Here is a 115,343-nt window from a genome sequence, read left to right on the forward strand (position 1 = left end):
AACCACGCGGTCGGCGCCTTGCACGTCATTGGTCAGTACGTTGCCAGTCAACTCGGTGTGCTGCTCGGTGGCAGTGACCGCGTTGCTATCGTCGTATGCCTTGGGCACGTCGTCGACGATGGTAATGGCGATGGTGCTGGTCACGCTGTTGCCCAGCGCGTCAGTGGCCTTGTAGGTGAAGTGCTCGACTGTCGTATCGGCACCAGGCGTGTTGGCAGGTGACGTCAGGGTATAGGTGTAGGTACCGTCCGGGTTGACCTGGATCTGACCATACTGCCCCGTGGCGCTGCCAACCAGGCTGTAGGTGAGTGCCCCCAACCCTCCACTGACCGATCCGACCAAAGTGCCCGACGCCGTTTCGCCGGTCGAGGTCGGGTTGCTGCCAGTGACCGTGCCAGAGGCCAGGTCGTTGCCGTCCTTGCTGGTGTCCAGCGCGTTTTCGTACACCGTGATGTCGCCATCCTTGCCCGCCACCATGCACACGTTCTGCACGTTGATGGTGATGGTCGTAGTGCTTTCGTCACCGTCGGCATCACGAATGGTGTAGACGAAGGTGTCGGTGGCACCGGAGCCGGCCACGCTGTCGGGATAGGCGTGATACACACCATTACCGTTGGCATCCAGGGTCAGGTAGCCGTATTGGCCATTGATGTTGGAACCCAGCCCGCCGACGGCCGAGGTGGAGGTGTCGTTACCCGCGCGCACGCCGACCACATACTTGCCATCGCCCAAGGTATCGGCGCCAAAGGTGTCGTTGTACAGCACGTTGCCAGTCACCGTACCGCCTTCATGCACTGTGGCAGAGTCTGCAACCGCCTTGGGCACGTCATCGACGATATTCACATCCAGGCTGCCGGTGGCGGTGCTGCCGTCGACGTCCTTGGCGATGACCTGGAAGTGCTCGGTAAGGCTGTTGGCACCGTTGCCGTTGGCGTGGCTTTCGTTGTCGGTCAGGGTGTAGCTGTAGCTGACCACGCCCGTTGCCGGGTCATAGCCGGTAATGGTCAGGGTATGGCCTTCCGGGGTCACGACCGACTGCGGGAAGCCTGCCGGCACGCCACCAGTGACCACATTGATGCCGCCCACGCTCAGGCTCTGCAGGCCATCCGGTGCAGTGACCTTGAACGTGCCTTGCTGGGTCAGTTCTGCCGCATTCGGTGCCGAGCCATCGCCCAGGTGCTTCTCGTAAACGTTCAGCTCGCCGCCCTGCACCTCCAGCCCGTCGAGCTTCACTGGGTCGTTGAGGTTGCTGATGTTCAGGGTCAGGGTCGCGGAGCTGGTGTCGCCGTCGGCATCCTTGATCGTGTAGGTGAAGTGTTCCAGGCCATTACCGCCGCCGCCCAGATTCTTGAAGTCCGGGTCGTTGGTATTGAGCGTGTAGGTGTAGGAGCCGTCCGCGGCCAGCACCAGGGTGCCGTAGGTACCGGTGAAGGTGCCGGCGATGACCGGGCCACCGACCACGCGGTCGGCACCTTGCACGTCATTGGTCAATACGTTGCCAGTCAGTTGGGTGTGCTGCTCGGTCGCAGTTACGGCGTTGCCGTCGTCGTAAGCCTTGGGCACATCATCGACGATGTTCACGTCCAGGCTGCCAGTGGTGGTGCTGCCATCAACGTCCTTGGCGATGACCTGGAAGTGTTCGCTGAGGCTATTGGCACCGTTGCCGTTGGCGTGGCTTTCGTTGTCGGTCAGGGTGTAGCTGTAGCTGACCACGCCCGTTGCCGGGTCATAGCCGGTGATGGTCAGGGTATGGCCTTCCGGGGTTACGACCGATTGCGGGAAGCCCGCCGGCACGCCACCGGTGACCACATTGATGCCGCCCACGCTCAGGCTCTGCAGGCCATCCGGTGCAGTGACCTTGAACGTGCCTTGTTGGGTCAGTTCCGACGCATTCGGCGCCGAGCCATCGCCCAGGTGCTTCTCGTAGACGTTCAGTTCGCCGCCCTGCACCTCCAGCCCGTCGAGCTTCACCGGGTCATCGAGGTTACTGATGTTCAGGGTCAGGGTCGCGGAGCTGGTGTCGCCGTCGGCATCCTTGATCGTATAGGTGAAGTGCTCCAGGCCATTACCGCCACCGCCCAGGTTCTTGAAGTCCGGGTCGTTGGTATTGAGCGTGTAGGTGTAGGAACCGTCTGCGGCCAGCACCAGAGTGCCGTAGGTGCCGGTGAAGGTACCGGCGATGACCGGCCCACCGACCACACGGTCGGCACCTTGCACGTCATTGGTCAGTACGTTGCCAGTCAGCTCGGTGTGCTGCTCGGTGGCAGTGACCGCGTTGCCGTCGCCGTAAGCCTTGGGCACGTCATCGACGATGTTCACGTCCAGGCTGCCGGTGGCGGTGCTGCCGTCGATGTCCTTGGCGATGACCTGGAAGTGTTCGCCGAGGCTGTTGGTGCCGTCGCCATTGGCGTGGCCTTCGTTGTCCGTCAGGGTGTAGCTGTAGCTGACCACACCCGTGGCCGGGTCATAGCCGGTGATGGTCAGGGTATGACCTTCCGGGGTCACGACCGACTGCGGGAAACCTGCCGGCACGCCACCGGTGACCACATTGATGCCGCCCACGCTCAGGCTCTGCAAGCCATCCGGTGCAGTGACCTTGAACGTGCCTTGCTGGGTCAGTTCTGCCGCATTGGGTGCCGAGCCATCGCTCAGGTGCTTCTCGTAGACGTTCAGTTCGCCGCCCTGCACCTCCAGCCCGTCGAGCTTCACCGGGTCGTTGAGGTTGCTGATGTTCAGGGTCAGGGTCGCGGAGCTGGTGTCGCCGTCAGCATCCTTGATCGTGTAGGTGAAGTGCTCCAGGCCATTACCGCCGCCGCCCAGGTTCTTGAAGTCCGGGTCGTTGGTATTGAGCGTGTAGGTGTAGGAACCGTCCGCGGCCAGCACCAGAGTGCCGTAGGTGCCGGTGAAGGTACCGGCGATGACCGGGCCACCGACCACGCGGTCGGCGCCTTGCACGTCGTTGGTCAGTACGTTGCCAGTCAGCTCGGTGTGCTGCTCGGTGGCAGTGACGGCATTGCTGTCGTTGTAAGCCTTGGGCGCATCGTCACGGATGATCACATCCAGTGAACCTTGTGCGACATCGCCATCGGGGTCGCTGGCCACTACCGTAAAGTGCTCTTGCACCGTACGCACCCCTTCGCCACTGCCATGCTGCTCAGCGCCGGTGAGGGTGTAGCTGTAGGTCACCACGCCAGTGGCCGGGTTGTAACCGGTAATGGTCAGGACGTTCCCCTGCCCGGTGGTGATGGACTGGCCAACCCCCGTGACAACACCAGCCGTCACGACATTGATGCCACCCACATTGAGATTGAACACACCATCCTGCGCCACCACGGTGAAGCTGCCGGACTGGGTCAGCGCTGAAGGATTGCTCGCCGACCCATCGACGAGGTTGGCCTCGTTGAAGGTCAGTTCTCCCGGAGCCAGATTCAGCCCCTGCAAACCGACCGGGTTGTTCTCTCCCTGTGGCGGTGTGGGCCGCAGCACACTACCGTCATCACCACTACTGCTATCGGTCCCCCCAATCTCGCGCGTGGCCAGTTCAGGAAATCCGTTGAAGCCCGCTGTTGGGAAACCCACTGTCGGGTCGACCCGTGCAGCCACCTCGCTCAACATCACGAAACTATGACCACCGCCCAGGGCACCAGGTGCACCACTGCTGGATGGCCCGGCAGCCGTCGCCTCGGCCGACTGAGTGGGGTCGTCGCCTGCCGCAATGGCTTGCTGGATGCGCTCGACGTCGCTGAGCTGCGCCTGACTCGGTGCGGTGTCGTGGTTCTGGGCATGAGGTGCTTGGTTGGCCAGTAGCTCCGTGGTCATCGTCAGGCTGCTGTCACGCCCCAGGGTCAGCTCGGCACCGTTGTGCAAACGCACGGCCACGGCCCCCGCAGCACCGGTCTCCAGTTGTTCGCCGGCGAACAGGCGGTCGCCCTCCACCAAGGGCCGCCGGCCACCATCGCTGCCAACCGCGAATACCTGACCGACCACTTTGCTGACCACACCGACTAACTTAGCCATGAGCGCACGCCTCCCCTAACCGTTAGGCTTCTACAGCCAATGACAGGGCGGATGGGGGATAAAGGACGTCGAGCTCGAGCGTAGTCGCGGTGAGCAACGATCCTTCAGGTGACTACTTTGGCGATAGTAGTAATGTAAGTTGGCCATCATTTTGTGCCAATAATTTGTCGCCAAATACCACCTTTGCCTAACCGTTCTGCGTCTTTAGCTGCAAAAAATCTGGAACTGACTGCGATGCCTGAAAACCGAGGGTTATCACGGGTTTCAAAATCACCTGAAAGAAACAATGTCTTGGTTTCCATAGACCGCATAAGTTTTTTTTCGCATAGGTGTTATGAAAAAATCTTCTTAGCTCGCGCGTTAAATGTTCTTAGCTCTGTTGTTACAAACTTGAAACGGTTTGATAGATAAATTTCGTCATTTTTTTGGCGAACAGCAGGACTATTTTGGACCAGGGAGATGTACCCCATGCGCGTGTTAACCCCCATCACCAGTGCAGTGCTGTTGGCCATGGCGTGTGCCAACGTTCAGGCGATGTCAATCAACGAGGCCGTCCAGAACGCCGTGGACCAGCATCCCGAGATCAGCGCCAGCCGTAACAGCCGGCTGTCGGCAGACGAGGATGTGAAGTTCGCCCGCGGGGGGTACTACCCAACTGTCGACCTGGTGGCAGGCTATGGCCGCCAACGTTCCGACAACCTCAATACCCGTGGACTCAATGCCGACGGCACAAGCAACCACAACAAGGAAACGCTCAACTACACCCAGTCGGAACTGCGTCTGCGGCAGATGCTGTTCGATGGCTTCAATACGCCCAATGAAGTGGGACGTACCGAGGCGGTTGCCAACTCACGGGCCTACTACACGCAAGCCACCGCCGAGACGGTTGCCCTGCGCGCCATCGAGGTGTATCTGGAGGTGCTCAAGCGGCGTGAACTGGTGACCTTGGCCAAGAACAACCTGCAGGCCCACCTGCGGGTCAACGACCAGATCGGCCTGCGCAGCGAACGCGGCGTAGGCAGCACCGCCGACCTCGACCAGTCCCGCGCCCGTCGGGCACTGGCTGAAAACAACCTGGACACCGCCGAAGTCGACCTGGCAGATGCCGAGGCCAACTTCTACAGCGTCATTGGCCGCATGCCCGACGAACTGGAAACCCCGGTCACGATCAAGGGCGAAGTGCCCGCCAACCTGGATGAGGCACGCCAGGGCCTGCTGGAAAACAACCCTTACCTGAAATCGGCCCAGGCCGACGTGAATGCCGCCGAGCAGCAGTACGAAGTGGCCAAGTCCCCTTTCTACCCGCGCCTGGATGCGGTGCTGGCCACCGGCGCCAACAACAACCTCAGCGGCGAAAAAGGCCACAGCAACAACGATTGGCAGGCCGGCGTCGAGCTTAGCTACAACCTGTTCCGTGGCGGCAGCGACAAGGCGCGCCTGCAGTCCGATGCGCACAAGATCAACCAGGCCATGGACATCCGCAACAACGCCCTGCGCGAGCTGACCGAGAACCTGAGCCTGGCCTGGAACGCCATGAACAACGCCCGCAAGCAGGCCCCGACCGCCCGTGAATATGCCGAAACCACCCAGCGGGTAAGAGCCGCCTACCAGGACCAGTTCGGCCTGGGGCAGCGCACCTTGCTGGACGTGCTCGACAGCGAGAACGAGCTGTACAACGCCAACCGCCGATACACCGAAGTGCGTTACACCGAGGAATATTCGATGTACCGGGTCCTGGCGACCATGGGCGAGCTGCTGAGCAAGCAGCGCATCTCGCTGCCGCCAGAGGCCATCGCCAAGAGCGACGTGCGCAACGAGGCCCGTTTGCCCGACATGCGCTAGGTACAGCGGCAGGAAGCAGATCCGGTTCGCAAGGCGTTGCACCCCCATCCAACGTCGCGGGAGTAGTCCATCGTGACCAGTATGCAAAGTGCGCAACCGCGCCCGGATGTCGATGACCCACTGCTCGATGGCCTGCTGATCCTGTGCCGCCTGCATGGCCGGGCGGCCAGCCGCGCCAGCCTGTGTAGCGGCCTGCCCCTGGCCCAGCAGCGCCTGGATTCGGCGCTGCTGCCAAGGGCTGCTGCCCGGGCCGGTTTGCAGGCCCGCGTGCTGACGCGCGGCCTGGCAGACATTTCACCACTCAACCTGCCCGTGCTGCTGCTACTCAACGACGGCCGCAGCGCCGTGCTGCAACGCTGGGGTGATGATGGCCGGGCGCTGATCCTGCCCTGCGAGGCCGAAGGCGGCGAACAATGGGTCGAGCGCGAACCACTGGAGCAGGCCTACACCGGCAACGCCCTGTTCGCCCGCCCACGGCACACTTTGGAGGACTTGCGCTCGCCCTTGCTACCCCGGGTGAACGCCTGGTTCCGCGACACACTGCGTCATTCACGCTGGCTGTATGGCGATGCCCTGCTGGCCAGCCTGCTGATCAACCTGCTCGGCCTGATGGTGCCGCTGTTCGTCATGCAAACCTACGACCGCGTGGTGCCCAACCAGGCGGTGTCGACCTTGTGGGTGCTGGTCGCCGGCCTGTTCATCGGCACCGCGTTCGAGCTGGTGCTGCGCATGGTTCGCGCCAACTTGCTGGACCAGGCCGGCAAGAAGACCGACCTGATCCTGTCCGCAACCTTGTTCGAGCGCATCACGGGTATGGCGATGAAGGCCAAGCCCGCCACCATCGGCGGCTTCGCCCAGAGCATCCACGACTTCCAGGGCCTGCGCGAATTTCTCACGGCAGTGACCCTGACCAGCATCATCGACCTGCCTTTCGTTGCCCTGATGCTGCTGGTGATCGGCCTGCTCGGCGGTTGGCTGGTGTTGATTCCGCTGATCGCCTTCCCGGTGGCGGTGGGGTTCGCCCTGTTGATCCAGGCCCGTTTGCGCGACACGGTGCAGAAGAGCCTGAGCCTGGGCGCGGTGCGCCAGGCCCTGCTGATCGAAACCCTTGGCGGCCTGGAAACCCTGAAGGCCTGCGGCGCCGAGAGCGAACGCCAGTACCAGTGGGAGCACACCAACGGCGCCATCGCCCGCCTCGATGCCCATGCCCGCAACCTGTCGTCCCTGGCCAGCAATGGCACCCTGTTCATCCAGCAGTTCTGCGGCATGGCCACCATCGTTGCCGGGGTGTACAGCATCATCGCCGGCAACCTCAGCGTAGGCGCCCTGGTGGCAAGCTACATGCTCGGCAGCCGGGTGCTGGCCCCGCTGGGGCAGATCGCCGGGCTGATCACCCGCTACCAGCAGGCCCAGCTCACCATGCGCAGCACCGACGCCCTGATGGCCCTGCCCCAGGAGCGCCAGGCCGAGCAGCAGGCGCTGGAGCACACCACGCTCAAGGGCGGCCTGGCGCTGAGCCACGTCACCTTCCGCTATCAAGGGCAAACCAGTGCCGCGCTGCAGGACGTCAACCTCAGCCTCACCCCCGGCGAACGCATCGGCATCATTGGCCGCAGCGGCTCGGGCAAGAGCACCCTGGCGCGCCTGCTGATGGGCTTTCACCACCCCGATGAAGGCCAGGTGCTGCTGGACAACCTCGACCTGCGCCAACTGGATATTGCCGACCTGCGCAGCCAGGTCGGCTACGTGGCCCACGACCTGCCGCTGCTGGCAGGCTCCCTGCGCGACAACCTGACCCTCGGCGCCCGTCACGTCAGCGATGCACGCATGCTCGAAGTGGCCGAGCTGACCGGTGTCAGCGAGCTGGCCCGGCAGCACCCAAGCGGCTTCGACCGCCCGGTGGGCGAACGTGGTCAGCTGCTGTCCGGTGGCCAGCGCCAGGCGGTGTTGCTGGCCAGGGCCCTGCTGCTGGAACCGCCGATTCTGATTCTCGACGAGCCGACCAGCCACATGGACAACAGCAGCGAAGAACAGCTGCGCCAGCGCCTGATGGCCTGGGTGCCGGGCAAGACCGTACTGCTGGTGACCCACCGCACCTCGATGCTCAGCCTGGTGGACCGCCTGTTAGTGCTGGACAACGGCAAGATCGTCGCCGACGGGCCGAAGGATGCGGTCATCGACGCTCTGCGCAAAGGCCGCATCGGCGCAGCCCTGTAGGAGTTCACCATGCCTCTCATGCAAAGCGTACGAAGCAGTCAGGGTGCCAGCAAACGTGCCGAACACGACTACATGCCGGAACTGGCCGGCGCCACTTTGCAGGACTCACCGCGCCTGTCACGCCTGACTGTCTGGTTGGCCGCAGCATTGCTGCTGGTGGCACTGGCCTGGGCCAGCCTGGCGGTGCTCGATGAAGTGACGGTGGGCGAAGGCAAGGCCATCCCGTCGAGCAAGGTGCAGGTGGTGCAGAACCTGGAAGGCGGCATCGTCACCGAAATCTTCGTGCGTGAAGGCCAGATGGTCGACAAGGGCGCCACCCTGCTACGCCTGGATGACACCCGTTTCAAGTCGAACAAGGGCGAGAGCGAAGCGGATCGCTATGCCTTGACCGCTCAGGTCGAGCGCCTGTCGGCTGAGTCCGAAGGCCGCCCCTTCGAGCTGTCGGATGAAGTCCGTGCCAAGGCGCCGCAGGTTGCCGAAGACGAAATCGCCCTGTACGACTCCCGCCAACGTCGCCTGGCCAGCGAAAAACAGACGCTCAACGAACAATTGCGACAAAAGACCCAGGAACTCGCCGAGTTCCGCTCCAAGGTCGAACAATACCGCTCGGCCCTGGGCCTGCTGCAGCAGGAGTTGAACATGTCGGCGCCGCTGGTGGGTACCGGGGCTATCTCGCCGGTGGAAATCCTGCGCCTCAAGCAACGCACCGTCGAAGCTCGCGGCCAGCTCAACGCCACCAGCCTGGCCATTCCACGGGCGGAGGCGGCGGTGGCAGAGATCAAGAGCAAGATCCAGGAGTCCGATGCCACCTTCCGCTCCGAAGCGGCCAAGGAACTCAACGACAAGCGCACCGAACTGTCGAAGATCACCGCCACCAGCATCGCCATCGATGACCGGGTCAACCGCACCACGGTGGTGTCGCCGGTGCGCGGCATCGTCAAGTTGCTCAAGGTCAACACCATCGGCGGCGTGGTGCAGCCGGGCAGCGACCTGGTGGAGATCGTGCCCATCGAAGACAACCTGCTGATCGAGGCCAGGGTGCGGCCGCAGGACGTGGCCTTCCTGCACCCGGGGCAGCCGGCGATGGTCAAGTTCAGTGCCTATGACTACACCATCTATGGCGGCTTGAAGGCCAAGCTGGAACTGATCAGCGCCGATACCGTCACCGACGACAAGGGCAATGCGTTCTACCTGATTCAGGTGCGCACCGAGAAGAATCACCTGGGTGGCGACAACAAGCCGTTGCTGATCATTCCGGGGATGGTGGCCACGGTGGATATCATCACCGGGCAGAAGAGTGTGCTGGATTACCTGTTGAAGCCGGTGCTCAAGGCGCGGACAGAGGCGATGCGCGAGCGTTAGAAGTGGAGTGAATTCAATGGCCTCATCGCCGGCTTGCCGGCGATGAGGCCAGTACAGGCAACACAAACGAGCATGTCATGCCCGCGAACCGCGGTGATGGCCCCTACTGGACATAAGCCGCAGGCGGGTCCGGCAGCGCCGCGAGCAAGTCTCGCAGCCCATCGGCCCACTGCGACTGAATCCGCAGGAAGTAAGGGTCATGCGCCGTGATGCGGTGGCATTTCACCTCTGCCAGGCAGTCTTTGCGGTACACCAGCAGATCCAGCGGCATGCCCACCGACAGGTTGCTGCGCATGGTCGAGTCGAACGAGATCAGGCCGCAACGCAACGCCTCCCCCAGTGGCGTGTGGTACAGCAGGTTGCGATCCAGGATCGGCCGGCCGTACTTGCTCTCGCCCAACTGCATGAACGGCGTGTCCTCCGTCGCCTGGATAAAGTTGCCTTGCGGGTAGATGTTGTACACCCCCATGGGCTGGCCGGCGATCTGCCCGCCCACCAGGAACGAGCAGCTCAGGTCCACCTTGCCCGAGAGCTTGGTGCAGTCCCGGTTGATCACTTCACGAATGGTATCGGCCACCAGCGCAGTGGCGTCGTAAAGCGTCGGCACGTTCAACAGATGCTCGCCCTCGCTGGCGCAACGCTGTCTGAGCAAGCTCACCACCGACTGCGATGTCGCCAGGTTGCCGGCCGTTTGGAGCACGATCAGACGCTCGCCCGGAACATTGAACACGAACAACTTGCGGAACGTGGATATCTGGTCGATGCCTGCATTGGTCCGTGAATCCGATATGAAGACCAACCCTTCGGCCAGGTGCATCGCAACGCAATAGGTCATTGCTGCTGTGCCTGTGTAAGCGAGCTGACTTGTACCCGCGCCAGCATGGACTCCGCCCCTCCGCCACGGCGCATGCCGCGTACCGGGCAGGCATCGAGGTAGTCATGCCCCACCGCCAGCTTCAGGTGCCGTTCCGGCCTGGCCAGGCGGTTGGTGACATCGAAGCTGTACCAGCCATCGCCCAGCCAGGCTTCTGCCCACGCGTGGCTGGCCAGGTGGCTTTCGTCTTCGGTGCACAGGTAACCGGACACATAGCGCGCAGGGATACCCAGGCTGCGTGCGCAGGCCAGAAATGCATGGGTATGGTCCTGGCAGACGCCGGCGCGGTTGGCGAAGGCTTCCGCCGCCACCGTATCCACCGCAGTCGCGCCAGGGGTGTAGGCGATATGGTCGGCCAAGCCGTTCATCAAGTCGATCAGCGCCGTTCGGTCGCGTCGGGCGCCACAATGCTGAAGGGCGAAGCCGCGCAGCGCGTCGTCGATGGCGGTCAGTTTGCTCGAGCGCAGAAACGGCAGCGCGGACTGTGTGTCGTGTTCCACTTCCTGCGTCTGGTCGATGTCCACATCACCGTGGGCGCTCAGCATCAAGGCGTCATGGGGTTCGTCGATGGTCAGCACGTGCAGGACATTGCCGTAAGGGTCCAGCTGGCTGCCCACCGGGCGTGGCAGGTCCAGATGCCATTCCAGTATCCGCTGGCGTTCACTGCTTTTCGGTGTGAGGCGCAGCAACTGGATGCTCATGCACACGTCGTTGGAATAGTGGTAGGTGGTGTCGTGGCGAATTGACAGTCTCATACTACCTCCAGGTAGGAATCGTGAACGTTCTGCCCCAAGTGGTTGATCTGGCCGATGTAGTGGGTCAACCACTGATGCAGCCCTGACTCGAGAATCTCTTCGATCCCGGTGAAACGCAGCCGGGCACTCAGCTCGGCTGCCAGGCGTTGGGCCGGGCGGCCGTTATCACCGGGCAAACCAGCCAGCAAATGTGCCAGCTCTTCGACACAGGCATGCAGCGAGCGCGGAACGTCCGCACGCAGCAACAGCATTTCGGAAACCTGCTCGGCACCCGGTGCGGTGCGGTAGATTTCGTTGAACGCTTCAAAGGATGACAACGCCCGCAGCAAGGCGCTCCATTGGTAGTAACCGCGGGCAGAGTTATCGCTGACCTCCTCCGATTCCTCGCCGAACATTTCGTAACGCGCATCCAGCAAGCGCAAGGTGTTGTCCGCCCGCTCCAGGAACGTACCCAGGCGAATGAACCCGTACGCTTCGTTGCGCATGATGGTGCCAGCGGTGGCACCGCGAAACAGATGCGAACGTTCCTTGACCCATTCGCAGAAGTGGTTGATACCGTAGCGCGCCAGGCCTTTGCTGGCGATGTTGCGCATTTCCAGCCAAGTGGCGTTGATGTTTTCCCACATGTCGGCGGTAATGCGCCCACGCACTGCGTGCGCGTTGCTGCGTGCCGCCCGCAAGCAGCAATAGATGCTGCCGGGGTTGGTCTCGTCCAGGGCGAAGAAGTGCAGCATGTGCTCGACATTGAGCTCGCCATAACGGCGGTTGTAGTCATCCAGCGTACCAGCTGCCAGCAGCGACATCGCCAGCTCCGGCCGACCGTCGCTGCGCCCGGCCTGGGGCATCAGCGACAGCGAGTAACTGACCTCGAGCATGCGCGCCAGGTTTTCCGCGCGCTCAAGGTAACGGGACATCCAGTACAGGTCCGACGCAGTCCTAGAAAGCATGATTCAGTCCTCCACCACCCAGGTGTCCTTGGTGCCACCGCCCTGGGACGAGTTGACCACCAGCGAGCCTTCACGCAACGCCACCCGCGTCAAGCCGCCTGGCACCAGGCGGGTTTCCTTGCCCGACAGCACGAACGGGCGCAGGTCGATATGCCGTGGCGAGATGCCGTTTTCCACGAAGGTCGGGCAGGTGGACAGGCACAAGGTCGGTTGCGCGATGTAAGCCTCCGGCCGGGCCTTGATCCTGGCCCGGAACTCTTCGATTTCCGCCGTGGTGGCGGCAGGCCCGACCAACATGCCGTAGCCCCCCGAGCCCTGGGTTTCCTTGACCACTAGATCCGGCAGGTTCGCCAGCACATGGGACAGCTCCGCAGGTTTGCGGCACTGCCAGGTCGGCACGTTCTTGAGAATCGGCTCCTCCGCCAGGTAGAAGCGAATCATGTCGTCGACGTAGGGGTAGATCGACTTGTCGTCAGCCACGCCGGTGCCCACGGCGTTGGCCAGCACCACGTTGCCTGCACGGTAAGCGGTGATCAGCCCAGGCACGCCCAGCAGCGAATCGGGGTTGAACGACAGTGGGTCGAGGAAGGCATCGTCCAGGCGTCGGTAGATGACATCGACCGCCTGTGGCCCGGACGTCGTGCGCATGAACACATGGTTGTCACGTACGAACAGGTCAGCGCCTTCGACCAGTTCCACACCCATTTCACGCGCCAGGAAGGCATGTTCAAAGTAGGCGCTGTTGAACCGGCCAGGGGTCAGCACCACGGTTGTCGGGTTATCCAGCGGGCTTGAGCTTTTCAGGGTATCGAGCAGCAGATTCGGATAATGGTCGATGGGCGCCACGCGCTGGGCAGCGAACAGCTCGGGGAACAGACGCATCATCATCTTGCGGTCTTCGAGCATGTAGCTGACGCCGCTTGGGGTTCGCAGGTTGTCTTCCAGTACGTAGTAACTGCCATCGCCATCGCGTACCAGATCGACCCCGGCGATATGGGCGTAGATGCCACGATGCAGGTCCAGGCCCTGCATGGCCACCTGGTAACCATCGTTTGCCAGCACCTGTTCGGGTGGAATGATGCCTTCCTTGAGAATCCGTTGTCCGTGGTAGATATCTTCAAGGAACAGGTTCAGAGCCTGAACGCGTTGAATACAACCGCGTTCCACCGTTTGCCATTCACTGGCCTTGATGCTGCGTGGAATGATATCGAACGGAATCAACCGCTCGGTGCCCTGCTCATCTCCATACAATGTGAACGTAATGCCTGCGCGATGAAACAATAAGTCCGCTTCGCGGCGACGCTGATCGAGCAACTCCAACGGCGTGTTCGCCAACCAGCGCGCAAACTCTTGATAATGCGGGCGACAATCACCGGCCGCATCATACATTTCATTGAAAAAGGCCCGAGACATACGCAACTCCCACCACGCTAAGTGCAACTGTTATCCCTACGGAAATAACCTAGCAATAGCGATGCCGGAATATGCGGCATCAGGTAAACCGTGGCCTGTGGCGGTGCACGCCCGAATCAGGCGTTAACGCGAGCGCCCTAAATAAGTGCTTTTTCCAGAGTATTAAATATGGAGTGAACCAAAACAGGGAATAGGTGAGTTTTAATGCAAGTACTGAACAGGCCGTTTATTCGTCACTCACCATGATTGCGCTCGAAAGTTTCCCGCCCCATGGCCGCTATCTGCCCTTCGATCAACGCCTCGAACGGGCGCAGCAGTTCATTGAAACTCGCGGGTGCTTCAAGCACGTTCAATGCTTGAACAACTGCCTCGATGGTCGACAACGCCCCTGGCTCCGGCGCCTTGCGCAACCGGTAGCGAGAAGGCGCCACCTGCCCCAGCGTCACACGCGGCAGGGCCTCCAGTAGTGGGTTCAGGTACAGCAACTTGCGCGCCTTGCGCCAGGTGCCGTCCGGTACGATCAACAGCAATGCTTGGTCATCTTCTGCGCCATAAGTGCCCAACACTTCGGCTTCGTCCCCTGGGAACAACAAAACGGGGCGATAACCCGGTGTAGCGAGCAACTCGGGCAGATCCTCGAACACTTCCCCTACCCGCAATTGGGCATTCACCAGCCCCAATGCGGCAAACCGGGCGGTATTGAGGGCGTGGGACTGTTCACTGGTGTGCTGCAACAGCACCACTCGGGTGCGACTGTCGAGGTTGGGAATCAGCGGGCAAAGGCAGTGGTCTTGCGGACGCAGGCAGCGTTCGCAGCGGGGTCTGGACATCGGGTTCTCCTGGCTGGGCTCAGTGTGCCATAGCCACCCGATAAAAGGCCCACATCCCTGTGGGAATCACGCAGGTTCAGCGGTTGAAACGTTCCGCCAGGCTGTGCAGGTACTCGGCCATGCGCTCCAGGTCCTGACTGATCTCGGCGCCCTGCTTGGCCTGCCCGGCAGTCTGGTCGCACAGCTGGGCAATGCGCACGATCTGCTGGTTGATGTCTTCGGCGACGTGGCTCTGCTGCTCCGACGCCGTCGCCATCTGCTGGCTCATGCCGGTGATGCGGCTGACCGCCTGGGCGATCCCGGCCAAGGCCGACTGCACCGCCTCGACACTGTGCATGCTGTCGCGCGAAATCTGCTCACCGCGGCTGGCAGTGCTCACCGCACGTTCGGCTCCGGCGCGCAACGACGCAATGATGTGATGGATTTCATCGGTGGACGAACGGGTACGCTGGGCCAGGGAGCGTACTTCGTCCGCCACCACGGCAAACCCCCGCCCCTGCTCGCCAGCCCGGGCAGCTTCGATGGCGGCATTGAGCGCCAGCAAGTTGGTCTGCTCGGCAATCGAGGTGATGGTGTCGACCACACTGCCGATGCTTTGGGTCTGCTCAGCCAGGGCGTTGACGGCCTGGCCGATGTCGCTGACCGCATCGCTCATGCTGCCCATGGCCTTGAGGCTCTGCTGCGCCAGCTCGCTGCCCTGTTGGGCCAACTGGTCGGCATCACCAGCGGCATGGGCGGTACTTTGCACGTTGTGGGTGACCTCCTGAATGGTCGCGGCCATCTGCGCAATAGCCGTGGCCGACTGATCGGTTTCACTGCGCTGGCGGTCAAGCATCTGCGCCTGGGCATCGGACAGGCCAGCGGACTGGGCGGCCCGTGACTTGACCCCAACCCCGGCATCCACCAGGCGAGTCAAGGCGGTCTGCAGGCGCGCCTCCTCGCTGATGATCGCCAGGTCCAGTTGCCCCTGCAGGCCTGGGTTGTCGCTATAGGTCAGGGCCACCAGCGGGCTGGTGAAGGCTTTGGGATGTTCATCCAGAGTGCGCCGTATGGCCAGGTTCTGCCGATGCTCGATCAGGTACCAGGCCACCAGCAGGCTGGCCATCAACACACCCAACGCCGCATAAGTCGGCAACCACAGGTAACCGGCCGCCGACAGCAGGCCGGCCCCGATCAACGGCCAACCATGCCCCAACCCATGTCCGAGCCGAGAGGCCAAGGCTACCGGCGAGCGGCCCGCACGCAGCCGCGCATACAGCGCTTCGGCGCGGCGGATCTGCTCCCGGCTCGGCACCGAGCGCACCGACTCGTAGCCACTGACCCGGCCATTTTCGTAAATCGCCGTGACGTAGGCACTGACCCAGTAGTAATCACCGTTCTTGGCGCGGTTCTTGACCACACCCATCCAGGGTTTGCCTTGCTTGATGGTGTCCCACATATGCCCGAAGACCGCAGGCGGCATGTCCGGGTGGCGCACCAGGTTGTGCGTCTGCCCGACCAGCTCGTCATAGGTGAACCCGCTGATGGCTACAAAGGCGTCGTTGCAATAGGTGATGCGGCTGTTGAGGTCCGTGGTAGAGATCAGGCGCTGTTCGCTGGGAAAGGTTCTTTCGTGCTCAGTGACGGGCAAATTCATGCGCATCTTGGGCGATCCTTGCTTGTGTAGATGAATGGGAAAATCATCAAAGCAAGTAGAGGTTTAGCAGAGCGCCATTACGGTAGTGGTCAGGTTTTGCAGGAAAAATGCTCATCCCGACGGAATGTCCGAAATGTCTTGTGCATCAACCGACGATGAGTTGACTCTTGAGCAGGTCGCGGAACGTCTGGATCAAGGGTTCCCGGCTGCGCCCCCGGCGGATGATCAAGGAAAACGGTGCCTGGTAGCCAAAGGTGGCCGGCGACAATACCCGCAGGTCGCCCTTGTCGACCCAGGCCTGGGCGTAATGCTCGGGCAGGTAACCGATGTAGGCGCCCGAGAGAATCAGAATCAGCTGCGCCTCCATGCTCTCGACCGTTGCCGCACTGTGCTTGAAGCCATGCCGGGCCAGCTCTGCCTGACTCCAGTAGCCACGCCCGACCATGCGCTGCTGGGTCACCACCTGTTCCGGAATGCGCCGCTCGGCGAACAACGGATGGCGGCTGCTGCAGTACAGCCAGTGCTGCTCGCGGTACAGCGGTTGGTAGACCAGGCCACTCATGCGCGAAGAAAAGGCGCCGATGGCCAGGTCCAGGCGGTTGTCCTGAACCCCCAGCTGCAGCTCGTAGGGGCTGGACACCGACAAATGCAGATGCACCGCCGGGTGTTCCTGGCTATAGGCTCCAATTGCCTCAGCCAAGGGCAGCGCCCGGTCGCCCACGGTCGAGTCGATCACCCCCAGGTTGAGCGTGCCACGCAGTTCACCCTTGAGCGCAGCGGCGTATTGCTCGAAACCGTCCAGTTCGGCAAGCAGGCGCAAGGTCTCCTGGTGGAACAGCTCGCCCTTGCTGGTCAGGCTGAAACCGCCACGCCCACGATGGCAGAGCACGATGCCCAACGCCCCTTCCAGCTGGCTCATGTAGGTGCTGATGGCTGAAGTCGACAAATTCAGCTCACGCTGGGCATTGGCGAAGCCCTGGTGGCGCACCACGCTCACGAAGATACGCAGCAGTTTCAGGTCGGGCAGGGTCGAGGCCATGGTGCAACGGTTCCGCGGGAGGATTTTCGCGCAGTCTAACCGGTCTTGTGGGCGTTAGTTCAGAAATTCCTGAAGTAAGTTTTTGCCGGTAGCGATTCTTCCCGCGCACTACCTTGAGCAGACTTGGCCGAAATGTCCCTGCCCGCCAGCAGAACCACACTCACGAGGCGCGCGGCGGCACAGGTTCGAACAAACAAAACAATCGACCGACTGATGAGGCCCACCGTGGACAAGATTCTCCACCAACCACTGGGCGGCAACGAAATGCCGCGTTTTGGCGGCATCGCCACCATGCTTCGCCTTCCCCACCTGCAAAGCGCCGCTGGCCTTGACGCCGCGTTCATCGGCGTACCGCTGGACATCGGCACCTCGCTGCGCTCCGGCACCCGCTTCGGCCCACGGCAGATCCGCGCCGAGTCGGTGATGATCCGCCCGTACAACATGGCCACCGGTGCCGCCCCGTTCGACTCGCTGTCGGTAGCCGATATCGGTGATGTGGCGATCAACACCTTCAACCTGCTCGACGCCGTGCGCATCATCGAAGAGGCCTACGACGAAATCGTCGAGCACAACGTCATCCCGATGACCCTCGGTGGCGACCACACCATCACCCTGCCGATCCTGCGCGCCCTGCATAAAAAGCACGGCAAGATCGGCCTGGTGCACATCGATGCCCACGCCGACGTCAACGACCACATGTTCGGTGAGAAAATCGCTCACGGCACCACCTTCCGCCGCGCCGTGGAAGAAGGCCTGCTCGACTGCGACCGCGTGGTACAGATCGGCCTGCGCGCCCAGGGCTACACCGCAGATGACTTCAACTGGAGCCGTCGCCAGGGCTTCCGCGTGGTGCAGGCCGAAGAGTGCTGGCACAAATCGCTGGAGCCGCTCATGGCCGAAGTGCGCGAGAAAGTCGGCGGTGGCCCGGTTTACCTGTCGTTCGACATCGACGGCATCGACCCAGCCTGGGCGCCTGGCACCGGCACGCCGGAAATCGGCGGCTTGACCACCATCCAGGCGATGGAGATCATTCGCGGCTGCCACGGCCTGGACCTGATCGGCTGTGACCTCGTCGAAGTCTCCCCGCCTTACGACACCACCGGCAACACCTCGCTGCTCGGTGCCAACCTGCTGTTCGAAATGCTCTGCGTGCTGCCGGGTGTCGTGCGCCGCTGACGCCCCCGGGTCATAGGCAGTTTGGCGCCGAACCTGTGGGAGCGGCTTCAGCCGCGAACACCGGCAACGCCGGTGCCATGCAGCGCGTTGTCTGCTTCGCGGCTAAAGCCGCTCCCACAGGGTGCGCGTTGCTTGCACGATCGAGATTGCTACACCCTGGCAGGAGCCATCTGGGAGGGCCACTGAGGCCCGCCAACACAAGACAAGACCGCCGGGCGCCATGAACCCGCCCGCGTGGTCGATCTCGCCATAATAAAGATAATCGGGAGACCCCCAATGGCCTTGGACATCATCGTTGTACTGATCTATGCCGCCGGCATGCTCGGGCTGGGCTGGTACGGCATGCGCCGTGCAAAAACCCACGAAGACTACCTGGTGGCCGGGCGCAACCTCGGCCCGACCCTGTACATGGGCACCATGGCGACCACCGTGCTCGGTGGCGCCTCGACCGTAGGTACCGTGCGCCTGGGCTATGTCCATGGCATCTCCGGCTTCTGGCTGTGCGCAGCCTTGGGCCTGGGCATCATCGCCCTCAACCTGTTCCTCGCCAAACCCCTGCTGCGCCTGAAGATCTTCACCGTGACCCAGGTACTGGAACGCCGTTACAACCCGATGGCGCGCCAGGCCAGCGCGGCGATCATGCTGGCTTACGCACTGATGATCGGCGTGACCTCGACCCTGGCCATGGGCACCGTGCTGCAGGTATTGCTCGATGTGCCGTTCTGGATGGCCCTGCTGTTCGGTGGCGGCGTGGTGGTGGTGTACTCGACCATCGGCGGCATGTGGTCGCTGACCCTGACCGACATCGTCCAGTTCGTGATCAAGACCGTTGGCCTGATGTTCATCCTGCTGCCGGTGTGCCTGTACAAGGCTGGTGGTTGGGACACTTTGGTAGCCAAGCTGCCGGCGGCCAGCTTCAGCTGGACCACCATTGGCTGGGACACCATCATCACCTACTTCCTGATCTACTTCTTCGGCATCCTGATCGGCCAGGATATCTGGCAGCGGGTGTTCACCGCCCGTGACGAGAAGGTCTGCCAGCGTGCCGGTACCACCGCAGGTGTCTACTGCGTGCTGTACGGCCTGGCCTGCGCCCTGATCGGCATGGCCGCCCACGTGCTGATGCCGGACCTGGCGAACCCGAACAACGCCTTCGCCGAGATGATCAAGAGCCAACTGCCTGATGGTATCCGTGGCCTGCTGATGGCGGCTGCCCTGGCTGCAATGATGTCCACCGCCAGTGCTGGCCTACTGGCTGCTTCGACCACCCTGACCGAAGACCTGCTGCCCAAGCTGCGCGGCGGCAAGCAGTCGAGCCTGGGTATCAACCGCCTGTTCACCCTGCTGACCGGCCTGGTGGTACTGGGTATCGCACTGGCGGTGAATGACGTGATCAGCGCCTTGACCCTGGCCTACAACCTGCTGGTGGGCGGCATGCTGATCCCGCTGATCGGTGCAATCTTCTGGAAACGTGCGACCACCGCCGGGGCTATCGCCAGCATGTCGCTGGGCTTCGCCACCGCGCTGTTCTTCATGTTCAAGGATGGTCTGGACGCCAACACGCCGATCTACTACAGCCTGGCCATTGGTCTGGTGAGCTTCGTGGTGGTCAGTCTGATGTCGCGAAAGCCGGTGGCGGCGGTGAAGCTGGCCTGAGCCAGTAGATTCTGACTGCCCCCATCGCCGGCAAGCCGGCTTCTACAACCTGTAGGAGCCGGCTTGCCGGCGATGGGGCCACGACAGTCACCACAAAACCCCCAGAATCAAAAAGGCCGCGGCATCGGCAAAGATGCAGCGGCCTTTTTTCATTATCAGCGACGACGCGGCTGGCGCTTGCGCTGTTCTTCATCCGTCGGAATCGGCACCGGCTGCAGCGGTGGAGGGAGCAAGCCCAGGGCGACGGCGAGGTCGTGGAGCCAGTTGTAAAGTCGGTCGTTCATAAATGCCCCCTTTTACGGGTCAGCCTCACGGCAATTTCAATCCTGCGATGTTTCATACAGATCATAGTCCTATGTCCTGTATTACGCATGCCTCTGCGCTTACAGATATGGGCCAGTTTGACTCGGATCAAGCCGAAATGCCGTATTCCGACGACTGGTTAATCGTTTCGCTTTGTTGCAAGTCGATCCATGCCTGCAAATTCGCACCGCGCATTCCCTGGCGCCACATCAGCCAGGTGACGGCCTCATCGAAAGGCGCCTGCAACCGATGCACCCGAACGCGGTCTCGCCCCGGCAGGCTGTCGAGCATGGACCGGGCCATCATGGCCACACCGGCACCTGCAATCACGCAGGCCAGCATGCTCTGGTAGGACTCGATCTCCATCACCCGGCCCATAGGCGTGTGGGCATGGGCATACCACGCTTCCAGGCGCATGCGGTAAGAGCAACCCTGCCGGAAGGTGAACACCGCCTTGCCAGCAACGTCCTTGGCCGTGTTCACCGCTGGGTGCTCAGGGCTGGTGATCAGCACCAGTTCTTCTTCGCAAAGCGGTATGCCGTCCAGCCCGGCCAGGTTCAGCGGCCCATCCACCAGCGCAGCATCCAGGCGATGGCTGAGCAAGCCTTCGAACAACTCGCCGCTGGGCGCTGCACGCACCTGCAGGTTCACCGCCGGGTACGCCTGGTGATAGCGGGCCAGCAACGCCGGCAAGTGAGTCGCCGCCGTGCTGTACATGGTGCCCAGTACGAAGTCGCCGGCCGGTTGGCCGCCCTGCACCGCCGCCAACGCCTCGTCATGCAACGCGGCCAGGCGGTTGGCGTAGTCCAGCAGCACTTTGCCAGCCGGCGACAACTGCAGGCGTTGGCGTTCGCGCAGGAACAACTCCACGCCCAGTTGCTCCTCGAGCTGGCGCAGGCGCGTCGACAAGTTCGACGGTACCCGGTGCAAGCGCTCGGCGGCGCGGGTCACCGACCCTTCCTCGGCCACGGCCTGGAAGATACGCAGTTGGCTGAACTCCATTACATTCTCCAAAACAGAACAACTTCATCATCATTATTCAATTTTATTGAAAGTCAATCCGCCCTACCCTGCCATCCATCGCTTACATTCGCGCAGGAGCTTCCTCATGTCGCCGCTCGTACAACTGCTGGCCAGCGCCGTGGCCCTGATGATGGCCATGGGCATCGGCCGCTTCGCCCTCACCCCGCAACTGCCGCAACTGATCGCCGAAGGCCAGTTCGACCTCACCGCCGCCGGGCTGGTGGCCGCCGCCAACTACCTGGGTTACTTCCTGGGCGCAGTGGATGCCATGTTCGCCCGCAAACCCGCCCAGGTGCGCCTGCGCCTGCATGGGGGGCTGTGGTTGTGCGTACTGCTGACCTTGGCCTCATGGGCCGCCGAGGGGTTCTGGAGCCACCTGGCGCTGCGCTTCGGCACTGGCGTGGCCAGCGCCTGGGTGCTGGTGATGATCACCAGCCTCAGCCAGCAGGTTGCCAATGCCCACGGCCGCCAACGCCTTGGTGCGCTGGTATTCGCCGGGCCCGGCGTGGGTATCGCCCTCACCGGGCTTCTGGCACTGGGTGCACACCTGCTGGGCCTGGGTTCGGCTGCGTTGTGGCTGATTTATGCAGCGGCGGCGCTGGTCATGCTGCTGGCCGTGCGCCCCTGGCTGCCCCGGCCACAGCAACCGGCCGTGGCGCCCGCCGTGCCACAACACGCGGCATCGCGCAGTGCTGGCATTGGCCGCCTTGGCCTGGTGTACGCCTTGTATGGCATCGGTTACATCCTGCCGGCCACCTTCCTGTCACAGATGGCCAACCAGCAGTTCCACGGCAACTGGATGGCCGACCTGTTCTGGCCAGCGTTCGGTGCGGCGGCGGCACTGGGCGTGCTGCTGGTGAGCTTGCGCCGCCCAGGCCGAACCTCGGCCTGGCTGACTGCCACCCTTTGGTTACAGGGCTTCGGAGTGATGGCCTGTCTGCTGGGCGACGGTATTGGCCTGGCGCTTGGCGTGGTGCTGTGCGGCACGCCGTTCCTGGCTTGCATGCAACTGGTGATGCAACGCTCGCGGGAGCTGGCGCCCCATGCGACACAACGCAATGCCGGGCTGCTGACTGCCTGCTTTGCCTTGGGACAACTGAGCGGGCCGTTGCTGGCGGCGGTGAGTAACCATTACAGCGGGAGCCTGGCACCGGCGTTGGTGTTAGCGGCGGCAGGGCTGGGGCTGGCAGGGGTGTTGGTGCAGGTGGAAGGAAGGCGCCTGATCGCCTGCCCTCCAGAAGTCCGGGCAGTCTCCTAGGGCCTTATCGCCGGCAAGCCGGCTCCCACATGAACAGCGACGACCTCAAGATCACCGCAGTACCTGTGGGAGCCGGCTTGCCGGCGATGATGCTGGTAATGCCAACCCTTACCCCACCCACTTGCGCAACTGCTGCTTCACCCACGGCTCCGCACTCACCAGGATCACCCCCAGCAGCACCATCACCGCCCCCAGCACAAAATTCGCACTCAATGGCTCATCCAGCAGCAACACGCCAAAGGTCACCCCGAACAACGGCGTGATGAACGAGAACACCGCCAGGTTCGAGGCCAGGTACTTGCGCAGCAACCAGAACCAGGTGAGGTAGCTGATGAACGACACCACGATCCCCTGGAACAACACGCTGCCGAGCGCCAACGGGGTCCACGAGACCGCCCCGATCTGCCCGCTGAGCAAGGCAATCACCAACAACCCGACACAGCCAACCGCCAGTTGGTAGAACAACGTCAAGGTCGCAGGCGCCTCCGACAGCCGCGAGCAGCGCACCACCACGGTGGTCGCGCCCCAGGCCAGGCCGGCCAGTACCCCCATGGCGTCGCCCAGCAAGGTGCGCCCATCCATCTGTTCGAACGACATGCCACCGGCAAATGCCGTGGCGATACCGCCGAACGCCAGCAGGATGCCCACCCACTGCAACAACCGCAGGCGCTCGCTGGCCAGCCTGAAATGCAGCCCCAGCGCCGTGAACACCGGTGCGGTGTAGAGGAACACCGACATATGCGCCGCCGAGGTCAGCTTCAGCCCCTCGGCAATGAACAGGAACTCCAGGCCAAACAACCCGCCCGCCACCACACCGGCCTTCCAGGTGCTGCCCAGCTGTTCCCAACCACCGCGCCAGCAGACCAGCAAGCCGACCAGGACTGCGGCGATGAAATTGCGCACGGCAGCCTGCATCACCGGGGCGATGTCGACCGCCGCCGTTTTGATAAGCACTTGCTGGCAGCCCCAGATCAGGCACAGCCCCAGCATGACCTGGAAGGCAAAGGCGTCGGGGTTCTTGCGGGTCGCGCTCATGGGCGCGGCCCTTTTGTGGTGAAGGTCATGGATTCGGGCTCGGCAGTCATCAAAGAATGCCGATTATCGGTTTTCCATGGTCGCTCGTGCCACCCTCAAAACGACTTCACGCTATCCGCGCGCTCTGCCATGGAAGAGTAGGGACCCAACTGTCAACGCTGGCGTTGTTGAGCCTGCATGTACTGGCGCAGCAACTGGTTGATCCGTGTCTGATAGCCAGTCCCCTGCTCCTTGAACCAGGCAAGCACATCGGAATCCAGGCGAATGGTCACTGTCTGCTTGGCCGGAACACGCAGTTCGGCCGTACGAAAGAAATCATCGTCCAACGCAGCGATATCCGAGGTATCGATATCCTGATCATCCTGCTGCGCCAGACGGCTCCAATCAGTTTTCGATTCTTTGGTCATACTGTTTGGCCTCCCATCTGGTGGCTTTGCGTGCGGAGATGATACGTATGACATCACCCCGCCTCTCCGTGTACACAACCACGCCTATCAGCGCCTTCAGCCAGCCGATGCTCACCCAACGCGCCTCGCCATAGCCCCCGCTGTCATCCTGCCGTATCAACATAGGATGGTTGAAGATGTCGGGAACATCGGCGAAGTCTATGCCGTGCTTACGGATGTTAATTTGATTCTTTGCCTCATCCCACTCAAAGAACATGGGATGCTCTGTATTTACACCTGTACATACGATACCTCCTGTTTGAAGGCGAGACTAGAGGCACAGGTCTCGGGCATCAACAGCATATGGAGGTCATTCGGCATGCTTCAGAAAGGGACTACGCAGGTATGGGAACTAGCCCAGAACACCCCACAAAACCGCAGCAAATGGAGGCTTGCTACTGTTTCACCAGATAGTTGATGAACAACCTGAACAACTCCGCATTCCCGGCAATGCCCAGCCGTTGCCAGATATTGTGCCGATGCACCTTCACCGTCCCCTCGGAGATCCCCAGAGTGCTGGCGATGGACTGGCTGCTGTGCCCTTGCAGAATCAACTTGGCGACATAACGCTGGGTCTCGGTCAGCTGGCCCTGGAGAATTTCGACGAACGCATCCTCCAGTTGACTATCGGATTCTTCCGGGTCGGCCAGGTCGTCCGCATGCGCCAGCTGCAAGTGTTGGCCGAGCACCGCATCGATCACCGGCGTCAACGCCGCCAACCGCTGCATTTCGGCAGGCTCGAAGGCGCCTTTGTCCAGGCCGCGCATCAATGAATAGACCAGCGCGGTACGCGCTTGTACCGGCACGATGAAGCCGATCTCTTCGATCAGGCTGCCGTGGTGCGACGACACGCAAGGGTGGATATCACGGGAAATGGAAAAGCCTGAGGCGAAGAAACTGTCCGGCGCCAATTCGCTCATGCGCCACAACCCCGACGGGTGGTTGTTGGTGCAGGCCACATAGAACGGGTCGAGCAGATAACCGCCGCGCAGGTAGGCCTTGAGCGTTCGCTCGGTCACCCGCGCGTTGTAGCCGTCGTGCACCAGCAAGGCGGGCTGGTTGAAGCGAAACAGGTAGGCGCAGCTCATGTCGAAATCGACCACAGCCTTGAGCGCCGCGTCGATGGCCGGGCACAGCTGCTGGCTGCCGATGCTGCGGATGACCGTGCCCAGACGGTTGGCGTCGTCGCTGTTCATTGCTGCGGCCCGTACGAATTGGAAATGTTCGGCACGCATGCCGCCCGGCTTTGTCAGCCCGGACGGCATTGAACGATGCCAGGTCCAATCAGTGCAACGGTGCGCTTGCCTGCAGCAAGCCAGCGCTTTGTTCCTCGCGCCCCAACTCTTCGGCCTTGGGCACCGCCAGCCAGTACGCCAGCGCCATGCCCAGCAGCCCACCGGCCAGCTTGCCGATGATCAGCGGCCCGATCAGCGTGGGCTGGAAGTTAGCCGAGTAGGCCAGGTGGTCACCAAAGGTAAAGGCCGCGCAAACGGCAAAGGCAATGACCAGAACCTTGTCCTTGGGTGGCATGTCGGCGACCAGGCGGAACATCGCCAGAATATTCGCCGACGCGGCCAGGATACCGGCAGCGCCCACCGGCGACAGCCCGAGTTTCGACGCCACCGTCTCGATCGGTCGGGACAGGAAGCGTTTGATCAGGTAGACCATCGGGAACGCACCGCACAACATGATGCCGACGTAACCGGCAATTTCCAGGGCGCGGAACTGGTCTTGCTTGTCGGCGATGATCGGTGCGAAACCCCAGCCGCCGAACAGCGCGGTGAACACGCCGGTGAAGTACTCGACGATCGAGGCCACCAGCACCAGGGTCACCGCTGCATACATCAACTGCCCCAGCTTGAGGAACAGCTGCACCATCAGGTTGGGGAAATAACGCAGGGCTGCAGCCAGGGCCACGCAGAACAGAATCAGCGGCGACAGGTTGCGCAGCAGCGTCGGCAAGGTGAAGTGCAGCGCCTGGGTGGCCACACCAGCGGTAGCGATATCCGGACGCACGCCCAACCCCATGGCCTGCATGCCCATGGCAATCAGCACGATGCTGATCGGAATGCTCAATAACCCGGCCATGATCCCCAGGGCCATGTACTTGTGGTCAGCCTTGTTGAGCATGGCCAGGCCCACGGGGATGACGAAAATCACCGTTGAACCACACTGAAAACCGGTGATCAGGCCGAGTATCCAACCCTCGGGGCTATGCGACAGCGCCTGGGCCAGTTGATAGCCGCCCAGGTCCGAGGCGATGAAGATCGGCCCGGCGATGCCGGCATCGGCGCCCATGGCCAGGAACAGTGGGCCGATGAACTGGCTGATGAAGCTGGAGATGAAAGGAATCGCGGCCATGATACCGGCCACGGGAATGAAGATTGGCCCGATGCTGTGCAGGCCGGCGGTGAATTCCTTGGCCAGTTCGGACTCGGCGTTGATGATCGATGCAATGGCGCCGACCACGGCGCAGGCCATGATCACGTAGATGACGTAGGTGCCTATGTTTTCCATCTGCTGCCTCTGTGTTGTTGGAGTTGGCTTGTGGGCAGAATTGAAAGGTGCTGCGTATTGTTCTTGTTCATGGCTGGCACCTGAGTGCCAACCGGGCATCACATGGCGGTGTAGGCGTTATCGACGAACAGGTGCGAGCCACTGACGAAGCTGGATTCATCGCTGGCCAGGAACAACGCGGCAGCGGCCACTTCGGCGGGGTCGCACAGCCGGCCCTGCATGGTCTTGATGGCCTCGTCGGAGGCGTCGACGCCGTAGCCGCGTAGCAAATCGAGCTCACGCCGGCCATGGGCGGTACCGATGAACCCCGGGCAGATCGCGTTGCTGCGAATGTTCTGGTCACGGTATTCCACCGCCAGGGCGCGGGCGAACATGTGGCAGGCGCCTTTGGTGGTGCAATACAGCACCTCCATGGGCGTGCCGACCACGGCGGAAATCGATGAAGTACAGATGACGCTGCCGCCACCAGCGGCAAGCATGCCTGGCAGCACGGCCTTGGTGACCAGGAACATGCTTTTCACGTTGACGCTCATCAACCGGTCCCAATCCGCTTCGCTGGTCTCCAGGAACGGGCCGGCGGCGATGATTCCGGCGTGGTTCATCAACACGGTGATCGCACCGAACTTCGCCTGCGCCTGGCTGACGGCGCGGTTCACCTGCTCAGCGACGGAGACATCGGCCGGCACGAACAGCGCCTCGCCACCCGCCGCGTTGATACGGGCCGCCACCGCTTCACCCTGGCTACTCGGCAGGTCGAGAATCGCCACCTTGGCGCCTTCGGCGGCGAACAGCTCCGACGCGGCCAGGCCGCACCCGCCCGCCCCACCGGTAATCAGCGCTACCTTGCCCTTCAATCGATCCATTGGTCTGTCCCCCTGTGCTGTCGTGGTTGTGGCTCCACGCTAGAGGCAGGGGCAGACAGGGTCCATATACCCCGGGGTATAGAACCCGTTAAATCATTGATTCAATTTGAAAAACAATGAGATTCAAGCAGCCATCGGTCAAGCCACCTGAACTTCTGCCCAGCCTGCTTCATCCACCCCACATAATCACCATCGGAGGTAGGAAGGATGAAACCACTGCTGCGCATCGCCTGTGCGACTGCCCTGTTCTGTGCCCTGCCCGCCTGGGCTTGCACACCGGAAGAGGCAACTCAGAAACGTGAGGAGCTAGCCGGGCTGGTCAGCCAATTGACCGAACAGAACCCGCAAAAGGCTAAAGAGATCAATGATGAGCTCCAGGGGATGGAGCTGGGCACGGCTAGCAAGGACTTGCCAGACAAGTGTCAGCTGATCGACAAGCGGATCAAGGAGCTGAAGCAGGCGGAGAAGAAAGCCGAATAGTGGCTGTCAGTGCCGGCCCCTTCGCGGGTAAACCCGCTCCCACAGGTTCAGTGCGGTTCCTGGACTGCCCCCAAGGGTTGGATTTGTGTCCAACTTCTTGAGGGCAGTCCATACCTGTGGGAGCGGGTTTACCCGCGAAGAGGCCAGGACAGGCTACTTACTCAGCCGCAGGCTTGCGCTTCTTCAGCGGTGCCATGCCATCGCTGCTGGCCAGCGGTGCATTGGCCTTTGGCTTGGCGGTCGGCTTGCGCTTGGCGGTGCCTTTCTTGTCGGCGCCACCCTTTTTCTCGACCTTTTTCTTCTTGGTGCCCGCAGCCTTGCCCGAAGCCTTGACCTTCTTCGGCCCGCTGTAGGTGCCCTTCACTTCCTTGATCACCCGGCGCTCGAACTGCTGCTTGAGGTAGCGCTCGATGCTCGACATCAGGTTCCAGTCGTTGTGAGTGATCAGCGAAATCGCCAGGCCTTCGCCGCCCGCACGGCCAGTGCGGCCCACGCGGTGTACGTACTCGTCACCACTGCGCGGCATGTCGAAGTTGATCACCAGGTCCAGGCCATCGATGTCCAGGCCACGGGCCGCCACGTCGGTGGCCACCAGCACCTTGGAGCTGCCTTGCTTGAAGCGCTCGATGGCAAGCTTGCGGTCTTTCTGGTCCTTCTCACCGTGCAGCACGAACGCCTTCACATCCTTGGCCACCAAGTGACCGTAGATGCGGTCAGCCAGGGCGCGGGTGTTGGTGAAGATGATCGCCTTGTCGAAGGTCTCGTTGGCCAACAGCCACTGAGCGATCTGCTCTTTGTGCTGATCGTGGTCGGCGGTGATGATTTGCTGGCGGGTGCCTTCGGCCAACTGCGAGACGCTGTTGAGCATCAGGTGCTCAGGGTCTTTGAGCACCTTGCCGATCACATCGCGCAGGGCTGCGCCGCCGGTGGTGGCGGAGAACAGCAAGGTCTGCTCGCGGTTCTCGCACTCTTTGCACAGGCGCTCCATGTCTTCGGCGAAGCCCATGTCGAGCATGCGGTCGGCTTCGTCCAGCACCAGCACCTGCACGTGGGACAGGTCCAGGTTGCCGGCGTTGAGGTGCTCAAGCAGGCGGCCGGGGGTACCGATCAGAACATCTGGCACCTTGCGCAGCAGCGCGGCCTGTTCCTTGAAGTCTTCACCGCCGGTCACCAGACCCGACTTGATGTAGGTGAACTGCGAGAACAGCTGCACTTGCTTGAGGGTCTGCTGAGCCAGCTCACGGGTTGGCAGCAGGATCAGCGAGCGGATTTCTACCCGGCGCGATTGCAGATCGACCAGACGGTTGAGCAGCGGCAGGACGAACGCGGCGGTCTTGCCGCTGCCGGTCTGTGCCGTCACACGCAGGTCGCGCCCTTGCAGGGCCAGGGGGATGGCCGCGGCCTGCACCGGGGTTGGCTCGACAAATTTAAGCTCGGCCACGGCTTTAAGCAGGCGTTCGTGCAGGGCGAATTGGGAGAACACGGAGGTAACCTCAGGCAAGTGCGGGGAAATTCAGTTGCATAGGGTAACGTTTTCTGCCGTTTAAGCCGAATTTCTTTTGGCGTCATGGTGGGCATGCGCGGTCTAATGGCCCTTCGTTTTGCAATACAGACCTGTCTACACGCTTATGGATATTCAACAAATCTGGCGCGATGCCCTCGATCTCTGGGGCACCCTCGATCAACACCCCATGCTCCACGCCGCCCTGGGCCTGGCGGTGTTGCTGCTGGTTTCGCTGGTGGTCGGTCGCCTGGCCCGCTTCTTCGTGTTGCACGCCTCACGCCTGCTGGCACGCCAAAACGCCCTCAAATGGTTCGATGACCTGCGCCACAACAAGGTGTTCCAGCGCCTGGCGCAGACCACCCCTTCGCTGGTGATCCAGTTCGGCCTCAAACTGGTGCCGGAACTGTCAGACACCGCTCAGCACTTCCTCGGCAACGTCGCCCTGGCTTTCACCCTGCTGTTCATGACCCTGGCGCTGTCTTGTCTGCTCGATGCCCTGCTGGACATCTATGCCCGCACCGAGCATGCCCGCACTCGCTCGATCAAAGGTTACGTGCAACTGGCCAAGATGATGCTGTGGATCTTCTCCGTCATCATCATCGTCGCCACCCTGATCGACCGCTCGCCCCTGTTGCTGCTTTCAGGTCTGGGCGCCATGTCGGCGGTGCTGCTGTTGGTGTACAAGGAGAATCCAAAGAACTCCCGAAATTCCAGGAATGCAAAGATCGCGATATGGACAGCCACCGGTACCCATTCCCCTGCTCCGAGATAGCCCCAGATTTCTGCGAAGATTGTCAGGTATCCCCGGAAGGGCAAGCCCGTCACAATCTCTCAAGACCCGCTGAGGTTTGCCCGCCTTCGGGCTCCGTGACAGCAAACCGCTTACCGCCCCTGCCCCTGCCCGCCCCGCCCCCTAGCCACCGAAAGCCTTTCAGCCCCATCAAAGTTAGTGACGGTCGCCGACTTGCGTGTACGAACGGGCGTGACCCGCCTAGCCCAAAGAAGTGCTGACGCGACTGGGCTAGGGCTGCGGCATCAGTGGACGCCGGCCTGACTCATGCGAGGTGAGTTTCCCCACAAGTACGGAAGCGTTCTTCGAGCGCGATACGCAGAAATCTTCATGGCTTCGTTGCAAACCGGCAGTACGCGTCGAAATCTTCCAGCGGGTAGATGTGGAAGCTGGCGACCGAGTTCTCGTAACTCACCAGCTCCAAGAGGCCATTTCTGACCATGATGTGAACCGGGGTAAAGAAACCGCCTGGCCAAATACGTTGATACTTTTGCGCTCCGTCGCGTCGAATGCTTTGAAGCGATACCGCTGATTTCGAAACCGGCTGACCTCGTCTTCATCCATTCTCGCTGTGCTTCGAATAGGGAATTTGATGCTCTCCAGCGGCTTGTAGTACCCATCAATGGCATCCACGCAGTCTTTCAGCTCAACGTAATCTTCATCGGCGAGACCAGAGGTCAGGTCGACATTGAGCGATGTACCCAAGAACTCCGTGAGGCGTCTGGCCCACTGTAAATAAGTCATCAGGGTTGCCAGTCGCTTGAAGCCTTCAGGCCGCAAATCGATTGACATGACGTAAAGTCGCTCACCATCGAGCTCAACTATGAGGGTGACTTTCCAGCCATTGAGCGCAGCTTCCGTAAACTGCACGATTTTCGAGAACCACGGTAGTTGGTCAACCGGGCGCGATTGCCAATTCTCAACGCTGATGTTGAAGTTCACGTTGGAAACCGCGCCCCCGTCGCCGACTTCAGCGACGAGCTTGAGCATGCCAGCCATGGATTCGCCCCTGAGGCAGAACGACTTGGTGCCCCACACGATTTCTCCAGGCATGTCGTCCAGCACCAGCGTTTCCAAGGTGTCCGGATTCGTGAGCATGATCTTCTGGATCACACGGGTAGGAGGGCGAAAAATTTGCATCTTCCCCCCAGCGCCTTTGGTCATGTCCACGATCGCATCGAACAGGGGCGATCCCTGAATGGCGACGTTGGTCATGTCCAGCTCCAGGCCTTGCCCATGCTCGAACAGCGCGTCGAAACCAGTGGCAGCCATGCGGGCATCTCTTCCACCGACAGTCATGGCAAGCTGGACGTTTTCCTTCGCGTTCACCTGGAAAACCGTGCCGTGGTGAGGATCGTACCGGGTGACTACATCGAAGCGAGGGTCAGCCTGTGACAACACTTGCGCAGTAGCTCTATGGGCATTCTGGATGGCCGAGGGCAAGAAGCTTTTCGGCATTCCAGTAAGGGCCATGGCCAGAAGATCGGGCGCATCTTGAGCGGCGGGCTGACGTTTGCCGAGCTCGGCCTTAGCAGCGGCTTCGGCTTGTTTCTTCCAGCCTTTGAGCACCTCGACCGTGTAGGTGTTGAAGTCCCGGTCAATCTCATCTGCATGAATCGCGCAGAGCCAAATGCCATTCGAGAAGGCCTTTCTCTCATTGCTAGTCATGCTGGCATCGTAGCGGGCACCACCGGGCGAGGCAGCGCATATGTGGGCCGCCTTACCGACATTGGTCACCCCTTCTTCATCCTGTGGAGCTGACGTGGCGACTCTGCAGTTCGGGTTCGAGCACCGGTGTGCGACCCTATCCCGCAGTTTTTTGATGGTGCTCTGTTTGAAGTCATCGCGCGCCATAGGATCTCGCCACCTCAAAAGATAAAAAGGTCAAAGGAGTCGGACAGTGAGCGCTCAGACAGGGCCTGGCTCAATTTGATTTGCCCCGGCAATAGCAGCCCATCTGGCATCGTCAGAATTCGTAAACGGGCTTCGCCTTTTGCTTTGGCTTGTTTTCCGACAATGGCTCGTCAGCCGTTTCGTACGCCACGAAGCGCACGTCATGGTAGATGAGACTGTCAGCCACGTACTGAATGCAAGACCCGCTGGATGGCTTGGCCCCCATAACGCCCATTGCCCCATCCACGCTCCAGAACGTTGGTGTTGGCGCACACGCCACATGAGAGAACAGAACAATGTTGTTGCCCAATGGTGCCTGAACAGATTTGAAGATGAGACCGTCGATGCGAGGTTTGCAGTGCGTAGCAAGGTATTCGGCGACGGCTTGGGAAGTTAGGTAGTTGCGCTCGGAACCTGGAAGCACCGGGACTGTGATCAGGTTGTGGAGGTACTTCAGGAATTGACGACGGCCACGTTTTTCAAAGTAGTTGGCCTCAAAGAAACTAGGTTCGGGCCCCAGGTCAGCCTTCTCAAACCGGCCAAAATCCAGAACCTTGATCGGCTGGGTCAGTTTGAACTCACCACTGACAACGCTGCCGCCCACTGGGGGGCGTAACTCAGCAACGCAGGTTTTGCGCTCAAACGCACCATAGAAGGCCGGTACGCCGGCAGGGTTCATTCTCCTTCTCCTGCGATCTCCTTCGGCGGTGCCGACAGGTTCCTGGCAGGGTCAGCGCTGATCTTGCTGACGTCTTCGGCGTTGGCACAAGAGCGGGCGCGGTAGATCGACGGTGCGTCTGCAGGCGACAAAATGCGCACCACAGCATGGTCGCTGGATGAGGCGGAGTACTTCGCCAGCTCCTTAAACAGCCAGTCCAGAAACGACTTCGCGCTTTCATTGAAGAAGCGGCTTCCGTGTGCCAGTCCCTCTTGAAACTCACCCCACTTGTATCTGAAGTCGCTGGGCAAGTAGGGCAAGTGGGCGTAGTTCACGTCGTCGCTATATTTGGTCAGATGCCGAGAGACAAGCTGTACAACAGGATCAATGTTGTCACAACCGAAGATCTCTCCCACCCAGACATCGATCAGTTCACCGTACTGACGCTGAAACGAGCCGTGAGCATCGTTCCACGTAAAATGGTGCTCCCCTGGCAGACATAACTCTCAAGAATCTTTTCCACGCGGCTCACCAGCTTCGATAACGAAACCGCCTTGCGCTTGGTTCCACAGAGACAACATGCGATGGATGTGCCGTTGCGTTGTATCTGCCGAGCCAGGAAAGGATCCGAGGCACATTTGAAGCACACGTATTGCTCGGCTGTCATGGCAGTCTGGTCGTCCTTCTGCATAATGGTGGCAAAGTACAATGGCGCGGTGGCCAGTGATGATCGCTGATCATCAAAGGGAAAACCAACACCTCGTTCAGCACCTATGAATAAACACTGCGCGGCCACGCTCACCATTTCCCATACAGGTCGGAGGACACGTCATGAGCTCGATCAAGGACTACTTTTTCGAGGTGCAACAGGAAGCCTGTATCAACTGGATTGCCCAGACCTATGGATATGAGATCGATCCGGACGAAGACCCAGAGCTATGGGAAAAGCTGGCAGCCGAATATTCAGACATGCTCGACGCCAGAGCCGAGATCCAATGGCTCAATCGTCACTCTCACCAGGAATTTTTCATTGAATTTGAAGCTGAGCTAGCGGCCACGGCTAGCCTGTTGGCTGCTGCAGCCCTCACCCCCAACGCCAATACGGTCTTCAAGCTCGTGTATGCGCACACCGTCACCCTCATGGAGGCGCTGATCAGCTCGGTGGTGCGCAAGCTCGTTGTAAGCGACGAAAACCTGCTGATGTCGCTGGCTGCGGGTTACAAGAAGGTGAACGTTGTCTCCGTCACTCTGAAGGAGATCGCTGAGCAGCCAAAGCTGGTGGAAACCATCGTGCTTAGAATCTTGGCCGATCAGACCTTCCACAACGTCGCGACCATCAAGGAAGTCTTGGGCGTGATGTTCGGCGAACACATGAAAGACCTCAACCTGGCAGGAGTTGGCCGCATCTGCAGCAAGCGGCATGACATCGTTCACCGCAACGGCAAGACGGTCGATGACAAGCCCATCGAGCTGTCGCCGGCAGAGGTGGGACAGGCCATCAGTACCGTGAATGAGTTTGCCATGGACGTACGGCGCAGGATTGAGGCCGCGCTCAGGGAAGAAAGCCCCGTCCCTTTTTGACGACCCCTTACCCCACCCAAGGCCCTAAGCGCTCGCCCCGCCTGGTGAGAGTAACTGTACGGGGGTTCGGTGGCGATGCCCATCCAAAATTTGGATGCTGGAGTTCTACCCTCCTGTAAGGACGCAGCATGTACACCCACGAAATGGCACAGCCCACCGATACGATGCTCTTGAACGACATCCTCGACATGGAAACAGGTCAGAATGTCGACCCTCAGGTGTTCCTACGCCGCGAGCTGAGCCTGGTCATGAAAGACCGCGCCGAACTGATGGCCCGCTACACCCGCGATCCTGATGCACCTTGGCTCGTCTGCGAGCTGTGCTCAGCGCCTGTGATCCTGGTGCGCACGAAAGATCGGTACTTTCATTTCCGCCATCACCAGAGTGAAGAAGCGGAGCAGAAATGCTCGATCTCGACGCGAGGAGAGCTGAGCGCCGATCAGATCAAATGCATCAAGTACAACGCGGCCAAGGAAAGCTCGGCGCACCTAAGACTCAAGGCCATCATCCGCGACAGCCTGATAGCTGACGAAAAATGTACTGAGCCGCTGGTGGAAGCCGTATGGAAAGGGCTGCGTTTGGCTAAGCGAGCACAGTGGCGAAAGCCGGATGTCCAAGTCGAACTTGCGGGTCAGCGCCTGGCGTTCGAGGTACAGCTATCGACCACGTTCCTAAGCGAAATCGTAGGCCGGCGCGAGTTTTACCGGCGCAACAACGGCGCAATGGTCTGGGTCTTCCAGAGCTTCGATCCATATACGACGCGAACTGCCGAAGAGGATATTTTCTACCTCAACAACCACAACGTTTTTTTGGTGAATGAGGAAACGCTTGAGCGCTCCCGGCAGGCCAAGCGCATGGCTTTGGATTGCTGGTATCCCATACCGGAGTTGCAAGGCAAGACGATATTCAACCGCTGGACGATGGCCCACGTTTTCCTCGATGAGCTCAAGATCGACCCTCAAGAACAAAAGGTGTTTTTCTACGACTACGATGCTCAGCGAGCTGAACTCGAACGCTCTTTGGACACCTCCTGGCTCGCCAGGCTTTCTACGATTTCTGGAACGAGCGCGCTGCCACCGACTGCAGGGAAACGGATGCCGCCTGGACAACCTTGCGGGAACAGATGCGGATCGCCATGCCTCGCCTGCATCTGCCGGCAGATTACCGGACAGGGAAATTCCATGGTGCCATCTCGCTTATGCTAAGCGCGCGCTTTGGGCGCCCGGTGGGTACAACCTGCCTCGACTGATAAACGTCGCCAACACCGCATTCGATCACTACAAGGACTTCCTGTACGCCTTTGGCTGGGCGCTGCGGCTGTGCGGCCACGAAGACTTACTCAAAGCGCAAGACAGTAAAGGGACGTGGCGTCGGCGCGCCAAGCTGATCAAAGATGGCATGCGCAATCATGATGAAGGTTTCCGCCAAGATCCTAGCCTCAACCATCTGATCGCATTTCTTGTCCCTGAGATCACCGAGAAGCTGGCTCAAGTCAGAGACTGGTAGCAGCGAGTGAGTGCCTCCAGAGCCAGGCGGCGTCAAGCGATCTGGCGACTGCTTCAAGGCCGAATCTGTGCTGATCAGCGAAGGTTTTCCACTTTCTGTGGTTGACATCGTAACCCTCGTTGCTCAAAAATGATCACGAGGGCTCAATAAGAGCAGGGCTGATCTGGATCATGGCGATATTGGCAGATCAGTGTGGATTGCGCAGGTCGCCACCTGTGCGGTAGCGGTAACCGGCAACAATGGTTAGCTTCCGACCCCTTTCGGGCAGTAATGCCTGGACGTGCTAAGCAAGCGCTGCGACTACCAGCCCTCAATGATTTCTCGAAAAAGGCGCCTACGGCGCCTTTGCTTTCAGCGTGCCGACATTCATCGCGCTCTGCTTTTTCAGCACCTTGTAGGCCGTGACGACTGAATAGAAATTCTCTCCGGCAGCATCGAGCTGCGGTGACAGGATTACGACCCCTTTCGCGCCCCTCACGATCGTCAACCGATAGCCATCACGGGTCTGGTACCCCTCGCAAAGAATTTGCGCCCTGGGACAAGATTCCGCAACAAACGCGGGAACGTCTTCAATCGTCTGGCAGCCCGCGCTGACAAGCTCATGGCCATGACCTTCCCAAATGTGGCGGACACCAAAGCCTTTACTGAAACCATGGTGTTTGCCGACTCGCAGGTAGATGTCACCACCAGGTAACGTGAGGTTTCGACTACTGTATGGCTCGATATAGCCATAGCTGAGCAAACCGGTGACCGGATGCGGTACGCAGACCTCTTTGTCTAAGACCGCGTAATCGAACAACGGCTCAAGGGGCATCAATGCGGACAATTATTCTTCTTCCAATGGTGGAAAGTCCCCAGCGGGTACGGCATTTTGCCACAGAAATTGAGCCGCTATCGTGCAGGCGCCAAGTCTCGGTGGGCCAGCGTCGGAAGCCCCTTGTCCGGGCCCCTTGAAGCTCTGTCTTGGGCCCAATGAGTGTCCCCCTCGACTTCCATTGTCGTGCCAGAGCCATTGTCGTGCCAGAGGACAGCCCTTGCTCGGGATATCGAGTTGCCCCAACCTGCAGCATATAGCCAGTGACAGCGTTCGGCTTGGAAGCTCAGAAGCTGATAGAAGCCCAGAGGCTGATAGAAGCCAGGCTTAAGGAGTAGAGGGGATGTACCTTTGAGCGCTGACTATCCGTAATTTCCGCCAGTTTGGCGATCTGCCCCAGGTTTTGTCTTCCGCCAAAACGAGGCCGTCACTGCGCTTGTAGGGAGAATGATGCCGGCAAGACCACATTAATCCAGGGCGTGGCCCGTTACATCGTTTCTACCGGCTTTGATGGCCAGGCGAAAAAGCCTGTATTCAGGAGTTCCGGGTTTGGCGGGTCGTCTGTAGCTCGATCGGTGGCCTGGTCAGAACCTGTCGTATCCGGAGGGTCGATTCCTTAAGCACCCAGACCGTGCTCCAAACGCGCCAGTAACTCCAATGCATCCTCAGTGGTCGCATCCACCGGCCTTTTGTCGACTAAAGCGCGTGATGGGGTCATCAGCCAATGCATTGCAAGCGACTCATTACCGAACACTCGAATTGCGGCCTCTAGAAGTACAGGATCAATTTTTTCCATTTGTACACCTTGAAGGAGCGTCACCTGGCTCGTTGAGCATATGCCGACTGTCGAGAGCCTACGAGAGGGAGTGAAAGCCCGAAATGCGCCATTTGCGGATTGAGTGGTCAGCAAGCCTGAACTCACCAGGGTTGGCAAGCACTGCGTGCCCGGATAGCTACCGGGCACAGGCGCTCACCACCCATCACCGCAAGTCAGTTTTTGCTGCCGTAGAAAGGGTTCGACCAGTTGTTGACTTCCTCACACACTTTTTCGTAGTGAGCGCCATGAATCGGGTTTTGAAGGGTTTGATCCCACGTTACGAAATCACCGCCCGAGAGCACTGACATAATCTCGGCACACTGCTTCATCGCCGTTGAAATGATGCGGTGAGCTGTGCGGGGTTCGAGTCCATTTATTCGATGCTCCAGTGCTGTGCTCTGAATCGTGCGAAGCCTGAAGGCATGCCCAGGATATGAGTTTTTCTGGTGCGACTCATCCATGGGGATGACAACGCTGAAGCCCCAGAGTGTTGCCGATGCCGCAATGAGCGCGAACGTGAAGCACGCTTCGGTAATTTCAATGTGTTTCTGTGGATGGTAGTGCGGCTCGTCGGCAAAAAATCTCTTCTTAAGCTCATCCATCAGGAACTGCATCGCATAGGTATCGGCGATGACCTCTCGCGCGTGCTTCTCCAGTCGTTCCCGGTCATCTGCCGCTTCGGCTTCCGGTGGTGCACCTCGCTCCGCACGGCGAACCGCGTGGAGGTTATGAAAATGACCGACCTCGTGTAGGAGAATGAAACAGAAGATAGCGAACGCGAATGTTTCGAAGGTTGCCCGGTATTCAGGATCGCGCAACCACCAATAATCTGGGCTTTCCCAATCAAAAATGCCATCTTTGAGCCAGACCTTGACGTCGTGACGCCAGGGCAAAGGTGAGGCTTGGTAGGCTGGCGGAATGGGGCGGGCATGTACGGTCACTAAAGAAGCCAGCTTGATTACCAGATCAAGCATGCCCTTCCATACCATTACCGTCTTGAGCTCTGAATCCGCACCTGCTTGGCACCTCACCCCATCCACGAAGTACAGACTCACTTTATCGCCCGGCAGAGAGGCGCAAATTTCTCTACCCTGGCGCAGAAGCGAGTCATACATCTCACCATCTGGATCTTCGGTATAGATCTGCAGAATCCCCTCGCCTGGCTTGAAGTGTCTCTCAGCTATCCGACGTTCGATTTCGTCCATGTCGTCCCTGGCCTTTTATGAATGGTGGTCAACGGTAAGCGCCGATGGTCTGTATGCCACAACCACTGACACGATGCTACCCGCCAGACACAAACGAACGGGGTATCAGCCGAAGACAAAGCCCCCGCCTATCAAAAATTAGGCGGGCTGCTTTTTCTTGACCGCAAAGATCGTCAAGCGGTTGAGGTCATCGATCTCAAGCCTGTAGCTTTTCCCGGTCTCAGAAAGCACAAGGCGCCCCAGACCGAACACACGGAAATAGTCAGCGTCATCTTGAGCGAGGATGTCGTTGAAGAAGCCTCGGAACCGGTAAGCATCCATCTCCTGGCTGGTGACCTTCAGGTAAACGCCCTTTCCATCGACACGATCGATGAACCAAAACATGAACCCATTTCCCTTGCGTGGCTCCAGCCGAGCCCCACCATGGATAACTCGATTGGGTGAGCCGGGTGCCGCTTTCGATATGTTTGGAAAGTAGGAGATAAGCGGCATCTCTCCTTCACCCGTGACCTTCAGCTGTAGCCCGAAGAACTCGTTGCTCGAAAGATCCTTGTGCGCGTTGCGATAGTATTCGACGAGCCGCTCGAAACTGCTGGTGCGGTTTCTGGTTGAGAAGGAACTGCCTTTCGCAACCCCACTGCGGCCTTGCCCGCGACCCTGGGCAGGATTTGAACCAGCACTTCCTGACACCCCTTCCCCATCCTTCGGCTTGACGATGGTGGGGTCGAACTCATTGATGAAATCATGAAGCTTGCGTTTGGCTTCTCGATCCTTATGGGCAGCCTCTCCGCCCTGGCCTTGATCGCTTACATCGGGTTCCTCACCCTGCCAGTGGCAACCAGGCACATGCCCCACACCGGGGTCGCGAAAATGCGCAGCCCGATAGGTATCTTGTGGCAGGCTTGCATAGTTCACAGCCGTGATTGGGGGGGAGCTTGGCAAGGCCAAGCAATCAGCGTAGGAACATTGAAAGGTGTAACGCGCTCGGGGCTCAGGCTGCGAGAAGTAGGCCCTGCGTGCATCTGAGATGGAAACGACTTCACCGAGTTCTACGCAATAAGCTTCCGAGACTTGAATCTTTGCGGGCATTCCCTGACGTCCTGACATGATGGCGAAGCCCTAACACGCCCCAGGTAATCTGGTCTTGGGTCAGGCCTCACGGGAGGTACGTTTATAATCGGGATTCGAGTGACCTGTAAACCAGCTAAACCCGCGAGTTAGAGAGGCTGGGGATATCATCGGCTTACGGGAGAAGACAAGTGAGCTTCACAGCATCACGTCGACGATGGATTGCCTAGTGTGCTCTAGCGCCGTGCCTCAAGGCTGAAGCGGTTTCAGTACGTCATGAAATAACCCTTCAGTCAGGCGCTTGATGTCCAGCGCCTGTACCACGTCCCTAGTCTAGGTCTGCGCAGACCTCGCCCTGCTCTCCAACTGGACGTTGGCTGCGGCGACTGCAGGCCAGCATCCTTTAGCTGACCTGTTCGCAGCTAGCAAACAAGCGCTGTGCGTAGGCAAAGCCTCTAACCCGAACCCAATCGTGGTTCACCAGGAAGATCCAGCAAAGCAAGATGACCAGTTCGACTCCTGTGGCTGCGAGCAGGACTGGATGTTTCGCTAACGCTTCGAAGCTCAATTCTTGCAGGCAAACCTATCGTGTGATACAGAGTCACCAGGCAGAGCGCGGCGCAGGTCAGGGCCACTAGGATGCCTGTCGACTTACAAGCCGTGAGATTCCGGGCGAATCCATACTCCACGTTTTCATCAAAGATCATGGCGTACTTTTTCGTGTCTCTCGTCTGTTCACGCAGGAAGTTCGCCGCAGACCGATACACATCATCTGCGGCCCTCGGGTCAGCTTTTTCTTCCTCTTCAGTGACGACGGTGAAATCCTTTATGAGATCCGCCAGACGCTGCATGTAGCGTTTTTTCGTAGGCCGCTCCAACGTATCGTCGGAGTGCCTCAGCACGATGGTGGTTGGGGCACCACCCCACGTCTTGAACAGCTTCTCCTGGAGCTTATTGCCTTTGCTGGACATTTGGCTCGCGGCAAAGGCGACCACACCGAACGATACAAGGAAGGTTGCGATCACCCCGTTTAAGGATCGCGCAGCTTCGAAGAAAGCCATGACGTAAATGACTACTGGCAACACCAACAGCAAAGCAGGCTTTACCCTGGCCTTGTACTTATACGCATCAAAAACCTTGCTGAAATCCATACCAACCCCTCACGCAGTGCATGGTATTTGGGCATCAATCGAACAAACACACGTCGATCATCTAGGCGTATCGCGCAATTTCGCCGCTTGCCAACAACTAACCAAAGGTCAAACCCGTTACCCCAAGGCTCACCTCACATAAATGCCGAGATCAGCATCGGAAACGATCAGCATCAGTGCCGGTAAACCCTCTATCTGCATCCGGCTGACCAGCGTGGCAAACAAGACAAGGTCGTCTGCGCTCTGCTTGACGGAACAACCGTTCGGATGGGAATGCCAGTCCCCGACATAGTCAACGGTGCCAGCAGTCAGATCGTGCACCTTCTTCAGTGCCTCTAACTGACCTTCCTTGCCCCGGATGAAATGGGTTGGGCTCGACTCGCTGTCGGGTGGAGGTGGCAGGGTATCGACCAGGACGATGGTCTTCGTCTTCAAGTCAGTGATACCGAGAATGGATCCACCGGTTTCGTTGGGAAGCGCCGCAAGCCGCTGTGCCTTGATCTTGTCAATAAGGCCACCGTCATACGTTACCGACCACTCTCCAATCGTTGCGCAGGTGACGGGATGTACTAGGGCCTCATGTGATCCCACACTGCCCGACTCATCATCCAGCGCCGATATCATGATCTTGGCTTCGGCACCAGTTACGACCTTGCGCAGCCTCCGGGAAATTAGTCCCGCGTGGACATGGATGTTTTCATTCGACATCCGGAACGAAATATCCCGGCATCCGCCACCTACCCACCGATCGCCAAGGTGGTTGACGAGATGGGTTTCACCCCAAGGGTTGTTCAAGATTGCGCGGTAATACTGCCCTTCAAGGGCATCCAAACGCTGCAACCGTGCCGAGTCTTCGAGCAGAATGACATTCGACATTCCTGATGGAGTAAGGAAGACACTGGCCATCCGGGTTGAATGATCCCGTCGCGCCAGATCACGAGGCACAGCCAGCGTCGTGGTGGCATCGATCAAAAGCTCAGCGTCCTCTGGCCTCATTGATGCGGGGATCGTCAGCGAGAATGCCGTCGCAGATCGCAGCAGGTACCGGCTCGCCCGGATAGATCTGCCCTACCATCCTCCGAAGCACATCCGCTTTGCGTAAACCGACAAATCTGTCGTTTGCGACATGCCTGACCAAGTTGTGAGGGAGGAGCAGATCCGGGTCTACATACGTCCATGTGCCCCAGGCCAAGCGAGCCCAGATGTCGGCAAGCATGCCCCCTAGCGCACCTACCCCAGCCAACACACCCTTGAAAGTTGCATTATCGGGATCGACAGCAGACAGGTCTCGGGCAAATGCCGCGCTCAGCGAAGATCGCACCTCCACAGGCCTGAGGCCAAGCCCCTTCCATGTCTCCCCTGTGTAACCTCCCAACTGCACGGCGGGATAACAAACACCGTCCGCGTTCGGGGGCCAGCATCTCGAAAGAGGCTGCCAGATCAAAGAGATTGATCTCCAGCATGTAGCCTTTGACATCCATCCGATCCGCTTCGCCATTGCGAAGTCTGGGTACCAAGCCAGGATCAAGATGCCCTGGTTGTCGTTCTGAGCCGCCCGACTTAGCCCGCCAGAAGCTGCTTCACGCACAGCATTTGAAAGTTGCGTAGACAGCTCGCTGCCCCACTCCACCAACTGGTCATGCAACTCCCCAAGGTTAAACGGGAACATGGCCACCGACGTCGGCTCAACGGGCGGCACCATGATATTGAGTAAGCGATAATTGCTTTGGGTCGTTCCACTGGAATCCATGACCGCGCACGCAGCGTGATTTTGTCGCTTCTGTCTGTCATCAGGACGTGCAGTTTGCAATCGTCACTCGCCAGCTGCGCCGGAGTTAGCGCTGGCAGGATGAGCTGGAAGGGCTCGCGTAGAACATTTGCTCCAGCGGTTGATCTTCACGGTGCAGGCGTAGCTCCGATGACTCACGCAGCCACCAGAACAGACGCTCAAGAAACCGTTCAGCAGTCCAGATGCGCTCAACGCCACTCCACTCCACATCGTAGAGGCACAGGATCTTCGGCGTACCCGGCGCCGAGCCATGAAGATGTGACAGCGCAGGAAAATCTGTGCGAAGCGCATGCACAGTCACTGGAACACGAAGCCGTGGATTTACAGCAATGGCTAACGTCTCTACACGGTGGATTCCCCCAGGGTTACCCTTGGCAATCGTGCCGTCGCCCGCCTCGATGACGACGTACTCGGTTACCCCGCCTGCCTCAGCTTCCTGCCGAAGCTCCAAGAACTCGACGCCCGAGGGCCCCTTGCATGCTTTCACCAACGCTCGGGTGCAGGCATGAATAGGCTCGGGCTGATCGCCCATTGGGTCACCGACCGCATAGAAACTGCTCATTTTCTAGGAGCGCCTGCGCGAGGAGCCGCAGCAGCCGCAGCCGAGGTCGCAGCTGCGGCAACCGCTACCGCAGCCTTGATCACTGTACCGTCAGAGGCCGACTCCAATTCGAGCACGCCTTTGGAACCGTTCTCTTCCGTGCAGGCGAACCACCCATCCACTGGGCGCAGAATCGACCTGTATTCACGCTTGGCGCGGATGCAAGGTGGATCGTTGAAGTCGTCAACGATCTTCTTGCTGCTGGAGACAATCGTCGCGCCCTGTTTCGCCTGGCCCAGAGCATTGCGCGCTGCCTCGGAAACCCTGGCGTTTTCGCCTTTACCCGACCAGCTGTCCCAGGACAGGGTGTGCCACGAGCAGTGGTGTGGCGCGAGGAGCAAGTCGTAAGCGAGCGTTTCTGGGTCATCCTCAAAGCGTTTCCACATCCGCTCCCAGATGAGAACTTCGGCATCACCACCTACGAAGAACCGCGTGCGCTTGGAGCTGAATTGAGACGGTGAGATGTGCATGTTCATTACGATGCTCGACTCGTTCTTGGTCAGCTCTTCCTCCAGCGCAGCATCATCTTCATGAGGTGCAGGAGCCAGGAGCTGGGCCCTGAACACTGACGAAGAAGAACCATTGATGTCGCTGAACCATTCGCCAGACTTCACCAGGATCGCGCGCAGATCGTCAGTCTTGCCATCAACGTCTTCACCCATGATCTTGATGCGGTTGCCGCTAGCTGCCCAGCGGTGGTCACGCCAATACTGGACGCGCCGACGAGCCTCTTTGTTGAAAGCGCTCGCGTCATCACACAGCGTGTGATTTGGCGACCGACGCCGAAAGACCAGAGGCGAAGACCAGAGCTCGCGAATTATGATGCGCTTTTCCCAGCGATCCTTTTTATCATCCGGATACTGATCGGGGGCCCAGCCAGAAATGCTTGCTCAGTCCGCCGCAGTGATCCTTGTCCGGATGGCTCAGCATGAAGGCATCAACGTACGGACGATCCTTGTCATCCCGCAACAGCCGCTCGCGCAGTGCTCGCCCCACATCGGGTGTGTCATCGTTCGGGTCGTCGGCTTTCCCCGGATGTGGCAATCGATCAAGATGCTTGTGACATTGAAGTCTGCCAAGCGTACGAGCGTCATATCCCCGTTACCGACTTGGAAAAAGTAAATTTAGCGGGCACTCTTACCTCCATGCGCTATCTGCAAAATAACCCTCAGGCCATAGCTGAGCGTCATCTTCCATTCACTGAAAAACGTTTATGTTTTTATGCACCATCGCGCCGTTTATAAAACGGGACGCAAATGTTTCATCGCTTTGGTGAGTAATATTTACGCAACATGTGCTGAGGTCAGATCTCAAGAGAATCGGGGGAATGTTGATATGCTCGTTTCCTGCTGCCTGGACAACCTAACCGGCGAACTTGGGACGCCATTTCAACCGCACATCACCACCCGATTTTCGCTGGCCACGGTGACTAGGATGAGCCATGGCCCAACCGCATGTCACCTAGCACAACCTCAAGAAATCCGTTTCGAGGCCACCCCAAAAACACTACATCTAGTGCTTTCAACAAAGGGCAGCTACAACATATTCAAAACAACGCCCGACCGCAAGTGCCTGTCGCACGAGTAGCTTGCGCACCCAGCTGCGGTTGGATCCCATTTTTAAACTGTACGGATGCACAGCCCTGATGTTTCAAGGGCTTAACAGAAAAGAGGGCGCAATAAATTGTTACAAACTCAGATCTGTCTGAGATTTTCTCGGTGCGACGAGTTATGACGCAACGAAAGGAGCGCCTGAAAACCGACAGTAGATCAGCGTCAAATTAGCGACATAAATTTGTACAACCTACTTGCCAAATCTATCTAATCGAGCCTTCTCGCTTATGAACTGAGCCTGACGTTAGCGGCGCTGCCGAACCTAACTAGCAGACAATTCAATAAACCAAATGCAGGCGCACTTGCAGTACTTGCTCATCGAACAGACCCTCGCTGGTCTCAAGTCTGGCTTGCCACGCGGCGCCTGAATCATGGCAAGTTTCACTGGCCCGACATTCGCCATGGCTTCGAAATCGAACTCGACAGCGAACAACTCCAGGCCCAGGCCTGCCGTGGCGGCGGGTCGGTTCAGGCGGTGTGATCAGCACGCTGTAACCGCCGGCCATTAGGCCGGCCTGTTTGTCGTCGTTTCGCGCCTGCTCTGACACAATCGGCACGCATGAATGGGCATGATCCGTATGCCTATCTCAAAGATGTGCTGACGCGGCTGCCGACGCAGCGAGCCAGTGAAACGGACACCTGAGCCGCATCAGTGGGTGTTGGCCTGACTTACGCAAGGTGAGTTCAACGGACGCTTACACAGATACGGATCTTCAGCGAGCTCATCTTCAATCAGGAGTTCAGTATGGGACACCTCAGCCTGGAGGACGTCTACCCCGATGACGTTGATAAATATGGCCATATGCGTGTGGGAATGACCGACCTCTATGTCAAAGACAACCACGTCATCTATGGTGCGGTTACGCGTGGGGAATGCCGCGAGCTGACCAGCAGGTTGCTGCGTGACGCAGCGGTGCAGATGATCATAAGCGCTAGGCTTGCAGCGTTGCCCGAGGATTACGATCCTTGGATCAGCAGGATTGAGCGCAATCGCGCCTTACAGGCAAGGTATGGAGACAAATTCGATCCTTGGGACGATGACTAACAGCCCCATGATCGCCACCCCGTCACACGCCCAAGTCCCTAGCGAACAGGGCATCGCGGAGCGCAGGTGTCGCGCGGTTCTCATGGACGAGTCGGCGAAGCAGTGACTGGCTTAGATGCTCTCTGAGACGGGAGCGCAGTTCGATAAACGATTGTGATCCGCCAATGTTGCTTGTAGGCCACTGACGCGTTAACGCTTGCCGAAGAACCTGAAGAGCCTCGGCACCAATCGTACTTGGGTACAAGCGCTGCATCTCATCAAACCCGGCGCTGCGCTTATACCCAGCTAAGGTCTCGCTCAGCACCACGGCCAGGAGTCCCCGAAGACCCGCCACGCCTGTTCCCACAGCCGCTTTTCTACTTCATCCTGCAACGCCTACCCTCACCTATCACATCGCGCCGCGATCATCCCGCTGGCGGCCACCCTTGACTGCACAGGAAGGACGCAAATGCATATCGAATTTGATCTGAATGTGAACGACGCCGAAGCCCTACTGCGCCACTGCCAGACTCATGTGCCAGCAAGCGGAGATCCTCGCGAAGATGCCCGTTTGATGGACGCGTTGACCGCATTAGTGGAAGCGCTAATGACAGCTGACGCCCAATCATAATCAGAGCCATGGCGAGAGCCAAAGACACACCGATCGAAACCTCTGGTTTGCTCAGTGAGCACTAGGTTGCGCGCAGCCTTTTCATGAAGGCTACCTGTAAGGTGGCTGCAAACGTTCAACTGGCCGCTGGAAAGCTAGAGCGCGGGTGGTGATGAGGTCATTCAGTGGCACTCATTCTCGTTGTTGTCTGACATGGGAAAGATCCAAGGCGGAATAACCTTGGCCAAAAAATTTTGGCGACAGCATTGTGTTTTGTAACCAAAGCAAAAGCAGCGGCCTTTGGCCGAAGTGACGACCTCCTGCCAGCCCCTCCTTGCCTGGCGGCAAGGCTTGGAAGGGCTGAAAAGCCAAAGATCAAAAACCAAAACCAGCCTTGATACACCGTGGTTTGATCCAGCCGCAGGCGTGAGGCCAACACCGTTAGATTTTTTTTGTCCTCAAATATAGAACTCCGTCGCCTCAAAAAAATTTCAAGAGGGGGGGGGTGGGAAAAAATCCAAGTACCGTTCAAAAATGTCGACTCCATCACAAATTTACGGCCTGGGCACCGTTTTTTGTCCGACGCTGGCCGGTGTTCCCAGGCCTCATGCGAAGGCACATTGAGTGATACAGGCGATTGGCAACTCCCCTCTCGATCAAGCCAGACCGGACAGCGGGAGAGCTACTCAGGTTGCCACTGCTTACTGCCCAATGATCGCCATTTCTGTACCGATAACTTGGGGCTGCAGCAGCGCAGGTACTCCCATGACCAGGTCGTCAGACCTCGTTTGCAGCGACAAGACGACTAACTCGACACTGACGAACTGATATCGTTAGGATGACATCTTCGAATAGGTCATCAAGGAACGTTGCTGTGCCTAAACCCAAAAAACGCCAGCGTGAAAATCCGGGGTTTGAATCCACAATCTTGATTGACCCGAAAGATATTATCGAAAGTGCCTCAGCCTTCGGGGATGTAGCTATTTCCTTGTCCCTCCAATTAAATCCTATGGCGACCCAAGGTTGAATGTAGCTTTTACTAATGGTGCATTTGCACTAGAGCTGTACTTTAAATCCCAGCTTGTCGAAAGGATATTCGAGCCTGCCTTTATTGAAATGACTGCTGAAGGCGAGTCAGTCGTTACAGAAGAGCAGTATTTGAACGGCGCGCCGAACGTGGTGGTAATTCATCATAGCCGCCTTGAGGTCAAGGAAGGATTTAAATCTCATAAGCTGTCAGAACTTTATCAACACCTGAGCGAGGACACGCGAGCTCGCATCCTCACCGCAGTGTCAACTGAAACATCCAAAATACAAACGCAGGAAGACATGCAGGAGTTTCTTCAGACCATCAATGACTTTTTTGTGAATAAACGTTATCACTTTGAGGAATTCATCACCGGCGTTGAAAGTGACAAGAAGTACATTTACACCCTGGTGCCAGTCCTGAACGGTGTAAAATCAGCCCTTGCTGACACTTGAATTAATCGAAAAATATGTCTTCCGAAGAATATCCCGATACTGGATCAGCAACATCCAACTCAATCATCGGGGCAGTAGTCAGCGCTACAGATTTTGCGGCCCTTGAGAACAGTTTTGAGACACTCTGACTTGATCAGGATCGTCGGGATGATCAATGATTCGAGGCTCAAAGATTTGCTAGGCTTCGTCGCCATGGATAAACGTCGTCTATTCAGCTCAACGCGTATTCAAAGTGATCGTATGGCGTTTCTGGGTGCAGCGGTAACCAAGGATTTGGCAGGCATGCGAGCTCCGACATAAGATTGCCATCGCTCACCCTATCTGGCAGCCACCCTCAGCATGGTCGGGAGCCGTGCCCTACCCCATCGGTTCAGCGAGTCAAATCCTCCCTTAGATCAGCTGACTTTTTATTCCCTTAGCCCCGACGAGCACGCGACGCGTGGCTTGCAGAGTTCCGAAAGATCCGTGCCATACGCTTATGGAGTGCCGTATGGCAATCACCGCCGTCATCTTTGACGCCTTCGGCACCACCTTGCGGATCGGCACCCGCACCCACCCGTATCGCCAATTGCTACGTGAAGGTGCCATGCAAGGTCGCCGCCCGCTGCCCGGCGATTTGCACCACCTGATGAAAGCCAACATCAGCCTGCGTGAGGCAGCAGATACCTTGGGCATTTGGACGTCGCCGGCACGCATGGCTGAAATCGAGGGCGCATTGGCGCGCGAAATTGACTCCATCGCACTTTACCCTGAAACACTGGAAGCGATTAGCGAACTCCAGGGCCACGGCATCGCGATTGCTGTGTGCAGCAACCTGGCTGCCCCCTATGGGCCGGCAGTAAAGGCCCTGATGCCTAAGCACACGGCCTTCGCCCTGAGTTACGAGCTTGGAGTCACCAAACCGGATCCCTTTCTGTATATGAAGGCATGCCATGAGCTCGGCGTCATCCCTGGCAAGCCGGAGGAAGAAGCACCTCGGGTCGTAATGGTGGGCGATTCGCCGAAGTGCGACCGGGACGGCCTTTGGCGGTGGGGATCAGGGGTTTTCACCTTGATCGCAGGGGCATAGGGCCACTCCGGGATCTGCGGGAGTTCGTTACGCTCATCCTCCGCTCGCAAGGCCAAATTGGGCCGAGCTGATCCAGCCGATGACAAAGCATTGATCCCCCATGAGACATCGCCTAATCTGGGGCGACCAACGAATCGACGGCCAACGGCAGACAACCACCCGATCCTTTGGTGCGCCGTCATAGCATGGTGTATACTGGCCTCGTGAATCAGGAGGATTTATGACTGCTTTCCTCAAAAGCCTCATGGGCAAAAACGACCTGGTGTCGAAAGTCTTGAAACGCCGCAGCGCCAATAAAGCTGTGAGCGCGTTTGCGCGCGGTCTCAGTACAGAGAGCGCCGCCACCATCAACGCCCGGTTCGCAAAGGCCAAGCGTGTGGCCTCTCGATAAAGTGCGCAAGAAAGGCCCTCAAAAGCCGCCTCTCAAGCCCTTCCTGCCCGCCCCTCTCTCGACGATGATGCGTCGCAAGGAGGGCACAATGTCATGTACGAAAAGCTCGTCGACAACCCAGATGACATCGTGGGGCAGTTGGCGTACTGCATGTACAAGCAGAGCAAGCAGCAGTACTTGCAGCAATTCGCCTCCCGAAACAACCGACAGCCCACCGACGCGGAAGTCCGCAACCACGTGCATTGCGCTGAATTACCTTCGGTGGACATGTACAAAGACACTGCCAACAACCTCTTCAACGAGTACCTAGGACAAGCTGTCCAGGAAAAGCTCGATGAGATGGAAAAGCACTACAAGGCAGAGCTGTGGTTGTTCATCAAGCGGCACAAGCCCGAGACCTATGGTGAGCGTTTCTCCCATGGGCTCAAGGCCCTGTTGTTCGGGGTGTAGGCGGTGTCGTGGGAAACGCCCTGACCACCCTGCTCGTGATTATCTTCCTGTTCGGAGCCGCCTCCAGCGTGACCCGTGACGACTTCTCCAAAAGCTCGCGGGAGCGTTTGATCTCTGGCCTTGCAGAGACATTCGACGTCGGAATCACCATCAATGGCAACCCGAAGGGTGAACCGACCATTGAAGCGGCCTCCGTGACAACACCGGCCACACCGAGGCCCTGATCATCCTACGTCGCGGTCTACTGAACGCAACGTAGATGCCCCACTTCTTCACACTACTGTTGCGCGAACCTCTGTGCCAGGAATCTAAGCACGGCATGCAGGTTCTCCAGGCCTTGCGGTGAGAATATTTCCAGGCCTGTCTGCGCCTTGTAATAGTGCTCTGCCAAGAACAAGCCATATTGGTCTTTTTTCGGCGGACTGGATAATCCCATCTTCCGCTGGGCCAACTCAAAGCTTTCGGCCCCAATAGGGCTTCCAGGGCCATGGTGGCGTAGGAAGCATCGATGTCTGCGAGCGTAATGACGACGTCCTCAGGCAGCAGCCACTTTGCCCTATATCGATCGCGCGCCTCTCGCCCGGCTTTATCGTCATCCAACAGGACGATAAACTTCTCGCCTCGGCCCATCAGCAGGCTAATTAAATTGCCGGAGGAGGTTGAGCCTACGCCTGGGACGATATTGAAATTCAAAGCGCAGTCGCAACTGGTGGAGGCGGCCATTAACGCGTAGTAGTCCGAGATCCCTTCCACAATGACACAGGGCGAGGTGCCGACAATCTGGGGCACAACGTACTGGAGCCTCTCAATGACCGGCTGAAAGTGATGACTTCGACTTGGATAACTGTCTAAAAATTGCTTGTATTTGATAGCGGCAATTTTAGCTGGCAAGAACTCAAGGTCATACCCGTCCGCATCGTCATGCTTCGCGGCACGATTCTCTACAATGTATGCTCCAGCAAGCCACCTTGGATCTACCATATGATGACTGTGAGTAGAGTAGATAATCTTGTCGCCGTTCTCGATCATTTTCTCGAAGAACGTCAGCAACTCTACCTGGGCCCGAGCGTGCAGGTTGGCCGCAGGTTCGTCGAATACATAAATCGTTTTGCGCTTACTGCTCTCCAGCTTGAAACGCGTCAACAGCAAGAACGTGAAGAACCACCTGAACCCGATTGAGCGCTCACTGATCTTGTAGTCAGAATCGCCATTGCTGACCGCAAAAGACACCATGGCAGTAGGTCGGTCAGCCCCGTGACAGACCACTGCAACTCAACCCGCTTGGCGGTCGTCTCGCGCGAAAAGACCCGCCGCCAACCACCAATCACCTCGGTGGTCAGCGCTTGAGAAACTTTTTTAAAGACGGCATCGATCTGCCCTTTTTCATGGCTTCGATAGAACGTGTCGAGCCATTGGGGCCCATTTCTTTCGCGATACTGGGCGATGCGCTTGTTGATATGCTCGTCTACGTCATGCTCAGCGTAGGCAAAGATCTTCTCTACGATCTCTCGATAGTGCCGCTGCTCATAGCTCTCTCCCGCAAACGGTGCCAGCTCAATTTCTTCAGGCACGTTAATCAGAAACGTCGGGAAATACGCAACTGTGGGAACGCCCTCCACCACCAATTCGGCGATGAGTTCCCAAAGATTCTGTTGTGGATCATCCGGCTGCGCATAAAGGCTCAAAGCTTAATGCCCCTGGCATCCTGACGTTAAACTCCAACCCCAGGCTACCCGAGCTCTCACCTTTGGGGTCATTGGCGAAGCTGATTTCTTTAGCAATTCGAAACTTCTTGCGTAGAGCTTCGACATCAACCTCAAGCCCTGCAAGCTCAACAAGCTGCTTGATCGCCAACACTTCGGTGTCGTCCAGCTTCACCGTGGCGGCTACCGAAACCGTGCCCTTGAATGAGCCCTTCTGACTGGCAGGAATGAAGGTAAATTCTTCGTTGTTCTCGGGCTGAATGTATAAAGGCTCGAAACCGATTGGTCACTGCTCACAAATTGCGAAATCGCTTCAAGAATGGTCGTTTTACCACTCTCGTTCAATCCAATGAGCATAACGATCGGCGTGTCGCTTCGCCCTGAGAGCTCTATGCTCGTACTGACAATGCCCTTGTAGTTCTTAATCTCAAAATCGAGGATTTTCGACATCAGCAAACACTACCCTGTGTTAGCACGAACTGAGCCAGGCCAGCTTAAACGCTTAACTTGGCATGCATGAGCCCTACGGATCTTCAACCGCCCCGGTTACCTATTGGCAAATTGGATCTGGCAGGGTTAGAGTGCTGGCACTCTAGCATCAGTCAAACCGCTGTCAACAGCTCTTGGTTTGCAGGCAAGCTAGCGCTGCGTAGGTTCACATAGGGATATTGGGGAACGTAATGTCAGGTTCAGACGGCAAGCTATTCAGGGACTACACAGCGGGAGCTCCCACCGAGACGGCCTGTGACAGGCTCTACCTACAGACTCAGCTGGCATCTCCGAAGCACGAAGTCGTTGAGCAGATCACCGTCGGCGACATCCTCCAGATGACAGTAGGCCTTGCAGGCAGTGAGCTTTCAGCGCTTGCCGTCTGGAATGGTCATGTCGCAGGCGGCATTGCGTCCCCGAAAGCGATCCGGCTGATCACCTGCATCCAGAACGGCACGAACTATGTAGCAGTTGTCACGGCCAAAATTGGCGGGCAAGTGGCGCTCAAGATCTCACCGGTCAAGCAGGAGTGATGTGATGATCAGCATAGCCGGTGGTGTTTATTACGAGCAGTGCATGTGCCCCACGTGGCAGGAGCTATTTGGCTCGGGCGGGCGAGCCGCTACGGCGATCGCGCGCCTGGGAGGGACGGTCAGCCTCGCAACCTATACCGACGACGCGGCGGGGTCGGTGCTTCGCCTGAGAGCGGCGTTGGAGGGTTTCTCCCTGGAATCGCATGCCATTGATCGAAGTCTGCAATTCCGCTACACCCACGGATTGTCCAAGCCTTCAATCGACCCCATCCCGAAGAGCCAGCAAAGCCTGCAGGTCACGGCTAGGAATGTCGTGCGCTTCGGCTTTATGGAGGGTGACTGCATCGTCGACGCTTACCAGGCAGTTTACGACCCTCAAAGCTCAAGCAACCCGGCGCCGTTCCGCGAGAATGGCTCCAAAGCTGAGCGGTTGGCACTCATCCTGAACAGAAGCGAGGCGCAAGCGCTGCATGGCAGTAGCACCTTAAGCGCGGCTTATCTGGCGCGCGCCTTATCCCAGTCTCAGCATGCCGAAATCGTCATCATCAAGATGGGCCCAGCCGGTGCGCTCCTGTTCCATGAGGATCGCATCCACGCTATCCCCTCTTTCGTGACGCCAAAGGTCTGGAAGGTGGGCTCAGGTGACGTGTTCGTCGCTACCTTTGCGTATTTCTGGCTTGAGGAGGCGCTGACTCCACTGGAAGCGGCAACACTCGCATCAAGGGCTACCGCTTTCTATTGTGAATCGCAGGGCTTCGCTTCAAAAGCCGGACTCAGCACTTACACCCCAAGTGCAGCCAGCATGCCTAAAAAGTCGAGGGGCGGAAGAGCGCCCCTGGTATATCTGGCAGGCCCCTTCTTCTCGCTGTCCCAGCTTTGGCTCGTTGAAGAAGCGCGCGGCCAGCTTCTGGAGATGGGGCTGAACGTATTCTCCCCGGTACACGACGTGGGCCATGGGCCGGCAGAGGATGTCGTGCACAAGGATATTGAAGCCATTCACGCATGCGACCTGATGCTCGCGATAGGTGACGGCCTCGACGCTGGCACGATCTACGAGATTGGCTACGCACGAGCACTCAAGAAGCCCGTCATCATGTACGTGGAAAATGAGTCTGAGGAAGATCAAAAAATGATGGCCGGCTCAGGCTGCACCATCACGGACGATTTCGTGACAGCCATTTACCAAACCGCCTGGAAGGCAGCAGAACTATGAAGCGGGCTCTTCTCCTCTCAGGTGGCATGGACTCGCTCGCATTGGCGTGGTGGTTACGTCCCGAGATCGGTATCACCTTAAATTATGGACAACTGGCCGCAGAGGCTGAGATCTCCGCCTCCAGCACCGTCTGCAAGCAGCTGGGTATTGAGCATCACGTCCTCTCGATCGACTGCCGCTCCGTCGGCTCTGGTGATATGGCCGGGGGCAAAGCAGATGCTCACGCACCTGCCAGTGATTGGTGGCCCTACCGCAACCAGATGCTCGTCACGCTGGCGGCGATGAAGGCAATCGGCCTGGGCGTAAACAAGCTCTACCTGGGTACCGTGAAATCCGATGGATCTCACCGCGACGGCACCCCAGAGTTTGTGGCTGCCCTCAATCAGTTGATGGTCATCCAAGAGGGTGAGATGAGCATTGAAGCGCCTGCTATCGGATTGAGCACCACCGAGCTGGTGAAGACTGCTGGGGTTCCAGCTTCCATGTTGGCTTGGGCCCACAGCTGCCACAAATCCAACGTGCCTTGCGGAACTGCCGAGGTTGCTTCAAGTACTTTGAGGTCTGGCACGAGCTCGAACATGGACAGGATCAACCTCAGTAGCCCTACGGTAAGAGCTTCGCCGGGGCACTATCTGCCTTTCACCTGGCCCGAGGGCGACTTCCATTCGCTGCCCGACGTGGCGCATGTCGGCGACAAAGGCATCCTTGACCTCCTCGATCACAGGCGCACCCGGCGCAGCTTCAGTGCGCTGGATGAAGGGCAACTGGGCCAGTTACTGTGGCGCTGTGCGCGAACTCAGGGCATAGCCGAGTCGAACTACGGCTTCGACCTTGAACTGCGACCAGCGCCCTCTGCCGGCGCTATACACCCCATCCATATCCTGGTTCACCTTCCAGGAACGTTGAATTGGCGTCGCTATGACAGTCGCCGTCACGGCCTCATCGAACTACCGGGATCCGGCGAGGCCCTCGCAGAATTGGTCGCGCAGTGCCATATGACCCTACCTGCCGAGCAGGCCACACGCTTGCTTCTGGTGGCAGAAGCCGGGAAGACGGGAGCGAAATATGCGAATGGTGAGAGCCTGATCTGGCGAGACGCCGGAGCACTCCTGGCGATCATGGCAGTGATTGCTGAAGCCTTGGGCTATGCGTTCTGTCCGCTGGGCATCACGGGAGAACCTTGGGCCAGCCGAATTGCCCCTTCCGGCGTGCTAACGGGCGTGGGCGTTGCGCTGGTCGGTGGGCCGGCCACGTAGCACTAGGCAGCCTTTAGACCGGCCTGGCTCAATAGCGAGTGAACCACCGTCGAAGCGGACATCATCTGGTACCACATCAGGGCGTCGAGCTTAGAGGCACGAACGTCGAGCGCTTGGCTCAGCGCCAGAAACTCTGCTTCGAGCTGCAGGTAGTGGCGCTCTACGGTAAGTCCAGGGGAGAAAAAACCTGCCAGGCCCCGGCGCGCAGGATATGGATGTCCAAGATGGCAACGTCGTCTGCATCCAGCCAGTTGCGCGCAACCCAAGAGGCAGTCTTGTAGCCGATCCCCGGCAGCTCCAGCAACCAGTCCCGCAGAGCACGCCCAGAATGAAGAGGACGCCCCCAGAGCCAGGGCAGCCAGTGCCGCATGGAGGTAACGTGCCTTTTGCTTGGCAAAGCGATAGCGTACGGTGCGGGTACCGATGGTGAGCGGGATGGAGAGCCACGCTTGCAACTGCTCTTCACTGGGAACATCGGCCTCAAAGGCGCCGAGGTTTCTCAGGTGGGCGAATGCCGCGAGGCCTACGTTTGCCGGGATGCCATGACCGCCCAGCAGGCATGCACCGACCTCTTCGGCCAAGGTCTCACCCAATTTGTAGTTGAGCGGTTCGGGCTCTTGCTCGTTGGCCCAGACCTGGTAAGCCCAGTACGCCGGAGTTGGGAATGCCTCGATCAAGCCCCCATGAAACCCCAGGAAGCACTTCGCTCATGGCATCCGGGAAGTCGCGGCTATAGAGCTTGGAGTCTACGAACACCACTCCGTTTTGCATCACCGGGCCTCCTGTGCGGAGCCGTACGTCTGCGTGATCCAGTGCAGGAAATCGCTGCGCTCTACGGATCCATCGCCGCTACACGATCGCGAAGCCGGGATTGGCGCCGGGCAATGGTCTGCCGCTCGCGGAAGGTATCACCCAGATAACGGCTGTCGTGAAGCTCGTCAGGGGCAGCGTAGTTCATCCATACACATTCCTCCCTGACATCCGTATGCGTCTTGGCCATAAACGTTACCTTCCTCCATCCTTGGAGCGCTTCGTTGTAGAGAGCACTGTCGTAGCCGGAGATCATCACGTTGCACGGCACGTTGCTCAGCGTGGACAGCAATTGCTCGTGTTGGGCATGGTCATACTCGAACCGGTAAATCTTGGAGCGACGCCGCGTCTGAGCGAGATACGGAGGATCAGCATAGATCAGCTCGGTACCGTCGTAGTTGAAACTGCTTAGGTAGCCCGAAGCATCACCCTGAACGAGTTCAAGGCCTTCAACTGAATGACCCGCCCAGGCGCCATGGACGGCGGGATCGACGTCCACGCCAATATTGCGCGCCGCAGGTTTCTTGTGACGCAGGACAGCGCCCGCACCCAAGTGCGACTCGATGTAGGTCTGATGCGGAGGCATCAGGTTGATCAAGCGCTGATAGCACTTGCCTTTCCCGCCTGGATATCTCATTCACCCATCATCGTCAAAAGTGACGATGATGTCAATGAAGCGTCCTTGAGCCCTGGGCACGCCGCCACACAAGAAAGCAACCGCACAACCGAGGTGAGGAGTGAAACCGGTTACATCACATTCGATGATAACGACTACTTGGGGCGCAACTGGCCTGACAACTTTAAGCCTTATTACGTGGGCAACTCTGAATCATTGAGCTCAGGGGTGAGGGGGCGTCTCAGTCGACATAGCCGACAACGGGGGCAACATGAAAATCTCCCAGCGCATCCGGAACAATGAGCCCCTTTACTTCATTGCAGCTCATGGCAATGACCTGCAGCGCCGTACGAGGCGTTGTTCCTTTGCCTCAAAACGGACGTGCAATTTTCGGACAATGTTCGTAGCGAGATGGAAAGGAGCTCGAAGCGCGAATATGAAAAAGTTCGCGCGAACATGACCCAGTTCGAACGAGACTATTATGACAATCTTGACCATGATGGTCGGGACGGTTAAGCCTCGTAACAGCATATCCCGTACTACCAGGGCCAGATCAGGGTGGGGATTAAAACGCCGCTTTGAGCGTCGCAGCAAGACACTCCCCTTCCTGACAAACCCACTATTGCGCTCACGTTGTGTCACCGATCTGATCGCGCTATGCCACCGATCTGAATGAAGAGATAACGACTCACAGAGGTGAGGCCAGGATGCTTCAGCAGCATCATTGCCCTCCTCTCTCTTGAGCGACCACTTCGGTGTCAGAGGCTGTCCCAGGAGGGTAATGGGAAGCACTGAGCACCGTCACATACCATCAGAGCGCGCTAGCCCCCTGTCAGGCAACTTCTTCTGACCAACCTACTGAGCCGTAAGGGGAAGCGGGACGACTAGATGACGGTTGTCACTGGTACCTATCGCTCGCTGCGATCATTGACGGCGTTTCGAGGCAATAAGGGCATCGAAGGCCTCCTGTTCGAAAGCCCCTCCCGCTGTCTCGCGGCCAAGAAGTCTGCATCCAATCCCGCCGCATCAAAATACTCACGGGCATGTCGTACGATGGCCAGCCAAAGCTCATACGGGACTGCTGTGTTATCGCTATTCCGGTACCGAAAACTTGGGCGCTGGAGCAGCGCAGGCGCTCGCATGACCAGATCGTCACTTAACCGTTGGAAGATTTGAAAGGGTGTGTCGCTCATCCCAATTAAAGAAGGATGAGTGAGGCGGTTGATAGCTTGGATGGCTGAGTCAGAATCCACGGTGTGAAGGTCGGATAAATGTCGCACGTCGGACTCAAACGCTTCGCCCCCCATTGCCACTGCCAGACGTTCAATGACCTCAAGCTCAGCCAGGTTACGGCGCTCCAGAGAGATCACGGGCTTTTCCATCGTTGCTTCCATCCAGTTGATACGACGTCCATTCTGCAGGATATGCGCGATCCCGCAAAACACAATCAGACGTCTATCTCAGCTGGATACTCGAATCGCGCAAGCCAAACCAATGCCCGATGACGCTGTTGTACGAGCCTGTTTGAATGTTCTTGGTCACTCTGGCAGGTCTGCGTAGATCCGTATGCCAAGCTCGTTCAACACCTGCAGCACGCTTGCGAGAGCTACAGTGCCTTTGCCGGTCTCGATGTCTCTCAGCAGCACATGACTCTTGCCTAGTATGCTGGCAAGGTCTGTTTGTATGATCGACTGCTGTTTTCGTATTTTTCGAACTGCAGCGCCGAATTCTGCGGCGGTGCGGAGCTGTACAAGATTCGTCATGACAATGCACCCAAAAACTAAATTATAGTTTAGTTCATGGGAACAATGTAGTGCATCGTCAGGAAATCGAAACTGTAGCTTATTTTATTACAGCAGATGGGCACACTAGGCGGCGACTCTTGGCGTCATCAACCTAAGAAGCTAGCCCCCCTATCGCTGCGTCTAACTCTCTCACAGCGCCTCTGCACTCGAAGAGTACAAATGTACTCCACCCGAGGCTGGCGATACGCCAAGGCGCGTGCACTCGCCTATCGACACTGAACGCTGCCATCAGTGGCGCTGGAGTGACTGAAGCCCCATCGCCGCACACTGATAGTCATTGATAGACTGGAACTGCTCCTGCCACGAGCCGAAGTCTCTCAATCTCCATCTCTGACTCTCCAGCATCAAGCAGGCATCTAAACCTCCACCCTCCTAATCAAATACAATAATTACACTGACCTGTTGATCGATCGAGATTTTTTAACAAGGACTAAACAATGATACAAGCCCTAGACTTCTCTCACGAATTTGAATTCAATGTCGAAGTTTATCACGATGACCACGGGATCTTCGGCGAGGGGCGACTAACTTTTGGAGGAGGCCTAATCTGCATCCAACTGGAGCACAACTATGATCACAAGATCACTCACATAGCGCCTTCAACTCTGAAGGCGAGAGCAAAAGACAGGCAGCACTTCACCTTATTTAATTGCGAAATAGCAAATAGCCAGATCTATGCAAACTACATCGCATGCGGAGATATAAACTCTAAAGCAGACAGCCTCCAGGTTAAATACGCAGATATTTCAGACTGGTTCATGCATGGCCAATATCTAGATGGAAAGCTCGGTGAGAGTCTAACCTGGAAAAATCCAACACCCCAGCTATCGGTAGAAATCAAAACAAACGAAGAAGACTTCACCCTTAATACCGAAACATTCAGCAGTCTAGAAAGGCGCGGTGAAAACCATGTCATACATGAACACATCCGCTTTACATTTGAGCGACCTAGCGGCACGTTTGCAATCGAGGAGGTAAGAGATAAAGCATTCGAGCTATCGACTTTATTATCCATACTGACTGCGACGCCTGTATCCATCGAAAGTGTGTGGGGCAGATTTAACTCAAAATATTCCGTACCTATCTACTTTCCATCCTTTAAAAAAATCGGCAGTAGGTTTTCAAGCGGAGCTTACTGGCTAAGCTGTTTGGCGCTACGAGACCTTCTGGATGATAACTGGCAGTCGATATTCGAGCGGTTCTACGCCTCCCCTTATCGAAAATCGACATGGGTTCGTCTTGCAGGCATGCAGCGCTATGAGGGATTTTGGGAGTTCAAAATCCTTGGCTATGTTAGCCTGCTGGACGAGTACGTCAGCACTTCTGCAACTATCGCGAATTGCAAATCAACAAAGGCTGAGAGCAAGAAAGTAACAGAACTGAAAGAAAAAATAAAACAACTATCAAATCCATTAAACGAAGACCAGATTGAAGAAGTGCAATTATTGATTGATACGATTTTCTTAGCATCGCGAGACCTTACATTCCTGGAGAAATACGAACTCGCGAGAAGCAGCACAAACGAAGACATCCTTAAAGTCATCAACTTAACCGATAACGACTTCAGGCTCATCAAGCGAATCAGGGATAAAGTTGCACACGGTGTCACTCCTGACTTGCAGGACACATCCTATCAAGAACTTCATCTCATCATTGAAAAAATCGCACTACTAATAACTTACTGGGCGCACATCGACCTTGGCCTTTCACCTTCCGACTTTGCAACATTCTTAAAACGCACGCACAACCAACTCCAATTCAACCCAGCATTAGACAAAGCCCATCTCGACCGCATAACAAACTCGGCAGAGTTTATTAATGTACCTGAAGGTCTTTTTGAGAAATTTACCTCTGGCGAGTATTCAATCATCAACGCGTGCTTCACTGAGAACGCCGATAATGAGCTGAGATATTCCGCAGCGCACAAATCAATGTACGACAACTGGATTAATGATCATTCTCGAAGCAGCAACCGGGTAATTGATGCCTTCGGAGCCGACTCCGTGCGAGTGAGATCACTAGTGAGTTTGTATCTAGAGTGCGCTGACAAGCACATTCAATTACACATGGCCTATATCATTAAGGACGCGTGATGTGTCGAACCGAATTTATAGTTTACATGCGACTGGATTGACAAATATGGAAAATGCCAGTCTATGACTATCACTAACCCCAGGCTCATCGCGATAAATCTCATGAGGTTCGCCGCTCAAGCTCGGTTGTTTGCTGCACATGCCAAAGAAACGATAGCTGGTTCCAAGGGGCGCACCAGAAGGCCGGGGGATGTGCAACAATGGGACGCCGAGTCCCTCTCTTCACGTGGATCACCAATCGCTTTGAAACCCCTGAGGGCTCGCCAGGGCGTCGTGGGATCTTCCCCTACCGCCCTCTGATCTATGCATGGATTACGCAGCCTGGTTTTGTAGGGTCAAGCAGGGTTAGCCGTTGACCTGTATCCCTCTATCACCAGGAGCACATTTGTACTCCAACTGGAAATGCTCATGAACGACATCTGGCTGCGAGAAAGAGAAAGAAGAAAGGCGCTGTTGCAACTGGCTGACCTGATGCCTGGCGACCGAAGCGCACGCCCGATTCTGGAACGACTGGATGAGCTTGAACGACTCGATCGCGAAGAACCACTGAGCGAATGCCAACTTGACCTAACTCAGCTGGCTGAGCTGCCCAAGGAAGCTCATCCAGTGGGCTGCCGGATCGTCCGCGATCAGGATATCCCAGAACCCTGGAAGTCTCGATTCACTGTTGCGCTCGGGCCCGCTACTAGAGTTGAGGAAGGGTTTTATCTACAGGATTGGACTGACTTTCTCGACACCTGGGAGCGTGATCTTGCACACGTGGAGCAGCACCGCGAGGCGCTTGACGACGAGTAATGAGCATCGCTAGCCGTTTTCTTGGCAGCAGGGGCCATGGCAGACAGGTTCGGGTTCAAAGGCAAGAGGCGGAGATCCCGCCTGCTTGGCTGTGTTATGAGCATCGGATGTCCGCTCTGCTCCGCCCTTCCGGATTCCCGAGCTGATACTGATCCAGAATCTTGCCAAGGTCAGCGGCCTTCGAGGCCCCCTGGATCACCTGATGCACTACGTTGCGTGGCGATCAGCGAACTACAATTCCGTGTTGCGCAAAATCGCTCAAAAGGGTCTTACGACTCAGCATGGCGGGCAGCTTGAATATGTTCCTGTATCCGTACCAAAGCCCCATCGGGAGTAGCACTAACCCTATGCCAAACGTGGCAGTAGCAGCAATAATAGCTGCTGGAACTGAAGCAAGCGAAAATACTACACCTTTCAACACGGTTGATCTTGCAATCAAACGAATATCATCTAGGTCGTATTCGACTTTCCCGTTCTTGTTTTCAAAAGCCAAAACAACGATGGTCTTTTTTGAAATTCTTTTGAAATACCAAGTTCGTGGGACTTCAGTCGCCATAGCCCCGTGATTTTTTAGATACTTCGGAACAACCACCTCTTTAAAATAGAACGTGTTGCCTTGTGCATCTTCAAGCCTTACGCGATTATAAAGCGCATCAAGATCGCCAAGTGCTTGGACGTCATAATTTTTAATAATCACTGTTATCTTTTCGAGGTCAGCCATTTTTCGTCCTTAAGGCATTAGTTTTCGGCAGGCGCAGCTATTCACACGAACTTCAACGCAGCCTGAGGGAATGGTTCAGGCGGCACACATCTGGATAAGAGGCAAGGCCAACTCCTGTACCACCTTGCCCCGCCACGAGTGATGCTCTGGCCACAGGCAGTCACGAGCCCTGTTCGCTCGTGATCACGTAGTGATCTCCTTTGGCACTGCGCATGAGCTTGAAGCCCTCTCTCTCGGCGACGCATCGCAATGGAGGCGTAGCAACAGTCATACCGTTTGAGGACACCCCGATTGGTCGCCGTATACGAGCGCGACGTATCTCTCACCCACCCTGGCAGCACTGAATAGGTACGCGTCAATGTGTACCGACCAGTCGATGCTCTGGGCCAGAACGACCTCACAGGGCAAGCCTTGCCCGGCGCTCTGTTGACCCTTAGCTCCCTGGACGCTGCGCGCCCACTCACAAATAGACATCTACTTCGATCTCGACAATTGATAAACCACTGAGGGTGGAGAGCCAGCTGCACCGTTTTTCTACGATCGACAGATCGCCAAGACGCGATGCGATTTAGCAATTTATTGAGTGAACTCCTGCAGCCTCTGCCGGAGCCATGCCGCCTCCCCTCATCCCAAACGACGGCTTCGCCGGCTGCGTCAGTGGCGCTTCGGAGACTCATCCGCGAGTGCCCCAATCAGCGCAACCGATAGCCCTGGCTCAGCAATCGACAGTTTTATACATTATGCGATGTGTAACTGTACACGCCAACATGGCTACATCCTCGCTTTTTGAGGACGTCGCCTTGTTGAAGCAAGCGTTAGCCGCAGTCGTTCGAGCACTTCGGGAGAGCCTGGGCTTCACGCAGGAGAACCTCGCTCACGCAGCCTCCCGCACTTACCTGAGCAGGATCGAAAACGCCGACAGCAATCCGACGATCGAGAAGTTCGCAGAGCTGGCCGAGGCACTCGGCCTGTCCCTGTGTCGCTCATGGCGCTCGTTGTATCGACACGCGACGAGACCTCCGCCACCGATGTCCTCGCGATTGCGACCGAAGAATGGGGGCGCTTGAGCTCAAGGTCAGCTCTGACGACATCAAGGCTCACCTCGCCGGCATGACAATCCTGAAACGACCTCCAGCGCGACCAGCCGATGTCGTCAAGCTGCGAAAAGTACTTGAATGCAAAGACGCTGGTTTGAGTAAGGCCGAGACAGCTCGGCGGTTGGGGATAAGCCGTTCAACGGTGGGATTTCTGTGGGAGCGGTCAGCTCCTGCTGAAAGCTGAAAGCTGAAAGCTGAAGGCTGAAGGCTGACAGCTGACAGCTGACAGCGGGCCTAATTTGCCCATGAGCCTCGATACATTTGGAGAAATGGCGTTTGCTAGAAAGATCTTAGTAGGTTCGATACCCAACCTTAAGACCGATTGTTTTTCATGCGCACTTAAATTAGCGCCTCATAGTTCTGCTCTAAGCATAACCGGATCCTGGGCATAATCATCCGGTTAAGCTTTTTCCCAGTATCAACTTTTTGAATTCCGGGTTCGGTATGCGGGTCTGGCCAGGCTGCAGATGCCACTTAAGACAATACTCTGAACACATGCATCCATCATCGGCCAACTACCAGCGCCCGTACAGTAACGCTTACGATGATGGGCGATAGCGCGTCGATACCTGCCCCCTCTGATGGCGTTATCCACAGAAGCGGGCGACAGACACAGCACACCGCGCAGCCCCAACGCTCGCGTTGACCGCTTGCCTGCCATCGGGCAGCTAACCAGCATTGGAGGCGTTTTATCCATGTATTGTAAATCGACCTGAAATTTCGAACAGATCAAAATTCATAACAATCAGGTGAATGCCATGCACAGCAAGGCGTGCGAGGAAGCAATCGAAGAAATTCAATATAGCAATAAACAGCATTTAACCGGCGCATAAATTACGCGACGCACAAACATCATTTTATGTATATATTGACGATTCAAAAAAACTCTAGACGCCGTTGAAAAATCCGGATAGCCTCCAAACAAATCCCACTGCAAAGCCGACTAGTCTTGGACAGAAATGCATCCGCTCGCCCTAGAAAAAGTTCCGAAGCCCAAGTTACTAAGATCGAGAGATTCCAGGTTCTTACCCCAAACTATGGCACCCCTGACTCGGCAGCAACTTCGATCAGTTCCGATTTAAACCTGGAGCCCACCAACAACGAAATACTCTACAACTTCCCAGTATTGCTAGACAGCGAGGGTCAACCTTGGGATATTGCCAACCTTTATCTGATTCATAAATATCACTATACCCTCAATTACAACCACCGCACTTATGCATCCATCGCCGACCATCTTTTGGATTACCGAAGATTCTTGGATTCGGAAAACATAGACTACCTGCATTTTCCAAAACTAAAACAACTCAAAGCAACCTATCGATTCAAGAAGCATATTGAAGGCGAAATCGACTCAGGCCGAATGACGCTTGACACTGGAAAGAAAAGAATGAGCGGCATCCACCGCTTCTACAAAAATATTATTAAGTTCAAGCTAATCGACCCTGAACTTATAGTGGAGGCCCCTTACAAAGAGGTCATTAGATATATAGAAACCACCACAGATTTTGGCTTGAAGACGTTTATCACCGTCTCATCGTCAGACTTGGCTCTACAGGGATCCAAGCCTTTACCAGATCCTGACTTCATTTACGATGACGGCAAGACAAAGCCTCTAACCATGCATGAGCAGATGGTTTTGTTAAAGGCGCTCAAGAAGTGCGACCGGGCCTATCAGCTACTCTTCTACCTTGCGATTTTCACTGGTGCCCGATTGCAGACACTCAGCACTATCAGGATCTGCGATCTTAATAGGCAACTGGACTACGAAGGTAATCTCAGACTTCCAGTGGGTGCAGGGACTGGCATCGATACAAAGAAAAAGGCGCGCATGACAATCATAATCCCTGGATGGTTGGTAGATGACCTCAAGATTTATATCCGCTGCAGCATTGCGCAAGGAAGGCGCGAGTCTTCGTATTACGGAGATACCGATTCAAATTACATATTCCTTACCAGTAAAGGAACACCCTTCTATACAAGCAAACAGGAAATGAAAGAACGCCTCACGGCAGACCCGAACAGCTCAAATTTTGGCCAACCCTATTCACACACCGAGGGAGAAGCGGTTCGTCAGTTCCTGCAAACCCTTATTCGGGATATTCAAAAAGCATCTCCAGGCTTTGAAAGATTTAAGTTCCACGATCTGCGGGCGACTTTTGGCATGAACCTACTAGAAGACGAGCTTGATAGACCTGACCGCAAACCCATAACCGCGATTCTGGAACTAGTCCAGCAACGCATGGGACACCGCAATAAAGAGATTACACTCCAATACCTAAACTATAGGTCGAGAATCGAGTGGAAAAACCATGTGCGAGACCAATTCGAATCTAAGCTTTTTTCGCATGTTGTGCGGGGCCGTAGTGAATGAGCACCGCTAATGATCCAGTCTTACGGCCCAGGAACGTCACGATCATCGATCTCTCGGACGTTACTACTACCATTCTGATCCCTGACTCGGTAGTTTTCCAACATGTACATAGAACAAATTTTGTTGTACACAACTTAGATGTATCGTCATTCTGCTATAAGAAGCGTGCGCACGGCTCTAGCGGTCAAATCGGCGACAAGGTCGATCCAAATAGTCTGGATATCCACCGACTTAAGATCGCTCGCATAATCATCGAATTCATTCGAGGCCAAAATCTAGAAACCGCAAAGAAACATCGGCACTGGTTCAATCTTTTCTTCGCCTGGATTGACGCCAACTACGTCAACATAAGCCTCGATGATATAAATGACTTGAAGATGGCATACATAGGCTATACAACTCATTTAATTCAAAGAACACAGGCTACGCCCAAGAGCGGCAACCGCATCACAGCAACTGTGGCGACGAACCAGCAGAAAGCTGTGGCCAAACTTATCTCAATCATAACAGGGGAAGAACTGCGCATAATAAAATCATGGGCCACCAAATTAAACAAAAGCAAGCCAGGCATTGTAAAATCCGACAAACCTTCTTCAGATGAGCAAGATATCTGTTTCGCCGCACACATAAATTTCTTAGACGAAGTTCACCGGGTCATTGTGAATAATGAGCCCTACCCCCTCATGCTGACCCCAGCGCTGGGAGAACCATATTACCTTCATGACGAAATCGGTTATCGAAAAACTCCCAACGTGCAATTGATGTATGAAGAGCTGAGGAAGTGCCCGACTCTCCCGCCGTTGGATGTGTTGACCTCAGCCAGCGTCGATCTTTCTCGACTTAGTGACCGAGACAAAGCACTTGCCTATTCAGCTCTGAAAAAGAAGGTAACCGACTCAAATTCCGCGAACCGAAACTTATACCGTTCAAGAAACCTTGTAATCATGGCGATGGTTGCGGGCTTCACCAGTTTGATTGCAGCAACTGGCAGCAACTCGTCTGTTATTGCAGAAGTTGAGCCAACAGACTTCAAACCGCTTCCAACCTCCAAAGGCATGCGCATGCTGGGTATAAAAGGCCGGGCGAACGGAAAGGCGGTATCTCCCGAATTCGGCGCCAGGTACAGCAGCACCTACAACAAAATTCTGGAATTGCGTCGTTGGCTTTTGGGCTCTGATGAATCCCTCTCCTTTTTCCATTCCCTAAGCGAGACGGTAGATACTCCACCATCCTAGCCGCCCACTTACAGGCTTATAAGTCGTTACTTAACAAGCTGATGCCTAATGTGCGCTGGGTCACGCCTATGGAGTACAGGAAGAATGTCAGCTATCAATACTTAAAGTTAAGTAATGGCGACACTTTGCTAACTGCACAGAAGCTCGGCAATACCGTACGCACCGTTGAAAGCCATTACGGTCGTCCATCCCTAGAAGATCTGGCTCAAGAGTTCAGCGCGTTCTTCGATGCCATGCAGGGCGCTGCCTTGGCACGAGGACGGAATCAGAATGTTATTCCGGTGAAAATCATTGAAGCAGAACCAGACGCGTTAACGATTCCGGGCGGCTCCTGCCTATCTGCAGCAAGAGAACCCACATTGGCATCAGGCTTCACGAGCTTGTCGCCAACACCGTCATGCCGTGAACCAGAATATTGTGTTTTCTGTAAGTACTATGCCGTTCATGCTGACGTTACAGACCTCAAGCGCCTTCTCTCCATTAAATTTATTATTGAAGCCAGCCAACCGCATTATGATTCAGACAGATGGACGGAAAATATGTACCCTCTCCAGTACCGGATTAATGAGATTATCGGCCTAGTTACGGAACAAATTGATAACCAGTCATTGATTGAACAAGTTGAAGAGCAAGTAAGTAGCGGTGAACTTGACCCGTTCTGGGCAACTCATCTAGACGCACTAGTTTATATGGGCTACGTGTCATGAATATTGAAGAACGACTGCGCCTCAGCCCCACGCAAAGAAACTACCCGCCTCAGAATTATGTTCCATCAGAGGGGGCACTCTCGACCCCACCAGATTTTATCATATCACGAGACACTGATGGGAAGCCGCTGAGCTTGTATAAGCATGACGTATGGCGCATGGGAGCGTATTCCACCTATAACATTACCTACTCTTTTATCGGCTGGCATAGTGATAATACGTCACCACTGTATGAAGCCATTCAACGTGAAATGAAAACTATACAGTTTTCAAGACTTTATTTATTCCCGAAGGCTAGAAAAGTACAAAGCGTGGCCGTACATGCCCTGCGGTCACTCGCTGCCATGGCACTGTCAAATAGCATAACTATAAAAGAGCTCATCACACAGCAACGCCATGAGGCAAAAATCTTAAGAGCCATCGCCGCGACCCCTAAGCACTCCACAGCCGATCTTTTTGTCAGACTGCTTCGTGACATAAATATTATAAGCAAAACGTCTCAGCACTCCGGCCTTGCAATTTTGGAAGGCCTGTCCATGCGAGCTGAAGGCATTCTACAGTCAATGTTCCCCGAAACTGATCGTCGCGAACAGACTTGGTTAATTCCATCCCGCATCTACGCAGCAATTATTAACGAATTCGCGGTCAATCTCGACACCTTTAACTCCATGAGCGCCAAAATCATCGAGTTCTACAGCCGTCGTCAAGATGAGCCAGAGTACGGCTATCCGCTCAGCAACCCACCCACTGGCAAGAAAATTGATCACTGGGAAGCGGCGATGACCTGCTTAGGTTTGAGCGATGACCTGTTGAACCTCGGCATAACCAATCTTGCCAAGCTGAACGCTTACCTTAATGAAGTCATTGCAATCGCCAAGTTCTGGATACATATATTTTCTGGCATGCGTGACGACGAGGTCAGTAAGCTTGCATGTAATGCCCTCCAAACCATCCGAATAAATGGCCAAGAGATTCCGGTCATTATGGGCAACACCTACAAAGGAGCATCGGAAAACTACACCCCGACTACCTGGATCACCTCACCAGCAGTGAAGAAAGCGTTCGATGCGGCGATCGCCATCGGCAGTATAGCTCGCATAAAAAACGCCTATCCACAACTGGAAGACAGTCGGTATCCGCTTTTCCCCATGCTAACTCATACGAAGAGTGTAACTCAATCATTCCACTTTGAGGTTCCAATTAGGGCCTCATTTAAAATCTCAGTTCCGCTGCGCAAAAACCCAGTGTTTTTGGTGACCGAGAGCGACATCCGTGAGTTAGAAATGTTCGATGGATTTACGGATTGGCGAGGGATACCGGGTTTGGAGGTAGGCAAACCTTGGCCCTTGAAAAGCCATCAATGCAGGCGGTCTCTTGCGGTCTATGCAGCTAGATCAGGAATGGTTTCGTTAGGTTCCATGGCACTTCAGTACAAACATCTAACTGAATTTATGACATCGTACTATCGACACGGGAGTGCTTTCGCTATCAACTTTGTCATCGACCCCGAACAAAAGCTGCTCATTGATGACATAGATACTCAAATCAAACTCAGGCAGTACGAGCTTTACGAAGCAGATGTTATCAATTCGTCATCCCCTCTCTGGGGCGGGGAGGGAAACCGAATCCAAGTTGCGGAGGATCGAGGTAAACCGCTGATAATAACCACAGACAGGAAGTTTACTAAGCAAAAATTTGAGCGGGGCGAAATGGTTTACAAAGAAGGCCCTGCAGGCGGCTGCACGAACCCCAACCCGTGTGCCCTCATCAAATTTACAAATCTGACCCCTTGCGTTGACTGCAGCCATTCAATACTTAGTGCGAAATCTATGCCCAAGATCAATAAAGCGATAACGACCCATAGGAAAGCATTGATCCACCTTCCAGAAAATAGCCGTTCCGTGAACAAATCATCTCGGAGATATCGAGCATCACCGCTGCAGTCAAAAAAGCCGGATACGGCGAACTTCTGGAGGCTTAAGTTGGTTAGCAATAGTCACTATATTGAGGCGCTCGACCGGCTTGTGCTTGAAGGCAGAGAGATCAACCTCGACTCTGTAGCGCTAGGTGCTGGGAGGAAGAGAGGCTCGATAAAGAGGGGGCGCTCAAGTCAAGCCGCCTTGGTGAAGTTAATTGATGACACGGCGGCTCAGCAACGCGCGCCCAAGCGGCGCCGATTCTGAAGAGTAAGAAGCCAGCCGCCAAGCCTAAGACCCAACGCCTTAATGACACAGCGGTTCGGAAGAGTGAGCTCTATCAGAAGACGCTTCAGAAGCTGGTTTCCATCCAGTTTGAGAATCATCGACTCAGAATGCGGATCGCGGAATTGGAGTCGGCATCCTCAACCTGAGTGCCTCCTGGTCATGTGGTTTGGGGGTGGGTTTGGAGGTTGGGTCTGAGGGTTGGGTCTGGGGGTTGGGTCTGGGGTTGGGTCTGGGGTTGGGTCTGGGGTTGAGTCTGGGCTGTAGGAATGAGCGTCTGAGCAGGAAACGCTTGGGCGCTCCAGCCTTCACATGGCCAGCGGCACACCGAGGTTGCAGATTTTCTCGCTGGCAGACGGCAGTTCTGAAAGCGGTGTTCGAGCTCGCTCAGTTTTGGCCAGGAGCTGGGCTGAAGGTCGGCTGGTGCTTGGTTGTGCTCAGGCCCCCTGTACATAATCTATCCCACGAGCGATGGGCATCTAGTCCGATTGCTGGTCGGCGCAAAGGGATAGGTATGAGGGTACAGGCACCTGGAGGTGTCCATATCATCCTGCTGTCCATATGGACAGGGACAGATGCAGGACATGCCCAGTGAAATCGGGGCCTTCCGGGGTGTCCACACTATCCCCTCTTTGGATTGTCAAGACACCCTGCTGTCGTTCGTCGCCAGCGTGCAACTGACCAGCAACGACATGTTGCATGTGGGCGACTGGATCGAAATGCCTCAGGTCGGCGCCGATGGCGATGTGGTGGACATCACCCTGCATACGGTCAAGGTACAGAACTTCGACAAGACCATTGTCTCGATTCCCACCTGGCGCCTGATGAGCGAGTCGTTCCGCAACTACCGAGGCATGCAGCAGTCCGGCGGACGGCGCATCAAGCGCAGCCTGTTCATCGACGCGGCCGGCGTGCGTTTTCTGACCCGCGAAGAGGAACAGCGCCTGACCCAGGTGAGCCTGCTCGGCGACTATCTGGCTGCAAAGCGCCAGGAGCTTCAGACCTGGAACGAGGCGCAGGGGCCGGTGGCGGAGCTGTCGGCCAACCACCGCAAGCTGACCAACATCGGCACCTTCCGGGCCTTTGCCCTGGCCTACCTGAAGAACCACCCGAACGTGCACCCGAACATGACCTGCATGGTGCGGCAGATGCAGACCACCGCCGAAGGTGTCCGCTGGAAATCTACTGCTTTACCACCACCACGGTGTGGGCGGAATACGAGCGGATTCAGGGAGACATCTTCGACTACCTGCTGGCGGTGTTGCCGGAGTTTGGCCTGAGTCTGTATCAGCAGCCCAGTGGCAATGACATGCGGGTGGGGTTGGCGGGGCGCGCAGTGGCAAAGCCTGAGACGCATCGTCTTGAGGATTTGAGCGAGGCTTGAGATTACCGGGGCCGCTTGGCAGCCCTTTCGCTGCGGTTCATCGCCACGCCAAGCCGGCTCATACAGTGATCTGGAGGTCGGCGTGGTACAGATGGGGCAACTGTCTTGTGTTGCCTGTATCGGCCTCATCGCCGGCAAGCCGGCTCCCACAGGTACGGCAGTGATGCGCTCTATGTGGGAGCCGGCTTGCCGGCGATAGGGCTCCCTTGTTACCCCGCATACCCCAACAGGTACAACAGCCCGGTCAAGGTCACCAGCGACGCCACCGTCGACAGCAAAATCGTCCGCGAAATCAACCCGGCCTCGCGGTTGTAGTACTCCGCCAGCATGAACGGCCCGGTCCCGGTCGGCAGCGCCGCCAGCAGCACGGCCGAAGCCGCCCACATGGTCGGCAGGCTGAACACCTTGAACGCCAATACCCAAGTCAGTGCCGGCTGCCCCACCAGCTTCAGGCCCACCAACGGCCAAGGACTGGCCTGCGTACCCGTGCGTTTTTCCGCCAGGAATGCCCCTAGGGAAATCAAGGCACAGGGCGTGGTTGCCAACGCCAGCATGTCGAGAAAGTGCATCACCGGCTCCGCCAGCCCCATTCCGGACATGGCCCAGGCAGCCCCGCCAGTGGCGAAATCACCAACGGGTTCTTTGCCAGCGCCTTGCTCACCAGCAAGATGGCGCGGCCGATCTGGCGTTCTTCCTGCAGGCCGACCTCGATCAGCGTCAGGGAAACCGCGAACACCAGGCAAACCACGATCAACGACGAAATCAGCGCCGGTTGCAGGCCTGGCTGACCAAACAGCAGCAGACACAGCGGGATGCCGATATAACCGGTGTTGGCGTAACCGGCGCTGAGCCCGTCGATGCTGGCCGCAACCAAACCATGGCCGCTGTACAGGCGCCAGCCCAGCGTGGCCACGAACATCGCCAGCGCCCCGGCACCAAAGGCAACAATGAACCCCGGGTGCCAGATCTCGCTCCAGGTCGCCGTCGCGGTAACCTTGAACAGCAGCGCCGGCAGGCACAGCCAGACCACCATCTTGTTGATCTCGGCGGCGGCCTTGTCGCCGAGCTTGTTGGTCTTGCGGCACAGGTAGCCGACCAGGATCAGGGCAAAGATCGGCGCGACGATGACGAAGATGGTATGCATGTCAGGCCTTGCCGGTCTGCGGGGTGTGCGCCCGGCTACCCAGGCGGCTCATCCACACCGAAGCCAGGATGATCGCGCCACCGATGAACAACCGCCCCAGTGGCTCGTCCTGGTTCCAGATCAGCAGGTTGAGCAACAGCCCCACCGGCACATGCAAGTTGTTCATCACCGCCAGGGTTGCCCCGGATACCATGCAGGCACCCTTGTTCCACCAGTACAGGCCCAACGCGGTCGGGCACAGCCCCAGGAACAACAACACCAGCCACTGCACATCGGTGCTTGGCAGATGCTGGGCATTGCCGAACAGCAGGAACGCGGGCAGCACCACCATCAGCGCGCCCAGGTAGAAGTAGCCGAAACGCTTGTAATGCGGCAGGTCACTGGGGTGCCGGGCAACCAGGTGGCGGTACAGCACCTGCCCGGCGGCATAGGTGAAGTTGGCCAGTTGCAGCAGCAGGAAACCGACGAAGAACTCACCGCTGATGGTGTCGAAGCGGATCACCGCAGCGCCGGCCACCGCCACCAGGCCGCCAGCAGCGCCCAAGGGTTGAAGCGGCGGTTCAAGGCATCCTCGATCAACGTCACATGCAGCGGCGTGAGGATGGTGAACAGCAGCACTTCGGGCACGGTCAGCACGCGGAAGCTCAGGTACAGGCAGACGTAGGTGATGCCGTATTGCAGCGCGCCGATCAGCAGCATCGAGCGCATGAAGCGCGGCTCGACCTGGCGCCAGCGGGTCAGTGGCAAGAACACCAGGCCCGCCAGCACCACCCTGGCCAGCACCGCAAAATAACTGTCGACGTGCCCGGCCAGGTACTCGCCGATCAGGCTGAAGGAAAACGCCTGGATCAGCGCGACGATAATCAGGTAGCCCATGGTTGCCTCTCGTGGATCAAGGCGGCGACCTTAGCGGGTTGCGGCCAATCTGTTCAACCATACGGAGTGTGCGGGCAGGCGCTTGGTCCATGTATTGAGGTGGCGCGTAAATCGAGCGCCGCCCGCGGCGCATCGCGAGCAAGGCTCGCTCCTACGTTTGTTTACGGCCAGTAACGCCTGTGACAGGCGCGCGCGACCGCCTTGTTTGTTTGACTCGATATCACGCCATGCTCCAAAGCGCCCGCGCGCAAATTCCACAGACATAACTGGCCCGAAACAAACGTAGGAGCGAGCCTTGCTCGCGATGCGCCGCGCGGGCGGCGCTCGATCTCACGAACGATGAAAATCCCATGACGAGCACAAAAAAGCCCGGCCATCGAGGCCGGGCAGGTACACCCAAAGGAGCAACAAAGGTGTCAGGGTTGGGAATTCGGTACGGCTCAGGCCACCGCAGCCAGCTTGGCCTTGGCCTGGTTGACGCCCTTCTCGTGGAAGTCACCGCTCATGTTCAGGCCTTCGGCATGGATGAAGGTCACGTCATGGATACCGATGAAGGCCATCACCTGGCGCAGGTACGGTTCCTGATGGTCGCTGGTGGCGCCGGCATGGATGCCGCCACGGGCAGTCAGGACGATGGCGCGCTTGCCGGTCAGCAGGCCTTGCGGGCCGGTCGGGGTGTACTTGAAGGTGATACCGGCGCGCAGCACATGGTCCAGCCAGGCTTTGAGCGTGCTGGGGATGGTGAAGTTGTACATCGGCGCGGCCATCACCAGCACGTCAGCGGCCAGCAACTCATCGGTCAGCTCGTTGGAACGGGCCAGCGCCTCCAGTTCGGCGGCACTGCGCTGCTCTTCGGGCTTCATCCAGCCACCGAGCAGGTTGGCATCCAGGTGCGGCACCGGGGTTACGGCCAGGTCACGTACGGTGATGTCATCGGCAGGGTGAGCAGCCTGCCATTGCTGGATGAAGTCGCGGGTCAGTTGACGGGAAACGGAATCCTGCTGGCGGGCGCTGCTTTCGATGATCAGTACGCGGGACATGGGGTGCCTCCATCGGCAAAAAGGGTTGCGATTCGATGGAGGTGAGATTAAGGCTTGACCTATCGATAAAAAAGCGTAAAAAGTGGGTGCAATCTATCGAACAATCAGTTTTATTGTGCTTTGCAGTCCAACGCAATGCGCAGTTTCACGATCTGCCGGTTGAATTTGGCGGTGACGTCCACGCCTTTTCCGGCCGGCACATTCACCCGACGCACCCGTGGCGCTTCCGGGCCATTGCGAAACGTCACCTTGCACGCCGCCGGTACCTGCCCATAGTTGTTCAGGGTGATGGCGCCAATGTCGTAGTCCGTGGCGTAGGTGGTGTAGTCGAGCTTGACCCCAGTCAGCTGCTTCTCCACATCAATGGGGTAAGCCATGGCCCCGAGGGGCAGGCACATCAATAAAGCCGCACAACATTTCTTCATGGGCGCTCTTGAAAGAGCGCAGCTTAGGACAACAGGAGCCAAAGATGAAAGCGCCGCGCGTGACCCTGGATCAGTGGCGAACCCTGCAAGCAGTGGTCGACCACGGCGGGTTTGCCCAGGCTGCCGAAGCCCTGCACCGCTCGCAGTCGTCGGTGAGCTACACCGTGGCGCGCATGCAGGAACAACTGGGCGTGCCCCTGCTGCGCATCGATGGGCGCAAGGCGGTGCTGACCGAAGCCGGTAACGTGCTGCTGCGGCGCTCCCGCCACCTGGTCAAGCAAGCCAGCCAGCTCGAAGACCTGGCCCATCACATGGAACAGGGCTGGGAGGCCGAGGTACGAGTGGTGGTCGACGCTGCCTACCCCAGCGCCCGCCTGGTGCGCGCCCTGGCCGCGTTCATGCCGCAGAGCCGAGGGTGCCGCGTGCGTCTGCGCGAAGAAGTGCTGTCCGGTGTCGAGGAAGTGATGCATGAAGGCATTGCCGACCTCGCCATCAGCAGCTATAGCATCGGCGGTTACCTGGGCACCGAATTGAGCGCAGTAGAGTTCATCGCCGTCGCCCACCCCGAGCACAGCCTGCATCGCCTGGGACGGGAAATCACCTTCCAGGACCTGGAAAGCCAGCTGCAGGTGGTGATCCGCGACTCCGGGCGGTCCCAGCCACGCGATGTCGGCTGGCTGGGTGCCGAGCAGCGCTGGACCGTCGGCAGCCTGGGCACCGCCACCACCTTCGTCAGCAGCGGCCTGGGCTTTGCCTGGCTGCCCCGGCACATGATCGAGCGCGAACTGCGTGAAGGCGTGCTCAAGCCATTGCCGCTGGATCAGGGTGGCAGCCGCCATCCACTGTTCTACCTTTATTCGAGCAAAGAGAAGACCTTGGGCCCGGCCACGCAGATTCTCATCGAATTGCTGCGCAACTTCGACACCGCGCCACTGGACGTGCCCTTCGCAGCCCCCGCAAGCCTGAGAGGACCGCGCCCATGGCCTATTTCGAACACGAAGGATGCTCACTGCATTACGAGGAATATGGCCAGGGCGAACCCCTGGTGTTGCTGCACGGGCTGGGGTCGAGCAGCCAGGACTGGGAACTGCAGGTGCCGGCGCTGAGCCATCACTACCGGGTGATCGTCATGGACATCCGCGGCCACGGCCGCTCCGACAAGCCCGCAACGGTTACCAGATCGCCACCTTCAGCGCCGACCTGCTGGCCCTGCTCGAACACTTGAAGACCGGGCCGGTGCACTTCGTCGGCCTGTCCATGGGCGGCATGGTCGGGTTCCAGTTCGCCGTCGACCATCCGCAATGGTTGCGCAGCCTGTGCATCGTCAACAGTGCCCCCGAGGTCAAGCGCCGCACCCGCAGTGACTGGGTCTGGTGGCTGAAGCGCTGGGGCCTGGCGCGCATCCTCAGCGTCGAAACGGTCGGCAAGGGCCTGGCCGAGCGGCTGTTCCCCAAACCCCAGCAAACCGAGCTGCGCCACAAAATGGCCCAACGCTGGGGCGCGCAACGACAAACGCGCCTACCTCAAGAGTTTCGACGCCATCGTCGACTGGGGCGTGCAGGAACGCATCGGGCAGATCCACTGTCCTACCCTGGTGATCGCCGCTGACCACGATTACACCCCGATACAACTGAAAGAGCGCTATGTCGCCCTGATGCCCCTGGCAAAGCTGGTAGTCATCGAAGATTCCCGGCACGCTACACCTCGATCAACCCGAGGTCTTCAACCAGACCCTGCTGCAGTTCCTTGCAGCCGCCTCCACCTCTCAAGGATCTTTGAGCCCATGCTGAAAAAACTCCTGCTCACCGCCTGCTCGGTCGCGTTCGCCACCAGCGTCATGGCGTCCGACAAGACCCCTCACGTGTTGCTGGACACCAGCTTCGGTCAGGTCGAAATCGAGCTCAATGCCGAGAAGGCGCCGATCAGTACCAAGAACTTCCTCGAGTACGTCGACAGCGGCTTCTACAACAACACCATCTTCCACCGCGTGATCCCGGGCTTCATGGTCCAGGGCGGCGGCTTCACCGACCAGATGGTGCAAAAGAGCACCCGCGACCCGATCCGCAACGAAGCAGGCAACGGCCTGCAGAACACCCGCGGCACCCTGTCGATGGCTCGCACCTCTGACCCGAACTCGGCCACCAGCCAGTTCTTCATCAACGTGGCCGACAACGATTTCCTGAACCCCGGCCGTGACCGCGGCTATGCGGTGTTCGGCAAAGTCACCAAGGGCATGGAGGTGGTCGACCAGATCGTCAACTCGCCTACCACCATCAAAAAAGGCATGCGCGATGTACCGGCCGACCCGGTGTACATCAAGTCCGCCAAACGCATCGACTGACCGCAGGCTTCACAGGGACGTGAAACCGCCTGAGGGTCGGATGGAACAGGAGTGCCGTCACCCATGCTGTACCGCCGTTTCGAGCAACTGATCGATATATTCCGCGACGCGCCCACCGAAGCGCCTCCCAGCCAGGTCTGGCCGTTCTACCTGTATTACCTGCGCCAGGTATGGCCGAGCTTCCTTGCCCTGCTGGTGGTCGGCCTGGTCGCCTCGGTGATCGAAGTGGCCATGTTCAGCTACCTGAGCCGTATCATCGACCTCGCCCAAGGCACCGCCAATGCCAACTTCTTCAGCGAGCACAGTGGCGAGCTGATCTGGATGCTGGTGGTGATTCTGTTGTTGCGGCCGCTGTTCTTCGGCCTGCACGACCTGCTGGTGCATCAAACCATCAACCCCGGCATGACCAGCCTGATCCGCTGGCAAAACCACACCTACGTGCTCAAGCAGAGCCTGAACTTCTTCCAGAGCGACTTCGCCGGGCGCATCGCCCAACGCATCATGCAGACCGGTAACTCGCTGCGCGACTCGGCGGTGCAGGCGGTGGACGCCCTGTGGCATGTACTCATCTACGCCATCAGCTCACTGGTGCTGTTCGCCGAGGCCGACTGGCGCCTGATGCTGCCGTTGCTGGCCTGGATCGCCTGCTACATCGCCGCGCTGTGTTACTTCGTGCCACGGGTCAAGGAGCGCTCGGTGATCTCTTCCGACGCCCGTTCCAAACTGATGGGGCGCATCGTTGACGGCTACACCAACATCGCCACCCTGAAACTGTTCGCCCACACCGACTTCGAGCAGCAGTACGCCCGCGAAGCGATCCGCGAGCAGACCGAGAAAACCCAGTTGGCTTCCCGCGTGATCACCAGCATGGATATCGTCATCACCAGCCTCAACGGCCTGCTGGTGGTGACCACCACTGGCCTGGCACTGTGGCTGTGGAGCCAGTCGCTGATCACCGTCGGCGCCATTGCATTGGCCACGGCCTGGTGATTCGCATCGTCAACATGTCGGGCTGGATCATGTGGGTGGTCAACGGCATCTTCGAGAACATCGGCATGGTCCAGGACGGCCTGCAGACCATCGCCCAGCCGGTAACCGTCACCGACAAACCCAACGCGCCTGCGCTGAAGGTCAGCCGCGGCGCCGTGCGCTTCGATGACGTGGACTTCCACCATGGCAAGGCCCGCAATGTGATCGAAGGCTTGAACCTGGACATTCGGCCGGGCGAAAAGATCGGTCTGATCGGCCCATCCGGGGCGGGCAAATCCACCCTGGTCAATCTGTTGCTACGCCTCTATGACGTACAGGGCGGGCGCATTCTCATCGACGGCCAGGATATCGCCGAGGTGAGCCAGGCCAGCCTGCGCGCACAAATCGGCATGATCACCCAGGACACTTCGCTGTTGCACCGCTCGATCCGCGAAAACCTGCTGTATGGCCGCCCCGACGCCAGTGAGCTGGCATTGCGCGAAGCGGTGCGCCGCGCCCGTGCCGACGAGTTCATTCCACAGCTGTCGGACGCCCAGGGCCGCACCGGCTTCGACGCCCATGTGGGTGAGCGTGGGGTCAAGCTCTCGGGCGGCCAACGTCAGCGTATTGCCATTGCCCGGGTACTGCTGAAGAACGCCCCCATCCTGGTCATGGACGAGGCGACTTCGGCGCTGGACTCAGAGGTCGAGGCGGCGATTCAGGAAAGCCTGGAAACCCTGATGCAAGGCAAGACCGTGATCGCCATTGCCCACCGGCTATCGACCATTGCGCGGATGGACCGGCTGGTGGTGCTGGACAAGGGGCACATTGTCGAAAGTGGCAGCCACAGTGAATTGCTGGAGCAGCAGGGGTTGTATGCGCGGCTTTGGCATCACCAGACCGGAGGGTTTGTCGGGGTCGATTAACACCTCTTCGCGGGTAAACCCGCTCCCACAGGTACGCCACAGTTTTTGAAAGCTGTGGTGTACCTGTGGGAGCGGGTTTACCCGCGAAGAGGCCGGCACAGACAACACCTCAATCAATCCCGCCGATACGGCAACATCCCCCGCGCCTCTTCGGCATAAGCCCTCACCCCCCCCGCTCCTGCCCCAGGAAATCCTCCACCGCCCGCCGCAACCCCGGGTGCAGCAGGTAATGCCACGACCGCGTCAACACAGGCTCGAAGCCCCGAATCAGCTTGTGCTCCCCCTGCGCCCCCGCATCGAATCGCTGCAGCCCCTGGGCGATGGCAAAGTCCATGCCCTGGTAGAAACAGGTCTCGAAATGCAGCCGGTCGAACTCATCCAGGCAGCCCCAGTAACGGCCGAACAGACTGTCACCACCGACCAGGCTCAACGCCATGGCCACGTCGCGCCCGCCCTGACGGGCCATGACCACCTGCACAGACTCCGGCATCCGCGCCGCCAGCAGGCTGAAGAACTCCCGGGTAAGGTAAGGCGCACGCCGACGCACCGCGTAGGTATTGGCATAGCAGCGGTAGACGAAGTCCCATCGCGCCTCGTCGAGCTCATCGCCCCGATACCACTGAAAATCGATGCCCTGCCCGGCCACCTGTTCACGCTCCTTGCGCATCTGCTTGCGCTTGCGTGAACTCAAGGTGTCGAGAAAGTCCTGGAAATCCCGATAGCCCTGGTTGCGCCAGTGGAACTGGCAACCCAGGCGCTCCATCCAGCCCGGCAAGCTGGCGATCTGCTCATCCAGCGCGGGCTCGGTGAAGTTGATGTGCGCTCCGGACAAACCGCCTTTGCCCAGGTACTCCGGCAGTGCCTGGAGCAACAGCAGGCCATCGGCAGGCTCGGCGGCAAGCAAGCGTGGGCCGCTCACCGGGCTGAACGGCACGCCGCCGAGCAGTTTGGGGTAATAGGCAATCCCCGCGCGTTCACAGGCATCCGCCCAACCATGGTCGAACACGTACTCACCGAACGAATGCCACTTGCGGTAGGCCGGCAACAACGCCCGCACCTGGCCATCACGCTCCAGCACCAGGTGCTCGGCGGCCCAACCGGTGGCGGGTGCGACACTGGCGCTGTCTTCCATCGAGCTTAAAAACGCATGGCGCAGGAAGGGTTGGCCGGCTGGCACCAAAGCGTCCCAGGTGGCTGCCGGCATGTCACGCAAATGGGCAAGGCTGTAGAGGCTGGTCACGGTGTCGACTCTCGGTTAGAGGGGGCCAGTATCCCGGAAAGCTGCATTGTCACTCAAATGACGAATACACCCGCATATCCTTTCATTCTCAATTACTTAACAGCAGTGCCACTAATTAGACATTAATCTGTCATTCGCCCCCGCAATACTTGCGCCTGTTTTCCGGAACCCCAGAACCTGTCTATTCAGGCCCTTTCCGAAGACATGCCAACATAGGGGCGGCGCAGAGCCTCCCCATTTTTTTCAGTAGGGAGAACCTTATGCGTCTTGTTTCTACACTTACCGGAGTGAGCCTCACCGGCATGATGCTGGCTCTGAGTACTCCGGCCAGTGCTGCTGTCGACGCCAAGCTGCTCGAAATGCTCCGCGCCAATGGCTCGATCAACCAGGCGCAGTACAACGAACTGCAGGGCGACCTGGCAAAGGAAACCAAGGAAAAGGCCGACCAGAAAGCTCAGTCCGACCGCCTGAGTTCTTTCGAAGTGCAAAAAGTGGCATGGGCCGCCAAGACCCAGATCAAGGGTGACGTGCGCGTTCGCTACGAAGACGTCAACGTCGACGACCCGAACAGCAGCAGCGGCAACCAGGACCGCCAGCGCGTTCGTGCTCGCGTTGGCTTCTACAGCGAGATCAACCCGCAAGTCGACGCAGGCGTACGTATCGCCACCGGCAGCAGCGCTGACCGCCGCTCCACCAACCAGAGCTTCGACAACTACTTCGACAAGAAGTCGCTGTGGGTCGACCAGGCTTACCTCGACTGGCACCCGACCGGCGTGCCGAACCTGCACCTGATCGGCGGCAAGATGCAGCAGCCTTGGGTGAGCATGGGCGACATCATCTGGGACAGCGACATCAACCCGGAAGGCTTCGCAGCCACCTACAAGACCGACCTGGGCGGCGCCGAAGTGTTCGCCAGCGCCGGTCAGTACACCCTCAAGGACAACGTCGACGGCGACGGCGTGCAGTACAAGCACGATGCCCAGGTGTACCACGGCCAGTTGGGTACCAAGTTCGCGCCGGTCGATGCCCTCAAAGTCACCGTGGGTGCGAGCATCTACGGCTATGACAACGACAAGGAAGCAGCCATCCTTCAGTCGTTCGGCAACACCACCAACGAGTTCAACCTGGTTGAAGGCTTTGGTCAGATCGACTTCACCGGCTTCGCCATCCCGCTGTCGGCCTACGGCCAGTACGTGAAGAACACCGAGAGCACCGACGGCGAAGACCAGGCCTGGCTGGCCGGTCTGAAAACCAAGCTCGGCGCCTGGAGCCTGGACTACAACTACCGCGATGTGCAGCGTAACGCCGTGGTCAGCCTGTTCACCGACTCCGACTTCGGCAACGGCTTCACTGGCTCGCGTGGCCACAAGTTCAAGGTCGGTTACGAAATCGACAAGAACTTCTCGCTGGGCGCTACCTACCTGATGGCCAAGACCGACCTGTCGCAGCTGCCGAACAGCGATGCTGACGTCGACACCCTGCAGGTCGACCTGGAAGCCAAGTTCTAAGCGATCGCTTCACCGCTTCACTCCAAGGCGGGAAATGCTGACCCCATCCAGCATTTCCCGCCTTTTTCATGCCTGCCAGAAAGCATCCGGCCTCTTCGCGGGTAAACCCGCGAAGAGGCCGAAGCAGACAGCAGAACAGTCAGCGCTTGCGCAGAATCACACTACCAATCGAATACCCAGCACCGAACGAACTCAGCACCCCCAGCGACCCCTTGGCCAAGTCGTCCTGGTACAGGTGGAAGGCAATTACCGACCCCGCCGAACTGGTGTTGGCATAACGGTCCAGAATCACTGGTGCGTCTTCTTCAGCCACCTCACGCCCCAGCAGTTTCTTGACGATCAGGTGGTTCATGCTGAGGTTGGCCTGGTGCAGCCAGAAGCGCTTCACATCGCTCGGCTGCAGACCGTTTTCCTCAAGGTGATTACCCACCAGCTCGGCCACCTTGGGGCACACCTCGCGGAACACCTTGCGGCCTTCCTGGATGAACAGCTTGTCGGCAGCGCCCTCGCCTTCTTCCGCCGCGCGGTTGAGGAAGCCGAAGTTGTTGCGGATGTTGTTGGAGAACTCGGTCCACAACTTGCTGCTGACAATCTCGAACTGGTGCTTGGAAGTAGCCTGGTCGGCACGCTCGATCAGAACCGCCGTGGCGGCGTCGCCGAAAATGAAGTGGCTGTCGCGGTCGCGGAAGTTCAAGTGGCCCGTGCAGACCTCCGGGTTGACCATCAGCACCGCACGGGCCTGGCCCAGTTGCACGCTGTTGGCGGCGGTCTGGATACCGAAGGTGGCCGAGGAGCAGGCCACGTTCATGTCGAAGGCAAAGCCCTGAATGCCCAGCGCCTGCTGCACTTCGATGGCGATGGCCGGGTACGGGCGCTGCAGGTTGGAGCAGGCGACGATCACCCCGTCGACGTCCGCCGCTGTACGGCCGGCGCGTTCCAGGGCCTGGCGCGCAGCAGCCACGGCCATTTCGCAGAGGACCGACGGCTCGTCATTGGTGCGTTCCGGCAGGCGTGGCTTCATGCGCTGCGGGTCGAGAATGCCGGCCTTGTCCATGACGAAACGGCTTTTGATGCCCGAGGCCTTTTCGATGAAAGCAGCATCGGAAAGTGGTGCTGCCTCGACTTCACCACGCTCGATGGCCGCCGCGTTTTCGAGGTTGAACTGCTGCGCCCAGGTGTTGAAAGACGCCACCAGTTCTTCGTTGGAGATGCTCTGGGCCGGGGTATACAGGCCGGTGCCGCTGATCACGACGTTATGCACGGTCGTTCCTCTGGTCAAAGGCCATCGCCACGGGGCGCTGGCTGGGAATATGACAGAATAATGGCACTTTAGTACCAATTTAACGGCGAGGGCTGCGCCCTCGATCGCGGATAAATCAGCTCCTACAGGACGATACAATCCCTGTAGGAGCGGATTCATCCGCGATGGGCCGCGACGCGGCCCAAAATTGCATCAATATTGCCACATCTACGGAAGTTTAGCCCTCTACCTGGCTCCACTGTTTGCTCAATCGTTTGTCGGAAATCGGCACTTTTGTACCCAGTTGCTGGGCAAACAGCGACACCCGATACTCTTCCAGCCACCAGCGGTACAGGGTCAGTTGCTCGTCACGCTTGCCCTCCTGGGCATGCTTGTCGGCGCGCGCCTTGTACTGGCCCACAGGTTGCCCAGCTCGCTGCTCCAGACCCGATCCTTCTGTACCTGGGAACCCAGCTTTTCAAGACGCAGTTCCACCGCCTTGAGGTAGCGTGGCAGCTCCTTGAACCAGGCGCCCGGCGTCTCGCGCACGAACCCTGGATACACCAGGTTGCTCAGTTGTTGCTTGATGTCGTTGAGCGCCACTGCCTGGCTCAGGTCGATCTTGCCCTTGAACCGCTTCTGCAAGCCGTGCCACAGCTTCAGCACTTCCAAGGTCTGGCGCGCCAGCCGCTCGGCATGTTCGGCCCAACTGCCACGCTTGCGTTCGGCCAGCCCAGCCAGGGCTGCGCCATCGCGGGCAGCGTGGCCTCGCCGTCGAGAATGCAACTGTCGAGGCTGGCCAGCAGAATGTCCTCCACCAACGCTTCGATGCGGCCCAGCTCGCGGTACAGCAAGCCTAGCTCGGTCATACCCGGCAGCTTGCCGCGCAGGAACTTGGCCGGCTCCGCCAGTTGTTGCAGCAGTAGCCGCTGCAAGGCACGTCGGTGTTGGAACTCAGCCTCGGCCAGGGTCGAGAAGCGCCCCTCACGCACGGTGCCGCCCTCTTCGACCAGCGCCGGGTAAACCGTCATCGAAAGCCCGGCAATCTTCTGCTGGGCTGTCTGGGCCACTTCGCTGAAGGCCTTGGCTTGCACTGGTTGCTCGGCTTTCTCGTTGCGTGGCACGGCCAGCGCTGCCTGGCTGGCGGCGGCAAAACGCGCCGTCAGCTCGGCCAGGTCTCGGCCCTCGCCGAGGAATTTGCCTTGGCCATCGACCACTTCGATGTTCATGCGCAGGTGCCCTTCGACCAGGCGCACGGACTCTTCCCAGGCCTCGTCGGGTACCCGCGCGCCCGTCATGCGCAACAACTCCTGGCCCAGCGCCTGGGGCAGCGCGCCCTGGCCGAAGCTCATGCGCGCCAGCGATGCCTTGACGAAGTCGGGTACCGGCACGAAGTTCTTGCGCAGGGCCTTGGGCAGGTTACGCACCAGCGCCACGCACTTGGCTTCCAGCAAGCCCGGCACCAGCCACTCGAGGCGCTCGCCCGGCAAGCTCGGCAGCAACGGCGCCGGAACCCGCACGGTAACGCCATCGCGCGGGTGGCCTGGCTCGAAGTGGTAGCTCAACGGCAAGCGCAAATCACCCACCTGCAGGCTGTCGGGGTACTGCGCCGCGGTGACTTCGCTGGCCTCGCGGGCCAGCACGTCTTCCTCGCGCATGATCAGCAGGTTGGCGTCCTTCTGGCTACCCATGCGGTACCAGCTGTCGAAGGTCGCGGTCTGGTGGATTTCCGCCGGCAGGCGCGCTTCGTAGAAGGCGTAGAGGGTTTCTTCATCGGCCAGGATGTCACGACGGCGGGCCTTGGCCTCCAACTCGTCGAGCTGTTCAAGCAGGCGTTTGTTGGCCGACAGGCATTTGGCCCGTGACTGGATCTCGCCACCAACCAGCGCTTCGCGGATGAACAATTCACGTGAAGTGACCGGGTCGATCGGGCCGAAATGCACCGGGCGACGCCCCACCAGAATCAACCCATACAAAGTGATCTGCTCGTAGGCCACCACTTGCCCGCGCTTTTTCTCCCAGTGCGGTTCGAAGTGGTTCTTCTTGACCAGGTGCGTGGCCAACGGCTCGATCCAGTCGGGCTCGATCTTGGCCACCATGCGCGCATACAGCTTGGTGGTTTCCACCAGCTCGGCGGCCATCACCCACTGCGGTCGCTTGCGGCCAAGCCCCGAAGACGGGTGGACCCAGAAGCGCCGCTGCCGGGCCCTTGGTAGTCGCCCTCCTCGGTCTTGTGGCCGATCTGGCTGAGCAACCCGCTGAGAATGGCCTTGTGCATCCGCTGGTAATCGGATGGGTCCTTGTTCACCGCCAACTGCAGCTCGCGGCAGATCAGCGCCAGCTGGCGATGGGCATCGCGCCATTCACGCAGGCGCAGGTAATTCAGGAAATTCTTCCGGCACCAGTTGCGCAGCGGGTTGGCCGTCAGCGCCTGGCGTTGCTCCTCGAAACCACGCCACAGGTTGACCAGGGCAGCGAAGTCGGAGTCGACATCCTTCCATTGGGCATGGGCCTGGTCGGCGGCCTGCTGGCGCTCGGGCGGGCGCTCGCGGGGGTCCTGCACCGACAGCGCACTGGCGACGATCAGCACTTCCTGCAGGCTGCCCTGACGGGCGCCTTCAAGCAGCATGCGGCCCAGGCGCGGGTCGATCGGCAGGCGCGCCAGCTGACGTCCCAGGGGGTCAGCTGGTTCTCGCGGTTGACCGCCGACAGCTCCTGCAACAGGTTGAAGCCGTCGCTGATGGCCTTGCCATCCGGCGGCTCGATGAACGGGAAAGCATCGATGGCACCCAGGCGCAGGTGCAGCATCTGCAGGATGACCGCGGCCAGGTTGGTGCGCAGAATCTCCGGGTCGGTGAACGCTGGCCGGCCGTTGAAGTCCTCTTCGCTGTAAAGGCGCACGCAAATGCCCGGCTCGACACGCCCGCATCGCCCCTTGCGCTGGTTGGCGCTGGCCTGGGACACCGCCTCGATCGGCAGGCGCTGGACCTTGGCGCGGTAGCTGTAGCGGCTGATGCGGGCGGTACCGGTATCGATCACGTAGCGGATACCCGGTACCGTCAACGATGTTTCGGCAACGTTGGTAGCCAGCACCACCCGGCGCCCGGTGTGCGGCTGGAAAATTCGCTGCTGCTCGGCTGGGGACAGGCGGGCATACAGCGGCAGAATCTCGGTGTGGCGCAGTTGGGCCTTGCGCAGGATTTCAGCGGCATCGCGAATTTCCCGCTCGCCGGGCAGGAACACCAGCACATCACCTGGGCCTTTGCCGACGCTGCGCTCATGCTGGGCCAGCTCATCGAGGGTGGCGAGAATCGCCTGGTCGACCGTGAGGTCGTCTTCGACCTGGTTGCCTTCTTCGTCCTGCTCGCTGGTCAATGGCCGGTACCAGGTTTCCACCGGGTAGGTCCGGCCCGACACCTCGATGATCGGCGCGCCATCGAAGTGCTTCGAGAAGCGCTCCAGGTCGATGGTCGCCGAGGTGATGATCAACTTCAGGTCGGGACGGCGGTGCAGCAGCGTCTTGAGGTAGCCGAGCAGAAAGTCGATGTTCAGGCTGCGTTCGTGGGCCTCGTCGACGATGATCGTGTCATAGCGTTCGAGGAAGCGGTCGTGCTGGGTCTCGGCCAGCAGGATACCGTCGGTCATCAGCTTGACCAGGGTGTTGCTGTCGCTCTGGTCTTCAAAGCGTACCTGGTAGCCCACCAGCCCGCCCAACGGCGTACCCAGTTCCTCTGCCACCCGTGCAGCAACGCTGCGCGCGGCGATTCGCCGGGGCTGGGTATGGGCGATCAGGCCATGGCTGCCACGGCCCAGTTCCAGGCAAATCTTCGGCAATTGGGTGGTCTTGCCCGAGCCGGTCTCACCTGCAATCACCAGCACCTGGTTTTCGGCCAGGGCTTTCTTGATTTCGTCGCGCTTGGCGGCAATGGGCAGGCTGTCGTCGTAGCGAATGTGCGGCACGCTCTGTTGGCGCGCGGTGACCTGGGCGCAGGATGCCTGGACCTTTTCCACCCATTGAGCCAGCTTGGCTTCGTCAGGGCGCTTGCGCAGCTCATGGATCTGCCGCCGCAGGCGATGGCGGTCGGCGATCATGGCGTGGTCGAGGTTTTTCAGCAATTGGTCGATGGCGTGGTCTGTCATGGGGCTTTTTAATCGTGCAGGTGAGCCTGCTTTTTCATGATCGGCATGCGAAGAGGCGAGATTGTCGCAGATTTATAGGTTCTTTGCTGTCTGTGCCGGCCCTTTCGCGGGTAAACCCGCTCCCACAGGCTGGAGCACCTGTGGGAGCGGGTTTACCCGCGAAAGGGCCAGCGGCCATAGCCAGAATGTTTAGCCAAACACAACGTGAAGGTTGCCATTCACTGCTTTAATCAACCTTACGCCACATGTGAGTATCAAAGGCATGACTCCCGTCCAGCCCCTCGCCCCACCGTCGTCCCGCCCTTCGCTGCCGAAGGCCAGGACCTGTGCCGGTGAAAATCCGCTGGTCCACATCATCCTCGCCTTCTGGCCCTGTGGCATTGCCGACACGCGCGCCCACCGGACACTTCGCTCAAGCCTTTGTGACCAAACCCGGCCGCCTTCCGGCCGTTTGACTCAACTTGACCGCCTGCTTGCGCGGCGGTCCTGTGCGCCCATGAGCGAAACCATCATGCACTTTGCAAACCCAGAGCAGGCCAGCCGCTTCCTGGCTGAAAACCCCGATGTCGAGCTGTTCGAACTGTTCATCCTCGACGCCAATGGCGTACCCCGAGGCAAGCTGCTGCACCGCGATGAACTGCTGGCGGTGTACGCCAGCGGACGCCCGCTGCCCAGCACCATCCTTGGCCTGACCCTCAACGGCGACGACGTGGAAAACTCGGGCCTGGTGTGGGATGTCGGTGACATCGACTGCCGCGCCTACCCGTTGGACGGCTCGCTGGTGCGCCTGCCCTGGCGCCGCGTACCGACCGCGGCGGTGCAGGTGAGCATGCACCCCACCGAGGGCCTGCCCGCCAGCGTTGCCGACCCACGTCATGTGCTGCTGCGCACCATCGATGCACTCAAGGCCGACGGCTACCACCCGGTGATGGCTTGCGAGCTGGAGTTCTACCTGCTTGACCAACAACGCGATGCCCAGGGCCGCCCACAACCGGCGCTGGACAATGACGGTGGCCGACCACGCACCACTCAGGTCTACGGCCTGCGCGAACTGGAACAGATCGAGCCGTTTCTGGCCGACTTGTATGCCGCCTGCAAGGCCCAAGGCATTCCGGCACGCACGGCGATTTCCGAGTATGCCCCCGGCCAGGTGGAAATCACCCTGGAACACGGTGACGCGCTCACTGCCATGGACCAGGCCGTGCGCTACAAGCGCCTGGTCAAGGGCGTGGCTCACGCTCATGGCATGCAGGCCTGTTTCATGGCCAAACCGTTCGCCAAACTGGCCGGCACCGGCATGCACATGCACCTGAGCCTCGCCGACAGTGCCGGCAACAACCTGTTCGCCAGCGACGACAAGGCCGGCACGCCCCTGCTGCGTCAGGCCGTGGCCGGCATGTTGCGTCACCTGCGCGAATCGTTGCTGCTGTTCTGCCCCAACGCCAACTCGTTCCGCCGTTTCCAGGCCAACAGCTATGCCCCGCTGGCCCCTACCTGGGGCGTGGACAACCGCACCGTTAGCCTGCGCGTACCCGGCGGCCCGGCCAACAGTCGGCATATCGAACATCGCATCTGCGGCGCCGATGCCAACCCGTACCTGGCAGCGGCGGCCATCCTGGCTGCCACCCACTACGGCATTCGCGAACAGCTGGACCCTGGCGCGCCGGTCGAAGGCAACGGCTATGCCCAGGCCACCGAGCACTTGCCCACCGACTGGCTGACCGCGCTGGAAAGCCTGGAGCACTCGGACTGGGCTCGCGAAGCGCTGGGCGAGGCATTCCTCGGTGTCTACCTGAAGGTCAAACGCGCCGAATACCGTCAGTTCATGGCCGAAGTCAGCGAACAGGACTGGCGCTGGTACCTGCACCAGGCCTGAGCCCGCCCCTATTGAAGAACAAGGAACACCCATGAACGCAGCAGTGAAAAACGGGCCGGCCCAACGTGCGCCCTCCTATTACAGCGCCACGCTGAACGACCACGCGCAGTACCCGACCCTCAAAGGCACCGTGGAGGTCGACGTGGCCATCATCGGTGGTGGCTTCACCGGTGTCGCCACCGCCGTGGAACTGGCCGAACGCGGCCTGAAGGTAGCCATCGTCGAGACCAACCGCATTGGCTGGGGCGCCAGCGGGCGCAACGGCGGCCAGGTCACCGGCAGCTTGTCTGGCGACGAGGCCATGCGCACGCAAATGCGCAACCGCCTGGGCAGTGACGTCGACGACTTCATCTGCACTTGCGCTGGCGCGGTCACCAGATCATCGAGCAACGCGTCGAGCGCTACGGTATCGATTGTGATCTCAAGCGCGGCCACCTGCATGCCGCCATGAAGCCCTCGCACATGGATGAGCTGCGCGGATTCCAGGCCGAGGCCCAGCGCCGTGGCATGGGTGACCAGGTGCAACTGCTCGACCGTGAAGCCGTGGCCCAGCACCTGCAAAGCCCGTTGTACCTGGGCGCGCTGAAGAACCTTCGCAACCTGCACCTGCATCCGCTCAACCTGTGCCTGGGCGAAGCCCGTGCCGCCCACAGCCTGGGCGCACTGATTTTCGAGAACTCCGAGGTGCTGGAGATCGTCCATGGCCCGCGCCCGGCGGTGGTCACCGCTCAAGGGCGAATCGAAGCGCGTCAGGTGATGCTGGCCGGCGACGTGTACCACAAGCTGGAAAAACGCCAACTCAAGGGCAAGATCTTTCCGGCCATGGGCGGCATCGTCACCACCGCGCCACTGGGCGAACTGGCCGAGCAGATCAACCCGCAGGACCTGGCGGTGTATGACTGCCGTTTCGTCCTCGACTACTACCGCCTGACTGCCGACAAGCGCCTGCTGTTCGGCGGTGGCGCCAATTATTCAGGCAAGGATTCGCGCGACATCGAAGGCGAACTGCGCCCGTGCATCGAGCGCACCTTCCCGGCACTCAAGGGCATTCCGATCGAGTTCCAGTGGAGCTGCGCCATGGGCATCGTGGTCAACCGCATTCCGCAGCTGGGCAAGCTTTCGGACAATGTCTGGTACTGCCAGGGCTATTCCGGGCATGGCATCGCCACCAGCCACATCATGGGCGAGATCATGGCCGAGGCATTGACCGGGACGCTGGAGAAGTTCGACACCTTTGCCGCGTGCAAGCACATCAAGGTGCCGATGGGGGATCTGCTGGGGAATCCGCTGTTGGCGGCGGGGATGTGGTATTACCAGATGCTTGAAAAATTGCGTTGATGCATTCGCGGGTAAACCCGCTCCCACAGGTAATAAACGATCCTGTGGGAGCGGGTTTACCCGCGAAGAGGCCAGTGAAGTCGATCAGGCGATCTTCTTCAGCCCTTGTTTCTTCAACTCTTCATCGCGCAGCTCGCGGCGCAGAATCTTGCCCACGTTGGTGGTCGGCAGCGCATCGCGGAACTCGATGTAGCGCGGTACCTTGTAGCCGGTGACGTTGGCGCGCATGTGCTCCATCACCTGCTCCTTGGTCAGGGTCATGCCCGGCTTGACCACGATGAACACCTTGATTACCTCGCCCGACTTCTCGTCCGGCACGCCGATGGCCGCGCACTGCAGAACACCCGGCAAACCAGCAAGCACGTCTTCCAGCTCGTTGGGGTACACGTTGAAGCCCGAGACCAGGATCATGTCCTTCTTGCGGTCGACGATGCGCATGTAGCCATCTTGCTGGATCAACGCGATGTCACCGGTCTTCAGCCAGCCTTCGCTGTCGAGAATCTCGGCGGTAGCGTCTTCACGCTGCCAGTAGCCCTTCATCACCTGCGGGCCCTTGACGCACAGTTCGCCCACTTCACCCAGCGGCAATTCCTGGCCGTTGTCGTCGATGACCTTGCACAGGGTCGACGGCACCGGAATACCGATGGTGCCAACCTGGTTGGCCTCGGAGGGGTTGACCGCCGCCACCGGGCTGGTCTCGGTCATGCCGTAGCCTTCGCAGATGGCACAGCCGGTCACGGTTTTCCAGCGCTCGGCCACACTCAACTGCAGGGCCATGCCGCCCGACAGGGTGATCTTCAGCGCCGAGAAGTCCAAGGCACGAAACGCCTCGTTGTTGCACAGGGCAACGAACAGGGTGTTCAGGCCCACGAAGCCACTGAACTTCCACTTGCCCAGTTCCTTGACCATGGCTGGCAGGTCACGCGGGTTGCTGATCAGCACGTTGTGGTTGCCGATCAGCATCATGGCCATGCAATGGAAGGTAAAGGCATAGATGTGGTACAGCGGCAGCGGGGTGATGAGGATCTCGCAGCCTTCGTGCAGGTTCGAGCCCATCAGCGCGCGGCACTGCAGCATGTTGGCCACCAGGTTGCGGTGGGTCAGCATCGCCCCCTTGGCCACGCCGGTGGTGCCGCCGGTGTATTGCAGCACGGCCACATCGTTGGGTTGCGGGTTGGCCTCGGTAACCGGCTGGCCCTTGCCCAGTGCCAGGGTGTCGTTGAAGCGCACGGCGCGCGGCAGGTTGTAGGCCGGCACCATCTTCTTCACGTACTTGATCACACTGTTGATCAGCAGGCGCTTGAGCGGTGGCAGCAGGTCGGCCACCTCGGTCACGATGACGTGCTTGACCTGGGTCTTGGGCACGACCTTCTCGGCCAGGTGGGCCATGTTGGCCAGGCACACCAGCGCTTTGGCACCTGAGTCGTTGAACTGGTGCTCCATTTCGCGTGCGGTGTACAACGGGTTGGTGTTGACCACGATCAGGCCGGCACGCATGGCGCCGAACACCGCCACCGGATACTGCAGGACGTTGGGCAACTGCACGGCAATGCGATCACCCGGTTTCAAGTCGGTGTGCTGCTGCAACCAGGCGGCAAAAGCGCCCGACAGGGCATACAGCTCGCCGTAGGTGATGGTCTTGCCCAGGTTGCTAAAGGCCGGTTTGTCTGCAAAGCGTTGGCAGGATTGCTTCAGCACCGCCTGGATGTTGGGGAATTCGTCAGGATTGATTTCCGCCGTAACACCGGCTGGGTACTTATCCTTCCAAAAATTTTCGATCATGGAAGCCCACTCCTTCAGCAACAGCGAAGTTCATTCACGCGTAGATGCGTTTATTATTGATATGGGATGACGGCCCATTGCAAACCGAATCATCTGAAAGCGCGCCGAGAGTAACAGCTTTAAATGGGGTCGCCTAGAGCCGAAATCGGCCTTGATGGTCACAAAAATGACTCAATGAACGATACAGGTCATTTTTAGAGTATTTAACCAAAATGTCGCAAATCGGGCCTGAGTTTGCATGCTAGAGCGGTTTTGAAGCATTCGCGGGTAAACCCGCTCCCACAACGACCCCACTGTATATGAGTGTTGTCGACTAACTGTGGGAGCGGGTTTACCCGCGAAGATGGCGACTCGGTATTACGCTATGTCACGCAGCTCGCGCCGCAGGATCTTGCCCACCGGGGTCATCGGCAGCGATTCGCGCAGCACGATGTGCTTGGGCACCTTGTAGCCAGTGAAGTTGGCCTTGCAGTACGCCTTCAGCTCATCGACGCTCAGCCCGTTTTCCCGCGGCACCACGAACAGCTTCACCGCCTCCCCCGAACGCTCGTCCGGCACGCCGATGGCTGCGCAGTTGGCCACCTGCGGGTGCCCCATGATCACGTCTTCGATCTCGTTGGGGTACACATTGAAGCCCGAGACGATGATCATGTCCTTCTTGCGGTCGACGATGCGGGTGAAGCCATCCCGATCATCACGGCAATGTCGCCGGTCTTGAACCAGCCGTCCGCATCCAGGGACTGGGCGGTTGCCTCAGGTTGTTGCCAGTAGCCCTTCATCACCTGCGGCCCCTTGATGCACAGCTCGCCCCGCTCACCCAGCGCCAGCTCGTTGCCGTCGTCGTCGATCACCTTGAATGCCGTGCCCGCCACCGGGATACCCACGGTGCCCAGGCGCGCCATCTGGCCATAAGGGTTGGTGCTGGCGACCGGGGAGGTTTCAGTCAGGCCATAGCCTTCGACGATGCGGCAGCCGGTGAGGCTTTCCCAACGCTCGGCAGTGGCCTTGACCAGCGCCGTGCCGCCGGAGTTGGTGACCTTCAGTGCAGAGAAATCCAGATTCTTGAACCCAGGGTGATCCATCAACGCCACGAACAGCGTGTTCAGCCCCAGCAGTGCCGAGAAACGCCACTTGCCCAGTTCCTTGATGAAACCCGGAATATCACGCGGGTTGGTGATGAGCACGTTGTGGTTACCGGTGACCATCATGCACATGCAGTTCGCGGTGAATGCATAGATGTGGTACAGCGGCAGCGGCGCGATCATCACCTCCTGCCCATCCTTGATCAACCGTTGCCCGTCCGGCCCGTGCTGGGAGAAACACGCCAGCACCTGAAGCATGTTGGCCACCAGGTTGCCGTGGGTCAGCATCGCCCCCTTGGCCAACCCGGTGGTACCGCCGGTGTACTGCAGCACGGCGATATCGCCCAGGCCCTGCTCCACGGGTTTGTGGGTCAGGTCGCGCCCCTGGCGCAGCACCTGCTTGAACGACACGGCCTGGGGCAACTGGAAGGCGGGCACCATCTTCTTCAGCTTGTCGACCACGGTGTTGATCAGCCAGCCCTTGGCCGCGGGCAGCAGGTCGCCCATCTTCGCCTCGATCAGGTACTCGATGCCGGTGTCGGGCAGCACCTCCTGCACACGCTTGCCGAACATGTTCAGGTACACCAACGCACGGGCGCCGGAATCCTTGAACTGGTGGCGCATCTCGCGCTCGGTGTAGAGCGGGTTGGTGTTGACCACGATCAGGCCAGCGCGCAGCGCTCCGAACACGGCGATGGGGTACTGCAACACATTGGGCATCTGTACGGCGATGCGGTCACCCGGCTGCAGGTCAGTGCTTTGCTGAAGCCAGGCGGCAAAGGCTGCCGAGTGCCGTTCCAGTTCGGCGTAGGTCAGGGTCACGCCCAAGTTGCTGAACGCCGGGCGGTCGGCGAAGCGCTTGCACGAGCGCTCGAACACTTCGACGACGGAGCGGTAGGCATTGATGTCGATGGTGGAAGGCGCCCGCGGGGCGCTTGTCATTCCAGAAGTCGGCTTGCATTTATTATTGTTCCTCTGCCTGGACCCACAATGTGGCGCGTTGTCCTTTAGTCCCTTGTCCCTTTCGCCTGACGGTGAAAAGGCGTTGATCCGACGTTAACAGGTAAGTCCAAGGTGGCATACACGCCAAGTGCCGCCATTAACATTGTGAATCTTATTTGTGCCCTTCCTGCAATCTGGCCGGTTGTGCATACACTGTGCTCTGACCCACGCGCAAAGGATTCGCCATGCCTTACGACGCCTTCTGGCTTCCCGCCAGCGAGCATTGCAGCCTGTACGTGCACCAGTGGTTGCCGGCCACACCGGTGAAGGCGGCGGTGTTGCTGGTGCATGGCATGGCCGAGCACGCTGGCCGTTACCAGCGCCTGGGCCAAGCCCTGAGCAACGCAGGTTTCGCGCTGTTCGCCCCAGACTTGCGGGGCCATGGTCGTACTGCCGAAGGAGGTAGCCTTGGCCTGTTTGCCAAGCAGCATGGCTGGAATGCCATACTCAACGACCTGGGCCTGCTGGCCCAGCACATCGGCCAGCAATTCCCCGGCACGCCGCTGTTCCTGCTGGGACACAGCATGGGCAGCTACATTGCCCAGTCATACCTGGTGCACCACAGTGCCAGCCTGCAGGGGGCGATCCTCAGCGGCTCCAACTTCCAGCCTGTGGCGCTGTATCGCGCAGCGCGCCTGATTGCCCGCCTGGAGGCTTGGCGCCAGGGGCCGATGGGCAAGAGCGCGCTGATCGACTGGCTGTCGTTCGGCTCGTTCAACAAGGCATTCAAACCCAACCGCACGGCCTTCGACTGGCTCAGCCGCGACCCATCGGAAGTCGACCTGTATGTGAACGACCCGCTGTGCGGCTTCCGTTGCACGAACCAGCTGTGGCTTGACCTGCTGCAAGGCCTGGCGCAAATCAGCCAGGCGAAGCACCTGGCGCAGATCGACCCGAACCTGCCGATACTGGTCATGGGCGGCGAATGTGATCCGGTGAGTGCCGGCAAGCGTCTCACCCATCTGGCCGACGCCCTGCGCGCGACTGGCAATCGCCATGTACAATTGCGCGTCTATGCCCAGGCGCGGCACGAAGTACTCAATGAAACCAATCGTGACGAGGTCACCGCCGATGTTCTCGGCTGGCTGGAACAAGCGCTGGCCCTTGGCCGCCCTGCTCGCAGTGAATGATTGCCGCCTCGTCCGCCCATTAAGGAAGCCCCGATGACCCAGGTCACCAACACGCCTTACGAAGCCTTGAAGTCGGCCAGAAGGCCAGCTACGAAAAGTCCGTGGAAGAACGCGACATCCAGCTGTTCGCCGCGATGTCCGGTGACCACAACCCGGTGCACCTGGATGCCGAGTTCGCTGCCAAGAGCATGTTCCGCGAGCGTATCGCCCACGGCATGTTCAGCGGTGCCCTGATCAGCGCTGCGGTGGCCTGCACCCTGCCAGGCCCCGGCACTATCTATCTGGGCCAGAAGATGAGCTTCCAGAAACCGGTGAAGATCGGCGACACCCTGACCGTACGCCTGGAAATTCTCGAGAAACTGCCGAAGTTCAAGGTGCGCATCGCCACCAACGTGTACAACCAGAACGATGAACTGGTCGTCGAGGGCGAGGCCGAGATCCTGGCGCCACGCAAGCAGCAGACCGTTGAACTGGTGTCGCCGCCTAACTTCGTGGCGAGCTGATCGGGCAAGCCCGCACTGGCCCTATCGCCGGCGAGCCGGCTCCCACACTGACCGCGTCGACCTCGAGATCAACGCTGTACCTGTGGGAACCGGCTTGCGGCGATAGGGCCAGCAGCGTCATCCCCCAAGCGCGCGCAGCCGACCTTCTATATGCCGCCGCTCCGGCGCCTGCCGGGTCAGCTCCAGCGCTCGCTTCCAGGCCACACGCGCCTGCTCCACATTCCCCAACTGATGATGCAGCTCAGCTCTAGCCGCATGCGCCAGGTGGTAATCCTGCAACTCCCCGGCAGCCAGCACCGCCTCTACCGCCCGTAATCCGGCCTCGGCCCATCGCGCTTGGCCAGCGCCACCGCCCGATTGAGCGCGACCACGGGCGATGGCCAATGCCGCAACAACTCATCATAAAGCCCGACAATCTCAGCCCAGTCGGTCTGCCCGGCCGTCGTGGCTTCGGCATGCACCGCAGCAATCGCAGCCTGCAAGGTATAAGCGCCGAACGCCCGGCTGCGCAGCGCCTGACGTACCAGCGCGCAGCCTTCAGCGATCTGTTCATGGTTCCACAGGCTACGGTCCTGTTGCTCCAGCAACACCAGATTGCCCTGCGCATCACTTCGCGCCCGCAGCCTTGACGCCTGCAACAGCATCAAGGCCAACAGGCCGATCACTTCCGGCTCGGGCAGCAGCTCAACCAGCAGTCGGCCCAAGCGGATGGCCTCATCGGTCAGCTCCTGCTGCACAAGGGCCTCGCCGAATGACGCCGAATACCCTTCGTTGAACACCAGGTAGATCACCCGCAGCACACTTTCCAGGCGCTCTGGCAACTCGTTCAGCTCCGGCACCAGGTAAGGGATGCCAGCATCGCGGATCTTCGCCTTGGCGCGCACGATGCGCTGGGCGATGGTCGCCGGGCTCAACAGGAAGGCCCGGGCAATCTGCTCGGTGGTCAGGTCGCACACTTCACGCAGGGTCAAAGGCACCTGCGCATCCGCAGCCAGTGCCGGGTGGCAACAGGTGAAGATCAGCCGCAGGCGGTCATCGGCCAGCAGTTCTTCTTCGCTCGGGTCCTGGCCCTGTCCTTCGATGAGCATGATCAGGTCTGCCTGGGAGCGGTCGAATCGGGCACGTCGGCGCAAGGCGTCGATGGCCTTGAAGCGGCCGGTCGACACCAGCCACGCCCGCGGATTATCAGGAATGCCCGCCTGCTGCCAACGTTCGACGGCAATGAAGAAGGCTTCATGCATGGCCTCCTCGGCCAAGTCGAAATCCCCAAGCAAACGAATCAGGGTGGCCAGAATGCGCCGTGAATCGCGACGGTACACCGCCTCGACTTCGGCACGTACCTGCGCAACGCCGGCCATCAGTCCGGCATCCGCTGAGTCACCACCTCCACCAGGCGATCCAGGCTTTCTCCCCAGCCCTGATGGAAGCCCATTTCTTCATGGGCCCGACTATCGGCGGCACTCCAGTGCCAGGCGCGTGCGGTATAGCGGGTTTTGCCCTGCTCCTCGTCAAAGGTCACGACGGCCGTCATGAACGCCTTGTCCGACGGTACCCAACCGGGGCCGAAGGCATCGGTGAACACCAGGCGCCGGGGAGCGGCAATTTCAAGGAACACGCCCTGGGTAGGGAACTCACTGCCGTCGGGCGCGCGCATGAGGGTGCGGAACAGGCCGCCCACCCACAGCTGCATCTCGCATTCGGGGGTGGTCATGCCATGGGGTCCCCACCACTGCATCAGCCATTCAGGTTCGGTCCAGGCTCGGAACACTTTGGCAGGCGGCGCATCGATCAGGCGGCTGATGGACAGTTCATGTTTCGCTTCTGCAGAGGGTGCCAGCGTCATTCTTGTTGTTCTCCGCTCAGGTCAGGGTTGCAGATCACGCACCGGCCGAACTTCCACGCTGCCGACCCGTGCCGCCGGTATGCCCTTGGCAATATTCAAGGCTTCGTTCAAGTCCCGGGCATCTACCAGGTAAAAGCCGGCCAGTTGCTCCTTGGTTTCGGCGAACGGCCCATCGGTGAGGCTCATGCGGCCACCCCGCATGCGCACCGTGGTGGCGGTCTGCACCGGCTTGAGCGCCTCGGCCGCCAGCATGCGCCCCGAGTTTTGCAATGACTGTGCGTAAGCCATGCATTCGGCGTCTTCCGGGCTGTCGGGCAGGCTGTGCAGCAGCCCTTCGTCACAATAGACCAGGCACAGGTATTTCATGGTCGCCTCCAGGGCATTGAAACAGTGCGTTTGGCGATATCGGCTCAAGGCTTGAGATCGAACAGTGCTTTTTGCGTTTCCATGTCGAACGGCGCCGACCAGTGCTCGTGAATGACTTGCCATTGCCCGGCGCGGCGGCGGTAGCCGACTGTGGCGCGCATGAAGCCGCACTGGCTTTCGTCATCCGACGGGCCGCAACGGTTGAGCCAGTGGGCCAGGCCCAGGTCGCCATCTGCGTGGACGGTGAGTTGGGCAAGCTCGAAAATCATCGGCCCGGTGCAGAACCCCATGCACATTTCCCAATGCGCCCGGTAGGCGGCCTTGCCCTTGAACTGCAGTTCCTTGATGGCGTCGAAGGCGACGATATCGTCGGCATAGGGCGCGGCGATGCCATCCAGGTCGCGATCACGTACGGCCTGCATCCAGGTATCGATGAGTTGACGGATTTCGGTTTCGGCTGCGCTGTTCATCGGCGAACTCCTGCGCTCGGTCATGAGCAGTTTGGCGCAGGTGTGTCCTGCGCCCTCACCTCTTGGTCGAACGGTAGCCGGGGAAATCGACAGGCCGATGAAATTATTTGCGTTGCAACGGCACCCAGATTTCCATGGCCGCATCCGGGTGCGCCGGGTCGAAACCTGCCGGATAGCGCTCGAACAAGGCCGCGTCGGCCTGCTGCAGGCCTGACTGAGCCAACCAGGCAAACAGGCCTTGGAAGGTGCCCTTCAATTCCTGCAGGCTGCCGCGATGTTCGAACACTGCGTAGTGTTGCGGTGCCAGCTGCAACGTCGTGAACCCTTCGGGGAGCGCCCGGGTGGCGCTCACCTCGACCGCCGCCAGGTAGTCGAAACCACCACGCTCGTCGGGGTGATAGCACACACCGTAGCTGTCTTGCCCAAACAACCACGGCGCATCGCCACCGTGATCGACGAAACGCTGCCACAACAGTGGCAACCCACTCAGGTTGCTCAGGTTGAAACGTTCGCACAAACCCGCGAGTGTCAGCGCTCGGCCATCCTCGTAGCGTGCGGGGGAATCGGCAGTGTGCTCATGTCCGTCGCCTCATTGATTAAGCCCAACCAGGCATTGCCTGGCCTGCACTGGTTCGATAGCGTAGCGCAGATCAGCCCACCAGATTTTGACCCATGCCCCTGACCTGCGAAGCCCTGCATGTGTGCCCCCAGCTCGAACTTTCGTGGGTGCGTGCCGCAGGTGGCGCCAGCTTTGCCCGGCATACCCACGATGAGTATGTACTGGGTGCGAACCTGAGTGGGCACGAACGCATCTGGCTGGACGGACGCGAACTGGACGTGCTGCCCGGCCAGGTAACGCTCTACAACCCCTTGGCCGTGCAAGGCTCGGCCTTCGGCGCGGAGCCTGTCGAATACATCAGCGTGCATTTGTCGGCCGAAGCGCTGTGCCAGGTGATCGACCAGGAAAACCTGCGCTCCACCCGGCAGGCACCCAGCTTCGAGCAAGGCGTGTTGCAACACCGGGGCTGTTCAAGGCGCTGGCAGAGCTGGCCGCGCCTCTGCGCACGATCAGGAGCAGGCGCAACTGCTGCTGTTCGCACAGTTGCTCGAACAATCGTCAGTGCGCCCCGGCGAGCAGGCGCCTGCCATCGACCGTAGCGTCGCCTATATGCGTGCCCATCTTGGACAGCGTTTGCAACTGGAGCAGTTGGCGAGCATTGCCGGCCTGAGCAAGTACCACTACGTGCGCTGCTTCAAGAAAGCCACCGGACTAGGCCCGTTGCAGTACCACATGCAACTGCGTCTGATCGAAGCCCGCCAACGTCTGCGGCTGGGCCTGCATCCCCAGGATGTGGCATTGGGTCTGGGCTTCTACGACCAGAGCCACTTCATCACGGCCTTCCGCCGCGTCCACGGCGTCACCCCGCACCAGTATTCGACCGTTTACAAAGGCGGGCTTGCCAGAATGAATTCGCGGTAGCCGGAAACGACCACATATACCGCGAAATAACAGAAAATCGCCGCCGACAGCAGGTAGGACCAGGTCAGCAAGCGGTCACCCAGCAAGCGCCCGCCATGGCTGGCGATACCACACAGGGACAGGCACCAGACCAGCCCGGCCGCGAAGAAACCACCGAGGAACAGCCCGGCTTCGACCAGGCTACCGCCCCCGGAGCGGGAGATCAGCACCCCGCCAACTGCCGCGAACCACAGAATGGCGCTGGGCGACGACATGGCCAGAAAGATCCCCGCAGGAATTCCCGCCACCCCGACTCCACCACCACCTGCCCTCGCGCCTCCATGTGCCCGCCTCGCCAGGCCGCCAGCAGCATTTTCAACGCGAACCACACCAGCATCGCCGAGCCACCCAGCCACAGGACCCAGCGCACGGCTTCGAACTGCAGCAGAACGGTCATCCCGGCCAACGCCGCCACCGCGTAGAGCAGGTCACCCACACAGGTGCCAAGGCCCAGCCAGAAGCCTTGAAGAAAACCACGCTGCATGGCCAGGGTGATCATGGCGATGTTGGCCACGCCGATGTCCAGGCACAGGGACAGGCTGAGGAGAAAACCGTTGGAAAAAGGCATCGAGGGCTCGGCTACACGTTGAAGACAAGCGCCATTTCAGCACGCACGAGTGCGCGCTGTATTGGAAGTAATTGCGCTTGGTCAGGCCAATGTCGCTTGCTCGAACACTTCGTCAGCCCACTGGTTCAAGCTCTTGCCTGCGGCACGCGCAGCAACACTCGCAGCCGCGTGAACCTCTGGCCGTATACGCAGCATGACCTTGCCGGAAGCGGGCTTCTCCGGACTGATACCCTGCTCTGCACAATCGGCCAGGTAATCGTCCAGAGCCTCGCGAAACGCTTCATGCAACTCGGGAACGGAGCTTGCGTGAAAACTGATGATGTCTCGGATGCCGAGCACGCGGCCGACAAAGATGTCGTCACGCTCATCGTATTCGATACGGGCGGCATAACCCTTGTAACGCATGCAACTCATAGGCTGACTCCTGCCCGCAAGAGAAATTCGCGGGCCTCTTCTATCTGATACCGCTTGGCTTCCTTACCTGGGTGCGGTCGATGGCATCTCCAGAGTTGCCCACGAAGCACGAGCTTGACCCTGGAACCCTGCCGCTCGTGCACTTGCCCTCCGAGATAAAGCACCAAGGCCTCGATCTCGGAGAAAGCCAATGACGCCGTGGTGGGCGTTCTGAAAATTGCTTCGCTGATCTTGCGGTATCGAGTGTTCATCGAAAGATGCTATCAAAATAAGATAGCACTTTTTCCCCGACTTTCATTCAAGATCTTTCACCCCCGCAAAACCTCCGCATACCGCTCACGATCCACATTAGCCCCACTCAACACCACCGCCACACGCTTGCCAGCCTGCTTGCCACGCTCCTGCATGAGCGCTGCCAACGCCGCAGCCCCAGCGCCTTCAGCCGTGTTGTGGGTAGTTTCGTGATACAGGCGCATGGCTTCGGCGATTTCGCTGTCGTCCACCCGCACGATACGGGCCGCGTGCTCGCGCACCAGGGCGAAGGCATCGGCATGGGGCACCCGGCAGGCCATGCCATCGGCGAAGGTCTCGGCGGTGGCCGTAGTGACGATGCGTCCTTGCTCGAAGCTCTGCGCATAAGCATCCGCCGCACTGGAAACCACACCCACGATTTCAGTGTTCAAGCCCAGCAGATTGCGCGCCTGGATCAGCCCGCAAATGCCCGAGCCCATGCCGATCGGCACATACACGCAGTCCAGTTCTTGCACGGCCTCGAACAGCTCCAGGGCGTAGGTCGCCACCCCACGCACCAGCTCAGGGTGGAACGAGGGCACCATGGTGTAGCCCAGCTCGGCGGCCATTCGCCCGGCCTCTTCACGGGCCACGTCAAAGTCCACGCCATACTCGACCAGCTCGGCGCCCAGCGCACGCATGGCAGCGTTCTTCTCCCGGGAGTTGCCTTGCGGCACCACGATCACCAATGGCAGGCCGGCCTGACGTGCCGCCAAGGCCATGCTCTGGCCATGGTTGCCACGGGTCGCAGTGACCAGGCCACGGGGTGGCGTGCCGCCCTCCAGCAATGAGCGCACATACACCAGCCCGCCGCGTACCTTGAAGGCCCCGGTGGGCGCATGATTCTCGTGCTTGACCCACACCTGGCAGCCCAGCCGCGCAGCCAGCAATGGCCAGGCATGCTGCGGGGTGGCGGGTACGTGCTGGTGAACGAATGCGGCGGCTTCACGCAAGGCGGTAAGGTCGAACATGGCGGTCATCCTTCATGGGCAAGAGGTTGATCCGATCCTATGTGCCGGGCATTGTATGGGTAAATCCTTATATTGCATGGGCAGCAATTTCATGTGGATACCCGAACTCGTCGACGACGGCCGGCCACGCTACCTGGCGCTGGTGGACGCCATCGCCAGCGCCATCGAATGTGGAACACTCAAGGTCGGCGACCGCCTGCCACCCCAGCGTCGCCTGGCCTGGAAGCTGGGGTTGAACCCCAGCACCACGCAGCAAGCCTACCGCGAGGCCGCCGCCCGTCATCTGGTGGCTGGCGAAGTCGGGCGTGGCACCTATGTGCTGGCCGGTAGCCAGGAAGCAACGCTGTTTCGCCTCAAGCAGCATGACCCGCTGGACGCACTGATCGACCTGTCGACCAACGTGCCAGTGGTCGACCCCGCCACCCCAGATCTGCACGTTAGCCTGCAGGCCCTGCTGACACAGGGGCAGAGTCACCTGCTCGATCATTACCTGGGCCCGCAACAGTTGCTGCTGGGCAGGCTCCAGGGCGCCCGCTGGCTGGCCAATCGCGGCCTGGCGTTGGCGGCGGACGATTTGTTGATGTGCGCAGGCGCCCAGCAGGCGCTCACCTTGCTGCTGCAGTCGTTCTGCCAGAACGGCGAGCCGGTCATGCTCGAGGCACTGACCGCCCCCGGCATCAAGGCGGCCTGCCGACAGCTGCGCCTGCCGGTGCACGGTGTGGCGCTGGACGACCAGGGCCTGCGACCGGATGAGCTGGACCGGGTTGCCCGTGCCAGCGGTGCACGGGTGCTGGTCACCACCCCGACCCTGCACAACCCCACTGGCGCCTTCATGGACGACACTCGCCGCCGGGCAATTGCCGAAGTGGTTGAACGCCTTGGACTGCTGGTGATCGAGGATGATGTCTACGGCGCCCTCAGCGACCGCGCGCCTCTCTACCCCTTGTTGGGCGAGCACGGCGTGTTGATCAGCAGCTTGTCCAAGACTGTGGCCGCCGGGCTGAGGCTCGGCTGGATCGTGGCCAGCCCACGCCTGCTGGAGCAGGTCGATCCTTACTCCAAGGCCAGCCATTGGTCGGTTTCACCGTTGAACCTGCAGGTTGCCTGCCAGTGGATCGAAGACGGTACTGCGGCGCGGCGGCTGGCCTGGCAGCGCGCGGAAGTCGGCGAACGCTGGCGCCTGGCGCGCAAGGTGCTTGGAGGTGCGTTGTGCAACGCCAGCGAACCCGCGCCCCATGCCTGGGTGGCCGCCTCGCGAGGTGCTGACAAGGTGGTGGCGGAATGTCGGGCGCAACGTGTAGAAATCGTGCCGGCGAGTGTTTTCGCCGTGGGCGCGAGCGAGGAGCAAGCGGTGCGTATCAGCCTGTCGGCGGCGGGCAGCCGAGCCGAGCTGATGAAGGGCTTGGAGGTCGTGCGTCGGGTGCTGTCAGCTTGATGGATCAAAGCCGCCCCCGCAGCCCTGTTTCGGTCTGCAGGAGCGGGTTTACCCGTGAAGGGTCAGACAATCAGCCTTGCTGGCAGCCCTCGCCCATGGCGCGGTACTGAATGGTATGCACCTGCCCTGGTGGTCTTCATAGGTCATGGTCGCAGGTACCACTTCGCAGACATTGGGGATGGTCGACAGGTTGATCACCCGTTTGATGTCCAGGTTCATGGAGTAGTCGTACTGCTGGGCCACAGGCTCGGTGGAGACAGGTTTGGCCTCGTCTGCGAGGGCGAGCGAGGACATACCGACCAATGCAAGAATCAGTAATGGTTTCATGTGGGTTGGCCTTTAAAGCAATCAAGCTGATCGATTGACTTCAATATGCCGTCAATGGCGCGGAGAAGTTGTCATCTTGAAGGAAGATGACACGAAGTACCGATCCCGCTTCGTCGTACTGCTGGGGGGATGTTTGAAAGTCTACTCCCGCCTTTGAATAGTTGAACCCCAAAGTCGGACATTCACCCTTGCGGGATTTGCAACAATCTGCGACAAAATCGCCCCAAGATACTGGCCTAGAGCCTCTCCCGCATGTTTTTCCATATCAACGTCGAACTTGTATGAAAATACTGCCTGTACCGGCCTCATCGCCGGCAAGCCGGCTCCTACAGGTGGTCGACGCGGTCCATGTGGGAGCCGGCTTGCCGGCGATGAGGCCAGCACAGACAACCCATTACTCGGATCAAGCATGTCCACGCTGCACTGCACCCAACTGAACACTGTCGAGCGCCGCCTGCTCGACCACTTCTACCGCCAGCACGGCTCACGCATGCGCGCCGCCAGCGAGGGAGAACTGTGGGTAGCACGGCGCAACGAGATCATTGCAGGCCTGAGCCTGTCCGCCATCGAAAACGGCCACTGGCTCACGGGGCTGTTCGTCGCCCCTGAGCAGCGCAACCAGGGCGTGGCGGGGCAATTGATAGAAGCCGCTTTGGCTGAAAGGCGCGGCCCTGTCTGGCTGTTCTGCCACCCCGACCTGACTCCCTTCTACCAGCGCCTGGCATTCGAAACCGCCGAACAGCTACCCGAAGCCCTCGCCGCTCGCCTGGCGCGCTACCAGCGCAACAAACGCCTGGTGGCACTGGTACGCGATCAGTCGTCGCTGGCATCCAGCCCGGGAACAGCACCTCGGTGAATCCGAACTTGGCGAAATCCTGAATGCGCGAGGGGTACAGCCGCCCGATCAGGTGATCGCACTCATGCTGCACCACCCGGGCATGGAACCCGTCGGCGAAGCGGTTGATCGGGTTGCCCTGGGGTCGATACCTTCGTAGCGGATGTGCTTGTAGCGCGGCACCACCCCGCGCAGGCCGGGCACTGACAGGCAACCCTCCCAGCCGTCCTCGATCTCGGTGGACATGGGCGTGATCACCGGGTTGAGCAGAATGGTCTGCGGAACGGGCTCGGCATCCGGGTAGCGCTCGCTGCGCTCGAACCCGAAGATGACCAGTTGCAGGTCGATGCCGATCTGCGGTGCGGCCAGGCCTACACCGCCCACATGGGCCATGGTTTCGAACATGTCGTCGATCAGTTGCTGCAGTTCGGCGCTGCCGATCAGGTCGTCAGGCACCGGAGGGGCGATGCGCAGCAAGCGCTCGTCGCCCATCTTCAGAATCTCGCGGATCATCGGGGTGTCGGCTCGGAAGGTTGAGGCTCGGTAGGAATCGGGTGCTCATGGCCAAGCACTGTCAGCGTCTCCCTGGATTTCTTGCCGTCGAAATCTTTTTCACCAGGGTTCTTGCCTTCGGACGACATGTGCTCGATCACTGCATTCATTTCCGCCCCCAGCAACAGCACGGCGGCGGAAATATAGAAATACAGCAACAGCACGATGATTGCACCAATGCTGCCGTACATCGCGTTGTAGTCCGCGAAGGTCTTCACGTAGTAACCAAAGGCCAGAGACGCGATGATCCACACCACCACGGCCAGCACCGAACCCGGCGTGATGAAGCGAAACTTCTGCTTCACATCTGGCATGACGTAATAGATCAACGCTACCGCCACCATCATCAGGATGATGATCGCCGGCCAACGCAGGATGGTCCACACCGTGACGATCACCTCCTGCATGCCGACCTGGGAGGCGATCCACTCCATGACCTGCGGCCCCAGCACCATCAATGCTGCTGCAGCCAGCAACATGCCAGCGATGCCCACGGTGTAGATGATCGACAGCGGAATGCGCTTCCACACTGGCCGGCCTTCGGGCACATCGTAGGCGGCGTTCATCGCGCTCATCATCAAGCGCACACCCGCCGAGGCGGTCCACAGCGCGATCACGATACCCACTGAAAGCAAGCCACCCTTGGATTGCTGCAACTGGTCGATCACCGGGTTGACCTGCTCCAGGGCCTGCGGCGGCAGTACCAGTTCCGATTGCAGGCGCAGCCAGGAGAAGAAGTCCGGCAGGTGCAGAAAACCGATCAAGGCAATCAGAAACAGCAGGAAAGGGAACAGCGAAAACAGCATCTGGTAGGCCAACGCCGAGGCATAGGTGGACATCTCGTCATCGAGAAATTCGCTGACGGTGCGCACCAGCACGCGGTGCAGGGGCAGGCCGCGCAGGTCGGGGAAAATCATAGCGTCTCCTTTCGCCGCTTGATCAGTACAACAGAGAAGTCTAATAGACCACGCAACCGATGTACTGCTCCCTGCCGACTTTCAGAAAAAGCGACCGCCCTGTGGGAGCGGACAACACCGTTCCCACAGTCGGCACGAAACAATCAATCAGGGCTTTTTCACTGCATCCTTGATGTCACCCTTGATCTGCTGCGCCTCGCCTTTCAGTTCCTGGGCGCGCCCTTCGGCGCGCAGCTTCTCGTTATCGGTCGCCTTGCCGATGCCTTGCTTGACGTTGCCCATGGCCTCGTTGGCCAGACCTTTGACTTTGTCTTTGGTGCCGCTCATGGCAAATCTCCTGCAAGTTCAGACACGTGAACCGTGTCGACAGTCGGTTGACCGGGGCCTTCGCCAAGAGTTTCACTGGATTTGCCCACGGCATGCCGGGCGGTAAAGCAGGGCGAATACCGCACCGAATTGGCCGCAACGCTCTGCGCAGCGCCCCACCTCTCCCCTAGAATCACCTGCAAAGGGCAGCCCGAAGCAGGCTGCCTTCGATAAGAACAATCGTTACCGGAAACCCGCACCATGCGTTTGATGCCCGTGCTCGCAGCCTTGCTGCCCTGCTCCCCCTGCCCGCTCTTGCCGCCGCACCGGCCAGCAGCGAAACCCTGCGCGTCGACCATTATGCCGACGACGGCCAACCCGGCAGCCTGCGCTGGGCGATCGAGACCAGCAACCAGAACCCTGGCCACTACCGCATCGACATCGCCGCGGTGGGCAAACCGCCCTATGTGATCCGTCCGACCCGCGCCCTGCCGGAAATCAAGGGCCCGGTGCGCATCACCGGCCTGTCGTGGGCCCGCGACGGCCAGTACATCGCCATCGACGGCTCCGGCTATATCAAGGACCAGGGCGTGCACACCTGCCCCGGCGCGCTGCCAGGGCAATACGGCACCAATGTGCGCACCACCACCAACCCTGGGCTGGTGCTGCGTGACACTCAAGGCGTGCACCTGAGCGGCCTGGAAGTGCGCAACTTCTGCATCGGCATTCTGGTCAACCGCGCCAGTGGCAACGTCATCGAAGACAACCGCATCGTGGCCAACAAAGGCGGCGCCGGGATCATGCTCACCGGCGACGACGGGGCCGGCAACCCGACCGCCACCACCACGGTCAACAACAAGGTGCTGCGCAACCAGTTGATCGACAACGGCGACGGCCTGGAGCTCACCCGTGGCGCGGCGTTCAACCTGGTGGCCGACAACCTGTTCCGCTCCACTGCGGCCAACCCGGAGCCCTCTCAAGGCATCGAGATTCTGCTGGGCAACGACAACAGCGTGGTACGCAACCGCTTCGAGAACTACTCCGACGGGCTGCAGATCAACTGGGGCAAGCGCAACTACCTGGGGCCAACACCTTCACCGGCAACTCCAACGGCGTCAGCGTCACCGGCGAAGGCAATATCCTCGATGGCAACCTGATTCACGGCAACCGCATCGGCGTGGCCTTGCGCCCGGAGCCTGATGTCACCGCCACGCGCCTCACCGCCAACCGTATCTGGGGCAACAGCCAGGACATTCGCCGCTGCGAGGCCGGCGGCTCCTGCGTGCCCGACCAGCGCACCGGCGCCATCGTCTTTGGTGTGCCAGCACAGGCCCATGCGCTGTACGTGGGGTCACGCGGGGTGGGTGCGGATTTGGCGAAGAAAGACCAGGCCATCATCTGTGATGGCAACGGCGAACCAAGCCGTGCCAGCCGTTGCCCAACCATAACCAGCAGGCGCCCCGGCTGATTGCGCTGCAGGGTGAGGTATTGCAGGGTGAGGTGACAGGGCCGGCATCCAGCCTGTTGCGGGTCGAATTGTTTGGTAATGCCGAAGGCAACGGAACCGAGGCGGAGCAGTATCTGGGTGAAGTGCTGGTGAACAGTGACCAGGACGGCAAGGCGAAATTTGCCCAGACGCTGGAAAACGCCGGGCAATTGCGCAGTTTTACCGCGACAGTCACCACCGCTGATGGCGCAACGTCTGAGTTGAGCCAACCACTTCATCGCTGAACCCATCGGCCCCATCGCCGGCAAGCCGGCTCCCACAGGTCACTGCAGTACCTGTGGGAGCCGGCTTGCCGGCGATAGGGGCAACAAACCTTGCCCCGTTACCGGCCACCCCTCACAATGCAGGCCTTATCAAGCGTCAACCCGCAGGAACCTGCATGAAACTCGACAAACCCGCCGCCATCGCTCGACGCAACGAAGCACTGGCCAACCCGGTGCTCAACAGCACCAATACCCTGTTCGCCATCCTCGACCGCAAACGCAACCTGTGGTGGTTCGAGGTGCCGGTGGCGCTGCTGCGCAAAGGCCAGCCCGACTGGGTCAACCTGCTGCTGCACACCCCGGAAAGCGACGAGTTGCAGCACCTGAAGGTGCCCACCAACTTCCTGCGTGCCCATCAAGAGCAAATGGAAGTGCGCAACCCGGGCAAGCGCCGCTCGACCATCAGCCTGGCCCTTAGCGCCGACCGCGATTCACTGCTGCGCGATACCCGTCCGGGCGGCGAGCATCTGGACTTCAAGGCCTTCGTCCAGGCCTGATCAGGCCCGCTCGATGCGATCGTCATGGATGACGATCCGGCCTTGCTTGAACAACGCACCAATGGCCTTCTTGAAGTTGCCCTTGCTGACGTTGAACAGCTGGCTGATCACTTCCGGGGTGCTCTTGTCGCACACCGCCAGTACCCCGCCCTCCGCCTCCAGGCGCGCCATGATCTGCTCTTGCAGGTTATCGCCCAGCGCCTTGCCGACCGGCTGCAGGCTCAAGGCGATCTTGCCGTCGTGGCGAATTTCCTTGATGAAGCCTTCCACATGCATGCCCGAACGCAGGAACTTGAACACCTCGTTCTTGTGGATCAGGCCCCAGTGGCGGTTGTTGATGATGGCCTTGAAGCCCATGGGCGTTTCCCCGGCCACCAGCAGCTCGACCGGCTGGCCAACGGAGTAATCCGCCGGGGTGCGGTCCAGGTAGCGGTCCAGGCGCGCGGTGGCGGTGATGCGGCGGGTGCGCTTGTCCAGGTAGGCATGCACCACGCAGTAGTCACCGATCTTCAGTGGCCGAGACTCTTCCGAGTAAGGCATCAGCAGGTCCTTGGAAAGGCCCCAATCGAAGAAGATGCCGGCATTGTTGATGTCCTTGACCTTGAGGCTGGCGAACCCACCCACCTGCAATTTGGGCTTCTCGGTGGTGGCGATCAGCTGATCTTCGCTATCCAGATAGATGAACACGTTGAGCCAGTCGTCGACTTCGGTCGGCGTGTCCTTGGGAATGTAACGCCTGGGCAGCAGGATTTCGCCGTCGGCACCGCCGTCCAGGTACAGGCCGAATTCCACGTGTTTCACGATTTGCAAACTGTTGTAACGCCCAAGCAGAGCCATTTCCGATGTTCCTCAAGACAAGGCGGCTATTCTACACCTGAAGCCACGGCGCTGCCCGACCACTGATTCAATCGTCGGAACCGCCGTGAACCCTTTACGTCTACCGACTGGCCAACCCCTGCAAGGACTCGCCCATGCATGTTCGCCTGCTCAAAACCTTGCTCATTGCCATAGGCGTCGCCCTGGCCCTGGTGGCGTGCAACCGGATCGACCTGGCCTACCGCAACCTCGACCGTTTGGTGCCGTGGTCGCTGACCGACTACCTGGACATGAACGGCGACCAGAAGGCCTTGCTGGATGAACGCCTCAAGCAGCACCTGGCGTGGCACTGCAAGACCCAACTGCCCGGTTACCTCGACTGGCTCGACCGGGTGCGCACGATGGTCGCCGAAGACCAGGTAACCGACCAGACCCTGCAGCAGCGCACCGATGAAGCACGCCAGGCCATTGGTCGGGTGGCCAAGGAAATCACCCCATCGGCCACCGAACTGCTGCGGGCATGAGCGACGCCCAGGTGGCTGAAATGCGCGAGGCTTTTCGCGAGGACATCAGCGAACGCCAGAAAAGTACGTGGATACCCCCTGGAACAACAGATCAAGCGGCGCACCGAGCGCATGGAAAAGCGCCTGACGCCCTGGTTCGGCGAACTGAACACAGCTCAGCGCCAGCGCATCAAGGCCTGGTCCCAGTCGTTGGGCGACCAGAACCGCGAATGGATCACCAACCGCGCCCACTGGCAGCAGCAACTGATGCTGGCCATGAACCAGCGCAACGACGCCAGCTTCGAACCCCGTCTGGCGCAGCTGCTGCAACGCAAGGAGAGCCTGTGGACAGCGGATTACCGCATCGCCTACCAGAACACCGAACAGCAGGCGCGCAGCCTGTTGGTGGACATGATGCACCTGAGCACGCCCGCCCAGCGCACATTCCTGCAGCAACGTCTGGCTGAAGTGCGCACCGATTTCAGCGAACTCAAATGCCTGCGTAGCCCGTGACGGCCTCATCGCCGGCAAGCCGGCTCCCACATTTACTGCGCCGATCTTGAGATCACTGCACTACCTGTGGGAGCCGGCTTGCCGACGATGAGGCCAGTACAGACCATCCAACTCACCGCCCCTTGCGCCGATACGGAAACACATCGATCACCTTCCCTTCCCGGATAGCCGCCTGCAGTCCCTTCCAGTAATCGGCGTCATACAGCTCCCCATGCAAGCGACTGAACAGCCGCCGCTGGCCGATATCGGCGAACAGAAATGGCGGAAATTCTTCGGGAAACACATCGTGCGGCCCAATGGAGTACCACGGCTCGCCCGACATCTCGTCCTCCGGGTAGCGCGGTGGCGGGATGTGGCGGAAATTCACCTCGGTGAGGAAACTGATCTCGTCATAGTCGTAGAACACCACGCGCCCGTGGCGGGTCACTCCAAAGTTCTTCAACAACATGTCGCCCGGGAAGATATTCGCCGCCGCCAGTTGCTTGATGGCCAGGCCGTAGTCCTCCAGCGCCTCCAGCACCTGTGCTTCGCTGGCCTGCTCCAGATACAGGTTGAGCGGCGTCATGCGCCGCTCGGTCCAACAGTGGCGAATCAGCACCGTGTCGCCCTCAAGGGCCACGGTCGAGGGCGCCACTTCCAGTAACTCAGCCAGGCAATCGGCTTCGAACTTGGCCTTGGGAAAGCGAAAATCGGCGAATTCCTGGGTATCGGCCATACGCCCCACCCGGTCGACGCTCTTCACCAGGCGGTACTTGTCGATCACCGTCGCACGGTCGACGGTCTTGGACGGCGAGAAGCGGTCCTTGATGATCTTGAACACCGTGTTGAACCCCGGCAGGGTGAACACGCTCATGACCATGCCACGCACACCAGGGGCCATGATGAAACGATCGTCACTGCCGGCCAGGTGGTTGATCAGCGCTCGATAGAACTCCGACTTGCCGTGCTTGTAGAAGCCGATGGAGGTGTACAGCTCGGCGATGTGCTTGCCCGGCAGAATACGCTTGAGAAAGTTGACGAACTCCGCTGGCACCGGCACATCGACCATGAAGTAAGAGCGAGTGAAGGAAAAGATGATCGACACCTCGGCCTCATCGGTAATCAAGGCATCCGCTTCGATGCCGTGGCCTTCGCGGTGCAGCAAGGGGATCACCAGCGGCCACTGCTCGTCCAGCGTGTGCAGGCGGCCCACCAGGTAGGCGCCCTTGTTGCGGTACAGCACCGGCGAGAACAGTTCCACGGCCAGGGCCGGGTCCTTGCATACCCAGTCCGGCAGGCTTTCGCGCAGTTGCTCTTCCAGGCGCGCAAGGTCGCCTTCCAGATCACCGTAAGATACATCGAACGGGTAATCGGCCAGGATACCCCGCAGCAGCCCCTTGAGGCCGCCGTCTGCCGCGTAGGTACGGGTTTGCGCGGCCCGCTCATGGCTGCGCATCGAAGGTCGGGTGGTGTGGATGAACATGCAACCATCGCTGATCTGGTCATGGCTGAACAGGCTGCAGAACAGCGAGTTGTACCAGGTTTCCGACAGTTCATCGTCCAGGCGCGGGTCGATCAGGCTGATGTAAGCGCTTTTGACCAAGGGCCACTGCCCCACTTCCAGCAGCACCTCTTCATCGAAGCCGTCGCGCAACCAACCGTTGACCTCACCGACTTTCTGCTCGTACAGGTTGATGCGTGCGGCAGCGGCCAGCTGAATATCCTGCCAGCGCGCCTGCTCGAAGCGCTCGCGGGCCCCGAGGGTGATGCGGCGAAAGTGTTCGCGGTAATCGTCGAAGCCATCGAGGATCATGCGGGCGATTCGTTGGCCGGCCAGTGCTGGGTCATGCGCGACACCTGGGTGCGGGTTGAGATAGACAGCTTAGACGCCGGGGAATTTGTGGTGCCTGCCTTGGCCTCATCGCCGGCAAGCCGGCTCCCACATGGACCGCACCGGCCTCGAGACCAGCGCAGTACCTGTGGGAGCCGGCTTGCCGGCGATGAGGCCAAAGCAGATTTACACCGCAAGAAAGCACAAGAAACACCCCGCCCCCTGACGTACACTCGCGCCCTGCCTTGTATCCGGAGATTGCTGTGAGCCCCATCGCCCTAGCCCGCCTGCTGACCCTTGCCGCCGTCTGGGGGCGAGCTTCCTGTTCATGCGCATCATCGCGCCGGAACTGGGTACCGTACCCACCGCATTCTTCCGGTCTCGATCGCCGGCCTCGGGCTGATCGCCATCCTCGCCGTGGCCCGCGTACGCTGGAATTTCGAGGGCAAACTGGGGGCCTGCCTGGTGCTGGGCATGATCAACTCTGGCATCCCGGCCACCTTCTATTCGGTCGCCGCGCAGGTTCTGCCCGCCGGCTATTCAGCCATTTTCAACGCCACCACACCGCTGATGGGCGTCCTGATCGGTGCCCTGTGTTTCCGCGAACCGATGACTCTGCCCAAGCTGTGCGGCATCTTCCTTGGCCTGTTCGGTGTCGGCATTCTCAGCGGCGCCGGCCCCGTGGCCCTGGACCTGGCCCTGCTGCAAGGCGCCTGGCATGCCTGGCGGCCACCACCTGCTATGGCTTTGCCGGCTTCCTGGCACGACGCTGGATCAGCGGGCTGGACAGCCGCCTCTCGGCGTTGGGCAGCATGCTTGGCGCCACCTTGATGATGACGCCGCTGTTCGCCTGGAGCGCACTGACCCAGCCGCCTGCCAGCTGGGGCGGTTGGCAGGTGTGGTTGTCGCTGCTGGGGTTGGGCCTGGTGTGCACGGCCTTCGCCTACATCCTGTACTTCCGTCTGCTTGCGGAGATCGGGCCGGTCAAGGCCAGTACCGTGACCTTTCTGATTCCTGTGTTCGGGGTGCTGTGGGGTGCCTGGCTGCTGGAGGAGTCGCTGTCCATGGGGCACCTGTATGGCGGGTTGCTGATTGGTGTGGCGCTGTGGCTGGTGCTCAGGCCTTCGCGTAACGCTTAGCTGCCAATCGCCGGCAAGCCGGCTCCCACAGGTACGCCACCGCTCTCAAGGCAATTAGATAACCTGTGGGAGCCGGCTTGCCGGCGATGAATCCACCTCTGTTTCACCTGTAAAACCCACCCCTCTCCCGTTACCCCAAAATGCCCAACTCCCACGCACGCGCCCTCCTTCGTGCGCGGTTGCTGGGCATTTTCGTGCCATATAAAAAACCTTGTTTCATATATAAAACAACTCAAAACCACCTACATATTCGTAACTTAATAATAAATAAGGCTTTTCTGATTATTTAACAGAAATGACACAACTGGCATTGTTCATGCACTAAACGGCGTATCACCTATAAAACAGACCAGAGAACACTCCCATGGCTGTGAAAGAGATGTACGCAATCGCCCCGCAGTGGAATGCACCACACCCCAAGGACAACCCGGCGCCAACGGAAATCGAGTTCCGCAATGTCGGCAAGGCCTTCCCCGCCAAAGGGCAGACCGAAGCGCCGTTCGCCATCCGCGGCGTGAACTTCCAGATCCGTCGCGGTGAAGTGGTTTCGATCATCGGCCCTTCCGGCTGCGGCAAGAGCACCATCCTCAACATGGGTTCCGGCCTGTACAAGCCAACCGAAGGTGAAGTGCTGGTCAGCGGCGAACGGGTCAACGGCCCGGTGGGCAAGGTCGCCTTCATGTTGCAGAAGGACTTGCTGATGCCCTGGCGCAGCATCCGCCGCAATGTCGAACTGGGCCTGGAAATCCAGGGCATGCCGGCCGCCGAACGCAAAGCCATCGCCGAGGATCTGCTCACGCGTTGCCACCTGCAAGGCTTTGCCGACCACTACCCGTTCCAGCTGTCCGGTGGCATGCGCCAACGCGCCGCCCTGGCCCGCACCCTGGCCATCCAGCCGGAAGTGCTATTCCTCGACGAACCGTTCTCGGCCCTCGACGCCCAGACCAAGATGATCCTTCAGCAAGACCTGGCGCGGATGCTGTTCGAAGAGAAAAAGACCGCGCTGTTCATCACCCATGACCTGGTCGAGGCCATCGCCCTGTCAGATCGCCTGCTGGTGATGAGCGCCCGCCCCGGCACGATCATCGAAGAAATCGAAATCGACCTGCCGCACCGCGACAACCCGCTGGAGCGCCGCAAGCTTCCGGAAATCGGCCCGTTGGCAGGCCGTTTGATGGAACTGCTGAAAGTCGGCGAAGACCACGACCTGCACTGACCGACGCCTCACTCACCACTTGGGAGTTAGCATGTTCACCACTACCTTCAAGCGCGTCGCGCACGCAGCTTTGGCCGCACTCGCCCTGAACCTGGCCGCACAGGCCCAGGCCGAACCGACCAAGGTCACCTACCTGCTGCCTGCGCCCCCAGCCTGCCGGCCTTCGCGCCGTGGATCATCGCCAAGGAAAAAGGCTACTACCAGGCCCAGGACCTGGACCTGACCTTCATCGCCGCCAAGGGCGGGGTCGATGTGGCCAAGCAGATTGGCGCCGGCAACGCGCTGGTCGGCGGCGCCATCGGCGACACCCCGATCATCGTCCGCCCCAACGGCATTCCGGTGCGCGCGGTGGCCGTGCTTGGCGGCGGTGGCGTGACCATGATCGCCACCAATGCCGACGAGAACATCCAGTCGATCAAGCAGCTCAAGGGCAAGACCCTGACCGTGATGTCCTACTCCGACACCACCTACTACGCCCTGCTCGCCTCGCTGCGCAAGGCCGGGCTGAGCAAGGACGACGTCGACATCCAGGCCGCCGGCCCTCGGGCGTGTGGCAGCTGTTCTCGGCCAACAAGGCCCAGGCCATGGCCGGGGTGCCAGACTGGGTGGTCAACGCCGAGGACGCCGGCCTGAAGTACGCGCTGATCCCCGCGACCAAGTGTTCGAGAGCATGGCCCAGGCGATTCTGGCCTCCGACGACGCCATCGAACATCACCCGCAAATCGTCCGTGGCGTGGTCCAGGCCACCCTGCGCGGCCTCAAGGACATCATCGACGACCCCAAGGCCGCCGCCGCCAGCTTCGCCCGTGCGGTACCGGCCTACGCCGGCAAGGAAGCCTCGCTGGAGAAAACCCTGCGCCTGTACGTGGAATACGTCTACGCCGGCCAGCCGGTGCCGGACGCATCGACCCGGCGCGCCTGGATGCGGTGCGCAAGTTCTATGTCAGCGAAGGCATCGTCCCCCGC

The 115,343-nt window shown here is 59.3% G+C and carries 94 protein-coding genes and 24 pseudogenes (2 of these 118 cut by a window edge); 50 read left to right on the plus strand and 68 right to left on the minus strand.

The features are described 5' to 3' along the window. A protein-coding gene (locus PspTeo4_RS14845; protein ID WP_322364562.1) for a retention module-containing protein crosses the window boundary here: on the minus strand, positions 1 to 4,017 show its beginning. It extends 4,398 nt beyond the left edge of the window; only the first 4,017 of its 8,415 coding nucleotides appear in the window; it begins with the start codon at positions 4,015 to 4,017; the stop codon falls past the left edge of the window. 468 nt (positions 4,018 to 4,485) lie between these two features. Between PspTeo4_RS14845 and PspTeo4_RS14850 the strand changes: the two genes are divergently transcribed. The 3 genes from PspTeo4_RS14850 to PspTeo4_RS14860 all read left to right on the plus strand — a co-directional run bounded on the left by PspTeo4_RS14850 (position 4,486) and on the right by PspTeo4_RS14860 (position 9,438). Next, complete coding sequence (locus PspTeo4_RS14850; RefSeq protein ID WP_322364563.1) at positions 4,486 to 5,859, plus strand: TolC family outer membrane protein; 1,374 nt, start codon at positions 4,486 to 4,488, stop codon at positions 5,857 to 5,859. An 81-nt stretch (positions 5,860 to 5,940) separates the two neighbouring features. Then, positions 5,941 to 8,076 carry a type I secretion system permease/ATPase gene (locus PspTeo4_RS14855; protein WP_322364872.1) on the plus strand — a complete coding sequence of 712 codons (2,136 nt, stop codon included), beginning with the start codon at positions 5,941 to 5,943 and terminating at the stop codon, positions 8,074 to 8,076. 9 nt (positions 8,077 to 8,085) lie between these two features. Then, positions 8,086 to 9,438, plus strand: coding sequence for an HlyD family type I secretion periplasmic adaptor subunit (locus PspTeo4_RS14860; protein WP_322364564.1), 1,353 nt, complete (start codon positions 8,086 to 8,088; stop codon positions 9,436 to 9,438). A 103-nt stretch (positions 9,439 to 9,541) separates the two neighbouring features. Here the strand turns inward: PspTeo4_RS14860 and PspTeo4_RS14865 are convergent, their stop codons facing one another. From PspTeo4_RS14865 to PspTeo4_RS14895, 7 genes are all read right to left on the minus strand, one after another. Then, positions 9,542 to 10,273, minus strand: coding sequence for a proteasome-type protease (locus PspTeo4_RS14865; RefSeq protein WP_322364565.1), 732 nt, complete (start codon positions 10,271 to 10,273; stop codon positions 9,542 to 9,544). Further along, on the minus strand, positions 10,270 to 11,067 hold the full coding sequence (locus tag PspTeo4_RS14870) for a transglutaminase family protein (RefSeq protein WP_322364566.1): 798 nt from the start codon (positions 11,065 to 11,067) through the stop codon (positions 10,270 to 10,272). The genes PspTeo4_RS14865 and PspTeo4_RS14870 overlap by 4 nt, the downstream gene beginning before the upstream one ends. After that, a complete protein-coding gene (locus PspTeo4_RS14875; RefSeq protein WP_322364567.1) occupies positions 11,064 to 12,014 on the minus strand; it encodes an alpha-E domain-containing protein in 951 nt (316 codons plus the stop codon). Before PspTeo4_RS14875 ends, PspTeo4_RS14870 begins: the two co-directional genes overlap by 4 nt. Positions 12,015 to 12,017: 3 nt before the next feature. Next, the gene (locus PspTeo4_RS14880) at positions 12,018 to 13,427 is read right to left on the minus strand and encodes a circularly permuted type 2 ATP-grasp protein (protein ID WP_322364568.1); all 1,410 of its coding nucleotides are present in this window, start codon (positions 13,425 to 13,427) and stop codon (positions 12,018 to 12,020) included. Between the two features lie 233 nt (positions 13,428 to 13,660). After that, positions 13,661 to 14,257, minus strand: coding sequence for a tRNA-uridine aminocarboxypropyltransferase (locus PspTeo4_RS14885; protein WP_322364569.1), 597 nt, complete (start codon positions 14,255 to 14,257; stop codon positions 13,661 to 13,663). Between the two features lie 76 nt (positions 14,258 to 14,333). Further along, a complete protein-coding gene (locus PspTeo4_RS14890; protein WP_322364570.1) occupies positions 14,334 to 15,899 on the minus strand; it encodes a PAS domain-containing methyl-accepting chemotaxis protein in 1,566 nt (521 codons plus the stop codon). 139 nt (positions 15,900 to 16,038) lie between these two features. Continuing rightward, entirely contained in the window at positions 16,039 to 16,932 is an 894-nt protein-coding gene (locus PspTeo4_RS14895; RefSeq protein ID WP_023381648.1) for a LysR family transcriptional regulator, read from the minus strand. Between the two features lie 225 nt (positions 16,933 to 17,157). Between PspTeo4_RS14895 and speB the strand changes: the two genes are divergently transcribed. After that, entirely contained in the window at positions 17,158 to 18,108 is a 951-nt protein-coding gene (gene speB, locus PspTeo4_RS14900; RefSeq protein ID WP_044488326.1) for an agmatinase, read from the plus strand. 276 nt (positions 18,109 to 18,384) lie between these two features. Continuing rightward, positions 18,385 to 19,764 (plus strand): sodium:solute symporter, encoded by a 1,380-nt coding sequence (locus PspTeo4_RS14905; protein WP_322364571.1) that lies wholly within the window; start codon positions 18,385 to 18,387, stop codon positions 19,762 to 19,764. Positions 19,765 to 19,919: 155 nt separating this feature from the next. On the opposite strand, the gene PspTeo4_RS14910 is transcribed toward PspTeo4_RS14905, so the two are convergent. After that, positions 19,920 to 20,048: a PA1414 family protein gene (locus PspTeo4_RS14910; RefSeq protein ID WP_023381651.1), complete on the minus strand. Its 129-nt coding sequence runs from the start codon at positions 20,046 to 20,048 to the stop codon at positions 19,920 to 19,922. A 127-nt stretch (positions 20,049 to 20,175) separates the two neighbouring features. Then, positions 20,176 to 21,069, minus strand: coding sequence for a putrescine utilization regulator PtrR (gene ptrR / locus PspTeo4_RS14915; RefSeq protein ID WP_322364572.1), 894 nt, complete (start codon positions 21,067 to 21,069; stop codon positions 20,176 to 20,178). A gap of 106 nt (positions 21,070 to 21,175) precedes the next feature. On the opposite strand from ptrR, the gene PspTeo4_RS14920 reads away from it, so the two are divergent. Next, the gene (locus tag PspTeo4_RS14920; RefSeq protein ID WP_322364573.1) at positions 21,176 to 22,348 is read left to right on the plus strand and encodes an MFS transporter; all 1,173 of its coding nucleotides are present in this window, start codon (positions 21,176 to 21,178) and stop codon (positions 22,346 to 22,348) included. 108 nt (positions 22,349 to 22,456) lie between these two features. Here the strand turns inward: PspTeo4_RS14920 and PspTeo4_RS14925 are convergent, their stop codons facing one another. The 6 genes from PspTeo4_RS14925 to PspTeo4_RS14950 all read right to left on the minus strand — a co-directional run bounded on the left by PspTeo4_RS14925 (position 22,457) and on the right by PspTeo4_RS14950 (position 27,209). Further along, a complete protein-coding gene (locus PspTeo4_RS14925; protein ID WP_322364574.1) occupies positions 22,457 to 23,383 on the minus strand; it encodes a DMT family transporter in 927 nt (308 codons plus the stop codon). A gap of 152 nt (positions 23,384 to 23,535) precedes the next feature. Then, positions 23,536 to 23,790 carry a BrnA antitoxin family protein gene (locus PspTeo4_RS14930; RefSeq protein WP_322364575.1) on the minus strand — a complete coding sequence of 85 codons (255 nt, stop codon included), beginning with the start codon at positions 23,788 to 23,790 and terminating at the stop codon, positions 23,536 to 23,538. Beyond that, the gene (locus PspTeo4_RS14935) at positions 23,768 to 24,046 is read right to left on the minus strand and encodes a BrnT family toxin (RefSeq protein ID WP_322364576.1); all 279 of its coding nucleotides are present in this window, start codon (positions 24,044 to 24,046) and stop codon (positions 23,768 to 23,770) included. The genes PspTeo4_RS14930 and PspTeo4_RS14935 overlap by 23 nt, the downstream gene beginning before the upstream one ends. 178 nt (positions 24,047 to 24,224) lie before the next feature. After that, entirely contained in the window at positions 24,225 to 25,025 is an 801-nt protein-coding gene (locus tag PspTeo4_RS14940) for a helix-turn-helix transcriptional regulator (protein WP_322364577.1), read from the minus strand. An 88-nt stretch (positions 25,026 to 25,113) separates the two neighbouring features. Continuing rightward, on the minus strand, positions 25,114 to 26,346 hold the full coding sequence (gene eutH / locus PspTeo4_RS14945) for an ethanolamine utilization protein EutH (RefSeq protein WP_322364578.1): 1,233 nt from the start codon (positions 26,344 to 26,346) through the stop codon (positions 25,114 to 25,116). A gap of 98 nt (positions 26,347 to 26,444) precedes the next feature. Next, the gene (locus PspTeo4_RS14950) at positions 26,445 to 27,209 is read right to left on the minus strand and encodes an SDR family NAD(P)-dependent oxidoreductase (RefSeq protein WP_322364579.1); all 765 of its coding nucleotides are present in this window, start codon (positions 27,207 to 27,209) and stop codon (positions 26,445 to 26,447) included. A 207-nt stretch (positions 27,210 to 27,416) separates the two neighbouring features. Here PspTeo4_RS14950 and PspTeo4_RS14955 point away from each other — a divergent pair, with 207 nt between their 5' ends. Further along, positions 27,417 to 27,689, plus strand: a complete 273-nt coding sequence (locus PspTeo4_RS14955) for a hypothetical protein (protein WP_322364580.1) — start codon at positions 27,417 to 27,419, stop codon at positions 27,687 to 27,689. Between the two features lie 157 nt (positions 27,690 to 27,846). Here PspTeo4_RS14955 and PspTeo4_RS14960 read toward each other — a convergent pair whose 3' ends face one another. Next, positions 27,847 to 29,172 (minus strand): DEAD/DEAH box helicase, encoded by a 1,326-nt coding sequence (locus PspTeo4_RS14960; RefSeq protein ID WP_322364581.1) that lies wholly within the window; start codon positions 29,170 to 29,172, stop codon positions 27,847 to 27,849. 145 nt (positions 29,173 to 29,317) lie between these two features. Here PspTeo4_RS14960 and PspTeo4_RS14965 point away from each other — a divergent pair. Next, positions 29,318 to 29,881 (plus strand): annotated as a pseudogene (locus PspTeo4_RS14965) (mechanosensitive ion channel family protein); the annotation flags it as partial. Positions 29,882 to 30,394: 513 nt separating this feature from the next. Here PspTeo4_RS14965 and PspTeo4_RS14970 read toward each other — a convergent pair. The 4 genes from PspTeo4_RS14970 to PspTeo4_RS14985 form a co-directional block, all read right to left on the minus strand. Further along, the gene (locus PspTeo4_RS14970; RefSeq protein WP_322364582.1) at positions 30,395 to 31,837 is read right to left on the minus strand and encodes a hypothetical protein; all 1,443 of its coding nucleotides are present in this window, start codon (positions 31,835 to 31,837) and stop codon (positions 30,395 to 30,397) included. Positions 31,838 to 31,949: 112 nt separating this feature from the next. Continuing rightward, the gene (locus PspTeo4_RS14975; protein ID WP_322364583.1) at positions 31,950 to 32,555 is read right to left on the minus strand and encodes an RES family NAD+ phosphorylase; all 606 of its coding nucleotides are present in this window, start codon (positions 32,553 to 32,555) and stop codon (positions 31,950 to 31,952) included. Then, positions 32,552 to 32,950, minus strand: a complete 399-nt coding sequence (locus PspTeo4_RS14980; RefSeq protein WP_322364584.1) for a hypothetical protein — start codon at positions 32,948 to 32,950, stop codon at positions 32,552 to 32,554. Before PspTeo4_RS14980 ends, PspTeo4_RS14975 begins: the two co-directional genes overlap by 4 nt. 11 nt (positions 32,951 to 32,961) lie before the next feature. Next, entirely contained in the window at positions 32,962 to 33,330 is a 369-nt protein-coding gene (locus PspTeo4_RS14985; protein ID WP_322364585.1) for a hypothetical protein, read from the minus strand. 35 nt (positions 33,331 to 33,365) lie between these two features. On the opposite strand from PspTeo4_RS14985, the gene PspTeo4_RS14990 reads away from it, so the two are divergent. Continuing rightward, complete coding sequence (locus tag PspTeo4_RS14990; protein ID WP_322364586.1) at positions 33,366 to 34,115, plus strand: hypothetical protein; 750 nt, start codon at positions 33,366 to 33,368, stop codon at positions 34,113 to 34,115. A gap of 128 nt (positions 34,116 to 34,243) precedes the next feature. Beyond that, positions 34,244 to 35,320 (plus strand): DUF6035 family protein, encoded by a 1,077-nt coding sequence (locus PspTeo4_RS14995; protein WP_322364587.1) that lies wholly within the window; start codon positions 34,244 to 34,246, stop codon positions 35,318 to 35,320. A 130-nt stretch (positions 35,321 to 35,450) separates the two neighbouring features. Here the strand turns inward: PspTeo4_RS14995 and PspTeo4_RS15000 are convergent, their stop codons facing one another. From PspTeo4_RS15000 to PspTeo4_RS29920, 10 genes and pseudogenes are all read right to left on the minus strand, one after another. Next, positions 35,451 to 35,729: a hypothetical protein gene (locus PspTeo4_RS15000; protein ID WP_322364588.1), complete on the minus strand. Its 279-nt coding sequence runs from the start codon at positions 35,727 to 35,729 to the stop codon at positions 35,451 to 35,453. 226 nt (positions 35,730 to 35,955) lie between these two features. After that, positions 35,956 to 36,447: a hypothetical protein gene (locus PspTeo4_RS15005; protein WP_322364589.1), complete on the minus strand. Its 492-nt coding sequence runs from the start codon at positions 36,445 to 36,447 to the stop codon at positions 35,956 to 35,958. Positions 36,448 to 37,051: 604 nt separating this feature from the next. After that, positions 37,052 to 37,231, minus strand: a complete 180-nt coding sequence (locus PspTeo4_RS15010; RefSeq protein WP_104444297.1) for an MbcA/ParS/Xre antitoxin family protein — start codon at positions 37,229 to 37,231, stop codon at positions 37,052 to 37,054. Positions 37,232 to 37,425: 194 nt separating this feature from the next. After that, positions 37,426 to 38,457 carry a hypothetical protein gene (locus PspTeo4_RS15015; RefSeq protein ID WP_322364590.1) on the minus strand — a complete coding sequence of 344 codons (1,032 nt, stop codon included), beginning with the start codon at positions 38,455 to 38,457 and terminating at the stop codon, positions 37,426 to 37,428. Between the two features lie 138 nt (positions 38,458 to 38,595). After that, positions 38,596 to 39,546, minus strand: a complete 951-nt coding sequence (locus PspTeo4_RS15020; protein WP_322364591.1) for an ATPase — start codon at positions 39,544 to 39,546, stop codon at positions 38,596 to 38,598. Positions 39,547 to 39,980: 434 nt separating this feature from the next. Beyond that, entirely contained in the window at positions 39,981 to 40,676 is a 696-nt protein-coding gene (locus PspTeo4_RS15025; RefSeq protein WP_322364592.1) for a hypothetical protein, read from the minus strand. A 129-nt stretch (positions 40,677 to 40,805) separates the two neighbouring features. Then, on the minus strand, positions 40,806 to 41,648 hold the full coding sequence (locus PspTeo4_RS15030) for a Mov34/MPN/PAD-1 family protein (protein WP_322364593.1): 843 nt from the start codon (positions 41,646 to 41,648) through the stop codon (positions 40,806 to 40,808). Positions 41,649 to 41,652: 4 nt separating this feature from the next. Further along, a complete protein-coding gene (locus PspTeo4_RS15035; protein WP_322364594.1) occupies positions 41,653 to 42,486 on the minus strand; it encodes a ThiF family adenylyltransferase in 834 nt (277 codons plus the stop codon). A gap of 25 nt (positions 42,487 to 42,511) precedes the next feature. Beyond that, positions 42,512 to 43,027 carry a hypothetical protein gene (locus PspTeo4_RS15040; protein WP_322364595.1) on the minus strand — a complete coding sequence of 172 codons (516 nt, stop codon included), beginning with the start codon at positions 43,025 to 43,027 and terminating at the stop codon, positions 42,512 to 42,514. Continuing rightward, a pseudogene (locus PspTeo4_RS29920) lies at positions 43,024 to 44,160 on the minus strand (metallohydrolase). The gene PspTeo4_RS15040 and the pseudogene PspTeo4_RS29920 overlap by 4 nt, the downstream one beginning before the upstream one ends. Positions 44,161 to 45,217: 1,057 nt before the next feature. Between PspTeo4_RS29920 and PspTeo4_RS15050 the strand changes: the two are divergent. The 8 genes and pseudogenes from PspTeo4_RS15050 to PspTeo4_RS15085 form a co-directional block, all read left to right on the plus strand. Next, a pseudogene (locus PspTeo4_RS15050) lies at positions 45,218 to 45,347 on the plus strand (transposase domain-containing protein); the annotation flags it as partial. 77 nt (positions 45,348 to 45,424) lie between these two features. After that, positions 45,425 to 45,724 carry a hypothetical protein gene (locus PspTeo4_RS15055; protein ID WP_322364597.1) on the plus strand — a complete coding sequence of 100 codons (300 nt, stop codon included), beginning with the start codon at positions 45,425 to 45,427 and terminating at the stop codon, positions 45,722 to 45,724. A 448-nt stretch (positions 45,725 to 46,172) separates the two neighbouring features. Continuing rightward, positions 46,173 to 46,334, plus strand: coding sequence for a hypothetical protein (locus PspTeo4_RS15060; RefSeq protein ID WP_163825640.1), 162 nt, complete (start codon positions 46,173 to 46,175; stop codon positions 46,332 to 46,334). A gap of 853 nt (positions 46,335 to 47,187) precedes the next feature. Next, positions 47,188 to 47,340, plus strand: coding sequence for a hypothetical protein (locus PspTeo4_RS15065; RefSeq protein ID WP_322364598.1), 153 nt, complete (start codon positions 47,188 to 47,190; stop codon positions 47,338 to 47,340). After that, positions 47,337 to 47,795 carry a hypothetical protein gene (locus tag PspTeo4_RS15070; protein ID WP_322364599.1) on the plus strand — a complete coding sequence of 153 codons (459 nt, stop codon included), beginning with the start codon at positions 47,337 to 47,339 and terminating at the stop codon, positions 47,793 to 47,795. Before PspTeo4_RS15065 ends, PspTeo4_RS15070 begins: the two co-directional genes overlap by 4 nt. Positions 47,796 to 48,285: 490 nt before the next feature. Further along, complete coding sequence (locus PspTeo4_RS15075) at positions 48,286 to 48,864, plus strand: HAD family hydrolase (RefSeq protein ID WP_322364600.1); 579 nt, start codon at positions 48,286 to 48,288, stop codon at positions 48,862 to 48,864. A gap of 220 nt (positions 48,865 to 49,084) precedes the next feature. After that, positions 49,085 to 49,255 carry a hypothetical protein gene (locus tag PspTeo4_RS15080; protein WP_177410834.1) on the plus strand — a complete coding sequence of 57 codons (171 nt, stop codon included), beginning with the start codon at positions 49,085 to 49,087 and terminating at the stop codon, positions 49,253 to 49,255. A gap of 93 nt (positions 49,256 to 49,348) precedes the next feature. After that, positions 49,349 to 49,705, plus strand: coding sequence for a hypothetical protein (locus PspTeo4_RS15085; RefSeq protein ID WP_322364602.1), 357 nt, complete (start codon positions 49,349 to 49,351; stop codon positions 49,703 to 49,705). A 150-nt stretch (positions 49,706 to 49,855) separates the two neighbouring features. On the opposite strand, the gene PspTeo4_RS15090 is transcribed toward PspTeo4_RS15085, so the two are convergent. The 4 genes from PspTeo4_RS15090 to PspTeo4_RS15105 are packed head-to-tail and all read right to left on the minus strand — an operon-like array spanning position 49,856 to position 51,858. After that, entirely contained in the window at positions 49,856 to 50,938 is a 1,083-nt protein-coding gene (locus PspTeo4_RS15090) for an ATP-dependent nuclease (RefSeq protein ID WP_322364603.1), read from the minus strand. Next, positions 50,845 to 51,390, minus strand: a complete 546-nt coding sequence (locus tag PspTeo4_RS15095) for a hypothetical protein (protein ID WP_322364604.1) — start codon at positions 51,388 to 51,390, stop codon at positions 50,845 to 50,847. The genes PspTeo4_RS15090 and PspTeo4_RS15095 overlap by 94 nt, the downstream gene beginning before the upstream one ends. Next, positions 51,365 to 51,583 (minus strand): hypothetical protein, encoded by a 219-nt coding sequence (locus tag PspTeo4_RS15100; RefSeq protein WP_322364605.1) that lies wholly within the window; start codon positions 51,581 to 51,583, stop codon positions 51,365 to 51,367. Before PspTeo4_RS15100 ends, PspTeo4_RS15095 begins: the two co-directional genes overlap by 26 nt. A gap of 8 nt (positions 51,584 to 51,591) precedes the next feature. Beyond that, positions 51,592 to 51,858: an AAA family ATPase gene (locus tag PspTeo4_RS15105; RefSeq protein ID WP_322364606.1), complete on the minus strand. Its 267-nt coding sequence runs from the start codon at positions 51,856 to 51,858 to the stop codon at positions 51,592 to 51,594. A gap of 230 nt (positions 51,859 to 52,088) precedes the next feature. Here PspTeo4_RS15105 and PspTeo4_RS15110 point away from each other — a divergent pair, with 230 nt between their 5' ends. The 3 genes from PspTeo4_RS15110 to PspTeo4_RS15120 are packed head-to-tail and all read left to right on the plus strand — an operon-like array spanning position 52,089 to position 54,899. After that, positions 52,089 to 52,430: a hypothetical protein gene (locus PspTeo4_RS15110; RefSeq protein WP_322364607.1), complete on the plus strand. Its 342-nt coding sequence runs from the start codon at positions 52,089 to 52,091 to the stop codon at positions 52,428 to 52,430. A gap of 4 nt (positions 52,431 to 52,434) precedes the next feature. After that, positions 52,435 to 53,643: a PfkB family carbohydrate kinase gene (locus PspTeo4_RS15115; RefSeq protein WP_322364608.1), complete on the plus strand. Its 1,209-nt coding sequence runs from the start codon at positions 52,435 to 52,437 to the stop codon at positions 53,641 to 53,643. Beyond that, the gene (locus PspTeo4_RS15120; RefSeq protein WP_322364609.1) at positions 53,640 to 54,899 is read left to right on the plus strand and encodes a 7-cyano-7-deazaguanine synthase; all 1,260 of its coding nucleotides are present in this window, start codon (positions 53,640 to 53,642) and stop codon (positions 54,897 to 54,899) included. Before PspTeo4_RS15115 ends, PspTeo4_RS15120 begins: the two co-directional genes overlap by 4 nt. Before the next feature lie 160 nt (positions 54,900 to 55,059). Here PspTeo4_RS15120 and PspTeo4_RS29925 read toward each other — a convergent pair whose 3' ends face one another. From PspTeo4_RS29925 to PspTeo4_RS15140, 4 genes are all read right to left on the minus strand, one after another. Beyond that, on the minus strand, positions 55,060 to 55,374 hold the full coding sequence (locus tag PspTeo4_RS29925; protein WP_416196926.1) for a hypothetical protein: 315 nt from the start codon (positions 55,372 to 55,374) through the stop codon (positions 55,060 to 55,062). Positions 55,375 to 55,731: 357 nt separating this feature from the next. Beyond that, on the minus strand, positions 55,732 to 56,307 hold the full coding sequence (locus PspTeo4_RS15130; RefSeq protein ID WP_322364611.1) for a DNA adenine methylase: 576 nt from the start codon (positions 56,305 to 56,307) through the stop codon (positions 55,732 to 55,734). Between the two features lie 926 nt (positions 56,308 to 57,233). Next, a complete protein-coding gene (locus tag PspTeo4_RS15135) occupies positions 57,234 to 57,707 on the minus strand; it encodes a hypothetical protein (RefSeq protein ID WP_322364612.1) in 474 nt (157 codons plus the stop codon). Positions 57,708 to 57,863: 156 nt separating this feature from the next. Next, a complete protein-coding gene (locus tag PspTeo4_RS15140; RefSeq protein WP_104444313.1) occupies positions 57,864 to 58,088 on the minus strand; it encodes a helix-turn-helix domain-containing protein in 225 nt (74 codons plus the stop codon). Between the two features lie 479 nt (positions 58,089 to 58,567). Between PspTeo4_RS15140 and PspTeo4_RS15145 the strand changes: the two genes are divergently transcribed. Both PspTeo4_RS15145 and PspTeo4_RS15150 read left to right on the plus strand, forming a co-directional pair. Next, positions 58,568 to 60,223: a HEPN domain-containing protein gene (locus PspTeo4_RS15145; protein WP_322364613.1), complete on the plus strand. Its 1,656-nt coding sequence runs from the start codon at positions 58,568 to 58,570 to the stop codon at positions 60,221 to 60,223. A 408-nt stretch (positions 60,224 to 60,631) separates the two neighbouring features. After that, positions 60,632 to 61,018, plus strand: coding sequence for a hypothetical protein (locus PspTeo4_RS15150; protein WP_322364614.1), 387 nt, complete (start codon positions 60,632 to 60,634; stop codon positions 61,016 to 61,018). A gap of 223 nt (positions 61,019 to 61,241) precedes the next feature. Here the strand turns inward: PspTeo4_RS15150 and PspTeo4_RS15155 are convergent, their stop codons facing one another. Beyond that, entirely contained in the window at positions 61,242 to 61,739 is a 498-nt protein-coding gene (locus PspTeo4_RS15155; protein WP_322364615.1) for a hypothetical protein, read from the minus strand. Positions 61,740 to 61,899: 160 nt separating this feature from the next. Then, a pseudogene (locus PspTeo4_RS15160) lies at positions 61,900 to 62,213 on the minus strand (hypothetical protein). 293 nt (positions 62,214 to 62,506) lie between these two features. Between PspTeo4_RS15160 and PspTeo4_RS15165 the strand changes: the two are divergent. The 6 genes and pseudogenes from PspTeo4_RS15165 to PspTeo4_RS15195 form a co-directional block, all read left to right on the plus strand. Further along, positions 62,507 to 62,806 (plus strand): helix-turn-helix transcriptional regulator, encoded by a 300-nt coding sequence (locus tag PspTeo4_RS15165; protein WP_322364616.1) that lies wholly within the window; start codon positions 62,507 to 62,509, stop codon positions 62,804 to 62,806. Between the two features lie 979 nt (positions 62,807 to 63,785). Continuing rightward, positions 63,786 to 65,210 carry a site-specific integrase gene (locus PspTeo4_RS15175; protein ID WP_322364617.1) on the plus strand — a complete coding sequence of 475 codons (1,425 nt, stop codon included), beginning with the start codon at positions 63,786 to 63,788 and terminating at the stop codon, positions 65,208 to 65,210. Continuing rightward, positions 65,207 to 66,445: a hypothetical protein gene (locus PspTeo4_RS15180; RefSeq protein WP_322364618.1), complete on the plus strand. Its 1,239-nt coding sequence runs from the start codon at positions 65,207 to 65,209 to the stop codon at positions 66,443 to 66,445. The genes PspTeo4_RS15175 and PspTeo4_RS15180 overlap by 4 nt, the downstream gene beginning before the upstream one ends. Before the next feature lie 68 nt (positions 66,446 to 66,513). Then, positions 66,514 to 67,152, plus strand: a complete 639-nt coding sequence (locus PspTeo4_RS15185; RefSeq protein WP_322364619.1) for a hypothetical protein — start codon at positions 66,514 to 66,516, stop codon at positions 67,150 to 67,152. After that, positions 67,149 to 69,335: a hypothetical protein gene (locus PspTeo4_RS15190; RefSeq protein WP_322364620.1), complete on the plus strand. Its 2,187-nt coding sequence runs from the start codon at positions 67,149 to 67,151 to the stop codon at positions 69,333 to 69,335. Before PspTeo4_RS15185 ends, PspTeo4_RS15190 begins: the two co-directional genes overlap by 4 nt. A 659-nt stretch (positions 69,336 to 69,994) precedes the next feature. Beyond that, positions 69,995 to 70,737, plus strand: a pseudogene (locus PspTeo4_RS15195) (mechanosensitive ion channel family protein); the annotation flags it as partial. 209 nt (positions 70,738 to 70,946) lie between these two features. Here PspTeo4_RS15195 and PspTeo4_RS15200 read toward each other — a convergent pair. The 4 genes and pseudogenes from PspTeo4_RS15200 to PspTeo4_RS15215 all read right to left on the minus strand — a co-directional run bounded on the left by PspTeo4_RS15200 (position 70,947) and on the right by PspTeo4_RS15215 (position 74,222). Continuing rightward, positions 70,947 to 71,881 (minus strand): annotated as a pseudogene (locus PspTeo4_RS15200) (AEC family transporter). Position 71,882: 1 nt separating this feature from the next. After that, positions 71,883 to 72,757 (minus strand): annotated as a pseudogene (locus PspTeo4_RS15205) (carboxylate/amino acid/amine transporter). Between the two features lie 440 nt (positions 72,758 to 73,197). After that, complete coding sequence (locus PspTeo4_RS15210) at positions 73,198 to 73,797, minus strand: FMN-dependent NADH-azoreductase (protein WP_322364621.1); 600 nt, start codon at positions 73,795 to 73,797, stop codon at positions 73,198 to 73,200. Positions 73,798 to 73,907: 110 nt separating this feature from the next. Further along, positions 73,908 to 74,222: a 3-phosphoglycerate kinase gene (locus PspTeo4_RS15215; protein WP_322364622.1), complete on the minus strand. Its 315-nt coding sequence runs from the start codon at positions 74,220 to 74,222 to the stop codon at positions 73,908 to 73,910. Between the two features lie 44 nt (positions 74,223 to 74,266). Here PspTeo4_RS15215 and PspTeo4_RS15220 point away from each other — a divergent pair. The 4 genes and pseudogenes from PspTeo4_RS15220 to PspTeo4_RS15235 all read left to right on the plus strand — a co-directional run. After that, positions 74,267 to 75,178: pseudogene (locus PspTeo4_RS15220) on the plus strand (LysR family transcriptional regulator); the annotation flags it as partial. Between the two features lie 23 nt (positions 75,179 to 75,201). Continuing rightward, positions 75,202 to 75,830: pseudogene (locus PspTeo4_RS15225) on the plus strand (alpha/beta fold hydrolase). A 175-nt stretch (positions 75,831 to 76,005) separates the two neighbouring features. Next, the gene (locus tag PspTeo4_RS15230) at positions 76,006 to 76,563 is read left to right on the plus strand and encodes a peptidylprolyl isomerase (protein ID WP_322364623.1); all 558 of its coding nucleotides are present in this window, start codon (positions 76,006 to 76,008) and stop codon (positions 76,561 to 76,563) included. Positions 76,564 to 76,626: 63 nt separating this feature from the next. Beyond that, a pseudogene (locus PspTeo4_RS15235) lies at positions 76,627 to 78,458 on the plus strand (ABC transporter ATP-binding protein). A gap of 113 nt (positions 78,459 to 78,571) precedes the next feature. On the opposite strand, the pseudogene PspTeo4_RS15240 reads toward PspTeo4_RS15235, so the two are convergent. After that, positions 78,572 to 79,698, minus strand: a pseudogene (locus PspTeo4_RS15240) (GNAT family N-acetyltransferase). 260 nt (positions 79,699 to 79,958) lie between these two features. Between PspTeo4_RS15240 and PspTeo4_RS15245 the strand changes: the two are divergent. Next, entirely contained in the window at positions 79,959 to 81,206 is a 1,248-nt protein-coding gene (locus tag PspTeo4_RS15245) for a putative porin (RefSeq protein WP_322364624.1), read from the plus strand. 139 nt (positions 81,207 to 81,345) lie between these two features. Here the strand turns inward: PspTeo4_RS15245 and PspTeo4_RS15250 are convergent, their stop codons facing one another. From PspTeo4_RS15250 to hrpA, 5 genes and pseudogenes are all read right to left on the minus strand, one after another. Beyond that, a complete protein-coding gene (locus tag PspTeo4_RS15250; RefSeq protein ID WP_322364625.1) occupies positions 81,346 to 82,467 on the minus strand; it encodes a beta-ketoacyl-ACP synthase III in 1,122 nt (373 codons plus the stop codon). Positions 82,468 to 82,684: 217 nt separating this feature from the next. Continuing rightward, a pseudogene (locus PspTeo4_RS29930) lies at positions 82,685 to 83,187 on the minus strand (DUF3418 domain-containing protein). Continuing rightward, positions 83,106 to 84,809, minus strand: coding sequence for a DUF3418 domain-containing protein (locus PspTeo4_RS29935; RefSeq protein ID WP_416196927.1), 1,704 nt, complete (start codon positions 84,807 to 84,809; stop codon positions 83,106 to 83,108). The pseudogene PspTeo4_RS29930 and the gene PspTeo4_RS29935 overlap by 82 nt, the downstream one beginning before the upstream one ends. Positions 84,810 to 84,973: 164 nt before the next feature. Beyond that, positions 84,974 to 85,075 (minus strand): annotated as a pseudogene (locus PspTeo4_RS29940) (hypothetical protein); the annotation flags it as partial. Further along, a complete protein-coding gene (gene hrpA / locus PspTeo4_RS29945; RefSeq protein WP_416196928.1) occupies positions 85,030 to 86,586 on the minus strand; it encodes an ATP-dependent RNA helicase HrpA in 1,557 nt (518 codons plus the stop codon). The pseudogene PspTeo4_RS29940 and the gene hrpA, both read right to left, overlap by 46 nt. Before the next feature lie 511 nt (positions 86,587 to 87,097). Here hrpA and PspTeo4_RS15260 point away from each other — a divergent pair. Further along, positions 87,098 to 88,462, plus strand: a complete 1,365-nt coding sequence (locus PspTeo4_RS15260) for a glutamine synthetase family protein (RefSeq protein WP_322364874.1) — start codon at positions 87,098 to 87,100, stop codon at positions 88,460 to 88,462. Positions 88,463 to 88,493: 31 nt separating this feature from the next. Next, positions 88,494 to 89,800, plus strand: a pseudogene (locus tag PspTeo4_RS15265) (NAD(P)/FAD-dependent oxidoreductase). Between the two features lie 84 nt (positions 89,801 to 89,884). Here PspTeo4_RS15265 and fadD1 read toward each other — a convergent pair. Together fadD1 and fadD2 are read right to left on the minus strand one after the other, a co-directional pair. Beyond that, complete coding sequence (gene fadD1 / locus PspTeo4_RS15270; RefSeq protein WP_322364626.1) at positions 89,885 to 91,582, minus strand: long-chain-fatty-acid--CoA ligase FadD1; 1,698 nt, start codon at positions 91,580 to 91,582, stop codon at positions 89,885 to 89,887. Between the two features lie 357 nt (positions 91,583 to 91,939). Further along, positions 91,940 to 93,625, minus strand: a pseudogene (gene fadD2 / locus PspTeo4_RS15275) (long-chain-fatty-acid--CoA ligase FadD2). A gap of 226 nt (positions 93,626 to 93,851) precedes the next feature. Between fadD2 and PspTeo4_RS15280 the strand changes: the two are divergent. Both PspTeo4_RS15280 and PspTeo4_RS15285 read left to right on the plus strand, forming a co-directional pair. Beyond that, the gene (locus PspTeo4_RS15280; RefSeq protein WP_322364627.1) at positions 93,852 to 94,796 is read left to right on the plus strand and encodes an alpha/beta hydrolase; all 945 of its coding nucleotides are present in this window, start codon (positions 93,852 to 93,854) and stop codon (positions 94,794 to 94,796) included. Between the two features lie 33 nt (positions 94,797 to 94,829). After that, a pseudogene (locus PspTeo4_RS15285) lies at positions 94,830 to 95,299 on the plus strand (MaoC family dehydratase). Between the two features lie 117 nt (positions 95,300 to 95,416). On the opposite strand, the pseudogene PspTeo4_RS15290 reads toward PspTeo4_RS15285, so the two are convergent. The 5 genes and pseudogenes from PspTeo4_RS15290 to PspTeo4_RS15310 all read right to left on the minus strand — a co-directional run bounded on the left by PspTeo4_RS15290 (position 95,417) and on the right by PspTeo4_RS15310 (position 98,510). Continuing rightward, positions 95,417 to 96,657, minus strand: a pseudogene (locus PspTeo4_RS15290) (RNA polymerase sigma factor). Further along, on the minus strand, positions 96,657 to 97,142 hold the full coding sequence (locus tag PspTeo4_RS15295) for an SRPBCC family protein (RefSeq protein WP_322364628.1): 486 nt from the start codon (positions 97,140 to 97,142) through the stop codon (positions 96,657 to 96,659). The pseudogene PspTeo4_RS15290 and the gene PspTeo4_RS15295 overlap by 1 nt, the downstream one beginning before the upstream one ends. Before the next feature lie 21 nt (positions 97,143 to 97,163). Continuing rightward, complete coding sequence (locus tag PspTeo4_RS15300) at positions 97,164 to 97,508, minus strand: YciI family protein (protein ID WP_322364629.1); 345 nt, start codon at positions 97,506 to 97,508, stop codon at positions 97,164 to 97,166. Positions 97,509 to 97,552: 44 nt separating this feature from the next. Beyond that, a complete protein-coding gene (locus PspTeo4_RS15305; RefSeq protein ID WP_322364630.1) occupies positions 97,553 to 97,978 on the minus strand; it encodes a YybH family protein in 426 nt (141 codons plus the stop codon). 103 nt (positions 97,979 to 98,081) lie between these two features. Beyond that, positions 98,082 to 98,510: a GyrI-like domain-containing protein gene (locus PspTeo4_RS15310; protein WP_322364875.1), complete on the minus strand. Its 429-nt coding sequence runs from the start codon at positions 98,508 to 98,510 to the stop codon at positions 98,082 to 98,084. A gap of 140 nt (positions 98,511 to 98,650) precedes the next feature. Between PspTeo4_RS15310 and PspTeo4_RS15315 the strand changes: the two genes are divergently transcribed. Together PspTeo4_RS15315 and PspTeo4_RS15320 are read left to right on the plus strand one after the other, a co-directional pair. After that, positions 98,651 to 99,136, plus strand: a complete 486-nt coding sequence (locus tag PspTeo4_RS15315) for an AraC family ligand binding domain-containing protein (RefSeq protein WP_322364631.1) — start codon at positions 98,651 to 98,653, stop codon at positions 99,134 to 99,136. 10 nt (positions 99,137 to 99,146) lie between these two features. Then, positions 99,147 to 99,458 carry an AraC family transcriptional regulator gene (locus tag PspTeo4_RS15320; RefSeq protein WP_322364632.1) on the plus strand — a complete coding sequence of 104 codons (312 nt, stop codon included), beginning with the start codon at positions 99,147 to 99,149 and terminating at the stop codon, positions 99,456 to 99,458. Here PspTeo4_RS15320 and PspTeo4_RS15325 read toward each other — a convergent pair. From PspTeo4_RS15325 to PspTeo4_RS15340, 4 genes and pseudogenes are all read right to left on the minus strand, one after another. Next, positions 99,422 to 100,065 (minus strand): annotated as a pseudogene (locus PspTeo4_RS15325) (LysE family translocator). The gene PspTeo4_RS15320 and the pseudogene PspTeo4_RS15325 overlap by 37 nt on opposite strands. 81 nt (positions 100,066 to 100,146) lie before the next feature. After that, positions 100,147 to 100,479, minus strand: coding sequence for a type II toxin-antitoxin system HicB family antitoxin (locus PspTeo4_RS15330; protein ID WP_322364633.1), 333 nt, complete (start codon positions 100,477 to 100,479; stop codon positions 100,147 to 100,149). Beyond that, entirely contained in the window at positions 100,476 to 100,730 is a 255-nt protein-coding gene (locus PspTeo4_RS15335) for a type II toxin-antitoxin system HicA family toxin (protein ID WP_322364634.1), read from the minus strand. Before PspTeo4_RS15335 ends, PspTeo4_RS15330 begins: the two co-directional genes overlap by 4 nt. 57 nt (positions 100,731 to 100,787) lie before the next feature. Beyond that, positions 100,788 to 101,741 carry a threonine dehydratase gene (locus PspTeo4_RS15340; RefSeq protein ID WP_322364635.1) on the minus strand — a complete coding sequence of 318 codons (954 nt, stop codon included), beginning with the start codon at positions 101,739 to 101,741 and terminating at the stop codon, positions 100,788 to 100,790. 91 nt (positions 101,742 to 101,832) lie between these two features. On the opposite strand from PspTeo4_RS15340, the gene PspTeo4_RS15345 reads away from it, so the two are divergent. Next, positions 101,833 to 103,176 carry a PLP-dependent aminotransferase family protein gene (locus tag PspTeo4_RS15345; protein WP_322364876.1) on the plus strand — a complete coding sequence of 448 codons (1,344 nt, stop codon included), beginning with the start codon at positions 101,833 to 101,835 and terminating at the stop codon, positions 103,174 to 103,176. 70 nt (positions 103,177 to 103,246) lie between these two features. Here PspTeo4_RS15345 and PspTeo4_RS15350 read toward each other — a convergent pair. After that, positions 103,247 to 103,503, minus strand: a pseudogene (locus PspTeo4_RS15350) (DUF2790 domain-containing protein). A gap of 490 nt (positions 103,504 to 103,993) precedes the next feature. Here PspTeo4_RS15350 and PspTeo4_RS15355 point away from each other — a divergent pair. Beyond that, positions 103,994 to 104,359 carry a GNAT family N-acetyltransferase gene (locus PspTeo4_RS15355; RefSeq protein ID WP_322364877.1) on the plus strand — a complete coding sequence of 122 codons (366 nt, stop codon included), beginning with the start codon at positions 103,994 to 103,996 and terminating at the stop codon, positions 104,357 to 104,359. Here the strand turns inward: PspTeo4_RS15355 and def are convergent. From def to PspTeo4_RS15370, 3 genes and pseudogenes are all read right to left on the minus strand, one after another. After that, positions 104,337 to 104,851 (minus strand): annotated as a pseudogene (gene def, locus PspTeo4_RS15360) (peptide deformylase); the annotation flags it as partial. The gene PspTeo4_RS15355 and the pseudogene def sit on opposite strands and share 23 nt — an antisense overlap. Next, positions 104,848 to 105,807, minus strand: a complete 960-nt coding sequence (locus tag PspTeo4_RS15365; protein ID WP_322364636.1) for a YihY/virulence factor BrkB family protein — start codon at positions 105,805 to 105,807, stop codon at positions 104,848 to 104,850. The pseudogene def and the gene PspTeo4_RS15365, both read right to left, overlap by 4 nt. Positions 105,808 to 105,954: 147 nt before the next feature. Further along, entirely contained in the window at positions 105,955 to 106,134 is a 180-nt protein-coding gene (locus PspTeo4_RS15370) for a CsbD family protein (RefSeq protein ID WP_322364637.1), read from the minus strand. A gap of 428 nt (positions 106,135 to 106,562) precedes the next feature. Here PspTeo4_RS15370 and PspTeo4_RS29950 point away from each other — a divergent pair, with 428 nt between their 5' ends. From PspTeo4_RS29950 to PspTeo4_RS15380, 4 genes are all read left to right on the plus strand, one after another. After that, on the plus strand, positions 106,563 to 107,270 hold the full coding sequence (locus PspTeo4_RS29950) for a right-handed parallel beta-helix repeat-containing protein (RefSeq protein WP_416196929.1): 708 nt from the start codon (positions 106,563 to 106,565) through the stop codon (positions 107,268 to 107,270). A 20-nt stretch (positions 107,271 to 107,290) separates the two neighbouring features. Continuing rightward, a complete protein-coding gene (locus tag PspTeo4_RS29955; RefSeq protein WP_416196930.1) occupies positions 107,291 to 107,581 on the plus strand; it encodes a hypothetical protein in 291 nt (96 codons plus the stop codon). After that, entirely contained in the window at positions 107,548 to 107,844 is a 297-nt protein-coding gene (locus PspTeo4_RS29960; protein ID WP_416196931.1) for a hypothetical protein, read from the plus strand. Before PspTeo4_RS29955 ends, PspTeo4_RS29960 begins: the two co-directional genes overlap by 34 nt. Positions 107,845 to 107,999: 155 nt before the next feature. Continuing rightward, entirely contained in the window at positions 108,000 to 108,380 is a 381-nt protein-coding gene (locus PspTeo4_RS15380; RefSeq protein WP_322364638.1) for a hypothetical protein, read from the plus strand. On the opposite strand, the gene PspTeo4_RS15385 is transcribed toward PspTeo4_RS15380, so the two are convergent. Then, entirely contained in the window at positions 108,381 to 109,217 is an 837-nt protein-coding gene (locus PspTeo4_RS15385) for a S1 RNA-binding domain-containing protein (RefSeq protein WP_322364639.1), read from the minus strand. A gap of 269 nt (positions 109,218 to 109,486) precedes the next feature. On the opposite strand from PspTeo4_RS15385, the pseudogene PspTeo4_RS15390 reads away from it, so the two are divergent. After that, positions 109,487 to 110,212, plus strand: a pseudogene (locus PspTeo4_RS15390) (DUF6279 family lipoprotein). Positions 110,213 to 110,324: 112 nt separating this feature from the next. Here PspTeo4_RS15390 and aceK read toward each other — a convergent pair. Continuing rightward, positions 110,325 to 112,039 (minus strand): annotated as a pseudogene (gene aceK, locus PspTeo4_RS15395) (bifunctional isocitrate dehydrogenase kinase/phosphatase). Positions 112,040 to 112,285: 246 nt separating this feature from the next. On the opposite strand from aceK, the pseudogene PspTeo4_RS15400 reads away from it, so the two are divergent. From PspTeo4_RS15400 to PspTeo4_RS15410, 3 genes and pseudogenes are all read left to right on the plus strand, one after another. Beyond that, positions 112,286 to 113,161 (plus strand): annotated as a pseudogene (locus PspTeo4_RS15400) (DMT family transporter). A 379-nt stretch (positions 113,162 to 113,540) separates the two neighbouring features. Then, positions 113,541 to 114,377, plus strand: coding sequence for an ABC transporter ATP-binding protein (locus PspTeo4_RS15405; protein WP_322364878.1), 837 nt, complete (start codon positions 113,541 to 113,543; stop codon positions 114,375 to 114,377). A gap of 31 nt (positions 114,378 to 114,408) precedes the next feature. After that, positions 114,409 to 115,343 (plus strand): annotated as a pseudogene (locus tag PspTeo4_RS15410) (ABC transporter substrate-binding protein); it runs 93 nt beyond the window's last position.

It is taken from the genome of Pseudomonas sp. Teo4, assembly GCF_034387475.1.
GTDB lineage: Bacteria > Pseudomonadota > Gammaproteobacteria > Pseudomonadales > Pseudomonadaceae > Aquipseudomonas.

Bases quoted from the DNA above. Each gene is read 5' to 3' on its own strand.
- PspTeo4_RS15330 (WP_322364633.1), bottom strand. From the start codon at position 100,479: ATGAGTTGCATGCGTTACAAGGGTTATGCCGCCCGTATCGAATACGAT.
- PspTeo4_RS15015 (WP_322364590.1), bottom strand. From the start codon at position 38,457: ATGGACGAAATCGAACGTCGGATAGCTGAGAGACACTTCAAGCCAGGC.
- PspTeo4_RS14875 (WP_322364567.1), bottom strand. From the start codon at position 12,014: ATGCTTTCTAGGACTGCGTCGGACCTGTACTGGATGTCCCGTTACCTT.
- PspTeo4_RS15105 (WP_322364606.1), bottom strand. From the start codon at position 51,858: ATGTCGAAAATCCTCGATTTTGAGATTAAGAACTACAAGGGCATTGTC.
- PspTeo4_RS14955 (WP_322364580.1), top strand. From the start codon at position 27,417: ATGAAACCACTGCTGCGCATCGCCTGTGCGACTGCCCTGTTCTGTGCC.
- PspTeo4_RS15085 (WP_322364602.1), top strand. From the start codon at position 49,349: ATGTACGAAAAGCTCGTCGACAACCCAGATGACATCGTGGGGCAGTTG.
- PspTeo4_RS15140 (WP_104444313.1), bottom strand. From the start codon at position 58,088: ATGACGAATCTTGTACAGCTCCGCACCGCCGCAGAATTCGGCGCTGCA.
- PspTeo4_RS14905 (WP_322364571.1), top strand. From the start codon at position 18,385: ATGGCCTTGGACATCATCGTTGTACTGATCTATGCCGCCGGCATGCTC.
- PspTeo4_RS15295 (WP_322364628.1), bottom strand. From the start codon at position 97,142: ATGACGCTGGCACCCTCTGCAGAAGCGAAACATGAACTGTCCATCAGC.
- PspTeo4_RS14970 (WP_322364582.1), bottom strand. From the start codon at position 31,837: ATGGCGCGCGATGACTTCAAACAGAGCACCATCAAAAAACTGCGGGAT.
- PspTeo4_RS15385 (WP_322364639.1), bottom strand. From the start codon at position 109,217: ATGGCTCTGCTTGGGCGTTACAACAGTTTGCAAATCGTGAAACACGTG.
- PspTeo4_RS14865 (WP_322364565.1), bottom strand. From the start codon at position 10,273: ATGACCTATTGCGTTGCGATGCACCTGGCCGAAGGGTTGGTCTTCATA.
- PspTeo4_RS15145 (WP_322364613.1), top strand. From the start codon at position 58,568: ATGATACAAGCCCTAGACTTCTCTCACGAATTTGAATTCAATGTCGAA.
- PspTeo4_RS15300 (WP_322364629.1), bottom strand. From the start codon at position 97,508: ATGAAATACCTGTGCCTGGTCTATTGTGACGAAGGGCTGCTGCACAGC.
- PspTeo4_RS15320 (WP_322364632.1), top strand. From the start codon at position 99,147: ATGCGTGCCCATCTTGGACAGCGTTTGCAACTGGAGCAGTTGGCGAGC.
- PspTeo4_RS14975 (WP_322364583.1), bottom strand. From the start codon at position 32,555: ATGAACCCTGCCGGCGTACCGGCCTTCTATGGTGCGTTTGAGCGCAAA.
- PspTeo4_RS15135 (WP_322364612.1), bottom strand. From the start codon at position 57,707: ATGGAAAAGCCCGTGATCTCTCTGGAGCGCCGTAACCTGGCTGAGCTT.
- PspTeo4_RS15110 (WP_322364607.1), top strand. From the start codon at position 52,089: ATGTCAGGTTCAGACGGCAAGCTATTCAGGGACTACACAGCGGGAGCT.
- PspTeo4_RS14950 (WP_322364579.1), bottom strand. From the start codon at position 27,209: ATGGATCGATTGAAGGGCAAGGTAGCGCTGATTACCGGTGGGGCGGGC.
- PspTeo4_RS14925 (WP_322364574.1), bottom strand. From the start codon at position 23,383: ATGAGCGCGACCCGCAAGAACCCCGACGCCTTTGCCTTCCAGGTCATG.
- PspTeo4_RS14895 (WP_023381648.1), bottom strand. From the start codon at position 16,932: ATGGCCTCGACCCTGCCCGACCTGAAACTGCTGCGTATCTTCGTGAGC.
- PspTeo4_RS15355 (WP_322364877.1), top strand. From the start codon at position 103,994: ATGCGCGCCGCCAGCGAGGGAGAACTGTGGGTAGCACGGCGCAACGAG.
- PspTeo4_RS15215 (WP_322364622.1), bottom strand. From the start codon at position 74,222: ATGAAGAAATGTTGTGCGGCTTTATTGATGTGCCTGCCCCTCGGGGCC.
- PspTeo4_RS29925 (WP_416196926.1), bottom strand. From the start codon at position 55,374: ATGTTCCCAGTGAAGAGCAGTTGCAAGCGTGGCTCTCCATCCCGCTCA.
- PspTeo4_RS15000 (WP_322364588.1), bottom strand. From the start codon at position 35,729: ATGTCAACCACAGAAAGTGGAAAACCTTCGCTGATCAGCACAGATTCG.
- PspTeo4_RS14910 (WP_023381651.1), bottom strand. From the start codon at position 20,048: ATGAACGACCGACTTTACAACTGGCTCCACGACCTCGCCGTCGCCCTG.
- PspTeo4_RS15115 (WP_322364608.1), top strand. From the start codon at position 52,435: ATGATCAGCATAGCCGGTGGTGTTTATTACGAGCAGTGCATGTGCCCC.
- PspTeo4_RS29935 (WP_416196927.1), bottom strand. From the start codon at position 84,809: ATGGCGCGATGCCCATCGCCAGCTGGCGCTGATCTGCCGCGAGCTGCA.
- PspTeo4_RS14930 (WP_322364575.1), bottom strand. From the start codon at position 23,790: ATGACCAAAGAATCGAAAACTGATTGGAGCCGTCTGGCGCAGCAGGAT.
- PspTeo4_RS15370 (WP_322364637.1), bottom strand. From the start codon at position 106,134: ATGAGCGGCACCAAAGACAAAGTCAAAGGTCTGGCCAACGAGGCCATG.
- PspTeo4_RS14850 (WP_322364563.1), top strand. From the start codon at position 4,486: ATGCGCGTGTTAACCCCCATCACCAGTGCAGTGCTGTTGGCCATGGCG.
- PspTeo4_RS15120 (WP_322364609.1), top strand. From the start codon at position 53,640: ATGAAGCGGGCTCTTCTCCTCTCAGGTGGCATGGACTCGCTCGCATTG.
- PspTeo4_RS14935 (WP_322364576.1), bottom strand. From the start codon at position 24,046: ATGTTCTTTGAGTGGGATGAGGCAAAGAATCAAATTAACATCCGTAAG.
- PspTeo4_RS14995 (WP_322364587.1), top strand. From the start codon at position 34,244: ATGTACACCCACGAAATGGCACAGCCCACCGATACGATGCTCTTGAAC.
- PspTeo4_RS15380 (WP_322364638.1), top strand. From the start codon at position 108,000: ATGAAACTCGACAAACCCGCCGCCATCGCTCGACGCAACGAAGCACTG.
- PspTeo4_RS14890 (WP_322364570.1), bottom strand. From the start codon at position 15,899: ATGCGCATGAATTTGCCCGTCACTGAGCACGAAAGAACCTTTCCCAGC.
- PspTeo4_RS15055 (WP_322364597.1), top strand. From the start codon at position 45,425: ATGGGACACCTCAGCCTGGAGGACGTCTACCCCGATGACGTTGATAAA.
- PspTeo4_RS14920 (WP_322364573.1), top strand. From the start codon at position 21,176: ATGTCGCCGCTCGTACAACTGCTGGCCAGCGCCGTGGCCCTGATGATG.
- PspTeo4_RS15025 (WP_322364592.1), bottom strand. From the start codon at position 40,676: ATGGATTTCAGCAAGGTTTTTGATGCGTATAAGTACAAGGCCAGGGTA.
- PspTeo4_RS15075 (WP_322364600.1), top strand. From the start codon at position 48,286: ATGGCAATCACCGCCGTCATCTTTGACGCCTTCGGCACCACCTTGCGG.
- PspTeo4_RS15260 (WP_322364874.1), top strand. From the start codon at position 87,098: ATGCACTTTGCAAACCCAGAGCAGGCCAGCCGCTTCCTGGCTGAAAAC.
- PspTeo4_RS15365 (WP_322364636.1), bottom strand. From the start codon at position 105,807: ATGATTTTCCCCGACCTGCGCGGCCTGCCCCTGCACCGCGTGCTGGTG.
- PspTeo4_RS14855 (WP_322364872.1), top strand. From the start codon at position 5,941: ATGCAAAGTGCGCAACCGCGCCCGGATGTCGATGACCCACTGCTCGAT.
- eutH (WP_322364578.1), bottom strand. From the start codon at position 26,346: ATGGAAAACATAGGCACCTACGTCATCTACGTGATCATGGCCTGCGCC.
- PspTeo4_RS15150 (WP_322364614.1), top strand. From the start codon at position 60,632: ATGAACGACATCTGGCTGCGAGAAAGAGAAAGAAGAAAGGCGCTGTTG.
- PspTeo4_RS15155 (WP_322364615.1), bottom strand. From the start codon at position 61,739: ATGGCTGACCTCGAAAAGATAACAGTGATTATTAAAAATTATGACGTC.
- PspTeo4_RS15060 (WP_163825640.1), top strand. From the start codon at position 46,173: ATGCATATCGAATTTGATCTGAATGTGAACGACGCCGAAGCCCTACTG.
- PspTeo4_RS14990 (WP_322364586.1), top strand. From the start codon at position 33,366: ATGAGCTCGATCAAGGACTACTTTTTCGAGGTGCAACAGGAAGCCTGT.
- PspTeo4_RS14880 (WP_322364568.1), bottom strand. From the start codon at position 13,427: ATGTCTCGGGCCTTTTTCAATGAAATGTATGATGCGGCCGGTGATTGT.
- PspTeo4_RS15315 (WP_322364631.1), top strand. From the start codon at position 98,651: ATGCCCCTGACCTGCGAAGCCCTGCATGTGTGCCCCCAGCTCGAACTT.
- PspTeo4_RS15335 (WP_322364634.1), bottom strand. From the start codon at position 100,730: ATGAACACTCGATACCGCAAGATCAGCGAAGCAATTTTCAGAACGCCC.
- PspTeo4_RS15010 (WP_104444297.1), bottom strand. From the start codon at position 37,231: ATGGAAAAAATTGATCCTGTACTTCTAGAGGCCGCAATTCGAGTGTTC.
- PspTeo4_RS15405 (WP_322364878.1), top strand. From the start codon at position 113,541: ATGTACGCAATCGCCCCGCAGTGGAATGCACCACACCCCAAGGACAAC.
- PspTeo4_RS15040 (WP_322364595.1), bottom strand. From the start codon at position 43,027: ATGAGCAGTTTCTATGCGGTCGGTGACCCAATGGGCGATCAGCCCGAG.
- PspTeo4_RS15180 (WP_322364618.1), top strand. From the start codon at position 65,207: ATGAGCACCGCTAATGATCCAGTCTTACGGCCCAGGAACGTCACGATC.
- PspTeo4_RS15020 (WP_322364591.1), bottom strand. From the start codon at position 39,546: ATGCCCGCAAAGATTCAAGTCTCGGAAGCTTATTGCGTAGAACTCGGT.
- PspTeo4_RS15245 (WP_322364624.1), top strand. From the start codon at position 79,959: ATGCGTCTTGTTTCTACACTTACCGGAGTGAGCCTCACCGGCATGATG.
- PspTeo4_RS15165 (WP_322364616.1), top strand. From the start codon at position 62,507: ATGGCTACATCCTCGCTTTTTGAGGACGTCGCCTTGTTGAAGCAAGCG.
- PspTeo4_RS15080 (WP_177410834.1), top strand. From the start codon at position 49,085: ATGACTGCTTTCCTCAAAAGCCTCATGGGCAAAAACGACCTGGTGTCG.
- PspTeo4_RS15185 (WP_322364619.1), top strand. From the start codon at position 66,514: ATGGAGTACAGGAAGAATGTCAGCTATCAATACTTAAAGTTAAGTAAT.
- PspTeo4_RS15090 (WP_322364603.1), bottom strand. From the start codon at position 50,938: ATGGTGTCTTTTGCGGTCAGCAATGGCGATTCTGACTACAAGATCAGT.
- PspTeo4_RS14885 (WP_322364569.1), bottom strand. From the start codon at position 14,257: ATGTCCAGACCCCGCTGCGAACGCTGCCTGCGTCCGCAAGACCACTGC.
- PspTeo4_RS14940 (WP_322364577.1), bottom strand. From the start codon at position 25,025: ATGAACAGCGACGACGCCAACCGTCTGGGCACGGTCATCCGCAGCATC.
- PspTeo4_RS15345 (WP_322364876.1), top strand. From the start codon at position 101,833: ATGTGGATACCCGAACTCGTCGACGACGGCCGGCCACGCTACCTGGCG.
- PspTeo4_RS15230 (WP_322364623.1), top strand. From the start codon at position 76,006: ATGCTGAAAAAACTCCTGCTCACCGCCTGCTCGGTCGCGTTCGCCACC.
- PspTeo4_RS15210 (WP_322364621.1), bottom strand. From the start codon at position 73,797: ATGTCCCGCGTACTGATCATCGAAAGCAGCGCCCGCCAGCAGGATTCC.
- PspTeo4_RS14870 (WP_322364566.1), bottom strand. From the start codon at position 11,067: ATGAGACTGTCAATTCGCCACGACACCACCTACCACTATTCCAACGAC.
- PspTeo4_RS15190 (WP_322364620.1), top strand. From the start codon at position 67,149: ATGAATATTGAAGAACGACTGCGCCTCAGCCCCACGCAAAGAAACTAC.
- PspTeo4_RS15280 (WP_322364627.1), top strand. From the start codon at position 93,852: ATGCCTTACGACGCCTTCTGGCTTCCCGCCAGCGAGCATTGCAGCCTG.
- ptrR (WP_322364572.1), bottom strand. From the start codon at position 21,069: ATGGAGTTCAGCCAACTGCGTATCTTCCAGGCCGTGGCCGAGGAAGGG.
- fadD1 (WP_322364626.1), bottom strand. From the start codon at position 91,582: ATGATCGAAAATTTTTGGAAGGATAAGTACCCAGCCGGTGTTACGGCG.
- hrpA (WP_416196928.1), bottom strand. From the start codon at position 86,586: ATGACAGACCACGCCATCGACCAATTGCTGAAAAACCTCGACCACGCC.
- PspTeo4_RS15340 (WP_322364635.1), bottom strand. From the start codon at position 101,741: ATGTTCGACCTTACCGCCTTGCGTGAAGCCGCCGCATTCGTTCACCAG.
- PspTeo4_RS14860 (WP_322364564.1), top strand. From the start codon at position 8,086: ATGCCTCTCATGCAAAGCGTACGAAGCAGTCAGGGTGCCAGCAAACGT.
- PspTeo4_RS15305 (WP_322364630.1), bottom strand. From the start codon at position 97,978: ATGAACAGCGCAGCCGAAACCGAAATCCGTCAACTCATCGATACCTGG.